This window comes from Microbacterium sp. P03 (assembly GCF_043556235.1).
GTDB lineage: Bacteria > Actinomycetota > Actinomycetes > Actinomycetales > Microbacteriaceae > Microbacterium.
The window spans coordinates 285,982-375,951 of the sequence record NZ_JBIGIM010000003.1 but is presented as its reverse complement, the minus strand read 5'-3'; the positions used below and the strand labels follow the sequence as shown (position 1 = coordinate 375,951).

The following is an 89,970-nucleotide window of genomic DNA, read 5'->3' as shown; positions in this document are numbered from 1 at the left end:
ATGGTGGGGTCGGTGATCGTGATCTCGGGGAAGGTGACCTTGACGGGGTACGCCGCAGCCGACGTCGGGACGGTTGACGAGACACCCACCGATCCTGCCGCCTGCAGAGCAGCCGTCGCATCGGTCCGCGTGACCTGCCAGGCAGCAGGCTCCGTGTCCGTGCTCTTCCACAGCTTCCCTGACAGCGAGGTCGGAGCAGTGCCCTTCACCTCGAACGCGACGTTGTACACCGCGCCCGGCGTGATCGTCAGACCCGGCACCGTGTAGCCCGAACCGATCGCCGTACCACCGCGCATCACGTGCAGGATCACCGTGCCATCAGCGGCCACCCGCACCCGCAGCAGGTACTGATCCGCACCCACCTGCCGGCCGATGAAGCTGATGTACTGAGCGTTCGCGATCTTGTCGACCGAGAACGAAGCCGAGAGCTTCGTGTTCGCACTCGACACCGATCCCAGCGAAGCCTGCTGCCCGGCCGACGTCGTCAGCGTCAGAGAACCTGCGCCGTCAGTCACACCGAACCGCGCAGCAGTACCCGCGATCGTCCACGCACCACCCTGATCCGCCGTGCCCCAACCACTGACAACCGTCCGATCGAACACATCACGAGCCAACACATTCGACACCACCGGCGGCGCGGTCACCGTGACGACGCCCGTCTTGAGACTGGTGGCACCGGAGTTATCGGTGACAGTGAGTGTGACGGTGTAGGTACCGGAAGCAGCGTAGGCGTACGTGGCGGTCGCACCCGTTGCGACACCACCATCACCGAATGCCCACGCGTAGGACGCGATGGTCCCGTCCGCATCTGTGCTCGATGAGCCGTCCACCGCGACACTGAGCGCCGCGACAGAGGAGGTGAACGCTGCCGTCGGAATCTGGTTGACCGCCTGCACGGTCACGTCCCGTGTCACCGTGGCTTGGCCGCCTCGATTGTCAGTGACCGTGAGGGCGACCGTGTAGGTTCCGGACGCCCCGTACGCGTGGCTGATCGCCGGCGTAGAGGCCGTCTCCGTCGTTCCATCACCGAAGGCCCAAGAGTATGAGGCGATCGTCCCGTCAGGGTCGGTGCTCGCCGATGCATCCAGTGCAGCCGTGAGCCCCGACGCAGTGGCGCCTACCGCGGCGACGGGAAGCTGGTTCGGCGCGGTCGGTGTGATGGTGGGGTCGGTGATCGTGATCTCGGGGAAGGTGACCTTGACGGGGTACGCCGCAGCCGACGTCGGGACGGTTGACGAGACACCCACCGATCCTGCCGCCTGCAGAGCAGCCGTCGCATCGGTCCGCGTGACCTGCCAGGCAGCAGGCTCCGTGTCCGTGCTCTTCCACAGCTTCCCTGACAGCGAGGTCGGAGCAGTGCCCTTCACCTCGAACGCGACGTTGTACACCGCGCCCGGCGTGATCGTCAGACCCGGCACCGTGTAGCCCGAACCGATCGCCGTACCACCGCGCATCACGTGCAGGATCACCGTGCCATCAGCGGCCACCCGCACCCGCAGCAGGTACTGATCCGCACCCACCTGCCGGCCGATGAAGCTGATGTACTGAGCGTTCGCGATCTTGTCGACCGAGAACGAAGCCGAGAGCTTCGTGTTCGCACTCGACACCGATCCCAGCGAAGCCTGCTGCCCGGCCGACGTCGTCAGCGTCAGAGAACCTGCGCCGTCAGTCACACCGAACCGCGCAGCAGTACCCGCGATCGTCCACGCACCACCCTGATCCGCCGTGCCCCAACCACTGACAACCGTCCGATCGAACACATCACGAGCCAACACATTCGACACCGACAGATCGACCTGTGACGTCGTCGTTGCGACGCCGCCGCGGTTGTCTGTGACAGTGAGGGTCACTGTATAGATGCCCGGGGCCGAGTAGGCATGGGTTGCCAGCGCGCCGGACGCGGAGGCACCATCACCGAAGTTCCACGCATAGGACGCGATCGTCCCGTCCGCGTCTGCGCTGCCTGCGCCGTTCACGGAAAGCGTCAGATTCGACACCGTCTTCGTGAATGCCGCAGTCGGCAGCACGTTGGGCGCCAATGTCACCGTGACATTCTTCGAGACGGTCGCGACGCCGCCTCGGTCGTCGGTGACGGTCAGCACGACCGTGTATGTTCCGGCCGTCGAGAAGGAGTGCAGTGGCTGCGCGCCGGTGCCATTCGTCCCGTCGCCGAAGTTCCACGCGTAACCGGTGACGGCGCCGTCGGAATCTGTACTACCCGTCGCATCCAGCGCGACGCTCATGTTCGTCACCTGCGACGTGAACGCCGCGGTAGGCAGGACGTTCGCGGGCAGCGTGACGCTCACATCCTTCGAAGAAACGGCGGAGCCTCCGCGATCATCAGTCACCGTGAGGGTCACCGTGTAGGTCCCTGCCGCGGCGTAGGTGTGCTCCGCGGTGGAGCCGGAGCCGGTCGTTCCATCGCCATACGCCCACGAGTACGACGCGATCGCGCCGTCCGCGTCGGAGCTCGTGCGGCCATCGACTGACAGCTTCAACTTGTCGGCGGCGGTCGTGAATGCTGCGGTGGGCGCCGTGTTCGGTGCCAGGACGACGACTTCCTGCGTCAGGCTCGCACTCGCACCGAGCTGGTCGACGGTCTTCAAGGTGACCTCGTACGTTCCTGGCGTCGCGTACGTGTGAGAAGGGGTCGCTCCGGTCGCGCTCGCGCCGTCACCGAAGTTCCAGGTGAACGAGGCGATGGCGCCCTCAGGATCCGTCGACGGCGTGCCGTCGAAGCTCACAGCCAAGTCGTTGACGATGCTGCTGAAGGCCGGCGTGGGCGACTGGTTGACGAATCCCAGGCTTCCCTGCTGGAAGTGAGCGAGCACCTGAGAGGCGCTGAGCGGGGCCGCGTAGACGGCGACCTCGTCGATGCTGCCCTTCCAGTACGTGTCGCCGTCCCAGCCGCTGTCGCCGCCGACACGCCAGTACCCGTTGTAGGCATTCACCGTGGTGTTCGCGTTGGAACCGGCGAGCACTCCGTCGATGTAGAGCTGCATCCCGGAGGACGACATCTGACCGACGACATAGTGCCACTGGTTGTTGTTGTATGCCGTCGGGCTCGTGATGACGACCCTGTTGCCGTTGTAGACGCCGAAGTTCACCTTCCCGTCCGCGGACATGTAGATGTGACGGTCATAGCTCGAGCTCGTGCCCGTACGAGCATTACCGAAGCCGATGAGCTTTCCGCCGGTGGTGGTGTTCGTCTTGAACCACCCCTCGACCGCGAAAGTGGTCGGGTTGGTGTAGGCCTTGTCGCTCGTCACACCGGTTTGGTTCCACGTCGTTCCCGTCTTGGTCGGTGCCAGCGACGCGGCAGTGTTGGTCACTCCGGTGACGGCCCCGGCCGCTCCCTTCGTCACGCTGCCGAAATAAGTGCCGGTCTGTCCATCGAGTCCGGAGTCCGCCGCAGTCGAGCCAGCGCTCTCGCCCAGACGCCAGTAAAGAGTGGGCGCGAGATTGTAGATCGCCTTCCCGTATGCGTCCGCAGGAGCGGAAGGCAGAACGGATGTCCGCCCGGACGAGGTCCAGTGGGCGTCTACCTGCGCGCGGGTCAAGGCGGAGTTGTAGATCGCGACATCTGAGATGGACCCGTTCAGATACGCCGTGCTCGACGGGTTGGGCCAGCTGCCCACGGTGTCGCCCCCCACTCGCCAATACCCGGTGTAGGTCTGCGCGGATGTGGTGTCAGCGCGCGTGCCGACGCGGGTCCCGTCGACGTACATCGTCATTCCGGCTGAACTGAGAGTGCCCACCACGTAGTGCCATTGACCGTTGTTGAATCCTGTTGACGTGCTGATCGTGCGCGCGACGCCGGGGAACACGCCGAACGTGACGCGCCCGGCCCCGTCGATATAGATGTGACGGTCGTAGGTCGTCGAGCTGGTCGAGGTCTTGTTGCCGAAGCCGACGATCTTGCCGCCCGTCGTACTGCTGGTCTTGAACCAGGCCTCGATTGTCAACGTGTCACTGCCGCTCTCGCTGGCAGTGGTGGCGGCAAAGGATGTGGATCCGCCGAGGAACTGCGTCGCCGTGGTCGGAGTTGCGGCGTTCGGGCCCGCGACGCCGCGGGTGGTGTTGTTGACCGCGAGGTTGCTGCTTCCGCTCCAGTCCGTCCCCACCGTCCCACTTGTCTCGCTGAGCGGCCAGTAGTGCACCGCGCCGTCGTCGATGACGTTGAGGCTGTAGTCGGACGCAAGGTTGGTCGACGCAGCGGTGACGGCGGTCCACGAGCCCGTCACCTGGTTGCCCTGCGGATCGATCGCGCGCACGCGGTACTGGTACGCCTGACCGGGTACCGCCGTCTTGTCGACGTAGGTCATGCGCGGCTGGGTCCAGAAGTTCGAGTCGCCGGTGGTCGTGTAGATCGGCGTCGATCCCTTGTCTTGACGCAGCACCTGATACGTGAGCGTCGCGTTGTCGCGATCGGTGTTCGAGGTCCACGAGAGACGCACCTCGCCGGCTCGCAATGACGCCGCCGTGATCGGGAACGCCGTTCCGCTCCGCTCAGGGCCGGACTTGTTCGTGGCGACGCCCTTTTTGGCGAACCGCACGAGGCCCTGCTGACCCTTGTTGTTGACTTTGAGGAACTCACCGCCGTACACGACATAGTCGTCATTGGCTGCGATGTCCCATGTCGCCTGCCCCTTGCCGGTGTAGGTTCCGACCTGCCAGTCGGGGAACCAGTGCAACAGCGTAGGTGCGGGCTGCCCTGCGTAAGACTTGTAGCCGTAGATGTCGGGAGTGAGGACCGCTCCGTGATAGTCCTTCGCCAGCGCCAGCGCGTGGTGGAATGTCCAGCTCGGGCTCGTCTGCGGGAATCCGCCGATGTTGCCGCAATAGTGGTCGTGACTCGACGTGTATACCACGCCAGAGCTCACCGCCACCGAGTAGTTGTCACCGTGGCAATCTTCCATCCAGACGAGCGAGCCGTCGGACCAGTTCGCGCGGAAGGTGCCCTCGAATCCATCTTCCGCCGTTGCACCCGTGTAGGAGTACCCCGTGCCGTATACGCTGTCTCCGTCCGAGGTCAGCGCTGTCATCGCAGCCTTGTTGCCGGCGTCTCGGATGAGCGAATTCACAGCCCACGGAAGCGAGGCGCCCGTGGATGCGTCCAGAGCCGCCATTCCGCGACCAGGGTTGGTCGACCCGTTCACGCTGGTGAACGAGCCGGCCACGACGAGCTTGTTGCCCTCGGGGTTGACCACCATCGAGGTGACGCCGTATCCGCCGTCGATGGAGGCGGTCAGAGGCAGCAGCGCCCCGGTGGAAGCCGTGACGGCCGCGAGGCGGGTGCGCACAGCACCCCCGAGGCTTGTGAAGTTTCCAGCCAGGTAGACGGCATCACCGCTCGTGGCGATGGCCGACACCTGTGCGTTGGAGTACGGCGCCCACGGCAACAGCGCGCCGGTCGCGGCATCGAAGGCCGCTACGCGGGTACGTGCCTGACCGCCGATGGTCGTGAAGCTTCCACCCACGTAGATGCGGGAACCGTCCGGCGAAGCGACGATCGACTTGATGATCGCGTTCGCGCCGGGGTTCCAGGAGGTCATCTCTCCCGTAGTGAGGTTGTACGCCATCAGGTTCGCACGCGGCTGAGTGTCGACGCCCTCAGCCGCGCCGGCCGGGCGAGCCGTGGTGAATTCGCCACCGACAAAGACGGTGTTTCCGACGATCGCCTGTGTCCAGACGACGCCGTCGATCTGAGCGGTGGGGAGCGGGTCGGCCGTGACCGTCTCCTCCACACCCACGGGTGGCGTCGTATCGGCCTGCGCCGCCGGCGCCACGAGGGCTAGCCCGCCAACGGTGACCACGACCGACGTCGCAACAGCGACGACACCGCGCCATAGACGGCGCGCCCCCCGCTCCGAATCGGAACGAACCCCAAATGAACGGTTGAATGTGACAACCACGATTGATCCCCAGTCAGCTCGACCCCTCGAGCACAGTGATACGCATGAATGCGTACGTCTCCCCAGACTCTTCAGATGATAGGGCAGGGATACCTTCGACGCAAACTGAGGGTGCACCTGCGAACGAAAACGGCCCGGTTGCTGCGCCAGAGCGCTGCAACCGGGCCGACGTCATCGTCACATCAGGGGATCGTGGGGTCGATGACGCTGATGTTGTCGAACGTGACCAACACCGGATTGGAAGCGGCCGCTGAGGACGGAAGCCACGTGAAGAGTCCCACCGAACCGGAAGCCTGAAGCGTTGATGCGGCGGCAGCCGCGTCAACGCGCGTGAGCTGCCACGTTGCGGGCTCGGCGTCGCTGGACTTCCAGATCTTCGCCGAGAGGTTGGTAGGAGACGCGCCGGTGACCTCGAAGGACACCGAGTACTTTTCTCCCGCAGCCAATGTCATCCCGGGAACGAGGAAAGATGCCCCGAGCGCCGTGGTGTCGCGCAGCACATAGAGGCGAACTCCGCCACCCGCCTCCGGCCGCGCTCGGAGGATGTACTGGCTGGCGCCGACCTGCCGGCCGACCACCGAGATGTACTGGCCCTCGACGAGTTTGTCCACAGAGAACTGCGCCGTCACGCGGGTGTTCGCGCTGGACACCCCGGCGAGGTTGATGTTCTGAGCCTGGCCGGTCGACACCGAGACAGTACCGACGCCACCTGCGACGGCGAAGCGCGAGGGAGTGCCCACCACGGTCCATGCCCCGCCTTGGTCTGCGGTCCCCCACCCGCCCGCCGCAGTCCTCCCGAATGTGTCGGCGGCAAGAGTGCGTGCGCCGGCCGGCGGGGCGGCGGTGACGGTGACGGCTTGGGTCTTCGCGTTGGTCGCACCCTTGTCGTCCGTCACCGTCAACGTCACGTTGTACGTGCCCGCTGCCGGGAACGTGTACGACGCCGTCGCACCCGTCGCCGTACCACCACCCTGGAACGCCCACGCATACGACGCCACCGAACCATCCGAATCCGTACTCGACGAACCGTCCACCGACACCGTCAAACCCGACGGCGTCGACGTGAACGCCGCCACCGGAGCAGCATTCACCGGCGGGGCGGCGGTGACTCTCTGGGTCGTCGAGGCCGAGCCTCCTCGGTTGTCGGTCACGGTGAGCGTCACGTCGTAGTCACCGGCCGCCGCGTAAGTGTGTGCAGCATTCACTCCGGCGCTCACTGCGCCGTCGCCGTAGGCCCAGGAGTAGTTCGAGATCGTTCCATCAGGGTCGGTGCTCGCAGAGCCGTCCGCTGTCAGCGAGAGGTTGGAAACCGCGGGGGTGAATGCGGCAGTCGGCAGCTGGTTGGCTGCGACCACGACCACCTCTTGCTCGAGCGACGCGCTGGCGCCGAGGTTGTCGGTCGCCGTCAGCGTCACCGCGTAGGTCCCCGCCGTCGCGTAGACGTGCGTCGGCGAGACGCCTGTGCCGGTCTGACCGTCTCCGAACGTCCAGGCGTACGAGGCGACGCTTCCATCACTGTCAGACGTCGTGGATCCGTCGAATGCGACGCTCAGGTCGGTGGCGATCGCAGAGAACGCGACCGTCGGCGCCTGGTTGACGAATCCCGCCGTGCCGAGCTGATAGTGCTCGTCCACCTGGGCTGTCGTCAAGGCCGCCGGGTAGATGGCGACCTCGTCGACGGATCCCCGCCAGTAGGTGTCGCCTTCCCATCCGTTGTCGCCGCCGACTCGCCAGTAGCCGCTGTACGACTGAGCAGACGTGTTCGCGCTCGTCGCTTTGAGTGCGCCGTCGACGTAGAGCTGCATCCCCGCTGACGACAACTGAGCGACGACGTGGTGCCACTTGTTGTCGTTGAATCCGGGATCGGTCTCGACGATCTGTGTCGAGCCGGTCCACACGCCGAACTTCACGCGGCCGTCACCCGACATATAGAGGTGCCGATCGTAATTGTTGCTCGTGCCCGTCTGCGCCTCACCGAAACCTATGATCTTGCCACCGCTGGTCGAGTCGGTCTTGAACCAGGACTCAAGGGCGAATGACGTCGGATTGTTGAAGGCGGCGTTGCTGACGATGCCTGTCTGGTCGCCGTTGTTCGGCCAAAGCGAGACGCCGGACGGCGACGAGCTCACGGCGCCCGCCGTCCCCTTCTGAACATTACCGACGTACATCCCGGTGTTGGAATCCATCCCCGAATCGGCCGCGGTACTACCGGCCGTCTCGTCCAGCCGCCAGAAGAGTGTCGGCGCGAGGTTGTACACCGCTTGTCCGTAAGCGTCCGTGGGGGCGGGGTTGACGGTGGACGTCCGTCCCGAGTTGACCCAGTGCTGGTTGATCTGCGTGCGGGTCAGAACGTCGTCGTAGATTGCGACGTCCGAGATGGCGCCGGCGATGTAATTACTGCTGCCCGCGTTGGGCCATCCACCGATGTTGTCACCACCGATTCGCCAGACGCCGTTGTAATCCTGGCCCGACGTCGTATCGCCTCGATTCGCCACGAGCTTGCCATCGATGTACAGCTTCATTCCATCCGCGCCGAGGGTCGCCGAGACGTAGTGCCACGCTCCGTCGTTGTACCCGGTGGCGGAGGTGATCGCCCGTACGTCGTTCGGGTAGACACCGAAAGTGATCCGCCCGGAGCCGTCCATATAGACGTGACGGTCGTAGCTGCCGGAGTTGCCGGTGGTGGCGTTGCCGAAACCTACGATCTTGCCGCCCGCCGTGCTGGTGGTCTTGACCCACGCCTCGATCGACAGGGTGTTCTTGGCCGGCTCAGCCGTGCTGCTTGCGGCGAACGACGAGTCAGAACCCCCGAACTGCGTCGCCTTACTGGCCGTTGCCTGGTTCTGGCCGGCGACGCCACGTGTGGCGGAGTTCACCACCAGATCGTTGCCGTCGGCCCAATCGATCGCTGAGGTGCCGCTGTTCTCACCCAGCGGCCAGTAGTGCTCGGCTCCGTCATCCAGAACGCCGATGCTGTAACTGGATGCCGGTGTCGATGTCGCGGTCACGCTCGACCATGCGCCCGTGGCCTGGTTGCCGTTCGGGTCGATCGCCCGCACGCGGTACTGGTATGTCTGCCCGGCACTGACGGTCTTGTCCGTGAACTTCAAGGAAGGCATGTTCCAGAAGTTCGAGTCGGCCGTGGTCGTGTAGATCGGCGTCGATCCCTTGTCCTGGCGATACAGCTCGTACGTGAGCGTGGCATTGTCGCGATCTCGATTCGCGCTCCACGAGAGTCGCACCTCACCGGCGCGGATCGACAATCCGTTCACCGGGAAGGCTGCGCCGCTGTCTTGAGGGCCGGATGCGTCGGGAACAGTGGCCTTCTTCGCGAACCGCACCAGACCCTGCTGCGAGACACCGTTGACGGCAAGGAATTCGCCACCGTACGCCACGTAATCGTCTGTCGTGGTGATGTCCCACGTTGCCTGGCTCTTGCCGGTGTAAGTGCCGACCTGCCAGTCCGGGTACCAGTGCAGAAGCGTCCCCGACGGCTGGCCGCCGAAGGAACGGTAGCCCAGCGGGTCGTTGCCGACCACAGCGCCCTTGTAGTCCTTCGCGAAGGCGAGGCTGTGATGGAACGTCCACTTCGGGGACGTCTGCGGGAAGCCGCCGACGTTTCCACAGTAGTGATCGTGTGACGCGGTGTAGACCACTCCTGCGCTGACGGCAACCGAGTAATTGTCGCCGTGACAGTCCTCCATCCAGACCATGGATCCGTCCGACCAGTTGGCGCGGAAGGTGCCCTCGAAGCCGTCCTCGTCCGTACCGTAATAGTCGTAGCCGACGCCGTAGACGCTGTCACCGTCGGACGTGAGCGAGTTGATTGCGGCGTTCTCGCCGCCATTGCGGATCAGGCTGTTGACCAGCCACGTCTCGGACGTTCCGGACACGGCGTTCAGCGCGGCCATGCCTCGCCCGGGATTGGTTGAGCCGTTGGTACTCGTGAACGAGCCGGCGATCACGATCTTGCTGCCGGTGGGGTTCACGACGACGGCCTTGATGCCGTAACCGCCGCTGACTGCCGCAGTGAAGGGCAGTAGGGCACCTGTTGTCGCGTTGACGGCCGCGATTCGCGTGCGCGCACCACCGGCGATGCTGCTGAAGTTGCCGGCGATCCACACCGTGTTGCCGAAGGCGGCGACATCCGTGACCGAGGAGTTGGCCCCGGGGTTCCACGCCAGGAGCGCGCCGGTTGCGGCGTTGAAGGCGGCGATGCGGTTGCGAGGCTGACCGGCAATAGTGGTGAACGAACCGCCGACGTAGATTCGAGAACCGTCGGCGGATGCCACCACGGTCTTGATCGCACCGTTGGCGCCGGGGTTCCACGACGTCATCACGCCTGTGCTGAGGCTGTACGCCATCAGGTTCTGCCGAGGCGACGTGTTCACGCCGGCAGCGGCTCCGGCGGGCCGCGCATTGGTGAACTCGCCGCCGACGTAGACCGTGTTGCCGGCGATCGCCTGCGACCACACCACACCATTGATCTGCGCGGTGGGGAGCGGATCACTGGTGACCGTCTCCGGCAGCCCTGCCGGCGGATTGGTGTCAGCAGTCGCGGGTGCCGCTGCGAACGCGAGACCCCCGGCGACCAAGCCCAGTGCCGCGGTGGATGCGACGAATGCTCTCAGCAGACGCCGACGGAAAGAGACAGCGTCGATGCTGCCGGACGTACGACGTTCCCCAGATACCACAATGACTCCCCAGTCAGCTCGCCCCCGCGAGCACCACGATTTCGCGCACGACGTGCGCCGATCCCCAATAGCTGAACAATACGGGTCGGGTCGGCACCAACCAACCGCGTACAGGAAACTCTCAGGGTTACGGTCTCCCAGAGCCGACGTGCCTCAAACGCGCGTCACGGCACCTGACCCTGGAAGACGATCGCGCTCTTACCGGGGTTGAAGTCGACGATGAAGGTGACGTCACTACGCTGATCTTCCGGGATGCGGAACAGATAGACGCCGGTCGCGGTGCCGCCCGCGTCGAGGCTCCCGCTCACCGGCTGGCCCCCTGGCTGCTGGTAAGTCTCCACCGGCGTCCGTTCTGGGCCGGTGAAAGCGTTCATGACGATCAGATCGAGGTTGAGCGGATCGTCCGTCTGGTTGGTGATCGACACCGTCACGCGCACCGCGGCACCGGCAACCTCTCCCGGTACGACCACCTCGCCCGTGACACTCTCGAAGTTCGTCAATGCGACTTCGATCCCCTCGCTACTGACCGTCTCGGTCGGAGCGACAGGAGCGAGTTCGGGCAGCTGATCGGTCGGCGCGGTAGTGGTTTCAGAGGTCGGGTCGCTCGTCTCGGCCGGCCCGGCACTGCTCGAGGGATCACCGCTCCCGCCAGGGGACGCCGACACCGACGTCGACGTCGGTGTCGAGGCGGACGATGAGGGCCTGGTGCTGACGGCGACAGCGATCACGATGGCGACCACCGCGACGACTGCCACGGCTCCGACGATGATCCACCAGCGCCGGCGCGCCGTGGTCGACGCCCGCTCATCCGATGTCGCCGGCTCGTTCAGCTCGCTCATGATGCCCCCTTGACGCGATACCGCCCCCGGGCTGCGCGCCGAAGTGAGAGCTTATCCCCTCGCACCCGGCTGCGCCCTGTGATTTCGCCGGAAGACGGGAAAGGGCCCGCCGTGGTGCTCGGCTACGATGACAGCGGCAGGTGCGACACGGGGGGTGGGCAATGCATCGATCGTCTACGTCCGAGCGTCATTATCTCGTCGCTCACCCGGGCGCCGAGATGTACGGGTCGGACCGGGTGATGCTCGAAAGCGTGATCGGCATGGTCGAATCCGGCGCTCGGGTGACGGTGGTGCTGCCGCAGAGCGGACCATTGGTCGACGAGCTGCGGCGTGCGGGTGCGGATGTTGAGATCGTCCCCACGCTTGTTCTGCGGAAGAGCCTGCTCAAACCGCGGAATTGGGGCGCGCTCGTCGTCGGAACCGTTCGCGGATTGAGGGCGGCCCACCGCGTGCTCCGCTCGGATCGCCCGGACGCCGTCTATGTCAGCACGGTGACCCTGCCGCTCTGGTCGGTCAGTGCCAAGCTGCACCGCCTCCGATGCCTCGTGCATCTGCACGAGGGGGAACAGGGCGCTTCGCGACTGGTGAAGATGGGGATGTACGCTCCTGTACTTCTCGCCGACATAGTCATCGTCAACAGCGACTTCAGCCGTGGTGTGCTTCGGCAGGCGTTCCGTTCCGTCGCAGATCGAGCTGTTGTCATCTACAACGGAGTGGCGGGGCCCGAGTCGGTCGCACCCGCTCGCACCACCCTCACCGAGAACGTTCGACTCGTCTACGTAGGCCGGCTCTCCCCGCGGAAGGGACCCGACCTGATTGTGGAGGCGCTCGCCGAGCTTCCTGGAGACATTCCTGAAGTGCATCTCGACATCGTCGGAAATGTGTTTCCCGGGTACGAGTGGTTCGACGAACAGCTTCGCGATCGCATCAACGCCCTCGGTCTGAACGAGCGTGTGCGGATGCTCGGCTTCCGACCGGACATCTGGTCGACGGTGGAGGCAGCGGACGCGCTCGTTGTTCCGTCCCGGTTCGACGAGCCGTTCGGGAACACCGCCGTCGAGGGTGTGATCGCTGGGCGAGTCGTCCTGGTGAGTGATACGAGCGGATTGCGCGAAGCCACGGCCGACTGCGACACGGCTCTACGCTTCGTTCCCGACGATGCGTCGGCCATCGCCCGCACGATCCAGGACGCTGTGTCGCGGTGGGCCGAACTCGCCCCTCGCCTCGACAGGAATCGGACGCAAGCCGCTGAACGCTTCTCACCGCGGCGCTACCGCCTCGAGATCGCGTCCCAGATGGCCGCGGTCACGAACTCGAAGTGACCTGAGCCTGCGCGTCGACGTCTCGCATCTCACGAAACCATTTCACCGCCGCGAGCGCGAGGAATGCTGCGCAGGCCACGCCCACGAGACCGTAGACGGCGAGGAAGATCACGGGGAATCCCCACAGGACGAAGACGAGGCAGAGCAGACCGTAATCGGTGGGCAGCAGGACGAGCGAGCGCAGCGCGCTTCCGCCCCCGCGCGAGTGGGTCGATGCGACACCTCGCGCGCCTTTGAGGAGGTCATTCAAGAGCATCCCGAAGAATGTCACCGTCGCGACGACGCTGAAGGCGATGGGTACGAGCAGCCAGCCGGGTTCCAGGTCAGTGAATCGGAAGAGTCCGATCAGTACGGCGAGGTGAAGAGAGGCGATCTTGAAGGCGTCGACGAAATGGTCCAGCCATTCTCCGGAAACGCTCCCGCCGCCGCGAAGACGAGCGAGCTGGCCGTCCGCCGAGTCCCATGCGTAGCCCAGAGCGAGAAGAAGGGCTACGGCGACCCCGAGCAACGGCGTCATCGGAATGGTCGCGATCAACGCGATACCGGCGAAGGTGAAGAGTGCGCTCACGGCCGTGACACCGTTTGGCGTCATGCCCCACACATAGGCGGTTGCGGCCAGGACGCGGCCGATCTTCCGGTTGACGTACACCGAATACGCCGGCGCCCCCCGCGCATGGCCCTTCTGCGCCGCTCCCAGTCGTCGCAGCGCGTCGCCCCAACTCTCAGCCATCAGACCCGCCCATCCCCGAAGCACTCGCGATGTCGCCGAACATCCAGGCGTCCGCCGCGAGGCGTCCGTCCTGAGAAGGCAGCGACGCCAGAATCAGCTCTGACCGATCACCGGCGTCGAGCTGATTGATAATAGCCTGCGCCAGAGCCGAGGCATCGGAGGCCACCGGCACGACCCCGTGCCCGTGATCTGCGAGCCACGGAGCGAGGCCGGTTTCGGTGGTGGTGACAATGGCACAACCCTGCTCGAGGCCCTCGACGATCGGGAGCCCGACCTGCTCGCGCCAGGTTGGTGAAGCCTGCGAGGGAAGCACAAGCACGAGCGACCGCGCGAGGGTCTCCCTGATCACCCCTCGTGGCGGATCCTCGACGAGGTCCACGGAGTCGTGAGCATGCGCGAACCGCCGGGCGTCATCGAGGAGCACTCCCTTTCCCAGAAGCGACAGCGTCGCTTCTGGTCGCGCGCGGAGAACCTCCGGCCATGCGTCGATCAGAAGCGGAAGACCCTTCCGGGCCACGAATGCTCCCAGGAATACGACTCGCAGCGCCCGATCCGTCTCGGGGGGTGCCGATCGCGCGGGCAGGGCCGGGATGAGCGTCTCGCGCACCCCCGGTCTGGGGGGAAGCGCATCGCGGTACACATCACGGGCACCCGGTGTGCCGTAGGCGACAGCATCCGTGCGCTTCCAGACGTAGCTCGCGAGCATCCGCTCGACCGCCCACCGCGCCCGGCGTTTCAGAGACGGGGAAGGCGCAGAGAACGGACTGGCATTGCCGATCACATAGGTCACGATGCGCGGGCGACTTCTGCGGGCGAATCGCACCGCGAAGACCGCGAGCGCCGATGCCGGCAGGCTGGACGCCATCAGGGGCTCATTGATCTCCAGGGCGTCCAAGCGCGCTCGCCGGAGCAGGAGTGCCGCCGCGAGGGGGTTCGCCTGGACGAGCTCGAGCCCGGCTGCGAGCGACTCGTCGAAGTCGTACCGTCGCACCCGGTAGACGATGGCGGCGGGGACGAGCTCGCGCGCCCGCTCCAGGTGCGCGGTGCGGATGGACTCATATAACCGCGCGCGCCGTGAGATAAGTCGCATGAGCGGACCACTTCCCTTCCGGCGCCTGGAGTTCCATCCTGACAGACCGCCGCCGGTAAGCTCGCAACGCATCGATCGGGGGGATCATCGTGGTCGCGAAGGCTGTTCAGCTCGACGTCGGCGTCCCCGCGGAGAGGTCGATCGCGGAGTGGGAGCGTCGCCACGCCCTGGGAGAGGTACCCGGCGTGTGGCCCTACGGGTTGGACGGCCTTCAAGCGTTCGCGCACACCCGGGCCATCGATCTCCCCGCGCCCACGCGCGTGGAGCGGCTCCGATCCCGCGCGGGGCTCGGTCCGCGCGTCGAACGCGGCACCATCGGTATCACGTGGGATGAGAATGCCGCCCTGCGCATGGCGATCGCGAAGCCGCACAACCCCCACTTCAGCGGAGTCATCTGGCTGACGGATGCCGCGGCCCGCGGTCGCGATCTCGGCCGACTCCCCCGGATGCTCGAAAAGTGCCGCGCTCTCTGGGTCTTGAGCGAGGCGCAAGTTCAACCCCTCGGATTGCTCGCCCAGGGGGTTCCGGCCGAATACGTGCGATTCGGTATCGATCATCGGTTTTTCGCGGAGCAGCCCTATCCCGCGCGACCTCGTGTCGTCAGCGTCGGGGGTGATCGTGATCGGGACACCGATACCCTTTTCCGGGCGATGTCTCAGATCCAGCGTCGGCGACCCGATGTGGAGCTCCTCGTCCAGACGACCTCCGAAATCCCGCCGCCCGTGGGCGTTCGGAAAGTGCGTCACATACCGCACCTGGAGCTACGAGATCTGTACGCCTCGGCGAGCGTCGTGGCCATTGCCACACGTCCGAATCTGCATGTGTCCGGCATGACTGTGTCACTGGAATCGATGGCGACCGGGCGTCCGGTCGTGGAGACACGCACACCGGGGATGGACGATTACGTGGCCCACGGCGACACAGGCCTGCTGAGCGAACCCGGTGACCCGGACGCGCTCGCCGCCCATGTCCTCGAGCTCCTCGAGGACCCGGAGCGGGCGAGGGAGATGGGGCGATCCGCCCGCCGCACGGTGGAGACGCGATTCACCTCCGAGCAGATGACGGCAACCATCTACGACATCGTGCAGCGCTTCTCCTGAACACGATCCGTCACCGGGCCGGTCCGGTGACGCCACGGCGGCCGTCCCTGAGCCCTTTATGCAGTGCACGCCACGGTGCGGCGGAGGTCAGAAGCTGCCTCCTCCCCCCCTGGAGGAGGATCCCCCACGAGACGGCGAGCGCCGAGCGGCGCCACCGACGGACGTCGCCCGCGCCGAGGCGCATTCTGGCGAACAACAACCGGTTGCGGATGTTGTAGTAGTAATAGGTCTCGGATTTGGCCCGGCCGGTGGTGTGATCGTCATGCGTGCCGCCTTCATCGTGCACGGCGACCGCGGTCGGCAGGACCGTGACTTGCCCTCCCGCCTCCAGGACCTTACGGGAGAGGTCCACGTCCTCCCAGTAGAGGAAGTACTCGTCGTCGAATCCTCCCACCCGGTTCCAGAGCGAGCTCGACACGGCGAAACAGGCGCCTGAAACCCACATCATGCGAGGGCGCCCGGCATGACGGTCTCGGTGTCGCACGCCCGCCATCGTGCCGTTATCGAGGTACAGATCGGTGCCTTCGGTCCAGAGGGATCCGTCCGGCCGGCGGATCAGTGGAGCGATGAGTGCCAACGGCTCCATCGCGGCAGCGGTCGCCAGCTCCCGCGCGTCGGGTGCGGGAAGGATCGCGTCGGGATTCAGCACGAGCAGCACGGATGCCCCACCCTCCTGGGCGACCGCGGCTCCCTGGTTCACTCCTCCGCCGAACCCGGCATTGTCATCGAGGAGAACGGCCCTCCACCTGAGGCGATCGCAGACCTCCCGCACCCGTTCGCGCTCAGCTGCGCTCGAAAAGCAGTCGACGACGATCACCCGCAGCTCCGGCCACTCTGTTGCGAGCTGCGCGATGTTGGCCTCGACCAGCCCCGCTGAACCGTACGAGACCACGATGAGAGCGACTGTTCTGGAAGATTCCACCGGCGCCTCCTTCCCCCGGGCTCCACCCTAGGCAATCAGCCGCCTCGTCGTTCGATACTCTGGGAGCGCGGCCAAGGGGAGCCGCGGAACCGGAGACGCGATGTCAGAGCGCCGACCACGCGTCATGCAGTCGTTCAAGCCGCCGAGGCCTACGACGAATCCATACATCACGATGCTCGATCGGGCGCTGGCCGCTGAATCCCGCTTCGAGCATCTCAATTTCTCGTGGCGCGAGGCCCTGCTGACCCGAGTGGACGTCCTCCACCTCCATTGGCCGGAAGTCATGCTCGAGGGGAGCACGGCGTGGAAGCGATGGGGCAAACGCGTTCTCATGCGCGTCTTGCTTGCAAAGCATCGCCTGACCGGCGGAGCGATCGTGAGGACTGTCCACAATGTCGAACTGCCCCAGGATGTGGACAGCGCGACGCGGCGGATTCTCGTCGCCATCGAGGAGCGCACCGATCACCGCGTCGTACTGAACGACTCGACACCGACGGCAGACCCCTCGGCGACAACTCTCATCCCACATGGTCACTACCGCGACTGGTTCGCCTCCTACGAGCACGCCGATCGCGTCGCAGGTCAGATCGGTTATTTCGGCCTGATCCGCCGGTACAAAGGTATAGAGACCCTCTTGGCCGTGTACGAACGTGCGCGCGACCAGGACGACACACTCAGCCTGCGGGTCGGCGGACGTCCGAGCAGCCCAGCACTGGCCGATACCGTCTCTGCGGCATCCGCTCGCGTTCCTCGGATCACGGCGACGCTCCGCTTTCTCGAGGACGCGGAACTTGTGGAGATCGCGACGTCATCTCAGCTCGTGGTACTGCCGTATCGATTCATGCACAATTCCGGCGGGGCGCTGGCGTCATTGTCGCTTGACAGACCTGTGCTCCTTCCGCGCAACGATGTGAACGAGGCTCTCGGTGTCGAGATCGGGCCCGGTTGGGTGCATCTGTACGACGGCGAGTTGACCGCCGACAGGCTTCGGACCGCCATGGATGCGACCCGCGATGTGACCGGGTCGCCCGACCTGTCGCGGCGCGAGTGGAGTGCCGTCGGTCAGCGCCATGCCGCGGCGTACCGGAAGGCAGTGCTGCACCGGAAGCACGCGACCAATCGGAACAGCCGTGGCTGAACCCAAGATCGTCGTCGCTGTCCCGACGTTCAAACGCCCGCAAGCACTCGACTCATTGCTCACGGCGCTGCGCGAGCAGACCGCCGGCTTGCCCGCCCGTGTGCTGGTCATCGACAATGATCCGGACGGATCCGCCAGCGAGGTGTGTGCGCGTCACGAGGTCACGTATGTCCGGGAACCATCGGCGGGACTCGCCGCCGTGCGCAATCGCGCGCTGGACGAGAGCCCGGCTGAAGATGCGCTGGCCTTCATCGACGACGACGAACTCCCCGGGGCAGGCTGGTTGCCTACGCTGGTCGAGCGTTGGATGCGCAGCGGGGCGACGGCCGTGTCGGGGCGCGTCGAGTCCAGGTTTCCCGAGGGATTCGACGATCCATGGATCCGTGCCGGCGGGTTCTTCACCAGGATCGCATTCGACGATGGTGCGCATCAGCCATTCGCGCCGACGAACAACCTCCTTCTGGACCTGGCGTTCACGAGGGAACACTCGCTGCGCTTCGACTCCGACTTCGGTATGAGCGGTGGCGAGGACATCCTCTTCACCACACAGATCGTTGCCGCGGGGGGCACGATCGTCTCCTGTCCAGCGGCTCTGGTCTACGACGACGTCGCCGCTGATCGGCTCAACCGCTCCTGGGTTCTGCGCCGCGCCTACCGCGTCGGCATCAGCACTGTCCGGGCCGATCTCGTCGATCGACACGGGCTAGCACGCCGTGCGCGTTGGATCGCTCGGGGTGCAGCGCGCCTCGCCGCCGGATCAGGTCGGTGGCTGTGGGGTTCGCTGTCCCGCTCCGACAAGCATGAGGCGCGCGGCGCTCGTGCCGCAGCACGTGGTGCGGGCATGGTGATGGCGGCGTTCGGAGCGGACTACGCCGAATACGCTCACCGTCGCTGAGCGGCAAGATTCCGCGCGCGAAGAGGCGGCGTCAAGACGTCACATCGGTGTAACACGTATTCGCGCTACACTGATGGTCTGGGAAGCGAGCTGGGGAGTTCGCTACTGATCTCTGGGGGATCAATTCATGACGCTTCGCGTTGGCTATGCCGCTGGTGCTTTCGACCTTTTTCACGTCGGGCACCTCAATATTCTTCGTCACGCCAAAGAGAACTGTGACGTGCTCATCGCGGGAGTGGTGAGCGACGAGATGCTCCGTGAGGTCAAGGGCGTTCAAGCCATGATCCCGACGCATGAACGCGCGGAGATCGTCCGGCACATCTCCTACGTCGACGCGGTGCACATCGAGACTGTGCCCGACAAGATGGACGCCTGGCGAGATGTGCATTTCACGCACTTCTTCAAGGGTGACGACTGGCGCGGCACCGAGAAGGGTCTGCGGCTCGAGCGCGAGTTCGCCGAGGTCGGTGTGGAAGTCGTCTACTTCCCCTACACCGCGCACACGTCGAGCACCCAGCTGCGGACCGCCATCGACATCTTGAGCCGCCCGATCGGCACTGAGCTGCGCGCCTGACTCCAGCGTGCCCTCTGAACGTCCCTACGTCGGCGAGATACCCCCGGTACACGACAGGGCCGACCCCTGATGGAGGTCGGCCCTGTCTGGGTGCCGGAGATCAGTCCGTCAGGAACGTAAGACCGGTGAGTGTCTTCTTGTCCAGAGTCGCCCCGTTTTCCGGTGCGTAGACGCGGGTGCTGATCGTCCCCGCCACGACATCGAACTCGGACAGTCTCACCGGGTTGTTGAAGTTGGAGTGCAACGTCTGAAGAAGGTAGGCGACCTTGTTGCCCTTGGCGGTCGTGACCACCTTCGACGCGACGCTGCCCACGTGGCCGCTCGTCACGACCTTCACGTTTGCGTATGGAGCGACCAGCCGGTCGTACAGATACTGGGGCGAGGCATCGCCGTAGTGCCAGCGCAACAGCGACTGTCCCGCACCATCGATGTCCCCCGCAGAGTTCAGGTACGAGTGGGTCTGGATGATCACGTTGTCACCGCTGTGAGACGTGATCACCTTCTCCGCCCAGTCCACCACTCCGGCCCGCGGCCAGGTTTCGAGGTTCAGCACGAGCCACGTGGCACCCTCCGCAGAGAACACCGAGTAGGTGTTGTCGACCTTGCCGTTCTCGTACGCTCCCGCCACCGCGCCATAATCGGCGGCCTTCCAGAACTGATTGAATGTCGCCGTTGTGCGCAGGTATTCACGCGTCCTCTTCGAGTCGCGAGCACCCCCGCCAGGGCCCGTCGCCATCGCATCGTGGTTACCGATACTCAGCTGGTACGGAATCCCCGCCGCTTCCAGCGGGTCGAGGCCAGCCTCGGCCTTCACGAACTGCTCGTGCGCAGGGGTGTCCCAGTTCACGACGTCGCCCGTGTGGGCGACGAAGCGCAGATCGAGAGCATCCTTCTGCGACACCAACCATTTGGTCCGGTCGAGGAGACGGTTTCCCGACCAATTGAACACCTCCTGCTGCGTATCCGGATACGTGGCCAGGGTGAATCGGCCGTTCCCGTCACCCGGCTTCGGAACGGTGGGCTTCGGCGTCGCTGTCGGCGTAGGCGTGGCGGTCGGCGTCGGCGTCGCAGTGGGCGTCGGCGTCGCTGTCGGCGTGGGCGTCACAGCCGGCGTGGCAGTCGGCGTCGGCGTCACAGGCGGCGCCGCAGCCGCGACAGACGGTGCGTACCAGGAGTACTCCAGGCGGTAGCCGGCCGCCACATCGCTTCGCTCTTCGGTGTCGCCGAACGCCACGGTGTGCAACGCTCCCTTCACCGCTCGGGTCATCTTGAGCGCAGACGTGCAATCTGTCAGGGGTTTCGGCGACACGTAGCCGACCGCTCCACGGCCTTCCCAGCCGGCGGCCAGCACTCCGTCATATTCTGCCTGCCACAGCATCCACGCGTGGTTCTTCGAAGACCCCCGGTAGGCGTCGTACAGCGGTACCAAACCATTGGCGGGCTTGCTCGATGCTGCGAAGGCCTGACCCGTCGCAGCGAACCCCGCCGCCTTGGCCGCGGACTTCTGCTGGGCGGTCGAAGCGAACATGACCACGCCGCGATCGTCCTGCCAGCGCTCCACGGTGATGTCGGTGGCGAAGCAGCCGGTCGTGGCTGCCTGCGCGGAAGCACTCATGACGACCACCGACCCACTGGCCACGAGCGTCGTCGCAAGGAGGGCGGAAAGGTACCCCCGCCTGCGTCGGCTCTTCATTGCTTTGCGGGTCTCTGAACGTATGGTCATGGTCTCCCTCTCGCGGTTGGTAAGCACGCGTCAGGCACGCGTCGGGCGGTTGGTTCACCCGTGAACACGGTGAACGCCGGCCGATTCGGGTGGGCCGATGTTCCCGCAGGCTAAACCCTAGTTGCGGTGTGTTTCGACCTTGTACCCGGTGAGAGCATTCTCACGCATGCAAAGAACGCGCCAATAGAGCCGAAGGTCCCGTGGAGGCGCTTCGTCTCCCGCTCGACGATCGGGGCGGCCGGCCTACAGCTCGCCCGGCGAGATCGCCTGGGTGTCGAGATCCTCGACGAACTCGCGCAGCGGGCTCTTTCGGGCACCGGCGCGCTTGGGCGCGTAGACGACGAGCGCGTGGAACACGAAGCGCACGAAGAAGGCAATGACGAGGGTGATGGCCGCCGCGATCACGCTGGAGAAGTGCCACGAGTGCACCATGAGCGCGACCACGGGGATGCGGACGAGCAACTCGGCATTGTTGAAGGTGAACGACTTCGCGAAACGCGACCAGACGCCGGATGCCGCGCCCTTCATGTCTTGGAACACGAAGCGCTCGATGAGCACGAAGTTGCCGATGATCGTCAGCTCGGAGGCGATGATCATGCCGGCGATGTAGCCCATCCCGAAGTGGGTGAAGAGCCACAGCAGCGCCAGGTTCGCCAGCGCGCCGAGGCCGCCGATGATGGCGAAAAGCGACATCTTGCCGAAGCGCAATGCCGTCAGCTGCGCGATGAAGTTGAGCCCCTCGAGGAAGGACGCCTTCGACTCGCCCGCGTGACGGCCCGCGAACTCGAACGGCACTTCGCGCACGCGCAGCGTCTTGCGGGCGAGCATCTCGAGCAGGATCTTGAAGCCGCGCGGGGCGAGGCCCTCGATGTCGATCGCCCGACGATCCACGAGGAAGAACCCCGTCATCGGGTCGGTGACGTCCTTCAGACGAATGGGGAACATCGACTTCGTCAGCGCGGTCGAGGCCTTCGACACCAGCACTCGGGTGTTGTCGGCCAGGCCCGTGGCCCGTCCGTTCCCGACGTACCGCGACGCGACGACCATGTCCACACCCCCACGGACGTAGTCCGCGTAGAGCGCAGGGATCTCCTCGGGCGGATGCTGCAGGTCGCCGTCCATCACGATGCACACGTCGCTCTGAGCCGCGGTGATGCCTTCGACGACCGCGCCGCCGAGTCCGCCGGCTCCGTGCGTGCGGTGGATCATGCGGACGGGAAGGGACGCGGACTCTGCGACATCTGTGATCGTCTGGGGCGTGGCATCCGTGCTGTCATCGACGAAGATGATCTCGGCCTGGAGGCCGCGCACCGCCTGCGTGACACGACGGACGAGCTCCGCGATGTTGGGAGCTTCGTTGTACGTCGGAACGACGATCGAGAGTTGCATCACAGAAGATGTTCCCACGCGGGAAACCCGGGAATCCAACCGTGGACGGATTCCATAGCGTACCCACAGCCATGTTCACCTGCTGTTCAGGCTCCCACGCCTCACTCAGTCAGGATCTCTTAGCCTTGAACCATGTCTGATTCCACGATCACCCTGTTCGGCGCCGCCTGGTGCAGTGACTGCCGTCGCACCAAGAAGCAGCTCGACGGACTCGGTCTCGACTACGAGTACATCGACCTCGAAGCCGAGCCCGCCGCCGCCGATGTGGCGCGCGAGATCTCGGGTCGCACCCAGATCCCCGTGATCGTCTACCCCGACTCCACCCACCACGTCGAGCCCACCAACGCCGACGTCGAGTCGAAGCTGCGCGAACTCTCGCTCATCTGATCTCGCGATACGCCGGCCTCATGGGCTGGGTCTGGTGAGACTGATGTTGTCGAACGACGTCGTGACCGGCGATGTCGCTCCGCTGGACATGTAGCTCCATACAAGAGGTCGGCCGTTGGTCTGCATCGATGCCGTGGGGTCACTGGCGGTCACCTGCCAACCCGGCTCAGCAGCACCCGCCGGATACAGCTTCGCCGCGAGCTGCGTGGTCCCCGCAACGGTCACAGCGCGGACGACCACGGTGTAGGACGTACCCGGCGCGATCACGACAGCGGAGAGCACCGACGCGAGCGTGGTCTGGGCTCCGCCGGTCCGGCGGACGAGGTCGAGACGTGGCCTACCCGTCGAACCTGCGTAGAGAGTCAGGCGGTAGTCGTCAGCCGTGCTCGTCGCGCGCGGCGAGAATGCCGCGTAGAGCGCGCCCGGCCCGCTGTTCCGGCTCCACGCGACGTCGACGCGGAGTTCGGCGTCGCGAGCGGCGACGGCGTTCAGGGTCGCCTGCGCCGTGGCTCCGGGCGTCGTGAGGACCTGCAGACCCGACCCGGACTGTACGCGGTACATCGACGACGAGCCCGACGCCGTCCACGCACCGCCGGTCTCGGCTGCGCCCCATCCCGCCGAGGTCGTGCGGGTGAACGTGTCCGCCGCGAGCACGGACGGTGGCGGAGGCGGGGGTGCAGCCACGGTCACCGTCGTCGTCGCCACGTGGGTCGCACCATCGTCATCGGTCACGGTGAGGCGGATCGTGTAGGTGCCATCGACGGCATACACATGCGATGCGGTCGTGCCCGCACCCGTCGCGCCATCTCCGAAGTCCCACGCCCAACCGGTGACCGTCCCATCGGCGTCCGTCGAACCCGACCCGCTCACCGACACGGTCCGGTCCACCTGCGAGGTCACCGAGATGACCGCCACCGGCGGCACGTTCGCTGGAGGCGGCGGGGGCGCGGCGACCGTCACGGTCTTTGTCACCACGTGGGTCGCACCGTCGTCATCGGTCGCGGTCAACCGGATCGTGAACGTGCCATCGACGGCATACACATGCGATGCGGTCGTGCCCGCACCCGTTGCGCCGTCTCCGAAGTCCCACGCCCAACCGGTGACCGTCCCGTCGGCGTCCGTCGAACCTGACCCGTTCACCGATACAGTCCGGTCCACTTGCGAGGTCACCGAGATGACCGCCACCGGCGGCACGTTCGGCGGAGGCAGGACGACGCCCCCGATCCGGGTGACGGCGAGGCGATCCACCGCGACGGTCGACGCCGACGCGGCGGCGCCCGAGACGTAGAAACTCAGCCCGACGCCGCCCGAGGCGACCTGTAGCGCCGGAGTCGAGTCCACGACCGTCCTCTGCCAGGCGGTCGGTTCGACCGAACCCGTCCAGACCCTCGCGCGCAGCGTCGTCGGCGATGACCCGACCGCTTCGAATCGCAGCATGACGGACTCGCCCACACTCGGCGTCTGCGTCATCCGGTAGGTGGCCATGACGGTCTCGATCGCGCCGACTTTCCGGTTCAGGGTGAGATCGGGCGCACCCGCCGCGCGGAAGGTGATCGTGGCGCGGTAGTCGCCGCCCGTCGAAGAGCGCATCCACGCGGAGGCATACGTGCCCGAGCCCGTGACCGCAGGCGTGACTGCGAACGACGCGGTGAGATCGGCGTCGCCGGCGACCACGGCGTTCGGAACGACGTTGCGACGGGCGCCGGGCGCGACCGATACCTTTCCCGCGCTCCCGTCCACCGAGAACGACGTGACCGGGGCCGACGCGCCCCAGGACGGTCCGGAGGTCGCGGTCCCCCAACCGGCGCTCGTCAACCGGGTGAAGTCGTCTCGCAGCAACTCGTCGTTCGTCGGCGTGCGTGTCGTCCACGTCGCCGAGGTGATCGAGGTCGTCCCGTCGCGGACGACGGCGCGCCACTCGTAGTCCTTGTCCCGGTCGAGCCCCGCCCACGTTGCGGATGCGACGGAGCCGGATGCCGCGGTGACCGTGGCGATCGGCTGGAACGGCGCCGGCTGCGGTGCCCCGATCGCAAACGGCACGGTGAAGGCCGAGTCCGCATCGGTCTCGAACTGGCCGAGATAAGGGGAGTAGGTCGATGCCGTCAGCGTGCCCGCCGCGGGATCGATTCGGTAAGACCGCAGCCATCCGTTTCCCCCGTTCGCACGGGCTTGATAGTCCGACATGATCTGCTGCACGGGCTTGCCGCACGCGTTGTCGTCGACCCGGCGTGATTCGCCGAGATCGCCGTTGTGCTCGTGTCCGTTCAGAACCAGCCGGATCTGGCAGTGCGTGCGCACGAAGTTCTGCCAGGTCGTCTCGGGCGGGGTTCCCCCCGGGCGCTGGGCGACGGTCCGGCGGGATCCGGACAGATTCACGAAGGCATGCGTGAACATGACCACCTGCCGGTCGGGGTGGGCGGCGAGAACACGGTCGGCCCACGCCAGCACGTCAGCTGACGCCTCCCACTCGAGCCCGAGCACCAGCCAGTCCTGACCGCCCGCCGTGAAGAGGGAGTAGTTGTTCATGTTCTGACGGTCGGCAGCATCCTGGCCGAACTGGTTCTGACCCATGTAACCGCCGTATCGCGCGGAAGATGGCGCCCACGTCGCGTCGGCGTAGCGACTCGGCGGGAACCACGTGTCGTATGCAACGTGCGCACCGGTGGCGTTGTCGAAATCGTGATTTCCGGGCACCACGGCGTTGGGCACGTGATTGTCATCCAGCACCTTGAGGCCGGCAGACGCATAGGGCCAGTGCCCCGCGAACGCCCAGTCGCTCACGAGGTCGCCGAGCTGCACCACGAACTGCGTGTTCATGGCGGCCCGGGTATCGACCACCCACTGGGCCTGCTGCGCGATGATCGGCGCCCGCGCTGCCGACGTGTAGTTCTGGATGTCCGGTAGCGCGACGATCGTGAACGGTTCTGCTGCCGCCGGGCCGGCTACGGTCGCGCCCTTGACCCGGCCCTCGAAGGTCACGGCGAGCGGGTCTCCGTCGGGGTCGCTGACCCGTACACTCAGCCTCGGATCCGCATCCGGTGAGACGGTGCCATCCGCCGGGCTGAGCAACGTCGCAGGATCCGGTGGCGCCGCATTCGCCGGAACGGCGCCGGCCAGCGGCACGATCATGGCAATCGCTGCGGCCGCCGCGACGAGCATCGTTCGACGGCCTCGGCGAGCAGTCATCGTCGACCGACGCATGGCACCTCCCAGTTGGTGCGTTATAGGGCGGAGTATTCCACCGGAACCCCGGCTCGACAAGAGGGGTCGCCGCCGTCGGGCCGGTCGACGGCTCGCGTGCAGCTCTAGGGTGAACGGGTGGAGTCAGAACGAGCACTCGAGCGGATGTCGCGGCCCGAGCTCGTTCACCTCGAGGCGTTGCTCGGACCGGACGCAACGCTGTGTCGTCGCGCCCTGACGGGCGAGACCGGGGTCGCCCTGCCGCCGTTCACGGATCACCATGTGCACCTCCACCTCATCGATGAGCGCGCCCTCGCCACGCACGGGATCGCCGGCGTGGTCGATCTGGGGGGCGATCCCGACTCGCTCGCGCGTCGATCGGCCACGGGCCTCCCGCGCGTCAGCTTTGCCGGCGCCTTCCTCGCGGCGCCGGGTGGCTACCCGGTGGGCCGCTCATGGGCGCCGGCGACGATCACCCGCGAAGTGCGGAGCGCGTCACGAGCTCCTGGCGATCACGCGGGTGCAGCCACGGCGGTCGACGAACAGGCGGAGTGCGGAGCATCCGTCATCAAGGTGGCGCTGAACGCGGACGCCGGGCCGGTCTTCGACGCCGAGGTGCTGGGTGCGATCGTCGCCGCGGCCGCAGCGCGGGGGCTGCCGGTCGTCGCGCACGCGCAGGGTGCGGGCATGGTCGAAGCCTCTCTTGACGCCGGGGTCGCCGCACTCGCGCACACGCCCTTCACGACCGAGCTGCCGGATGCGGTGATCGAGCGCGCAGCCCGCTCGCAGGCGTGGATCTCGACGCTGGCGATCCACCGCGGAAGAGCTCATGATGCGGCCGTGGACAACCTCCGCCGCTTCGCCGCCGCGGGCGGGCGCGTGCTCTACGGCACCGACCTCGGCAACGGCGACCTCCCGGTGGGCGTGAACGCCGATGAGTTGGCCGGCCTCCACTCGGCGGGAGTGCGCGGCGCCGCGCTGGTGGCAGCGCTCACGGACCCCTGGCCGGGGGCGGACCCCGGCGTCGACGCCGGGGCGGTCGGCACGTTCGTCGCGGGCGATCCGCCGTCCGCGGTCGACGACCTCGCGAGGTGGCTGGCCGGGGCGACCGTCGTCACCGCCGAGGAGCTCGTCCACGACGACGGGTGAGGGGCGGGGGCCGGCGGGGCGGGCGACGGGCGAGGCATCCGTCTCCAACTCCGCAATGTCGCACGAAAAACGCAGCGTTCGAAGGCCCGACTGCGAAGTACGCGCGAATCTGGGGAGTTCGGTGCGGAGCAGACCTCAGGCCTCGGCGAAGAAAGCGACTGCGCTCTCGCGGAACACGCGCGAGCCCGGAGTGTTGAAGTGATGCCTTCCGGGGATCTCCTCGAATCGGCCCTTCGGAACAGCGGCGGCCAGCTGACGCGAGGCCTCGAGGATCGCGTCGTCGGCGCCGGTCGCGAACAGCACAGGCTGCTGGGGCGGATGCTGGGGGTCGGGATCGGCATCTCCTATCCGCATGCCCTCGGCGAGCGCGATGATCGCCCGCAGATCGTTGCCGGGCACGCGCTCCGCGAGGGTCACGTAGTTGCGGGTCACCTTGTCTTCCACCGGGATGCCGCGCTCGGCGTAATCCCGCGCCTGGTCGATCTGCAGCCGGGCGAGGGGTCGACCATCGGGGATGCCACCGAGCACCGCCCGCGAGACATGCTCGGGGAAGTCGACGAGGAACTGCCAGCCGACCCGGGCGCCGAGCGAGTAGCCGGCCAGCATCACGTCATCGAGCAGATAGGTGTCCAGCACGATGAGGAGGTTCTCGACCAGAGCCTTCATCGAGTAGGCGACGGCGTCGTGGGGCTTGTCGCTCGCGCCGTGACCCAGCTGGTCGACGCCGACCACACGGAAGCCCGCCCGGAGCAGGTCGCGGACCCAGCCCGTATCCACCCAGTTGTCCCGGCAGCTCGACGCGAAGCCGTGCACGCACAGCACGGTCTCGGCATCGGGGTCCCCCCACGAGTACGTCGCGAGCCGGTGCCCCTCGGGCGACATCACGAACTGCGCGGCGGGCATCTCGGTGCGCACCGAGGGCGTGACATCCATGCGCTCCATTATGGGCGGAGCGCGATCCGATGCCGAGGCACGCTTCCGTCGTCGGGGCCGGGTCAGTCGCCGGGGGGCGGAGTCAGTCCTCGAGGTCACGGCCGATCGCGGGGTGCGGAGTCAGTCGACGCAGCACCGAGTCAGCGACGCAGCACCGGGTCAGCGACGCAGCACCGGGTCAGCGACGCAGCGCCGGGTCAGCGACGCCGCACCGAGTCAGTCGTCGAGATCGCGGTCGAGCTCGTCCTCGGTGAGGCGGTCGCCCGGCTGCGGCGTGCGGAACGCGGGCTTCGTATCGGACTCGTACGGCGCGTCGGTCGACTCGGCATCTTCCGGGTCGACGATCACGTCGGTGTCGTGATCGATGTCACGATCTGCGGCACCCGACGGCGACGGCGATTCGTGAGCGGGCATGAACGGCTCGGCGGAGGACATGCGCGCATTATGCCGCACGAGAGTGAACGCCGAAGGAACCGTCTATGTCAGCGCGACCTCGGCGGCGGTGGCGACCTCGGCGGTCTTCCCCGGCGCCGACTGGAACCCCCAGTAGAGATTCGTGTGCGCGATCACCGCGGGGGCCGGCGGGGCACCCCACTCCGACTTGTCCATGGCCGTGTGCGCGTCGCTGACCAGGACCGTGTCGTAGCCGCGCGCGAACGCGCCGTGGATCGTCGACCTGATGCAGGCGTCGGTCTCGGCGCCCGCCACGACCAGCCGGTCGACGCCCAGGCCGGCGAGCACCTCGTGGAGGTCGGTGCCCTCGAACGAGTCGCCGTGCTTCTTCTGCACACGCGCCTCCCCCTCCGCGGGCACCAGGTCATCGACGAGCTGCCAGACGTCGCTGTCGATCGGCATGCCCTCATCCGAGTGCTGAACCCACACGACGGGGACCGCCTCCGCCCGGGCGCGCTCCACGAGCGCGACGATGCGGTCGATCACCGGCTGCGGCTCCCACGCGGCAGCCATCACGTCCTTCTGCACGTCGACAACCAGCAGGGCCGTTCCGCGTCGATCTTCGAAAGTGGCCATCGGATGCTCCTATCCTGTCGTTGCCCGGAACGGTACTCCGCTCCTCGGACATCGGCGACGGGCATCCGCTCGACGTGGCGAGTCAACCCCCAGGCACTGCGGGCGACCCCGTCCTACGCTGAAGTCATGACCACTCCCTCCGTTCCGAACGTCACCCTGAACAACGGCATCGAGATGCCGCAGCTCGGGTTCGGCGTCTTCCAGATCCCCGACGACGAGACCACCGCCGCCGTCACCACCGCCCTCGAGGCCGGCTACCGCAGCATCGACACGGCCGCGGTCTACCGCAACGAGGCCGGCGTCGGCCAGGCCATCGCCGACTCGGGCCTCGCCCGCGATGAGCTCTTCGTCACCTCCAAGGTGTGGAACTCCGAGCAGGGCTACGACAGCACTCTGCGCGCCTTCGACGAGAGCCTCGGCAAGCTCGGACTCGATCAGCTCGACCTGTACCTGATCCACTGGCCGAGCCCGGCGCGCGACCTCTACGTCGAGACCTGGCGTGCGCTCGAGAAGCTCTACAGCGAAGGCCGCATCCGCTCGATCGGTGTCTCGAACTTCGAGCCCGACCACCTCGACCGCTTGATCGCGGAGAGCTCCGTCGTGCCCGCGGTCAACCAGATCGAGGTGCACCCCGCGCTGCAGAACCGAGCCGCCGTCGCAGCGAACGCGCAGCACGGCATCATCACCGAGGCGTGGAGCCCGCTCGCACAGGGCGGAGTGCTCGGCGAGCAGGCCATCGTCGACATCGCGGAGCGCCACGACAAGACGCCGGCGCAGGTCGTGCTGCGCTGGCACCTGCAGCAGGGCCGCGTCGTCATCCCCAAGTCGGTGACGCCCGCGCGCATCGCCGAGAACCTCGACGTGTTCGACTTCGACCTCACCGCCGACGAGCTCGCCGCCGTCGATGGGCTCGAGAGCGACGGCCGCACCGGCCCCCACCCGGCCGAGTTCAACCGCTGATCGCTCCGCGCGGCCCCGGGTTACCGAACGCGATGACGAAAGAACGAGGGACGGATGCCGCGGCATCCGTCCCTCGTTCTTCGTCAGCACCCTGATGGGGCGCGGTGTGTGGCGCCCGTTGTCCCGAAGTTCTGCAGACAACGACGCGCACCGCGGTCGCGGCCCGGATTCCTGCGACCGACCCCGCAGGGATCGCCCGCTCTGCAGAAGCTGGGGACGCCGAAGCGGCCCGCGCCCGTCGGGCGCGGGCCGGACGCCCTACGGCGTGGGCATCCCGCCGTTGACGTTGAGGGTCTCGCCGGCGATATAGCTGGACTCGGGAGAGGCCAGGAAGACGAAGGCCGGGGCGAGTTCGGCGGGCTGGCCCATGCGACCGAGGGGCGTCTCCTCGCCGAACTCGGCCAGCTTGTCCTTCGGCTGGCCGTCGGAGACCTGGAGCGGCGTCCAGATCGGTCCGGGGGCGACCGCGTTCACTCGGATGCCCTTCGGCGCGAGCTGCTGCGCGAGCGCCTTTGTGAACGTGTTGATCGTCGCCTTCGTGGACGCGTAGTCGACGAGGTTCTCGGACGGCGAGTACGCCTGCACCGACGTCGTGTTGATGATCGTCGAACCCGGCTTCAGGTGGGGCAGCGCGGCCTTCGTGATCCAGAACATCGCGTACACGTTGGTCTTGAACGTGTCGTCGAACTGCTCGTCCGTAAGGGTGGTCAGGTCTTCGTTGAAGATCTGCTTGCCGCCGTTGTTGACGAGGATGTCGATGCTGCCGAGCTCGTCGACGGCCTTGGCGACGAGCGCCTGGCAGTAGTCCTTGTCGCGGAGGTCGCCCGGGAAGGCCACGGCCGTGCGACCGGCTTCCTCGATGAACCCGACGATGCGCTTCGCATCGACCTCTTCCTCGGGGAGGTAGGACAGGACGACGTCTGCTCCTTCGCGCGCGAACGCGATCGCGGTGGCCGCTCCGATGCCCGAGTCGGCGCCCGTGATGAGCGCCTTGCGGCCGCTCAGACGGCCGGTGCCGCGGTAGGTCTCCTCGCCGAGGTCGGCCTTCGGGTCGAGCTTCGCGTCGAGGCCGGGCTCGGGCTGGTCCTGCTTCTCGGGCTCGATGTCGCTGTAGAGCTTGGTCGGGTCGGCGAGCGTGTACTGGTCTTTCGACATAGGGGTCTCCTTCTCGTTTCGGGGAGCGAGGGCCGCGTCGACGCCGGTGGCAGGTCCGGTGCGGCGATCGGCTCGCTCGTGCTCTTCACGCTACGGGCGTGCCCCCTGGAGACGAGGGGGTTGCGCTGGCGCGGGTTGTCTGCGACGCGTGTGCCGCCCGCCGACTGCGAGACCGCTGCGGCGCGCTGCAACCCACGTCGTCCGCCAGGGTCTCGACGCCGGTCGAGGGTCTCGAGCTCCGCAGAGGTTGCGCGCCACCGAGAGCGCGGCACCCGCGATCAGGTCGCGGAGTGGGCCTCGAGGATCGCGCGGATACGCCCGAGACCCGCGGAGAGGCTCGAGCGCAGTCCCTCGGTGATCATGGGCTCGACGAACCGCATCATGCCCGCTGGGGTCGCCTCGATGGTCGCGCGGAGCTCGGTTCGGTCGCCGGCCGCGGTGAGCGCGAAGATCGACGTCGTCTCCAGCGGCCCGTCGGTGCTGGAGACCACCATGCGACGGGGCGGATCGAACGCCGTCACCCGCCAGTCGAAGTCGATGTCCCGGCCGATGACGTGCAGCCGCGAATGGATGGTGCTGCCGACCCGGACGGGCGGCTCGCTCGTGAGCTCCTCCGAGACGACCGTCGTGTCCCACCGCCCGCGGTTGCCCGACTCGGCGATGAACGCGAAGACGTCCTCGATCGGGTGGGCGATCGACACGGACTCGGTGACGGTGATCATGGGACTCCTCGCAGGCGCGGTCACCACAAGCGTCACACAGGATTCGTGCGTGGGCTCGGGTACACGCGCCCATCTCGTCCACACTGGACACATGTCCCACGCGCCGACGACAGCACACGCCCGGAGGGGTCCGCTCGGACCGGTCGCCGCGGAGCGGGTGAGCGCCGGATGCTACGGCTCGCTCGTCGCGGCATCCACCCTCATCGGGCTGGGCGAGGCCGAGATCGGGTGGCTGATCGCCGTCGTCATCCTGACGAATGCGATCTACTACGCCACCCACGTCTTCGCCTACACGGTCGGCGACAGCAGCGGCGACAGCCCGCTGAAGGTCGCCCGCCACCACCTCCGGGTGAGCGCCCCGATGATCTCCGCCACGTTCGGACCGCTGATCGTGGTGCTGCTCCTCCTGCTGATGGGCGTCGGACAGGAGGTCGCGGTGTCGATCGGTGCGGGCGCCGGACTGGCGACGCTCGCCGCCGTCGCGACGACCGGCGCGGTCCTCCGCGGCGCGCGCATGTGGGAGGGCGTCGCCGTGGCCGCGGTCACCGTCGCCCTCGGGACGGCCTTGATCATCTTCAAGTTCGAGCTGCACTGACGGTCCGACGCCTCGCCGGGCAACCCACGACCCGCGGATAGTCTGAAGGGACCAGCATCCCTCGACGTCGGACACCCGTGACCACTCCCGCACCGCCCGCACCGTCGTGGCGCGCCTGGGTGATCTGGGGCGTCGGCGCCGCGGCCTACATCCTCGCGATCACGAATCGCACGTCGCTCGCTGCGGTCGGCGTCGACACCGCCGCCCGATTCGATGCGGATGCCTCGACCCTGTCGATGTTCGCGGTGCTGCAGCTCGGCGTCTACGGGTTCATGCAGATCCCCGTCGGCGTGCTGCTCGACCGCTACGGGGCACGCCCGATCATCACGATCGGCATGGTGCTGATGGCCGCGGGGCAGCTGGTGATGGCGTTCTCGCCGACGGTGGGGATCGCGATCGCGGCCCGCATGCTCATCGGCGCCGGCGACGCAGCGGTCTTCCCGAGCGTCCTGCGCCTGATCGCGACCTGGTTCCCCGCCCAGCGCGCACCGGTGATGGTGCAGCTGACCGGGATCTTCGGACAGTTCGGTCAGATCATCGCGATCATCCCGCTGGCGGCCCTGTTGAAGGCGACGACCTGGTCGATCACCTTCGGCAGCATCGCGGGACTCGGGGTGCTGTTCGCGGTGCTGGTGTTCGCGGTGATCCGCAACCATCCGCCCGACCGCGCCGCCGACGTGTCGGTCAACACCGACACGGGGGCGATCACGGTGGTCACGTCGGCGATCGACAACCGTGTCGGCATCCGCGCGGCGTGGTCGCATCCCGGCACCCGGCTCGCCTTCTGGTCGCACTTCACCACCCCCTTCGCGGGAACGGCGTTCATCATGCTGTGGGGAATCCCGTTCCTCACCGCCGGGGAGGGCCGCACCCGCGCCGAAGCCGCCGGCATCACGACGGTGCTCGTCCTCGCCGGCATCCTGATCGGCCCGTTCATGGGCGCCCTGTCGAGCCGCCTGCCGCACCTGCGATCGCGGGCGCTCGTGCTGCCGACGATCGCCGTGCAGATGGTGGCGTGGCTCGTCGTGATCGTCTGGCCTCAGCCCGCGCCGCTCTGGCTGCTGCTCCTGCTCGTGATCGCCCTGGCGACCGGCGGACCGGCGTCGATGATCGCGTTCGACCATGCCCGCACGCACAACCCCCGTCATCGGCTCAGCACCGCGACGGGAATCACGAACTCCGGCGGCTTCCTGGCCGGCCTGCTCGCGATCTTCCTGATCGGTCTGGCCCTCGACCTCCAGGGCGCGGGCACGCCTGCCACCTTCACGCTCGAGGCATTCCGCCTCGCATTCCTCACCCAGGTGCCGCTCTGGCTCGTGGGTGCGTTCTTCATCGCCTATGAACGCAAGCGCACCCGCATCCACATCGGCCTCGACCAGCCGAAGCGACCACAGCGGGGCTGAGGACGCGGCATCCGCTCCCGTCGCCGACCGGTCGGGACCTAGGCTCCCTGGTCGGGGTCGATCTGCGGTCCGCCGACGACACCGATACCGACCGCTTCATGGTCGGGCTTGGGGTCATCCGGCTTCTTCGCCTTCGGCTCCTCGCCCGGGTCGGCCTCCGTGCTGGGGGCGACCAGGTCGTCGTCGTCGGGCATCCGCTCGTCCTGCTCGCGGCCCTTGTCCTGTGCATCGCTCATGCTGAATCCTCCGTCTGCTCGTCGGTGTCCCCCCAGCGTCGTCCACCATCCGGGGTGCCGCCAAGGGCTTGACCCCCGTGGCGATCCGGCGTACTCGGCGGGGTCGTCACGGGCCGCTCTGCTCCTGGGGAACCTCGATCCGGACGATGCGGTCGTCTCCGGGCCGGGGGTCGGCGCGGCCGTTCGTGTTGTTGGTCAGCACCCAGAGGCCGCCGTCGGGCGAGGCGATCACCGTGCGCAGCCTGCCGAAGTCTCCGGTGAGGTAGTCGGTGTAGGTCGAGGTGTCGGCCACCGGCACCGCCCGCAGACGTTCGCCACGGAGGTTCGCGATGTAGACCGTCTCGTCGACGACCGCGATGCCGCTGGGGCTCGCCTCGCCGGGCGACCACTGCTGAACCGGGTCGGTGAAGCCGTCACGCTGAGCCTTCCCCTCGACCGTCGGCCATCCGTAGTTGGCGCCGGGTTCGATGACGTTGAGCTCGTCCCACGTGTCCTGCCCGAATTCGCTCGCGAACATGGTGCCGTCCGCCGCCCATGCCAGGCCCTGCACGTTGCGGTGGCCGTAGCTGTAGACCGCCGATCCGGGGAACGGATTGTCGGCCGGGATCCCGCCGTCAGGTGTGAGCCGCAGGATCTTGCCGCTCAGCGCGTCCAGATCCTGCGACGACGACCGGTCACCGGCGTCACCCACCCCGGCGTAGAGCATTCCGTCAGGACCGAACGCGAGCCTGCCGCCGTTGTGGAAGCTGGCCTTCGGAAGGCCGTCGATGAGCGTCGCGACCTCGCCCAGCCCGTAGGAGCCGGCGGCGCCGGTGAGATCGATCCGCTGGATGCGGTTGCCGTCCGCGCCGGTCGAATAGGCGTACAACCGATCCTGGTCGTCGACCGCGAGGCCGAGCAGACCGCCCTCGCCGGCCGGCGTCACGCCTCGGACGACGCCCACCTCGCGCGCGCTGCCGGCGGCGTCGAGTTCGAGGATCCGCCCGGTGTCTCGTTCACTGACGAGCGCCGTCTCTCCCACGAACGCGATCGACCAGGGCAGTGCGAGGCCGGTGGTGACGTCGCGCAGGTCCTGCGCAGGAACATCGGATGCTGCGGACGACGTCGCGGGCGAGGCATCCGGCGTCACCCCCGCGGTGGGGGCGCACCCGGCGAGGACCGCGATGACGCCGAGCGCGGACGTGAACGCCACCGGCCCGCGGCGACTCTTCACAGCCGCACCTCCCGGCGCCCGACGGCGGTCAAGAGATCTCCTTCTGCGCTTCGGCCTCGGCGCGCGGAGCGGTCGTCACGCCGGTCTCGTCGGCATCCGGGCCGGCCTCCTCGGCGGGCGCCCCGACGGACGTCACGCCACGGTCTCCGCGGGTCTTGAGCAGGCTCGCGACCGTCGCGACCGCGATCGTCGTCCCGATGAACAGGAGTGAGAACCAGATCGGGATCTCGGGTGCCCACAGCATGGGCTCGCCGCCGTTGATGAACGGGAGCTCGTTGACGTGCATGGCGTGCAGAACGAGCTTGACGCCGATGAAGGCGAGGATGACGGCCAGGCCCTGCGCGAGGTAGACCAGACGCTCCAGCAGTCCGCCGATGAGGAAGTACAGCTGACGAAGACCCATGAGGGCGAAGGCGTTCGCGGTGAACACGATGTACGCCTCGTTGGTGAGGCCGTAGATCGCGGGGATCGAGTCGACCGCGAAGATGAGGTCGATGAAGCCGATCGCGACGATCACGAGGAACATCGGCGTGACGAAGCGCTTACCGCTCTTCTTCACGGTGAGCTTGTCGCCGTTGTACTCGTCGCTCACGGGAAGGTGCCGACGCACGAAGCGCATGAACTTCCCGTCGGCGGGGTTCGAGTCGCCGTGAGCGAATGCCTGGCGGTAGGCCAGGAACAGCAGGAGCGCGCCGAAGATGTAGAACACCCACGAGAAGTTCTCGATCAGCCCGGCGCCGATCGCGATGAACGCGCCACGCAGGATCAGCGCGATCACGATGCCGATCATCAGCACCTTCTGCTGGTAGATCTTCGGAACCGCGAAGCCGGTCATCAGAAGCAGGAACACGAAGAGGTTGTCGATCGACAGCGCCTTCTCCGTCAGGTAGCCGGCGAAGTACTCACCGCCGAAGGTCCACCCCGACACCATGCCGATACCGACGCCGAAGAGCAGCGCCAGACCGATGTAGAAAGCCGACCAGCGGGCGGACTCGCCGACGGTCGGCTCGTGCGGTTTGCGGACGTGGGCGAAGAACTCGTACACGAAGAACAGGATCGTGATGGCGATCGTGATGATCCAGATGAGGGGCGTGACCTGCAACGGAGGCTCCAAGGGTGGCGTGATGAACATCGACGTCAAGGTCTTCTCCATTCCAGCTGTGCTGGAACCGGTGGCCCGGGATGCGATGCATCCGTGATGACGAGCCGGCCGTGCCGGAGTACTCCCCTTGGTGGGTTCCGATCTTATTCATTCGAATGCGTGCAACCTGAGAGATCGCCCCATCGAGTGCGTCCGGCGCCCCGTGGCTCACGAGTCCCCGGGGGTGCATCCGGGGGGCTCGGAGTTGCCGCTGATGACGAAGTCGCCGCAGGTGAGGAAATGCTCCTGGTTCACGCCCAGCGCGTACGACCCGATCACCACGCCGAGAACGACGAAGATGATGAGCCACTTGGTGCGCGGAAGCGTTTTGTCGGCGAAGTCCGGCCACATGATCCGCACCAGCACCCAGAGCGTGAAGGGGATGCCGACCAGCACGGCCAGCAGCGCGGCCAGATCGAGCAGGGCTATTCGCAGGTCGGTCGTGTCGTCGTCGGCGACGAAGTTGAGCAGCAGCCACACCGAGGGCAGGAGCAGCACGAGCGCACGCGCAAGACGCGCGCCCACGGGGCGACGCTCGACCAGCACGTAGACCAGCGCCGCGGTCGACGCCGCCCAGAGCGCCAGGATGTCGTCGAAGAAGATCTCCCCCCACGCTCCGAGCGTGAAGGCCGGCCACCACGCGACCACGACCATGCCGACCATGATCACTCCGATGGGCACCTCGCGGCGTCGGCGCTCGTCATCTGATGTCGCATCTCTGAAGTCGCTCACCCTTGCACGCTAACGGCGCTCGCACGCTCGGCGGTAGCGCGCAGACGAGTCGCCTTCGGCCGAAGCCCCTTTCCCCGGGCGTCCACTAGCGTGGCGAAAGGATGTGTCGTGCGAAGGAGCCCTGTGGCTGATCGAGTGGCGTTCGTGCTCGGCGGCGGCGGCCTGCGCGGCGCCGTGCAGATCGGCATGCTGCGGGCGCTCCTGGAGCGGGGGATCACCCCGGACCTGATCGTCGGGACCTCGATCGGTGCCATCAACGGCGCCATCGTCGCGCAGACACCGACGGTGGACGCTCTGGATGATCTCCTAACGGCCTGGATCTCGCCCGAAGCCGCCTCCGTCTACGGGGATTCGTTCGTCACGCAGTTCTCACGGCTGATCCGCACCCGCACGCACCTGAACTCCCCCGCCCCGCTCCGGCGACTGTTCGAGCAGATCCTCGGCGCCGACACACGGTTCGAGGATCTGGCCGTCCCGCTGCTCGTCGTCGCCGCGAGCATCGAGCAGGCCGCCGAGCGCATCTTCGATTCCGGACTGCTGGTGCCTGCGGTTCTCGCGTCCTCCTCGGTGCCGGGCCTCCTGCCGCCGACCAGGATCGGCGACGAGACGTTCATCGACGGCGGCATCGTCAATTCGATCCCCATCAGCCCGGCTCTCGCGGCAGGTGCGACCGTCGTCTACGTGCTGCAGGTCGGTCGTGTCGAACAACCGCTCGCCCCTCCGCGTACGGCGATCCAGACGGCCCAGGTGGCGTTCGAGGTGGCTCGCCGACATCGGTTCGCCCATGATGTGGCGAGCATTCCCGCCGGTGTGAGCCTGCACGTGCTGCCCAGCGGAGGTGCGCTCGAGGGTGACGCGTCCCTGTTGTCGTACCGCCGCGCCGACACCGTGCGCACCCGCATCGACCTCGCCTACCAGGCATCCGTCGACTATCTCGACGGCCTCTCGCAGACCAGGGACGTTCGCGCATGACCCGTCTGCCTCCGGTGTGGGTGCGGCGCGTGCTCCTGGCTCCGCTGGTCGCCGTCGGCGGACCGCTCCTGATCGGATTCACGCCGCTGATCCTGATCGCCTTCGTCATCATCGCGTCGGCCATCCCGCGTCGATTCCGCTGGCCACGTGCTGTGCTGATGCTTCTCGTCTACGTGCTGTGGGACGCCCTGCTGCTCATCGTCCTGTTCGCGCTGTGGATCGGTTCGGGATTCGGCTGGAAGGTGCGCTCCCCGGCCTTCGTGCGGGCCCACTACGCCGTGGCAGCCTTCGCGCTGCGAGCGCTGTTCTGGGTGAGTCGCGGGGTGCTCAAGGTGCGCATCGCGACGGAGGCCGCCGAGGAGACCGGAGCTGGCACCGCCCCTGCGTCGTTCGAGCGGATGTTCCGGCCGGGGCAGCCGCTGGTCGTGGCGAGCAGACACGCCGGCCCCGGGGATTCGTTCATCCTCATGCACGCGCTGCTGAACCACGTGAAGCGGATGCCGCGGGTGGTGGTGAAGGACACGATGCAGTGGGACCCCGCCATCGACGTCCTCCTGAACCGGCTGCCCACCCGTTTCATCACACCGACCGGCTTCGCCGCCCCGCCCGGCGCGGCCCCCCGGACCGGATCTGCACACCCCGCGACCGAGATGATCTCCGACCTCGCCAAGGGACTCGGGCCGGCCGACGCCTTCGTCATCTTCCCCGAGGGCGGCAACTACACCGAGGCACGCCGCACCAGCCGCATCGACCGGCTGCGTCAGGGCGGCAACGAGCCTCTCGCCGCCCGCGCGGAGGCGCTGCAGCATGTGCTCGCTCCGCAGCCCGGCGGACTTTATGCCGCTCTCGATTCGGCCCCCGATGCGGACGTCGTGTTCATCGCCCATTCCGGGCTCGACGAACTCGCCACGGCCGGCGACCTGTGGCGGGCGCTACCGACCGAGAAGCGGATCGTGCTCCACGCCTGGCGGGTGCCGCGCGCAGAGGTGCCCACCGACCGCGAGGACCAGGTGATCTGGCTGTTCGAATGGTTCGCCCGCATCGACGCCTGGGTGGGGGGGCGTTCCTCGCTACCATGATCTCGTCGTCCCCTCGTCACTTAGGAAGGCCACCCATGCGCGTCACCCCTCGACCGTGGATGGCCTTCGTCATCTGGTTCGGCTATTGCGTCGTCATCGTGACGGTGACACTGCTGAGCGGGATCCCCTTCCCTGAGGTCGGGACGACAGCGGATGCCACGTGGCGGGGCGCCGTCATGGATCTCGCGGTCGCCGCCGCGCTGCTCGTCATCGTCACCTCTCTGCTGGGATGGTGGCGCCCCGCCCTCTTCGAGCAGAAACGGGCGCAGCGCACGTGGCCGGTCTTCGTTCCGATCGTCATGGCGATCGCGGCCGTCCTCAACCTGGCGAACACGGACTGGTCGCAGTTCGACACCTCCTTCCTGCTGTCACTGATCGCCCTCGGTGTGCTGGTCGGATTCAGCGAGGAGATGATGGCCCGAGGCCTGGTGCTCACCTCGCTCCGGTCGCGGCTGAGCGAGGGATGGGTGTGGTTCATCTCGAGCGCCCTGTTCGGGCTCATGCACTTGTCGAACGTGATCCTCGGGGCTCCGGTCTCCGCGTCGGTCCTTCAGGCGGTGCTCGCGTTCGCCTCGGGCACCGCGTTCTACATCCTGCGCCGCGTCACGGGCTCGCTGGTCTGGGCGATGGTGCTCCACGGACTGTGGGACGTCTCGGTCTTCGCCGTGGGCCACGCGCCGATCGGCATCCCGCTCGGAGCCGTTCTCGGACCGGTCGTCGGGGTGCTGGCGCTCGCGACCGTCTTCTGGGTCATCAAGGGCACGGACGAGAAGCCCGCCGTCCGAGTTGCGGCGCGCTGACCGGGCGGAATCAGCCGCGGTCGTGACGCAGTGATCTCCGGGTGCGCGGTGCGTCGACGAAGGTATCGCGTCGAAGAGTGGTCGGCGCGACGGTCGGCACCATCGCCGGCGTCGGTCGGCGGCGTGCCGCGAAGACCAGCAGGAGGAGTCCCCCGCCGAGAAGCGTTGCGGCGACGACCGGAGTGAAGCCCACGTCCACGCCGCTGGCCGCCAGGCTCGGACCCTCGGGCACGATCGCCTCTGGTGCGATCACGACGGGAACCTCGGCGACCACGACCGCCGGCGAGATCACGATGCGGTACGCCACCGTGACGTCGGGCAGGATGCCGTTGCTCACGGTGATCTCGACATCGTAGGTGCCTTCCGCCGTGGGCTGACCGGTGATGGCGCCCGTGGCCGAGTCGAGACCGGTACCGGTCGGCAGCGTTCCCCCGGTCACCGCGTACGTCGGAGTGGGCGTGCCCGAAGCAGTGATCGTGTGCGAGTAGCTCTCGCCGATGCGGCCGGCCGGGGGCGCGCTCGACGTGATCTCAGGACTCGACGTGACCGTGCCGGGCGTCGATTCGCACCCGACCGGGGCGGTGATCGTGTTGGTGTCGAGGGTCACGGCGGCGGTGCGGGCGAGCAGTCGTCCCGTCACGGTCGCGCCGGTCTTGGCGCTGACCGACTCGTTGGCCATCACGGTGCCGACGAACTGCGCGCCGGGGTCGAGCGTGGCGGAACTGCCGACCTGCCAGAAGACGTTGCACGCGCTCGCTCCACCGGTGACAGTGATGATGGCGCTCGAGCCGACGGTCAGGGTGGACGCGGCCTGGAAGACCCAGACCGACTGCGCCGTGCCCTCGAGGGTCAGCGCGCCGGTGACCGACAATTCGCCACCCGAGTACACGCCCGGCGTCAGAGACAGTCCCGTCAGGTCTTCCAGTCCGCTCTGTTGGGGCGTCAGGCTGGCCGCCACCCCGTATGCCGTCGTGAGATCGTTCTGGGCCGTGGCGGCCACCGTGTCCGTGGCGTGAATCACGCCGTTGATGACGCCCGGCGGGAAACCGGTGATCGACGTACCCGGGCTCAAACCGACGTCGCCGTTCAGGACCGACAGTCCGGTGTTCGTCACGGTCGACGCTGCCAGCACCGAGAACGGCGCGGCCGTTCCCAAGTCGATGGGGCCGTCGATGGAGGTGGCCGCGGATGCTGCCGACAGCGGCATCACCGCCAGGGCGAGAGCAGCGGAGGCTGTGGCGAGGGTGACGACGACAGAGCGGACACGTGCGGATTGCTGGACCAAAGTTCGATCCCCTTCATTAGGGAGGAACAAGGATTGCGACCGAGAGTCGACAGCAGCTGCGCCTGTTGCCAGTACTAGCACGCCGCGGGTGACTGCAGTCCGTTCTCTCCGAAGCGTGTACCCAACCGTGACCTACGGGTGGCGGATGAGTCGCGGTACGAGCGCGACCATCATCACCATCGCGACGAGCTCGACGAGTGTCTGGGTCACCACCACCAGGGGAGTGAGGGCGAAGGATGATGCCGGGAGCGCCAGGGCGAGCGGGAGGACGACGAGCGAGTTTCGGGTCACCCCGCTGAAGATCACGGCGCGACGGCCGGGGGCGTCCATTCGGATGGCTCCTCCGACCAGCATGCCGAGCACGGCGGCGATCGGGACGAACACGACGAACAGCGGCACCGCCCGCAGCAGTTCAGGCAGGGAGCCGGCGACGGCCGAGATCTGCGAAGCGATCACGATGGCGAGGGTGACCATCATGAGAGGCACCATGACCGCCGTCGATCCCCGTGCGACGCGGCGCCCGACCTCGGCCCGTTCCGCCAGCACCTGGGTGCCCACGGCGAGGACGAGGGGCACCACGATCAGCAGCAGGAACGCGTCGACAAACGGTCGCGCGTCGAATGCCGCCACGACCTCGCCGCCCGCGATCACCCAGAGGAAGAGCGGGAGCAGCGCCACCTGCACCAGCATCAGCAGGGGCGTCGCCGCCAGGAGCCGGTCGCGGGCGCCGCCGGCCAGCCCCGCGAACACGATGACGTAATCGACGCACGGAGTGAGCAGCACCAGGAGTACACCGACGAGGACGGCCTGATCGTCGGTGACGAAACGGGTGAGAACGAAGACCACGGCGGGGACCAGCACGAAGTTCACGACGATCACCGCGCCGAGGAAGCGACCGTCGCGGAACCCGCGGAGCATCGACGGGAAAGGCACGCCGAGGAACGTCGCGTAGAGGAGGAGGCCCAGGGCGGGGGTGATCGCGAGCTCCAGCGGATGCGCCCATGCGGGTGCGATCAGTCCCAGCCCGGCGCCGGCGGCGATCGCGACCAGATAGAGCGCGATCTGATGGCGCTCGCCCCACTCCACCGCTCTGCCCATGCCATCCAGCATGGGCGCTGCGGGCGCCACCCGCTTCATCTGTCGCGGTCGCCGCGGATCATCGACCTTCGGGCTGACACGACGGGCACCACCAGGTGCGCCGCTGCTCGGGATCGAGGGGCCGCTCCGCGCGCACCCGGATGACCGTGCCGCATCGCAGACACGGCCGACCCGCGCGGCCGACGACCCAGTGCGATGAGCCCTTACCGGATCGGCCGGTCGTCACCTGGTAGAGACCCGGCGTGGTGGCCGACAGGCGCAGCGCCCGCGCAGCCGTGCCGACCAGGGGATCGAGGTCGACCTCGCCGATCGGCCGGAACGGGTGGATGCCGCGTAGGAACGCCACCTCGTTGACCCACAGGTTTCCGAGACCCGCCATGTTCCGCTGATCGAGGAGCGCGGCGACGAGCGGGCGGGTGGGATCCTCTGCCAGCCTGCGCACGGCCTCTTCCGCGTCCCAATCGGATCGGAGCGGATCGGGTCCGAGATGACCGATCACATCGGACTCGCTCGCGGTCGGAACGCGTTCGACGACGGGAAGGTCGATTCCCCACAGAGTGACCCCGCTCGTCAGCTGCAGGCGCACCCGCACGGAGGGCTGAACGGCACGCGGGAGGGCCTTGCCGCGGCCCGTGATGCTCCAGCTGCCCTGCATCCGCAGATGCGTGTGCACCGTGGTGGCGTCGCTCAGCCGCATCAGCAGGTGCTTGCCGTGCGTCGCGTACTCCTCTATCCGCAGCCCGGCCAGTGAAGCGCCCGCGGCATTGCCCGAGCGGAGTTCTCCGGCGACGACGACCGCGCCGTCGGACGCACGGCGCAGCCGCTCCGCGAGGCGATACACACTGTCGCCTTCGGGCATACCGTGATCGTAAGCGTGGCCGCCGACACGGTGGCGCCCGTCTGCGCAGGCCTCAGCCGTGCCGCTCGTAATGGCGCACGCGCTCGTCTCGAGTCAGGAGGAATCGGTCGTCTTCGGGATAGAAGACCGCGGTGTCGACGTCCTCCCCCGCGAACGCCGCAACCGCTTCGAACGATCGCCATCGTGACACCGTGGTGATCTCCGTGGTGCCGTCGCCGACGTCTCGCGTCAGCAGCCAGGCATCGAGATTGCCCGGCGTCCGCCGGTACTGCGCCATCCCGGTGCGCTCGACATACTCCGCGTACACATCTCGATCCCGGGTGCGCACGGTGCCCGACCACATGCGGACCACCTCGTGATGATCATTCATGAACTGCTCCTGTCTGTGAGAGTGAGGCATCCGTCGCCCCCGTCGTCGGCGCTCGATCGAGGGCGATGTCATCGAGCCGCCGCACCGTGCGCAGGGGTGACAGCGCAACCCAGGCGATCGTCGACAAGCAGAGGACGGCGCCGACGAGGATGCCGAGACGGGCGCCCAGGACGTCGCCGACCAGCCCGCCGGCGAGGGCTCCCAGGGGAATGGTGCCGTAGGTCACGCAGCGCATCGTCGCATTGACGCGGCCCAGGAGCTCGTTCGGGGTTCGCAGCTGCCGGATCGTGATCAGCAGGACGCTGGAGAGCGCGGTGCCCATGCCGTTGACCGCCATGAGGACCGAGAGGACCGCGACGCTGGCGGACGCTTCCCACGCAGGATCCACGACGGGGATCAGCAGCAGGGCAGCGCACTCGACCGTCGCGCACATCACCATCACCGCTCCGACCCGCGATGAGAGCCGTGACGCCAGCGAGGCGCCGGCGAGCGCTCCCACCGCTCCGGCGGAGAAGACGATGCCGACCTGAGCGGCAGATAGGCCGAGCTCCCGGACCGCGTAGAGGGTGAGCAGGAGGGTGACCCACTGTGCGAAGGGGTTGTAGATGGCCGAGAAGCCGACGTTCGCCCGGAGGAACGGATCGCGCATGACGTGCCGAGCGCCCGCCCGCAGTTCGGAGAGGAAGTTGCGCCGATCGGCGATCGGCGCGACCTCGCTCGAACGCATCGCGATGAGCGCCACCGCAGACAGCACATAGGTGACGGCGTTGACCGCGAGCGTCGCCGTGACTCCGAAGACCTGCAGCAGCAGCCCGCCGAGTCCGGGACCCCCCACCTCGCCGGCAGCCGCCGTGGCCTGGATCCGCGAGTTCGCGACCCCGAGCCGTTCCCGCGGTACGAGAGCGGGGATCGCTGACTGATGACCGATCTCGTAGACGACGGTGAAGGTGCCCAGCACGATCACCGCCACCAGGAGCATCGGAAATCCCAGCACGCCGGTCGCGGCGGCAACAACGAGTCCGATCGTGAGGATGCCGCGGCTGAGCTCGGAGACGATCAGCATCGTCCGCCGCCGGTGCCGGTCGATCACCACGCCGAGCGGGAGCGAGAGAAGGAGGAACGGGAGCCACTGAGCGGCGCCGAGCACGCCGAGATCTATGGATGAGACATGCAGAACCGAGACGGCGATCAACGGGACGGCGAATTCCCTGATCTGGTCGCCGGTCACCGACGCTCCCTGCGCGAACCAGAACAGCCTGAAGTCGCGACGCCACCCGCGAGGCGGGCTGCTTGTAACGCGTAATCGGTTGTTCATGCATTAGACCTTCGCGCATCTCTAATGCGATAGCAAGTCGTAGACCATTAGACTGATGACATGGATGGCGAGGCGGAGACGGCGGGGAAGGCCGGCCATCGACGCGAGTTCTCCCGGATCGCCGGGCACCGCGCCCTCGACTTCGTCAACACGGTCGAGTGGCGGCTTTCGCCGTCTCGATTCGAGGAGGACCTCAACGAGTACGCCGATGTCCTCCGGTGGTCGACGCAGCTCGATCTGATCGGCGAGCGTGACGCCGACGACCTGCGGCGTGCTGCGGAGGCCTCCGTGGCTCCGTCATCCGGACCCGGTACCGGCGCCGATCCTGGAGCGGAGACGGCCCGTGTGCGACGACTTCGTGAGGCGATCTATCGCGTCCTGTACGCGGCCGCCGACCCGGAGCCGATCATCGCCGAGTACCGGGAGGCGCTCGACCGCGGACGCCTCGAGTGGGTCGGCGGGCGCTGGTCCTGGCAGTTCCCGATCGACCTGGCACTGCCCCGTCGGCGGATCGCGCTGGAGGCGTTCGATCTCCTGTCCCGCGACGATCTCGCGCAGCTCGCGCAGTGTCAGGACGCCGACTGCGGATGGGTGTTCCTCGATACCTCCCCCCGGCACAATCGACGTTGGTGCGTCTCGGCGGACTGCGGGAACCGCAACCGGGTGCGGGAGTTCTACGAGCGGACGAAGTCGACCACCTGAGAACGTGACCCAGGTCCCGCAGACCTGAGCATTCACGGGGCGACCGGACCTTCTCCGTGGAGTTCGCCGGTGTCATACTCATCGCATGCGCAGCCTCCCCGCCGCGGCCGCGCTCGCCGCGGCATCCGTTCTCCTCGTCGCGTGCACGGCCTCCACTCCGCCGCCGACGTCCACGGTGTCGGCGGCCGGTTCCGTCGCCGATGTGCCCGACGACCGCTTCACCCCCGTGATCGGCGAGGTGATAAGCGTTCCCCGGGGCGTTCCCACGACCGACGGTCGCGTGCACATCGCCTACGAGCTTCATCTCCGCAACGTGACGAGTCAGACCGCCACGATCGCCTCGGTCGACGTGCTCGATCAAACCGGATCGTCACTCGAGCGTCTCGATGGGGACGACGTCCTGCCGTGGGTGCATGTCTCCGGTGCCACCGCGGCGACGAGGACCCTCGGGCCCGGCCAGGGGGCGCTGGTGTGGCTCGACGTCGTCGTCGATTCGATGGACGCGCTGCCCACGACGCTCGCACACGTTGTGACGCTCCGGTTCGACCCCGGCGCGCTGCCGATCATTCCGAACGAGATGACCGAGCGTCTGGCGGTGACGACGGTGGATGCCGCGCCGGCGGTCGTCATCGGCCCGCCGCTGGAAGGAGCCGGCTGGTTGAACGGGAACAGCTGCTGCACGGTCACCCCGCACCGGGCGGCCGTCAATCCGATCAACGGATCGCTGCACGCACCGGAGCGGTACGCCATCGACTACGTCAGACTCGATGATGAGGGTTCTTTCCGTGACGGACCGGCGGATGACCTGAGCAGCTATCCGTACTACGGCGCGAGCATCCTCGCCGTCGGGGACGGACCGATCGTGTCGATGCGGTTCGATCTCCCCGAGCAGACGCCCGGCGCGAATCCCTCCGGCCTGACCCTCGACGAGTACGGCGGCAATCACATCGTGCAGGATCTCGGGAACGGCGTGTACGCGTTCTACGCCCACCTGCAGACCGGCAATCCCGTTCAGGTGGAGGTCGGTCAGCAGTTGAAGAAGGGGGAGGAGATCGCCCTGCTCGGCAACACCGGCAACACCGACTCGCCCCACTTGCACTTCCACCTCATGGACTCCCCCAGTCCCCTCGGGTCGAACGGCATCCCCTTCGTGTACGACTCCTTCACCCTGCAGGGATCCATCACCGCCGACGACCTCGATGCCGGCATCGACGAGGGCGGCCCCTTCACCATCGACTCCGGCGACGCGGGATCGGAGACGGACCTGTATCCGATCTGGCTGAGCGTGACAGATTATCCGACGCCGGCGAAGTGATCCCGACCTCCCGTGGATGCCGTCCACCAGACTGAAGGCATGAGCGACGAAACCCGCCGGTGGGTGCTGCACGTCGACATGGACCAGTTCATCGCGGCCGTCGAGGTTCTTCGGCATCCTGAGCTGGCGGGCCTTCCGCTCATCGTCGGCGGGCGAGGGGATCCGACCGAGCGCGCCGTCGTCTCCACGGCGTCCTACGAGGCGAGGAAGTTCGGTGTCGGGTCGGGAATGCCGCTGAGGATCGCCGCGCGCAAGGCGCCGGACGCGGTGATCCTCCCGGTCGATGCCCCGGCGTACACGGCCGTGTCGATTGACGTGATGGAAACCCTGCGCGAGCAGCCCGGAGCTGTCGTGCAGGTACTCGGGTGGGACGAGGCGTTCGTCGGGATCGAGGCATCCGATCCCGAATCGTATGCGGCACATCTTCAGAGCGCGGTGCTCGCACGAACCTCGCTGCACTGCAGCGTGGGCATCGGCGACACCCTGGTGAGGGCGAAAGTGGCGACCGGTTTCGGAAAGCCTCGAGGCTCCTTCCGCCTGACCGCGTCGAACTGGCTCGAGGTGATGGGACCACGCCCGACGATCGAGCTGTGGGGCGTCGGCACCAAGATCTCGCGGCGACTCGAAGGCCTCGGCGTCCGCACCATCGCAGAGTTGGCCGCCGCCGACGACGCGAAGCTCGCGGGGGAGTTCGGCCCGCGAATGGGTCCGTGGTACGCCCAACTGGGGCGTGGCGAGGGCTCGTCGGTCGTCGATGACACTCCCTGGGTGGCCCGCGGACACGCGCACGAGACGACGTTCCCGCGGGACCTGACGACACCGGAGCAGATCGACGACGCGATCCGCGATCTGCTCTCGCAGGTGCTCGCCGATGTGGCCGCCGAGGGGCGACCCGTCGTCGGCCTCGCGCTGAAGGTTCGCTACGCCCCGTTCTCCACCAAGACCTTCACGAAGAAAGTGCCGCCCACGGATGACGGGCGGGAGGTGCTCGCCCACGTGATGGCGCTCGTGGCGAAGATGGAGCCCGACCGGCCCGTCCGCCTCCTCGGTGTGCGCGCCGAGATGGCGATGCCCGACGACGCCCGCGAGGGGCACACGCCGACGCGCGGGGGGTGGTGACGCCGCGCGATCGCCCCGCGCGTGTCGGCGAACCCCATCGTCACGCATGCCTCGGAGCAGGGCACCTCGGCCCGTGCGAGCATGGGGCCGTGAAACCGTACTCAGACTTCGCGCCGCGCCGAACCCGGCAGGTCCTCGCCGATGTGATCGCCCTCGTGCTCATCGCCTGCTGGATCTGGCTGGGGGTCGCGGTTCACGCGCTGATCAGCGACCTGGCGGCGTACGGCGAGCAGATCGAGGACGCCGGGGCGGACTTCCGCCAGAGCATGACCGAGGTGGGCGAGACCCTCGGCGGTGTTCCGCTCATCGGTCAGGGCATCCGGGCGCCGTTCACCGGGGCGAGCGACGCGGGCGGGGTGCTCGAGGCAGCGGGTCGGAGTCAGCAGGAGTTGGTCGACCAGCTGGCGGTCACGCTCGGCGTCGGCATCGCGACCCTGCCCGTCATCATGATCCTCGTGGTCTGGCTGGTGCCGCGACTCCGTTTCGCCGTGCGCGCCGGTCGCGCGCGGTCGATGGTCCGCGCCGGGGTGGGCATCGATCTCCTGGCCCTCCGTGCGCTGACCAACCTGAAGATCTCGACGATCGCCCGGGTCGACCGCGATGCCATGGGCGCCTGGCGTCGGGGCGACGAGGTCGTCATGCGCGCGCTGGCGGCGCAGGAGCTCGAGCGTTCAGGCATCCGTCTGAGTCGGTGAGTCCCGCGCGAACCCTGTCGCGGCGACCGGCGGTTCGTGTCGGCAACGCGCCCGGCGCGCGTCAGTCGGGGACGATCACGACCGTCTCGATGAGATCGCCGCGCAGGGTGAAGCGGAACGGGCTGGTGCCGTTGAACCCCGCACCGGTCACCGTCAGATGCACCAGGTAGGTGTCGGGTCCGTCTTCCGCGATGTCGACGAGCTCGAAATGGGACTGCTTGCCGATGTTGTCGGTGCGATCCCACTCCCGGATGCCGCGGTGGCCCCGCGCCACACGGCCCCAGTCGTCGAGCGACCCGTCTTCCGCGAAGGCCGCGACGAAGGCGTCGGAGTCTCCGGCATTCGTCGCATCGATGAAGGCGGAGATGGGGGCGGGGATGTCGGTCATGCCCCGATCCTTCCGGGTGGGCGCGGCCGCGTCCAGGCTCGGGTCCGCTCAGCGTGCGGGCAACCACCCGTAGTTCAATTCGTAAGTCTTCGCTATCGATAGCAGCCGGTCATCTTCGAAGTGCTTCGCGACGAGCATGACCCCGACGGGTAGGCCCTCGTACTCCGCCGCCGGCATGGAGAGGGCGGGATGCCCTGTCACGTTGTGGATCGGAGTGTTGCCCGTCATCGTCCATCCGCGGCGACCGACTTGTGCGCGAGTGGCGTCCGGGTCGATCTTGTGCGCATAATGCGTCGCTGTCGGCATCGCGACGACGTCGACATCCGCCAGAGCTGCGTCGTAGGCCGCCCGCAGCACCACGGTCGCGTTCCGAGCCTCCCCGTAAACAGCGCCGTCGAAGCGGTCTTTGACGAGTTCACCCGCGGTCACCATCGCCTGATAGGTAATGGGGGCCAAAGCCCCACGCTCCTTGAAGCCGCGCGACATCGCCTGCGCGAACTCGGGGTTGTACGTGCCCGTCCAGTTGTGCGCCTCACCGTTGGACCAGTGGTTGGCCGCAATGCCCTCGATGAGCGCGGCGAACATGACGTCGCCGGCCAGCACCTGCTCGGGAATCGAGATGTCGACAACCTCCGCCCCCAGGTCGGCGAGACGGCCGATGGCTTCGAGGAACGCCGAGACTGTCTCGGCGCGACCCTCGTGTCCGTCGTCCTCGATCTGCAGGGCCTCGGCCACAATGCCGATGCGAACGCCGTCCAGTCGGGTCGGCGCCCCAGCGACTGCCGCTGCGAAGTCGATGACAGGCTGGTCGACCGCCTGACGCGGGTCCGAGGGATCCGGTCCCTCCATGACATCCATCATCAGCGCCATGTCTTGGACGTTCTGGGTCATCGGACCCGCGTGGTCCACCGAACGGTCGAGCGACGCGATGCCGGTGTACGGCACGAGACCGAAGGTCGGCTTCAGGCCCAGGTAACCGCACCACGCGGCCGGCAGCCGCACCGACCCGCCCTGGTCGGTGCCGATGGCGATGTCCACACCGTCATACGACAGGGATGCAGCGGAACCGCCGGACGAGCCGGACGCCGCACGCGTGGGGTCGAACGGATTTCGCACCGGCCCGAACGCGCTCGTTTCGCCGCCGCCGGAAAGCGCCAGGTTCTCGAGGTTGGTCATCGCGACGATCGTCGCGCCCGCGGCGAGGAGGCGCGCGATCACCACAGCGTCTTTCGACGGTGCGTAACCGGAGGGGATCTCGGAGCCCAAGGTCATCGGCACCCCGGCGACGGAGAACAGGTCCTTCACCGCGAGGCGCTTGCCCGCGAGAGGGCCTTGGGCCGCGCCCTTCACATCGACCCAGCGGACTACCGCGTTCAGCGGATCGTCCTCGCGGGTGGCGAGCCGACCGGGTTGCCGCGGTGCGATCGTTTCACCGACGGGTGCGGCGAGGAGCTCGGAATTGGCCCGGAATCGCTCGACGCTCTCGTACACGAACCCGACGAGCTCGTGGAGCTCGTCGATGTCGATCTCCTGGACGGGGAAACCGGCGCGTGCGGCGTAGTCGACGATGTCGTCTCGGGTGACAGGGGCGGTGGATGTCGCTACAGTTGTCATCTTTTCCTCCATAAGGTCATGCGGGTGCGGTTCACAGTGCGGGCCTTACGACGTCGTACACAGGCGGGTCGGCAGGCAACCATCCCCGGGACATCTCCCATGTGCGCGCGTAGGCGATGAGTTCGTGATCGTGGAAGTGCTTGCCGACGATCATGATTCCGAGCGGCATTCCATCCACTTCCGCAGCCGGAATCGACAGAGCCGGGTGACCGGTGGCATTGTGCGTGGCGGTGTCGATCGCCATCGAGAACGAGTGCACCTGGGTGTCGTACATGGATGCCTCGGGGGTGCGGAGCATCGCGGTGGTGGGCGTCGTGGGCATGACGATCGCGTCGACGTGCTGCAGCGCGGCGTCGTACGCGGCCCGCACGGCCGGGATGGCATTCTGCGCCTGGGCGTAGACGGTGCCGTAGTAGCGCTGGCGCAAGAGTTCCCCCAGCGCTGCCGACACCCGGTAGGCGGGCGGCATCTCCGCACCGAAGGCCGCCAGACCCTTACCCACGGCGAGTCTGGTCTCGACCGAGTGCGCACCCGCCCAGTGGTAGCCGTCGCCGAACGACGCGAGGGTCGTCGCTACGGACTCGACCATCGCCCCGAAGATGATGGATCCGCCGACCAGATGCTCCGGGATCGAGATCTCGATCACTGTGGCGCCGAGGTCCTCGAGCCCCGACACGGTGTCGTGGAAGGCGGCGAGCGCGGCCTCACGCTCCGGCGTACCGTCGGAGTAGTCGATCGCCTCCTTGAGAACACCGAAGGTGACACCGTCGAAGCGGGTCGGTGCAGTGGCCCACGCATCGACGAACGGAAGATCAGGCGTGCCGGCGACCTGGCGGGGGTCACCGATCGACCGCCCCGAAACCGCGGACATGGCGAGCGCCAGATCCTCGGTGTTGCGCGTCATCGGTCCGACATGATCGAACGTGAATTCATGGGAAGCGATGCCCTGGTACGGAACGAGGGCATGCGTGGGTTTGAGGCCGAGCACCCCGCACCACGATGCGGGGAGGCGGATGGACCCGCCCTGGTCGGTCCCGAAAGTGATGTCGATGCCGTCATAGAAGAGGGCCGCCCCCGAGCCTCCGGAAGAGCCGCCGGTCGAACGCGCAGGGTCCCACGGATTCTCGACGGCCCCCCACCGGCCCGATTCGCTACCGCCGCCCCACGCCATACCCTCCAGGTTGGTCATCGCGACGATCTGCGCTCCGGCTTCGAGTAGCCGTCGTGTGACCGGGGCATCCTCGCGCGGGACGAAGCCGTCGAAGATTTTATTGGCGGCGCTCAGTGGCACGCCGGCGACACTGATGAGGTCTTTGAGGCCGATCCGCTTGCCAGCCAGCAGATCGCTGGTGACGGCATCCGCGACCGCTTCCACATCGACCCACCGCACGATCGCGTTGAGCGGGTCGGTATCCACCGCAGCCTCAGGGCCGGAGACACGCACGGCGCGGACCGCGTCGAGCGAGGGTTGAAGGGGGGCAGCCACGATGAGAAACTCGTCGACCTGCGCCGCCATCCACTCCGCCAGCCGGGTGATGTCGACTCGCTCGAAATCTCCGAAATCGGTGCCGATACGCTGAGCCGCGGCGCGGAGTTCGTCGTACTCGAATTCGATCATGTTCGTCCGTCCTTCTTTCAGTCTTTGCCGGACCGGAACACCGGCGCGTTCGCGGGAAGCCAGCCATAAGCCTTCTCCCAGGTGCGGGCAAGGGCGATCAGACGGGCATCGTCGAAGAAGCGCCCAACGAACGTCACACCCAACGGGAGGCCCTCCGACTCCGCCCCCGGGAGCGAGAGGGCAGGGTGACCAGTGGCGTTGTGCGCGGGCGTGTCCTGTGTCATCGAAAAGCTCCGACGGTGCATCTCGTAGACGGATGCCTCGGGCTTGAGCCGCATCGCCGGAGTTCGTGTCGTCGCCATCAACACGACGTCCACTTCCTCGAACGCGCGATCGTAAGCGGCTCGCAGGACGGGGATGACGGTCTGGGCGGTCGCGTACACCGTGCCGAAGTATTTCGATCGCAGGTGCTCGCCGAGAACGGCGGCCGTCTTGTAGGCCGCCTGCAGCTCGTCACCGTGCGCGAGCAGGCCCTTGCCTACGGCGCGACGGACGTCCACCGAATGACCGCCACCGCGGTGGTATCCCTCGCCGTTGCCGTGGAGGGTTGCCGCTACGCCTTCCAGCATCGCTCCGAAGAGGATCGAAGCCGCCATGTCATGCTCCGGAATCGAGACCTCGACGACCTCGCCGCCGAGCGCCCGGATCTTCTCGACCGCGTCGGCGAACCCTGCGAGCGCGGCCTCGCGCTCAGGCGTGCCGTCAGATGCGAGTGCCTCGGTCAACAGCCCGAATCTCACGCCTTCGTAGGTGTCCGGGGCATCGGCCCAAGCCTGTACGAAAGGAAGATCGGCGGGCGTCGCAGAATCCTGGCGCACGTCGCTGATGTGCGGACCTGAGATCGCCGCCATTGCGAGCGCCATGTTCTCGGTCGTCCGCGTCATAGGCCCGACATGGTCGAAGGTGAGGTCGTGGGACGCGATCCCCGTGTAGGGGACGAGCGAATGCGTCGGCTTGAGGCCGAGCACTCCGCACCACGACGCCGGCAGGCGGACGGACCCTCCTTGATCTGTACCGAACGTGATGTCGATCCCGTCGTAGAAGAGCGATGCCGCCGATCCGCCGGACGAGCCGGATGTGGACCGAGTGAGGTCGAATGGGTTCAGGGTTGCGCCGTAGATGCCCGACTCGCCTCCGCCCCCGAACGCAACGCCCTCCATGTTCGTCATGGCGACGATGTGCCCTCCAGCACGCAGCACGCGTTCCGTGACCACAGCATCCTCCCGAGGAACGAAGCCCTCCAACAGCAGAGAGGCCGCGCTGATCGGGATGCCGGCCACGGCAATCAGGTCCTTCATGCCGATCTTCTTGCCGGCGAGCAGATCGCTCTGGACTTCGCTCGCGACGGCGACCACGTCGACCCAGCGGACGATCGCATTCAGCGGGTCCTCCGCGTGAGCCGGCGTGGCTCCCGAAACGCGGACCGCGGGCACAGCTGAGGGCGCGGGGACGAGGGCGCGGCTCACCTCGAGGAATTCATCGATGGTGGAGGCCATCCACTCTGCGAGCTGTACGACGTCGTCGCGCTCGTAGTCGTGGATGTGGGTGCCGACGCGATGCGCAGAGTTCTGCAGGTCATCGAAGTCGAACTGGATCATGGTGTCTTCTCTCTCGATATGGTCAGGACCCTGAGCGGGAGCTCCCTATCAATTGGTAGCACCGAATGCAGTTCACTGGGTGTCTGGCCCGTTGCTCTCGTATTAGGGGCATGTAACCGAGCACACGCCTTGCGCGCATGATTTTGCCTCGCAAATACCTGATCAAAAGTAAAAACATCGCTCACAGGCCTCGTTTCGTGTTTGTAAAGTCTTCCAATTCGTTTGCATACGACCCCTGTGTGTGCCCCAATCTGGACCTACCAATTTGCTCCACAGACCCAATGGCGGCTGCACCCGGCGGACGCCACCCATTCCCGCACCAGGAGGATCCACAATGAGAACTTCTTCGGCAACATCACGGCGGCGCGTCGCCCTCGCCTCCCTCACCGTGCTCTCGATCGCCGCGGCGACTGGATGTGCGGCCACCCGCGAGGCCACTCCGGCGGCGCTCTCGTCCGCGGGCGCTGCTCGGACATCCTGCGACGAGAGCGGCAATTCGCAGGGCATCACCGCGACCACGATCAAGCTCGGATCCTTCACGCCGCTGACCGGTCCGGTCGCGGACCCAGGTACCAGCGGCCTCGCGGGCCTCCAGTACGCCATCGACGAAGCGAACGCGGCAGGTGGCATCGACGGCCATCAGGTCGAGCTCGTCGTCGAGGACGATCAGTACGACGCATCCGTCGCGTTGCAGGCGGCACGACGACTCAATGAGAGCGACGAGGTGTTCGCTTTCGCCGGCGGCATCGGCACGCCGAACTTCGTGGGCGTCCTGCCCTATATCAAGGAGAACGCGATCCCTGCGGTCGGTCCGTATGCACCCTCCAACCAGGTCGGCGTGATGGAGAACCCCGACGTCTTCATGATCTGGCCCAACTTCATCGACGAGTTCGACGTCGCCGTGTCGTGGATGATGGAGAACGAGCCGGTTGAGTCGATTTCGCTCGTCCAGCAGGTCGGCGACGTGGGTGACGACGCTCTCGCGGGTATCGAGAAAGCGCTCGACGGCACTGGCGTCGACCTGACCACGATTCAGACCGTCGAGCCCACCACCACCGACTTCTCCGCCATCGCTCAGGCGCTCCGCAATGCGGACACCGAGATGGTCATGTTCATCGCCGGACCCGTCGTCGTAGGCCAGGTCATCCAGGCAATGGCCCAGATCGGCTACACGCCGCGTCTTCTCGGACAATCAGACATGACGGACGAGTCCTGGCTGAGCGAGTTCGGCGGCATCGGCGAGGGCATGATCGTCGCGACCAAGGTCGCTCCGTTCGGATCGGAAGACCCGCTCGTTCAGCAGTTCGTGGATGAGTGGACCGCCTCCGAGGGCTCGGCTCCCAGTATGTGGAATGCCGCAGGCTACACACAGGGCCTCGTGACCCTCGAGGCGCTCCGCACCGCTCCCGCCTTGACGCGCGACTGCTTCGAGTACGCGCTTGAGACGATGTCGGGCTTCGAGACCGGGCTCATCCCGCCAGTCTCGTTCTCGTTCGATTCGCGTCAGGGTACGAACGCGGTGGGCGTGGCGAAGATCGAGGACAGCAAGGTCGTTCAGGTCGCCCCGTTCCAGCTCGTTTCAGGCGAGTGACCTGAGCTACCAGGAGAAAGTCGGCGATCGTGAATCTCAACGGCCTCACCCAGATCATCGCGAGCGCCATCGCGACGGGTGCGCTCTACGCATTGCTGTTGTTCGGCATCCTGATCGTGTATCGGGTCAGCAAAGCTGTCAACTTCGCACACGGCGCGCTCGGAATGATCGCTGCGCTGATGACCTACACCCTTGCGGGTGAATCCGGGCTGCCGGTGTGGCTCGCGATCGCCGCCGGACTCGTCGTTGCAGCTTTCATCTCCTTCGCGACGGATCGGTTCATCCTCGAGCCGATCAGTCGCAAGGCAGGACGAGAAGGTCTCGACCTGGTTGTGACGCTCGGCATACTGCTCTTCCTCACCGCGGGGGCGGAGGCGCTCTTCGGAACCTCGACGAAGTCCTTCCTCCCCCTTGGCACGGATGTGCCGGTGGTGATCGGCGACCTGTACCTGAACATGAACCAGATCGTCGTCACTGTCGGGGTCCTGCTGCTCTTGGCCGGCTTCGCCTGGTTCCTCAACAAGACGCCGTCCGGCCTCGCGATGCGCGCCGTCGCCTCCGACCACTCGCTGGCTTCCAGCGTGGGGCTGAACGTCAGCACCGTGCGCGCTCTGACGTGGGGCTTTGCAGGTCTCACGGCCGGAATCGTCGGCATCGTCGTGGCCAGCCGGCTCTCGCTCGACGCCTACTACATGACGCCATTTCTGATCAAGGCGGTCATCGCCGGCATCATCGGAGGACTCGACCGCTTCGTCGCTCCGCTACTGGTCTGCTTCGCCCTCGCAATCTTCGAGGGGTGCGCGGCCTTCTTCCTCGGCACGAACTTCGCCGTTCCGGCGGTGTTCGTGCTCGTCATCCTGCTCCTGGCAATCCTGCCGAAGCGGTTCCTTTCCGAGAGAGGCGTGGTACGCGCATGACCGCTACGACACTCGAGACGTCGAACCCGACGCCTGCACGCGACAGCTGGGTGCTGCCCTTCACCGAACGCGCCAAGACCCTCGTCCGCCGCTCGCAGTTCGTCTCGCGTCGGCAGACCCTGATCGTCTCAATCGTCACCGGCGGTGTACTGCTGGCCGGGCCTTTCGTCCTCAACAACTATTGGCTCTATCAGGCCTCGATCCTCATCGCGTACTCGATTGCCGTGATGGGCGCTCGGGTGCTGTTCGGCATGGCAGGAATCCTCTCGCTCGCGCAGGCGACATTCGTCGGCATCGGCGCTTACACCGCAGCGATCGCGGCGAGCGTGTACCAGCTGATCGGCATCTACGAGCTTCTGCTCGTCATCGCTGTGTCGATGCTCGCGGCGCTGATCGTCGGCATCCCCGCTCTCAGGGTAAGCGGTCTGCGTCTCGCCCTGCTGACACTGGCGGTCGGCGAACTCTTTCAATGGCTGCTCGTCCAGGGCCGTTCGATCACCGGAGGCGCCCAGGGAATTCCAGTCGCCTCGTTCTATATTCCCGGGGTCGATACCACCGACCCGGTGTTCCTGTACGGCATGTGCGCGGTCTTCGCCGTGGTCGCCACCGCCACGCTCGGACATCTGCCTTTCACTCAGCTCGGACGCAATATGGCGGCGGTCCGCGAATCGCTTTTCGCGGCGCGAAGCGTCGGTGTTGCGGTCAACCAGACGAAGCTGATCGCGTTCGTGATCGCCGGGCTCTGCGCCGGCATCTCTGGATTTCTGGTGGCTCACACCTCGCAATCCGTAACACCGACGAACTACGACATGTTCTCGTCGGTCTACATCCTCATCGGGGTGATCCTCGGCGGAACGAGCTCGACCTATGGAGCGTGGCTGGGTGCGGCATACGTGTCGATCGTTCCGCCGATCTTCGCCGCGATGAACGCCGACCGTGTGTATGTCCTCCTTTCCGGCGCCCTGCTCGTCGCCCTGATCTACGTACTGCCCGGCGGACTCGTGCAGCTCGGGCACCTGACGCGAAGGTGGGTGACGGCCGCTCGCGGGCGCGGGCGCAGAGAGACCGTCGCTGTAGCGGCGGCCACTCCGAGCGGAGTAGACCGATGAGCGCGGTCATGGAGGTTACGTCGCTCGGTATGCGCTTCGGCGGTCTCGTTGCACTCCATGACGTGTCTGTCACGCTCGAGGGCCAGCAGGTCATCGGGCTGATCGGACCCAACGGGGCGGGGAAGAGCACACTGCTGAACGCCCTCTCGGGGTTCGGCACCCCTACGGAAGGCTTCGTGCGTCTGGACGGCGAGGAGACGACGAAGTTCACGCCACAGCAGTACGCAAAAGCCGGGCTCGTTCGCAGTTTTCAGACGGCTCAGCTGCTCGAAGACGAAACGGTCGTGAGCAACCTGCTGCTGGGCCGCCAGCGCTTCACGAAGGCCGGGCCGCTCCGGCAGATGTTCGGGTGGCCGACCCACGCGAGAGCGGAGCGGGCTTGGCTCGACCAGGCGTACGCCACGCTCGATCTGCTGGATCTCCTCGAATTCGCCGAGGCCAAGGCATCGTCGCTCTCTTCGGCGACGCGGCGCCTGGTCGAGATCGGTCGCGTACTGATGGCCGAGCCGCGAATCGTCTTCCTCGACGAGCCGGCGGCAGGGCTGGATGCATCGAGCCGCGAGCAACTCGCCGAGGTACTCCGCAGCCTGCCCGAACGAGCCGGGTGCTTGATCGTGCTCGTCGAACACGATGTGAACATCGTACGAAAGGCCTGCGGTCGCTGCATCGCCTTGTCAGCCGGTCACATCCTCGCCGACGGGCCCACCGAGGAGGTCCTTGATCGTCACGACGTACGCGTCGCCTACTTTGGAGAGTCGAATGCTGTCGCTTGAGCATGTTCAGGCCTGGTACGGCCGCACCCAGGCACTGTTCGACGTGTCACTCGAGGTGGTTCCCGGCGAAGTGCTCGCGCTCGTCGGCACAAACGGTGCCGGCAAATCGAGTACGATCCGTGCGACTCTGGGCTTGATCCACTCCAAGGGTACGGTGACGATGTACGGCACCGACGTAACGGCCTGGTCGACGCATCGACGGGTGCGCGAATTCAGCATCGGCGTTGTGCCCGAATCCAAGAGCCTCTTCCCTGCCATGACCGTGCGCGAGAACATGCTTGTTGGTCAGACGCGCACGAACGCGCGCAACCTCGACAGAGCGATCGGAGTCTTTCCGATGTTGGAATCGCGGCTGTCGACAGATGTCGGCGCTCTCTCCGGGGGACAACGGCAGATGGTCGCCCTAGCGCGAACTCTCATGCGTACGCCGCGGATCCTGCTGCTGGATGAGCCGGGGCTGGGACTCGCGCCGGTGATCGTCGACGACATATACGCGCGGATCCGACAGCTGCTGAACCCGGACCTGGCCGTCGTGCTCGTCGAACAGAGTGCTGCGCGGGTTGCGAGTCTGGCCGACCAGGTGCGCCTGATCTCCATCGGCCGCAGCGGTGATCAGGTGGCCGCCTCGGACGCAGAAGGACTCCGGCGCCTGGAAGCGATCGCGTTCGGCGGGTGATCACCTATTGCCCGGATCTGCGGTGAATGGTGTTACCATTTTGCCACTCCACCTGACTGCAAGGACCACGTGATCGAAGAGGATGCGTCTATGGCTCCCACCACCGTCGACTCCGCAATCACTGGCAGTGCCGACGCTTCGCTTCCAGAATTAGACAAGCCCGCGGCGTCGACGTCTCGTCCAGACGATGAAGGTGCCAACCCCGGCCGCTTCGACGATGAGATCTCGTCGGCACTGCGGGAGTTGGTCAACGCGCTGGAGCCTGGCGCGCGTCTGCCGAACGAGCGCGAACTCGCCGAAGATCTCGGCGTGAGCCGCAACGCCCTCCGCGATCGCGTGCGCCTTCTGGAGGCGGTCGGCGTGCTATCGCGACGACAGGGCTCGGGGACGTATGTCGAGAAATCGTTCAATCCTGATGGGCTCGTCTTCGCGATGGATCTTCTGGTCACGACGGGGCAGCTGAAGCACGCCGACCTGCAGTCCGTGCGTGTCGCACTCGAGCGTCAGGCGGCAGTGCAGGCCGCGAGCGGCGCGGCGGCACCCGAACTGATCGCCGAGATGCGCTCGGCTATCGCGGCACTCTCTGACAAGTACGACACGCCTGAGATGGTGCCGGACGACGTACGCTTCCACCGCGCGCTCGTCCGCTCGGCGAACAACCCGGCGCTCTCCTTTTTCGCGGATGCCCTACGCGGCGTGCTGGTGCGCGCCACAGAACAGGGCTCGATCAATTGGCGCGAGCAGCGGATCGGCAGGCGACTGCTCGTCGCTGTGCACGAAGACATCATTGACGCGATCGAGGAACGCGATCCCGTCGCAGCATCCAATGCCGTCGACGAGCATTTCGCACTGCACGAGCGCGTCGTCGGTCGAGCGGGCTTCGGCACCTAGTCAGCGCCCACAGCTGCAGCCTTGCGATCAGGCGGGATGAGGGGGCGCGCTCGTTCGATGCACGCGGCGATGACTCGTGACCAAGGATGCCGCCAGCATGAGTGCCATCTCGCAGAGGAGGCTTCCGAGGGCAGGCACAACCGCCAGAGGGCCAGCAACCTGCAGAGCCGTGGATGCCGCCAGCGCGTCATTCTTATAGCCCGCGGCCAGCGCCGCCGCGGGCCGCAGCGAACGCGCACGCCCGACGAACAGCACCCCCAGCCCGACACTCAAAGGTACCCGCGACGCGCCGGCCAGTAGGGCCAACAGGATCACGCCCGCTGACACGACCCCACCCGTCAGCGCGGCGTTGATCGCGCTGCCGAAGACGTACGTGGTGATGGTCATGCTCACCGCGACGATCGCCGTACGAACGTGCGCGGGTACGCGCCGGATGAGGCGTCCGAATACTATTCCCAGCGTGCCAGGAATGATGAGTCCCACGAGCATCGCGACGATCAGGCGCCCGATGTCGGTCGCTCCGCCGAAAATCACCACAGCGAGCACAGGGGTGATGATGAGACCGCACAGGTAAGCCAGAAGAGCGAAAGCCGTGATGGTCGACGGAGCCGTGCGGGCCGCCGTCGCATAGGCGGGCAGCCCCGCAGCGGTTGGCACGATGGCGAGCCAGATGAGCCCGATCGCCAGCGGGGTGGACTTCACTGAGTCGGGAAGGAAGATCCACGCTGCCAGGTAAGGAACCGTCGCTGCCGCGTGATGAACCACCAGCAGCCTCACGGCATCGGAGCGCTTCTTCGTATCAGTGAGCCAATCCGGGCTGAGGCCGCCGACAGCGGCCAGCGTCTGCGCGAATATGGCCGGCCAGAGGATCAGATTCGTGTCGAATCCGGCGGGGATGACGAGTCCGGAGCCGAGCCCGATCACCATTGCTGCAAGCAAGATGAACGTCGCCATGAGGCTTTTCACCAAAGACATGCGACCCCCGAGTGGTAGTACCAATCACTCTAGAGCCTCGGTAGCGAGAATGCTATTCGGCGATCAGCTCGACGGACACGTCCCACAGCCGAGCCGCGGCGACGGGGTCGAGAGCGTGCGGCACGACCCCGTGCAGGCCATCGACGATCTGCGTGACGATCGCGGCGGGGTGGCAGTCCTCGAAGTAGACCGGAGCGCCCGGGGTCAGCGGTGCCCGGGTGGCGACGTACACCGACGTCGCAGCCCCCTGCGCCGCCGATTTCGTCGGATAGCGTCGCTTCATGTCGGCGAGCACGGCCGGATCCCAGTGCCGCTGGAGGTTCGTCCAGATTCCGCCGGGCATGACGGCAGCCGCCGTGATGCCGTGAAGCGCCCACCGCTTCGTCACCTCGAGTGCGAAGAGGACGTTGGCCGTCTTCGACTGCCCGTAGGCGAGTCCGGCGTCATAAGGATCTCTGTCGAAGAACATGTCGTCGAAACGGATGCCGCTGGAGGCGTGACCGCTCGAGCTGACGGAGACGATCCGGGCGTCTCCGGCCTCGATCAGAGCCGGGAGCAGAGCCGTCGCGAGCGCGAAGTGACCCAGGTGGTTGACCGCCATGTGCATCTCCCAACCCCTCCCGGTCCGGAGTTCGGGGACGTGCATGATTCCGGCGTTGTTCACCAGCAGACCCAGCGGCCCCGACCATCCCGCGGCGAAGTCGCGCACGGAGACGAGATCTGCCAGGTCGAGTTTCGCGACGCGCACATCGCGGTTGCCGGTCGACGCGCGGATGGACTTCGCGGTGCGCTCTCCTGCCGAGATGTCCCTCACCGCAAGGGTGACGGTCGCGCCTGCGGAGGCCAGCGCGCGTGCGGTCTCGACGCCGATTCCTGAACTGGCACCGGTGACGATGGCAGTCCTGTCGCGCAGATCGAGCCCGTCGACCACTTCCATCGCCGTGGAGTCAGCCCCGTATGCAGCGGACATCAGCCGACTCGCGTGCTGGCGATCCCGCCATCGACGTCGAGGACCGTGCCGTGCACGAACGCCGCCTCGTCCGATACGAGGTAGCGGACGCCGAAGGCGATGTCCACCGGTCGGACGGGCTGTCCCGCGACCGTGACGGCGGTCATCGCGGCCAGTACGTCTGCACTTCCGGCGTTCCCCGGCGTGCTCGTCACGCCGGGCGCCACCGTGTTCACACGCACCCCGCTGGGCCCGAACTCCGCCGCCCAGGTGCGGGTCATCTGCTCGATCGCGGCCTTCGACCCGGTGTACATGGCTCCGAACGGAACGCCGACCCGCGACATCCACGAGCCGATGTTGACGATCCACCCGGCTCCCCGGCCGGCCATCGCGGGCGCCAGTTCCCCGACGAGCACGTGGGGCGCGCGCACATTGATCGCCAGCACGGCGTCGAGGTCGGCATCGGCCAGTTCCGGGGTCGGTGTCGCGGGGTAGATGCCGGCGTTGTTGACGAGGATGTCGACGCGGCCACCGAGCAGTCGCGTCGCTGTGGCAGCGAACTCGCGCACTTCCTCGTAGCTGCCGCCGAGATCGACGGTCACGGCGTGAGCGACGCCACCCGAAGCGGTGATCCGGTCCGCCACGGCCCGGGAGCGAACCGCATCGCGGCCGCTGATGATCACGGCGGCGCCCGACGCCGCCAGCACCCTGGCGATCGCCTCGCCGATCCCGCTGCTCGAACCGGTGACGATCGCCGTTCGCCCGGACAGGCGATGGTCGGTGGGGAGGGACGCGAGGACTTCTTCGTTGGACTGCATGGTCCATTCCTATCACACGCTGGACCGAACGGTCCATTCGTCTAGAGTGGGGTGATGGACGGGACGAAGATCACCGAGCGGGGCCGCCTGACCCGCCAGCGGATCATCGAGGCCACAGGCGAACAGATCCTCGCTTCGGGAATCGGTGGCACCACGTTGGACACGGTGCGGGCTGCGACGCTGACCAGCAAGAGCCAGCTGTTCCATTACTTCCCCCACGGCAAAGCCGAACTGGTGCGCGAGGTCGCCGAATGGGAAGGGCGGCAGCTCTGGGAAGCCCAGGAACCCGAGATCGACGATCTCGGCTCATGGGCGTCGTGGGAGCGATGGCGCAGCAGGCTCGTGGACTACTACATCGGCCGCGGCCGCTGGGCGTGCCCCATCGGATCACTCGCGACCCAGGCCGCCTTGACCGACCCCGACCTGGAGCGCGCGATCGCCGCAAGCATGCAGGCCTGGCGCGAGGCGCTGGCCGCCGGGGTGCGCCGCATGCAGGAGGCCGGAACAGTCGACAAGACCGCCGATCCCGACCGGATCGCGACGGTCATCCTCGCGGCGATCCAAGGCGGGCTCATCCTGAGTCAGCCCGAGCGGTCGGCCTGGCCTCTGGAGGCGGCTCTCGACAGCGCCCTCGCGCCGCTCCACATGGCGATCAACCACGAAGATCGGTGAACCGCCGCTGACCCGACGACCTCACTCGCGATGGAAGCGGCGATCGTCGTTCGCGTAGGCGTAGTAGAGGCCGATCAGGAGCCCTCCGCCGACGTAGTTGCCGAGCAGGACGATGCCGAGGTTGCCGAGGGCGGGTCCGATGTCGATACCCTCCTGCAGCCCCACGATCGAGAACAGGACGGTGTTGGCCACCGAGTGCTCGAAGCCCACGAACGCGAAGACGAAGACGCTGGCGATCATCACGAGCATCTTGCCGACATCGCTTTTGATCAGCCCGTTGTAGACGAGCAGCATCGCGAGGTTGATCATGAAGTTGCAGAAGATCGCGCGCACGAACAGGTCGCCCCATCCCGCGACGCCTTCGGCGAGATACGACAGCTTGTGGTCGACGGCTTGCATCATCTCGACGCCGACCTCGCCGTCGCCCAGCGTCGAGAACCTGACAAGGACCGCGACGAACAGACCGCCGACGATGTTGCCGGCGTAGCAGAGCACCAGGATGCGCATGAGGCGCCACCACGCCGCACTCCGGTAGTACGCACCCACCGTGACGATCATCATGTTCGACGTCAGCAGTTCGGATTTGCTGTAGTAGATGAACACCAGCGCGAACCCGAACACCACCGCGCCGACCATGTGACCGATGCCGTCGAGCTCCCCTCGCGCAATGTCATCGAAGGCCGCGAGGACCGCGTAGTAGGTCAGGTACATCACGCCGATGATCGCGCCCGCCATGGCCGCACGCATCAGGTAGATCCGGATCAGGGCACCACTCATGACCGTCTTGGTGTCGAGCGCGGTCAGCACGGTCGAAATGAACTGCTTGCCGGGGAACAGCTGACTCTGGTCGGTCATGCGGCTAGGTTGTCACGGATCCGGAGCCGCCTGCGGGTGTTCCTGAATCGCGAGAAGACGGGATCGTCGTTCGGAGGGCGGTCGAGGCGGCATCGGCGGGTCAGGTCACGCCGTGGCGTGCGCGGGCCGATAACGCAGGGCGATCGCACCCGACCGGAACTCCCGTCGATCGACCAGCTCGAGCTGGACACGTTCCTGCAGACCGGCGAGCAGAGTCGGCCCGTGTCCAGCGAGGACCGGCTGCACGACGAACTCGTACTCGTCGATGAGGCCCCGCTCCGCCAGCGCGAGGGGAAGTGTCACTCCCCCTACCCACAGACCCGCGCCGGGCTCCTGCTTGAGCTGCCTCACGGCTTCACCCACATCGCCTCGGAGCAGGTCGGCGTTCCAATCCGGTGCCTCCAAGGTGCTCGACACGACGTACTTCTTCGCCCGGTCGATGGCCTCGGCGAACGGGACCTCCGACTCCTTCATCCAGTCGGGCCACACGCCCGTCGGCGGCTTCCGCCACGCCGACTCCATCATCCCGTAGGTCACACGGCCGAAGAGAAGAGCATCCGCCCGTTCCATCTCCGTCGTCCAGTGGCGCATCGACTCCGCGTCCGGGGAAAGACCCGCCTCGTGGTGGACGCAGCCGTCGAGAGTCACGTTGATCGAGTATCGAAGCGGTCTCATCCCGTTACCCCGTTCCACGGACGGTCGCGTGCCATGGCGAAAGATTATCCCCGCAACGGAGCGTTCGAGCCGCCAGATGAATAGGTACGCCTGCGGGCTGAGCACGGAACCGCCGAGTGGCAAGCGGGCCTGTCAGCAATCAGGTCACCGTTTGGACGGGTCGGTCGCCGAGCGGCGCGGCTTCTTCGCCGCGCGGTGCCGAGCGGAGCGCCCTGCTCTCGTGAGCCACAGCTGCAGCAGTTCATCGTCGTCGATGTCGGATGGCGCCAGCGTGACGTAGGTCTTGCTGGGCGGGTCGGTGGGGGTGTGCCGCATGGGTTGAGCGCCGGGCCGAGCGAGGAGTTCATCTCTTTCTGCACCCTCGACCTTTATCCCGAACCCGCCCGGCGACAGGGAGACGAAGGGCAGTTCGTCGGCGTACCCGATGAAACTGCCCATCATCGCCCGCGTTCGTACGGGGAACGGCAGAGTGTCGCTGATCTCGATGAGACGCCTGCGGAGCGCGTCTACGGAAGGGTCGGTCACCGGCCCGGGCCGTCATCCGCGTCGAGCGGCGCAGACACGTGTTCGTATGTGGGGTTCTCGATCACGCCGAAGATGGAACCCCCGACTTCGGTCACCGTCGCGACCCGGATACCTCCTCCGACATCGGTTGCCCCCTCGCGCACCTTCGCTCCCTGCTCGAGCAATTGCCGCAGTGCGATGTCGACGTTCGCGACGCCCCAGTATGTGATCGGGCCATCCTCAGCCGATGCTGCCGGACGGAGGGCGAGTTCGTATCCCTGAACGAGGAAGCCGACATAAAAGGACTTGTCGAAGTACGGGTCGTAGCCCAGCACCGCCGACCACCACTTCTTCGACTCAGCCAAGTCTGGCGCAGGGTAGATGACCGTTCGAAGGCCGAGAAGCTTCATGACAGCCCTTCCTCTTGCAATGACATGATCAGCGAGGCGAGGTCAGTCGAACTGTAACGCCGCGGACCGACATCGGCCGCGCCTCCGAATACTCATCTCAGTGATCCGGCTACCGCGGCAACCAGAGGTCGTGCGCGAACATCGCTGCGAAAACGGCCTGCGACGCCGGCTCACACGTGTGTCAGGCCCCGGCCGCCATGTCCGTGAAGCGCGAGAAGTGGCCCTGGAAGGCGACCGTGATCGTGTCGGTCGGCCCGTTGCGGTGCTTCGCGACGATCAGGTCGGCCTCGCCGGCGCGCGGGCTGTCCTTCTCATACGCCGACTCGCGGTGCAGCAGCACGACCATGTCGGCATCCTGCTCGATGGAGCCCGACTCGCGCAGGTCTGACAGCGCGGGCTTCTTGTCGGCACGCTGCTCGGCACCGCGGTTCAGCTGAGAGAGCGCGACGACGGGCACTCCGAGCTCCTTCGCGAGCAGCTTGAGGGCACGCGAGAACTCCGAGACCTCCTGCTGGCGCGACTCGACGCGCTTGCCCGAGGTCATGAGCTGCAGGTAGTCGATGACCACCATCTTCAGACCGACGCGCTGCTTGAGGCGCCGGCACTTCGCACGGATCTCGACGAGGGTCATGTTGGGACTGTCGTCGATGTACAGCGGTGCGTCATTGATGCGCCCGCGGACGGACGCGATCGTCGTCCAGTCGCGGGAATCGAGCGTCCCCTTGCGCATGTTCTGCAGGGGCACCGATCCTTCGGCGCTCATCAGGCGCATCGCGATCTCGCTGCGCCCCATCTCGAGCGAGAAGAAGATCGTGGGCATGTCGTGCTTGATGGCAGCGGTGCGTGCGAAGTCCAGCGCGAGGGTGGACTTACCCATGGCGGGGCGGGCCGCGATGATGATCATCTGGCCGGGGTGCAACCCGTTGGTGAGCTGGTCGAGACCCGAGAAGCCGGTCGGAATGCCGGTCATCTGGCCGTCTCGCCCGCGGGCGGCCTCGATCTCCTCGACGGCGGCATCGACGGCGGTGAACAGCGGCACGTAGTCCTCCGCGGCATCCGCCCCCGTCACACCGTAGATCTCGGCCTGTGCGTTGTTGACGAGGTCGAGCGCTTCGCCCTCGCCGGCGTAGCCCATCTGGACGATGCGGGTACCCGCCTCGACGAGACGACGAAGCAGCGCGCGCTCCTGCACGATCGTCGCGTAGTAGCCGGCGTTCGCGGCCGTCGGCACGATCGAGGTGAGCGTGTGCAGGTAGTCGGCCCCGCCCGCGCGTTGCAGTTCGCCGCTCTTGATCAGCTCGTCGGTCACGGCGACGACGTCGGTCGGCTCGCCGTGGGAGTAGAGCGTCATGATCGCGTCGAAGATCAGCTCGTGCTTCGGGACGTAGAAGTCCGCCCCGCGCAGCGTTTCGATGACGTCCGCGACCGCGTCCTTCGACAGCAGCATGCCGCCCAGCGCGCTCTGCTCCGCCAGCAGGTCATGAGGGGGGGTGCGCTCAGGGCGCCGGGGTCCACCCAGGCGCTCCTCAGAGATGTCGGCGATCGACATGCACTTCCCTCCTCGACCCATCGTGATCGGGACGCGCGCGTGGGCGCGCAGATGACTGCGGTGAACGGGATGCCGGGCATCCGTTCTGCGTACTCTCAGCAGAGCACGTCCCTCCGACATCGTCTGCGACGACAATTCGGCACTGTCCCCGATGGGCCGAGCACCACGCTAGGCACGGGGTCGTGCCGGCGCAAATCACCCTGTGGATAACACTGTGGACAATCTGCGCGAAACGCCGTGCAGCTTGTGCATAACGTCTGTGGATAACTCCCCGACACGGCTCGGAGTCAACTTTTATTCCGCCTCCGACCAGCCCTTTTCATGGACACCGTGTGTGGATTCTCGTGTGGTTGAAGTGCTTCTTGAGAGTTGCGGCGCGTGCCGAGTTGTGCACAGGCCGTCCGTCCGCGGAACGACGGGACGGCGTCCCCCAGACGGGGGACAAGCCCTGGAGCGGGACGGCGGCGGTCCCGCCGAAGTTCGAAACAGGTGCTGGACACCGTGGCCGCAGAGGAGTAACTTCGTGGCTCCAGGCACCCGCGAAGTCGTATTCCACTCGGAATGCGCGATTAATCGTCGTGGAGGTGAACGTGGAAACCGCAGAATCGCATGGCCGTCACCGGCTCGTGCTGATCGCACTCAGTGCCGTCGGCGTCGCGTTCGCCTGGCTGGTCATCTCCCTCTTCGGCGGCATCGGCGCGTCCGACGCCCGCGCCGATGACTCCGATCCCTCCGGCCTCCTCGGCGGCGTCACGTCGCTCGTGGACGAGGTGGCGAGCGGCGCCACCGCCACCACCACCCAGGCCGTCACCCAGGCCGTCACCGCCGTGGTGGAGCCCGCCGCGGCCACCGTGACGACCACGGTGGCGCCGGTCGCCGCTCCGGTCGTCCAGGTCGTTCAGCCCACCGTCGAGCCCGTCGTGGCTCCCGTGGCACAGGTCGTCGCCCCCGTCACCCAGGTCGTCGCCCCCGTCACCGAGGCCGTGGCCCCGGTCGTCACAGCGGTCGAGACCGTCGTCGCCGACGTATCGGTCGGCGCCGTCGCTGCGCCCGTCGTCGATGCGGTCGCATCGGTTCCCGTGGTCGGCGGCGTGATCTCCACGCTGGGTGTGGACACGGCGGTCACCTCGACCGCGTCGACCATCGACCGGATCGTGGACACACTCACCGGGTTCGTGCCGGACGCCGGACCGGTGCTCTCCGCACCGCCCGTCATCGGTTCGCCCGTCCTAGGAACGTCACCGCTCGCGGGACTGGCCGCCACCGGCCAGCCGATGTCGTCGATGCTCCGCGGCCTCGCCGACCCCGCCGCGGTCGCGCACACAACGGCCACTCGTCAGGCTCTCACGTCGACCGCATCGACGGCGCCGCTCGCCTCAGACGCGTCGGCGTCGGCATCCGCATCTGTCACGCCCGGCGGCGGCTCCGAGCCGGCCGCTCCCACCCTCTTCCCCGGCCCCTGCGGCGTCGGGGGCATGTCCTCCGCGGGATCCGGCTCGTCCGGTTCCGGCGGCGCAGCCCTGCTCGCCTTCGGTCCGCTCCTCGTACACCGTGCCTGGGTACGTCGACGCGCACCACGGGATGATCAGGTGCCGCCCGCGCCCGCGGCATCCACTGACGTCTCTCCTGACTGACTGACGCCCGGCCGTCCTCGACGGCACGCGTCAACGCGCATTCGCGCATCCATTTCAGTCATCTCAAGGAGAAACATCATCATGAACATCCAGCTCAAGCGAGCCCTGTGGGGCACGCTCATCGCCGGGGGCATCACGCTCCTGGGCGCGTCGGTCGCCAACGCGGCCGAGACCACCGGAGAAGACGGCCTGCTGTCCGGCACCCAAGCGGTGCTCAACGTCGCCGTGCCGGTCACGATCACCGACAGCGCGATCTCGATCGTCGGCGACTCATCGACCTCGTCGGCTCCCGCCCCCGCAGCACCTTCGGCGCCCGCGCCGTCGGTGGAGACGAGCGGCGCCGACGGTGTCGCCTCGGGTAGCCAGGCCGTCATCGACGTGCAGGTGCCGGTGACGGTCAGCGGAGTCGCCGTCTCGGTGCTCGGCGACTCGTCGAGCACCCAGACCGCGCCGGCGCCCACAGCGCCGGCGCCCGCGGCTCCTGCTGTTCCGGCGGCTCCCGCTCCGCAGCAGGCTCCGGAGGCCACCACCTCGGGCGCCGACGGGATCGGCTCGGGAACTCAGGTGATCGCGCCGGTTCAGGTGCCGATCACGGTGGAGAACACCGCGGTCTCGGTCATCGGCGACAGCACGACGACGGATGCCGCATCCCCGGCACCTGCCGCCGCGCCGATCTCTACGGCCCCCGTCACGAACGGAGCCACGACGGACGGCTCCGACGGCATCCTCAGCGGCACCCAGGTGATCGCACCCATCACGGCACCCCTCACCGTCGCCGGAGACGCCATCTCCGTCATCGGGGACGCCACCAGCACGGGCGGAAACGCACCCGCGGGCCCGACCGGCACCACCGGTCGCACCGCCACGACGGACGGCTCCGACGGCATCCTCAGCGGCACCCAGGTGATCGCACCCATCACGGCACCCCTCACCGTCGCCGGAGACGCCGTCTCCGTCATCGGGGACGCCACCAGCACCGGCGGCGCCGGTGTGCCGTCGACCACCGGGGTTGCCACGCCCACGGCCACCACGAGCGGGGCGGGCGGCATCCTCGGCGGCACGCAGTTGGTGATCCCCGTCACGGCGCCGATCACCGTCACGGGAACGGCCGTCTCGGTCATCGGTGACAGCACGACCGAGACCGGTACGACCCCGGTCACGCCGACGACACCCACCACGCCCACCACGCCGGTCACCCCGGTTACGCCGGTCACCCCGACGACGCCGGTCACCCCGACGAACCCGGTCACGCCGACGAACCCGGTCACCCCGGGCACGACGACCACGCCGGCCGCCACGACCGCTTCTGCGGTGGTGCGTGCGGCAGCCGCCCAGGGTGGCGCACGCACCGCCTTGGCGGCCACGGGCGGCTCGGACGGCTGGTTGCTCGGCCTGCTGGGCATCGGCCTGACGCTGGCCGGAGCGGGGGCGTTCGCCGCCCGCCGGCGCACCGCGTGAGACACGTCGGGGACTGCGGCGCCTGGCCGCAGTCCCCGACGAATCACCGTGGAAACAGCGGATGCCGCGGACCCTGGTGGGTCCGCGGCATCCGCGGTTCATCAAGGCTGCGCAGAACGCAGCTCGGCGGAACTACTTCGCAGCGACCACCGAGAGGGTGATCACGGCGGTCAGATCGTCGCGCAGACGGATCGTGGCCTCGTGCTCGCCCACCGACTTGATCGGCGACGTGATGTGGATCTTGCGCTTGTCGAGGTCACCCAGACCGGCGGCCTTGACCGCGTCGGCCACGTCACCGGTCTTGACGGAACCGAACAGACGCCCTTCGGCACCCGCCTTGACCGACAGCTTGACCTTGTTGGACTCGAGCGAGTCCTTCAGCGCCACAGCCTCTTCGTGGTCGTGGATCGCGCGGGAGTCGCGGGCGGCGCGGATCGACGCCACCTGCTTCTCGCCACCGCGGCTCCAGGCCACGGCGAAGCCCTGGGGGATGAGGTAGTTGCGGGCGTACCCGTTCTTGACCTCGATGACGTCACCGGCGCTTCCGAGCCCGGCGACCTCGTTCGTGAGAATCAGTTTTGCCATGTCGGTGCTCCTCAGCGGCCAGCGCCGGCGTACGGCAGGAGGGCCATCTCGCGAGCGTTCTTGATCGCCTTCGCGATCAGACGCTGCTCCTGCACCGACACTCCGGTGATACGACGGGCGCGGATCTTCCCACGCTCCGAGATGAACTTGCGAAGCGTGGCGACATCTTTGTAATCGATGAGTCCGACGCGGATCGCCTTCGCGGGGGCGGCGTTCTTGCCACCCTTGAGGCGGGGCTTGCGGCGGTCGCCGCTCGACTTTCCAGCCATTGTCTTCCTTCAGTGAGTTTGTCGGATGCTGCGCTCAGCGCGTGACGCGGGAACGCGGCATCCGGAATCTGTAATCAGAACGGGGTGTCGTCGCCGTAAGAGCCCGGAGCGCTCCAGGCGTCGGCGCCGCTGTTGGCGTTACCGCCGGTGGAGGACCCGGGGGTCGACCACGGCTCGTCGGCGACCTGCTGGGGGCGGGACTGTTGTCCGCCTCCACCGCCGCCACCGCTCGCGGCACGCGTGATCTGCGCGGTCGCGTATCGCAGCGACGGGCCGATCTCGTCGACCTCGAGCTCGATGGAAGTGCGCTTCTCGCCTTCCTTCGTCTCGTAGGACCGCTGCTTCAGGCGACCGGTCGCGACGACGCGGGAGCCCTTCGTCAGCGAGCCGGCGACGTGCTCGGCGAACTCGCGCCACACCGACGCGCGGAGGAACAGCGCTTCGCCGTCCTTCCACTCGTTGCTGGCACGGTCGAAGTTGCGCGGCGTCGACGCGATCGTGAAGTTCGCGACGGGGAGTCCGCCCTGCGTGTAGCGCAGTTCGGGATCAGCCGTGAGGTTGCCCACGACGGTGATGATCGTCTCGCCGGCCAACGGGCTACGCGTCCTGCTTGACGGGCTTGACGGGACGAGCGGCCTTGCGGGCCGCCTTCTCGTCGGCGCGCTGCTTCTCGGACGCGATCATCGCGATCGCCTCTTCGGCGCGGAGCACCTTGGTGCGCATGATGGTCTCGTTCAGCTTCAGCTGACGGTCGAGCTCCTGCGTGGCTGCGCTGGTCGCCGTGAAGTTGACGACGGCATAGATGCCCTCGGTCTTCTTGTCGATCTCGTAGGCGAAGCGTCGCTTGCCCCACACGTCGACCTTCTCGATCGTGCCGCCATCGTTGGTGATGACCTTCAAGAACTTGTCGAGGCTCGGGGCGACGGTGCGCTCATCGATCTCGGGGCTCAGAATGACCATGAGTTCGTACTGGTGCGTCACTAACCCACCTCCTTCGGACTAGAACGGCTGTCGGGCATTTCCCGGCAGCAGGAGGGTGTGTGCACGTGTCACGGGCTTCTGCGGACTGGGCCGCCGCCGGACAACCTTCACATCGTACCGGATGTCGGGCATCCGCGCGATTCCGGCCGATTCGACCGTGTCAGGAGTCTTCGCCGGGCGTCGGGGCGGAGGGCTATCGGCCGGGCCCGCCGAGGCGGTAGAAGAGGAACGGGATCGCCGAGATCACGCAGCTCACCGCGGGCACCAGGGTGATCGCGATGAACACCGTGTTCTGCATCGAAGGCGTGATCTCGACGCCGGCCTCGTACCCGGCGAGCACGATGAAGACGCCGAAGACGAGAACGGCGAGCGCGCTCATGACCTTCGACACGAACGTCAGCGTCGAGAACGAGATGCCGTCGTTGCGCACACCCGTGCGCTGCTCGATGTCGTCGACGGCATCGGCGATCATCGTCGTCTGCACGACCACGAAGACGCCGAGCGTGAGTCCGGTCAGGAAGATGAAGACCATCATCCAGATGATGTCGTCGAAGCCGACGACATACATCAGCACGTAGAAGAGCGCCCCGGCGGCGGAGCTCCAGAGGATGAGCGACCGCCCGCTCATCCGACGGAGCATCAGCGGTGTCAGGAACGACGAGAGCACCATGCCCACGATGATGGCTGCGCCGATCAGCGTGAAGTACCCCTCGTCGCCGTACGCGATGACGACGAACACCGCGCCACCGGCCTGCACGATGTAGCGCCCGAAGCCGAGCACCGAACCCAGCAGCACCATCAGCAGCGGGGTGTTCTGGAACAGCGTCGAGAACAGCTCGCGGAACGTCAGGCGCCCCCGATCGCCGAGCGCCTTCTCACGGGTGTTGACGAAGGCCAGCAGGTACATCCCCATCCCCAGGACGGATGCCGCGGCCACCGCCAGGGTCCATCCGGTCGCCGTCGTCTCGGGCGAGAAGCTCAGAGCCAGCGCGAGCCACGGCATGCCCAGGGTTGCGAGCCCCAAGGCGATCGCTCCGAAGGCGCGCACGTGGGAGATGACCCGGACGCGTTCGGACGAATCGGGGAACGCCGACCCGATGAGTCCCCAGAAGGGCACGTCGCACACCGTGTAGGCGAAGCCCCAGACGAAGTAGCAGATGCCGAAGAACAGCAGCTTGCCCGCCTCGGAGACGTCGGGAATCGCGAACAGCAGCGTCGAGAGCACGGCCACCGGGACCGCCGAGAAGAGCACATACGGGCGCATCTTGCCCCACCGACTGCGGGTCATGTCGACGATGCTGCCCATGACCGGGTCGCTGATCGCGTCGGCGAGCTTGGCGATCGTGATGATCGCGGTGACCACGACCATGCCCTCGACGCTGATGCGCGCGTACTGCAGCAGGTACACCAGCAGGAAGGTCGTCACCGTGGTCAGGACGATGTTCTGGCCGAAGCCGGCGACGACGATCGAGATGCGCTGGGTGCGCGGTCTCAGCACCCGCGCACCGCTCGGCGCGCGCACACCGGTCTCGGTCATCTCACGCCTCCAACCGGATCGTCTTGATCTCGAACGGGCCGAACGTCACGTGCGCCAGGTCGATGACCTCGTCGCCGTCGACCGGTGCTTCGAGAAGGTCCGTCTCGGTCACGCGCCGGTGGGGAAGCGTCGTGCGCAGGGACGTCGTCGCACCCGTGCCGAGGCTCTCGTACAGTCGCAGGATCACGCCGCGTCCATCCTCGGCCGGCTTGATGGTCTCGACCAGAACCGCGCCCCCCTCGACCTCGACGGCGCTCGGGAAGGCGGGGGTGTCGCCGACCAGCAGCGGGTTGTTCAGCCGATATCCCTCGGCGATGACGGTCGCGAGGTCGCCTGGTTCGAAGGGCGTGAACGCGTATGTGAAGCGATGGCTGCCACGGTCGGCGGTCTTGTCGGGGAAGGTCGGCGAGCGCAGCAGGTTCAGACTCACCAGGCCGTTCTTCGCGCGGTGCCCGTACTTGCCGTCGTTCAGCAGGGCGAACCCGCCGCGGTCGTCCTGCACGGCCAGCCACTTGTGCGCGCACACCTCGAACTGCGCCCTCTCGACGGAGTCGCGCTCGGTGGTCGGGCGTGCGATGTGACCGAACTGGATCTCGCACAGCGCCTCGTCGCCGTAGCGCGCGGGGAAGAACTCCGCGCGCAGCATCCGGTGCTTCTCGTGCCAGTCGACGACCGTCTCGAACCGCGCCACCGCGCTTTCGGCTTCGAGCACGATGCGCTGATGAATCGTGACCTTGGGCTCGCGATACACCTGATAGCGGACGACCCGGGGGCCCTCGAGGGCCGTGCGCACCTCGGCGGCGGCAAGGGTGACCGACGGCAGATCGCGGTAGCCCTGATCGATGTCCCAGGCGTCGAACGGGAACTGGAACGGATCACGGAACACGATCAGCCGGTTCAGTCCCGCGCCGGCGTGCTCGGCGCCCGCCGCATCCACGCACGATGCGATCTCGCCGGTCGCATCGAAGCGCAGGGTCAGCAGCCCGTTCGTCATCGTGTCCGTCGTGAATCCGAGCTGCGGGGCGGGCGGAGCAGGCAGGAGAGCGGATGCCGCGTACGGCCCGACCTCGGCGAGCAGCCATTCTCCGCCGACGGCCACGTACTCGCGCCGGGCGATCCCCGTGAGGTTCACCGCGGTGGGCGCAGGCGGGGCATCCGTCGCCGACCCCTCACCGAGCCGCGCGACCAGCCCGGCGGTGTGGGCGTCGAGCTCCGCGTCCACCGCGCGGTAAGCCTCGAGCGCCTCCGCATTGACCCGGGCGATGGAGGAGCCCGGGATGATGTCGTGGAACTGGTTGAGGAGCACCGTCTTCCAATGCGCGTCGAGGGCGCGGGCCGGAAGGGTGTGCGCCACCTCCGATGCCGCGTCGGCGAGCACGGTGAGCGCCTCGGCGTCGTGCAGCTTGCGCTCGAGCACGCGGTTGTACTTCTTGATGGCGGCCTGCGTCGTGTACGTGCCCTGATGGGTCTCGAGGTAGAGCTCGCCGACGTGGGTATGGGTGATCTCGCGCTGCTCGAGCGCCCGGAAGAAGCTGTCCGCGGTCGCGTACTTCACTTTCGGCAGTCCGTGCAGATCGCGCTCGCGCCGCGTGACCTCGAGGTGCACCTCGCCGGGTCCGCCACCGCCGTCGCCCGCACCGTAGACCAGGAGGGCCGTGTCGAGCTCGCGCTCCGGATACCGGCGCACACCCGCGAGCAGTCCGTCCGCGGCTCCGCGGCTGTTGTAATCGCCCTCGGGCGGCATGTGCACGAGCACGGTGGACCCGTCGATGCCCTGCCACCGGAAGGTGCGGTGCGGGAAGACGTTCACCTTGTTCCACGTGAGCTTGATCGTCTGGAACCAGTCCATGCCGCTCTTACGGAGGATCTGCGGCAGGTTGCCGTTGTAACCGAACGTGTCGGGCAGCCAGCAGAGGCGCATGTCCTCGCGGGAGATGCCGAACTCCTCCTCGAGGAACCGCCGGCCGTGCAGGGCCTGTCGCACGAGCGACTCACCGCTCGGCAGGTTCGTGTCGGGCTCGATCCAGAACGCACCCTGGAGTTCCATGCGACCGGAGGCCACGGCATCCTTCATGCGGTCGAACAGCGCAGGATGCTCGAGCTTCATCCACTGCATCTGCTGCGGCTGACTCGTACCGTAGATGTAGTCGTCGGAGCCGTCGATGTTGCCCAGCGCACGCGTGTAGGTGCGGGCCGCCTTGCGACGCGTCTCGCGCAGCGGCCACAGCCACGCCATGTCGAGGTGGCCGTGCCCGATCGCGCTGTACAGGAAGGACTCCTCGCTCGGCGACGAGAGAGCGGGAGCGAGGGTCGCGCGAGCCGCGCGGGGGTCACCGCGGCGGAACTGCGCATATGCCGCGTGCAGCGTGCGGGTCAGCCGCGCCGCGAGGACGGTGTCTTCGGTCGCGTCGGCGAGCACGGCGAGCGTGAGGTAGTCGTAGTAGAGGTCGAACACGACGTCATCGCGGCGGGCCAGGCGCGCGCCGTGGAACACCGGCCGGCCGACGTCGTACAGCAGCCATCCGTTGTAGGTGACGTCGGCGTAGAAGTCGACGCGCCCGTCCTCGGCGGGAACACGCACCTCACGGTACTGTCCGCCGGCGTGCGGGAGATCGCCCTGGATCCACACGGTGCTCACGGAGTCGAGCACGTCGCCCCCGACGGAGTGGACGAGGCCCTCGCCGCGGATGCCGAGCATGACGACCGGGGGCGCGGCGTCAGCGTCGGGCACGGCGGGCACGGCGCCGGTCACGTGAAGCCACGCGCAGTCGAACGTGGCGCCCCAGGCCGTTCCGGGCGTGATCGGCCGGAAAGCCGTGTGGTCGATGTCGGCGAACGCCACCGGCTCGTCGGAGGTCAGGATCTGGGCGCGCAGCGGCGCGATCGTCGTGTAGATGCCGTCGCGGATCCGCAGGATGCGCCGGTACTCGGCCGGCTGCCGGCCGGCATAGCCGAGAAGTTCCGCCACCAGACCGGGCATGCCCCATCCCTTCGACCCCGCACCGCCGTGGTGCGGGATCGAGGCTACACGGATGCCGATCCGACGGCCGGTGGGGGGTCCTCGAACGCGCACGGGTAGCGTGGCTGACATGGAGTGGACCTCGGATGTCGCGGCCGGAACCTGGATCCGCGAGAGTCTCGACCCGGGCCTGGGGACATCCATGCACGGAGTGGTCCCGAGGGGCTTCGCCGCCTACGCCCGCATCTTCCACCGTGCGCACGCCGGCCGGCTCCCCGGCCGGGCGATGCCGACGCCGGACGAATGGGTGCAGATGCGCGACGGCGAGCGCGAACGGCTCTCCGCGCTGATCCGGTACGAGCCCACGACGTGGGCCGAGACCGCGGCCGCGTTCGGCACGCGCATGCACCCCGAGGCGCAGTGGAACCGGCTCGTCCGCAGCCGCGACGATTGGCGGCGTGTCCGCGCACCCGACGGCCGCGAGTTCGACGCCCCACGGGAGGGCCACCTCGACCCCGACCTCCTCGCGACCATCGCCGGGCACCTCGCCGGGCACACGGGCACACCCGGCGACGGGTACTTCGGGGTCTGGAACGGGTGGGGCGGTTTGCTGGGGTTCTACGGCGAGACTCCTTCGCGCACGTTCCTCCAGGTGACCCGCGACGACACGTCCGATGCCCAGGGCGGGGAAGCGGATGCTGCGTCCGACGACGCCCTGCGACGCGCCGCCGAGTCGGCGCTGCTCAGTCAGCACAACGCGATGCTGGGGCGCAGCATCCACGATTCGTTCAACACGGTGCTGGGTCGTCCGTCCTGGCAGCCGGGCATCCTGCCCGACGCGGTCTCGTCGGGCGCTCAGCTCGACCTGCCCGGCCGCGCGCACATCCTGTTCCGCGGCGGAATATCCGAGCTGGCTCGACCGGATTGGCCGTCGCACGTGCCGTGGCGCGATGTGGAGGCCGAGGCCCGCGGATTCGCGCCCGACCCGGAGTCGCCGAGTCTGATCTGGCCGGCCGACCGCGCGTGGGTGGTCGTGACCGAGGTCGACTTCGACTCGACCATCGTGGGGGGCAGCGCCGAGGTGATCGCCGAACTGTGCGGTGACCCTGCCCTGGAGGCCCTGCCCCTCCGCGCGGGCGCCGACCTCACTTGGGACGGCGACGAGGTGAACCGATGAGCGCCTTCGACCCGCGACCGTTGACCGAGCCGATCGATCGCGCCGCCGTGCGTGAGTTCGTGCGCGCCGGACGGGCAGAGGGACGCCTGCCGGGTGCCTGGAGCTCGGCCACCGGCATCCTCGCGCTCGTCTTCTTCGGCGTGGTCGTCCTCGTCGTCGGAAGCTTCTTCCTCACCATCGTCGGCAGCGTGATGAGCTCGATGGCCTCCTCGGGCGGTGCGGGCTTCTCCCTCCTGTTCCTCATCCCGGTCCTCGCGGTCGGCGCGATCGCCGCGCTGATCGTCGTCTTCGCCGTGCGCGGTTCCCTCGGCGCGGGCGGGCGCTGGTACCGGATGTCGCGCTTCGCTCAGGCCAACGGCATGACCTACCTCCCCGCCGTCACGGCGCCCGGTCTGCCGGGGATGATCTTCTCCCTCGGCAGCTCCCGCGCGTCATCCGACGTCGTGCGCGGCGACCGCCCGCGCTTCGCCGAGTTCGCCAACTACCGGTACACGACCGGCTCGGGCAAGAACCGCACCACGCACAAGTGGGGGTACGTGGCCATCAAGCTCGACGTGCCGCTGCCGCACATCGTGCTCGACGCCCTCGGCAACAACGGACTCTTCGGCTCCAACCTCCCCGCGGCCTTCGATCGCGACCAGCGTCTGGGCCTCGAAGGCGACTTCGACAAGCACTTCGCGCTGTACTGCCCGGAGGGCTACGAACGCGACGCCCTCTACCTCTTCACGCCCGACATCATGGCGCGGTTCATCGACAACGCTGCCGCACTCGACGTCGAGATCATCGACGACTGGCTGTTCCTCTACGCCAAGCGGGATTTCTCCACGCTCGACCCCGCCACCTGGGCATGGCTCTTCTCCGTCGTGGGGGCGTTGTTGGACAAGCTGGCGCAGTGGGCGCGCTGGCGCGACGAGCGACTGACGACGGATGCCTCGACCGCGGCGATCTCTGCGCCCGAGGTCGCCTCGGTGTCGGACGGCACCCCGGGCGCGGCATCCGCTCTGCCGTTCGCCCCACCCCCGCAGGTGCTGCGCCCGCCGCCGGGCGTCGCGATGCCGGGGCGCCGCCTGAAGCGACGGTTCCCCGTCGCCGCGATCGTCATCTTCGCGCTGTTCGGCATCTTCTGGTTCGCGATCCAGTCGGGTGTGCTGGCGGCCGTCTTCTCGCGCTGATTCCGCGCGGGGGCCTGCTCAGCGGTCCCGGGTGCGGCGGGACGTGAGGCGCTGGATCGGGGACGTCAGGAGCAGCAGGAACATGGCGTAGTAGCTCACCGCGGGCACCGCCACCGCCACGATCAGGGCGACGGCGAACAGCGCCACGAGGATCAGGTCGACGCGCAGTCCCACGCGCAGCCGGTCGTCGGGGATGCGATGTACCTGCGGATGCCGCGTCAGGTAGAGCTGGATGAACAGCATCAGCAGGCTGGTGATGAGCATCGAGCCGATGTACAGGACCTTCTGGAGGGTGTCGGTCTCGAGCTGGCCGACCACCGCCGTCGCGATCGGGAGCCACACGATCGTGAGCATCCAGGCCATCGTCAGCCAGATGAGCCCGTTCGTCACGGCCGTCACCCCGGCGAACTGGCGGTGGTGACTGACCCAGAAGTTCCCGATCACCGCGAAGCTGAGCACGAACGCGAACAGCGCCCCCGTGTTCTCGTTCCACCACTCCACGGTGCTCTGATCACTGGACGCCGCCTCGCCGACGCTCTCCATGAGCGGAAGGATCAGCAGCGTCATGGCGATGGCCACCACCGCGTCGATGAACGCCTTGGCCCGCTCGGCGCTGTAGAGCTGGCCGGCCTCCGTGTCCGCCTCATCCTTCGCCGTCATGGCTCAGATCCTCGCACACGGCGTACGCGGCTCACCTGCCCCGCCGGCCCCGATCCTCAGAGCCCGCGCGTCGCCTGCCACTCCCGGCGGCGCACAGCCTGCTCGATCGGGTCGGGCACGGGCAGTGAGGTGAGCAGACGCTTGGTGTAGTCGTCCCTCGGGTCGGTCAGCACCTGCACCGTCGTGCCCTGCTCGCGGATCGTGCCCTGTCGCAGCACCACGATGCGGTCGGCGACCTGGTCGATGACGGCCAGGTCGTGACTGATGAACAGGCACGCGAAGCCGAACTCCGCCTGCAACGAGGCGAAGAGCTCGAGCACCCGCGCCTGCACGGACACGTCGAGCGCGCTGGTGGGCTCGTCGGCGATCAGCAGCTTGGGGTCGAGCGCAAGTGCCCGGGCGAGGGACGCGCGCTGGCGCTGGCCGCCCGACAGCTCGTGCGGATAGCGGTCGCCGAAGGTGACGGGCAGACGGACGGCGTCCAGCAGCTCGTCGACCTTGCGGCGGGCGGTGCGCGGATTGCCCGCCCGACCGTGGACGATCAGCGGCTCGGCGACGCACTCGGCGATCGTCAGGAGCGGGTTGAAGCTCGTGGCGGGGTCCTGGAAGACGAACCCGACATCGGGTCGCAGCTTCTTGAGGTGCCTCGGCTTGGCGCCCCGCATCTCCACACCGAGCACCTTGAGCGATCCATCGAGCACGTCGGTGAGGCCGACCATCGCCCGGCCGATCGTGGTCTTCCCCGACCCGGACTCGCCGACCAGGCCGAGCACCTCGCCCGGTCCGATCCAGAAGTCCACGCCCTTCACGGCCACGACGCCGGGTGATCCCAGTCGCCCCGGGTAGCCGATCTGCACGGCGGATGCCACGACCAGGCTGCCCTCGGGCGGCGATGTGGGCGCAGCATCCGTCAACGACTGCGTGGCGCTCTTGCCGCGGCCGACATGGGGCACCGCGGCCAGCAGCTCGCGCGTGTAGGCCTGTGCGGGATGCGCGAACAGCTCGCGCACGGGCGCCTGCTCGACGATGTCGCCCTGGTACATCACGACCACGCGATCGGCGAGGTCGGCCACCACCCCCATGTTGTGGGTGATCAGCACGATCGTCGCCCCGAACTCGTCGCGGCATGCGCGCAGCAGCTCGAGGATCTCAGCCTGCACGGTGACGTCGAGCGCCGTCGTCGGCTCGTCGGCGATGATGAGACGCGCGTCGAGCACGAGCGCCATCGCGATCACGACGCGCTGCTTCTGCCCGCCCGAGAACTGGTGCGGGTAGTCATCGACGCGCTTCTCGGGATCGGGGATGCCGACCCGGCGGAGCACGTCGACCGCCCTCGTCTTCGCCTCGGCGGCCGAGAGCTTCTCGTGTGCGCGCAGCCCCTCGGCGATCTGCCATCCGACGGTGTAGACGGGGTTCAGCGCCGTCGACGGCTCCTGGAACACCATCGCCGCGTCGCGACCGCGCATCTCGCGCAGCTGCGCCGGCGTGGCGTGCACGATGTCGGTGTCGCCTTCGCGGCCGGTGATGATCACCGCGCCCGACAGGGTCGCCGTTTCGGGCAGCAGCCCCAGGAGCGTGTTCGCCGTCACGGTCTTGCCCGAGCCCGACTCTCCGACGATCGCCAGGACCTCGCCGGGGCGCGCCTCGAGCGAGATGCGCGAGACCGCGACCACCGGGTCGCCGTCGGTCGCGAACGTGACGGTGAGGTCGTCGACACGCGCGACGGGAGCCCCCGCCGATGGGGGGACGGATGCCGAGACAGCGGCGGCGCTCATGACACACCCTTCGCCCGGCGGCGTGTCCGCAGCCGGGGGTCGCTCAGGTCGTTGATGCTCTCGCCCATGAGGGTGATCCCGAGCACCACCAGGACGATCGCGATACCGGGCGGGATCGCGGTCCACCAGATGCCACTGGTGACGTCGGCGACGGCTCGGTTGAGGTCGTAACCCCACTCGGCCGCCACGGTCGCCTCGATGCCGAACCCGAGGAAGCCGAGCCCCGCCAGCGTCAGCAGCGCCTCGGAGGCGTTCAGTGTGATCACGACGGGCAGCGAGCGCGTGGAGTTGCGCAGCACGTGACGGATGAGGATGCGGCCGGTCGGCACGCCGATGACCCGCGCCGACTCCACGAACGGCTCGGCCCTGACCCGGACGACCTCGGCGCGGATGACGCGGAAGTACTGCGGGACGAAGACGACCGTGATCGAGAGGGCAGTGGCGAGGATGCCGCCCCACAGGGTGGACTGCCCGCGGCTGATCACGATCGACATGACGATCGCCAGGAGCAGCGAGGGCAGCGCGTAGATCGCGTCGCATACGACGACGAGCACTCGATCGAGCCACCCGCCGAAGTAGCCGCTCACGAGTCCCAGGAAGATGCCGAGGAAGATGGAGAAGGCGATCGCGCAGATGATGACCAGCAGCGCGGTCTGCGCTCCCCAGATCACGCGCGAGAACACGTCGAACCCGCTCACGGTCGTGCCGAGCAGGTTGACGGAGTTCGGCGGCTGCTGGGTTCCGAACTTCACGCCGTCGACCGCCTGCTGGGCGAAGCTGTAGGGCGCGATCCACGGCGCGAAGATCGCGGTGAGCAGGAACACCACCATGATCACGAGCCCGATGACGAGCATCGTGCGCTGCAGGCCGACGCTGCGCCGCAGGTGCGACACGATCGGCAGCCGGTCGCGGAGCGGGATCCTCCGGGAGGTGAGGACGGCGCCGGGGGTCGCGGCCGGGGTCGCGGCATCCTGCGCCTGCGGTCCTGTGGGCGTCTGCTCGGACATGTCAGTACCTCACTCGCGGGTCGATGACCGCCGCGATCACGTCGACGATGAAGTTGGTGAGGGCCACGACGACGGCGATCACGACCACGATGCCCTGCACGGCGACGAAGTCCCGGGCCTTGAGGTACTGCGACAGCATGAACCCGATGCCCTTCCACTCGAACACCGTCTCCGTCAGCACGGCGCCGGAGAGCAGCAGTGCGATCTGCAGGCCGATGACCGTGATGATCGGGATGAGCGCGGGCCGGTAGGCATGCTTGGTGACCAGGCGGTATTCCCCGACGCCGCGCGAGCGTGCCGAGGTCACGTACTGGGCGCCGAGGGTGCCGATGACGTTCGTGCGAACGAGTCGCAGGAAGATGCCGGCGGTGAGGATGCCGAGCGCGAGGCCAGGAAGGATCGCATGCGTGAGGACGTCGCCGATCGCGTTGCCGTCGCCGAGCCGGATCGCGTCGATCAGGTAGATGCCGGTGGGGGCATCCAGTCCCTGCAGCTTCAATTCGGTGCGCGTGGAGGCACGGCCGGCGACCGGGAGCACGCTCAGCCAGATGGCGAACACGAGCTTGAGCAGCAGGCCGACGAAGAAGATGGGTGTCGCGTAGCCGAGGATGGCGGCGATGCGCAGGACGGCATCCTGCCAGCGGTCGCGGCGGTAGGCGGCGATCAGGCCGAACGGGATGCCGATCAGGAACGCGACGATGAGGGCGTAGAAAGCGAGTTCGAGGGTCGCGGCACCGTATTGGAGGATGACGTGCGTGACCGCTTGGTTGTCGGTCAGGGTCGTCCCGAAGTCTCCGCGCAGGACCGCGCCGAGGTAGTCGAGGTACTGCACGATCAACGGGCGGTCGTAGCCGGCGGCGGCGACGCGCTCGGCCAGCTGATCGGGAGGAAGACGGCCGCCGAGCGCCGCCGTGATCGGATCCCCGGTGATGCGCATCAGGAAGAACACGACCGTCACGAGGATGAAGACCGTCGGGATGACGAGGAGAAGGCGGATGAGGATGTAGCGCCAGAGCCCGCCCGAGCGGGCTTTCACCGGCTGAGCGACGATATTGGCCGCATCGACGGCAGTGACCATGCGTGAACCTTACTGAGAGAACGATCCGGTACCGGACGCAACACGGGCCGGGGGGATCCCCCCGGCCCGTGTCGGTGCGCTACTTGTGCAGCGGTGCGTATCGGAACTTGAACGAGCCGTCGAGGGTCGCGCCCTCGACGTCGGCGCCCACGACCGCGACCTGCTTGCCCTGGAGCAGCGGCAGCGTCGAGAGGTCGGCGGCCACCAGATCCTGGATCTTGCCGATGTCGGCGGCGCGCGTGTCGGCGTCGGTCTCGGTCGCCTGGGTCGAGATGAGCTCCTGCACCTCGGCGTTGTCGTAGTGGTTCACGAGGAAGTTGTCCTTCGTGAAGAACGGCGACAGGTAGTTGTCGGCGTCGGAGTAGTCCGGGAACCAGCCGAGCTGGTACGCGGGGTACACGTCCGCGGTGCGGTCCTTGGAGTACTGCACCCATTCGGTCTGCGCGAGGTTGACGGTGAACAGGCCGCCCTCCTCGAGCTGCGACTTGATCGCCGCGTACTCGTCACCCGACGACGGCCCGTAGTGGTCGCCGTTGTACTGCAGGTTGAGCACGACCGGGGTCGTGACGCCTGCGGCCTCGAGCGTCGCCTTCGCCTTGTCGGCATCCGGAGCGCCCGCGCCGTCGCCGTACAGGCCCTTGAGCGCTTCGTTCGCGCCCGTCAGGCCCTGCGGCACGTACGAGTACAGCGGGGAGTACGTGTCCTTGTACACGTCGGTCGCCAGCGCCTCGCGGTCGACGAGGTCGGCAGCGGCCTGACGGACGGCGAGCGCCTTGGCGGCGTCGGCGTCGGCCGTGGTCGCGCCGTACGGCATCGTGTCGAAGTTGAACGTAATGTAGCGGATCTCCCCGCCGGGACCATCGACGACCTTGACGGCGTCATCCGTGGCCAAGTCGGCGATGTCGGTCGCACTCAGGCTGCGGAATGCGGCGTCGATCGCCCCGCTCTGGATGTCGAGCTTGAGGTTGGACGCATCGGCGTAGTACTTCGCCGTGACCCCCGCGTTCTCGGCGGCGCCGAGCTCGCCCTGGTAGCCGTCGAACGGCACGTAGGAGATGAGCTCGTTGACCTTGTACGAGTCGATCTTGTACTGGCCCGCGAATGCCTCGCCGGCGACGATGTCGTCGTCGGACGTGACGGCGTCGGCCGAGAAGACCTCCTCGTCGACGATCGGGGCGGCGGGGCTGGACAGAATCTGGGGCCAGATCTGGTCGTCGCCGTTCTTCAGCGTGAAGACGACCGTCGTGTCGTCGGGCGCCTCGACCGAGTCGAGGTTCGACAGCAGCGACGACGGGCCGTTCTCGTCGGCGATCGCGACCTGGCGGTCGAACGAGAACTTCACGTCGGACGACGTGAGGTCGTGCCCGTTGGCGAACGTGAGTCCCGGCTTGAGCGTGACCGTGTATTCGGTCGGCGACGTGAACTCGGCCGTCTCGGCGATGTCGGGCGTGACATCCGCGGTGCCGTACTTGCTGTTGAGCAGGAACGGGTACACCTGGTTCATCACGGCGAACGAGCCGTTGTCGTACGAGCCCGCGGGGTCGATCGACGTGATCTTGTCGGTCGTGCCGACGATCAGTGGCTCGTCCGAGGATGCGCCGCCGCTGGCGTCGCCCCCACCGCCGCCGGAGCATCCGGCGAGAAGAAGGGCGGTGGCGCCGAAGGCGCCGATGGCGAGACCGAGACGGCCGCGCCCACTGTGGTGCAGTGACATAGTTCTACCTCTGCTGTGAAGGAAAGGGACCGCGACGGAGAGGCGCGGCCCTTGGGCTATCTTCAAGGTCGCGACCGTTCCCACCAAACACCCGGGCAATTCGTAACGAGACCGAAACCCGCGGACGATGACACCGGATGCCGCGACCGGCGTCCCTCCCAGGTGTCGCGACGCCTGCGCGCCTAGGGTGAGGACATGACGCCCGTGCATGCTTCCGACCTTTCGACGACGGAGGATGCCACGCCCCCTCCGATCCGCCTGCTGGTGGCCGACGGGCGGCCGTCGGCGCTCAGCGAGCTGTCGGCCCTCCTCGAGCAGGAGTCCGATATGGCCGTCGTTGCGGAAGTCGGACGCGGCGACGAGATCGTCGAAGCAGCCCTTCAAGCGCGCCCCGACGTCGCCGTCATCGCGATCGAGATGCCCGGAATGGACGGCATCACGGCGTCGGGGCAGCTGCGCTACGAGCTGCCCGACTGCCACGTCATCATCGTCACCGCGCTCGGCCGGATCGATGAGCTCGAGAGGGCGATGGATGCCGGGGCCACCGGTTTCCTCGTCGCGGACGCGAGCTCGGCCGAGCTGGCCGCTGTCGTGCGCGACGTGCGGGATGGGCTGCGTGTCATCGACCCGCGGCTGACGGCGGAATCACGGGCGCAGGACGGCAGTCCGCTCACCGACCGCGAGACCGACGTGCTCTCCGTGGCGCGGGCGGGCGGATCGATCGCCGACCTGGCGCGTGTCATGCACCTGTCGGAGAGCCTGGTGCGCAACCACCTGTCGAACGCGATCGCCAAGACCGGCGGCCGCAACCGCGCCGATGCGATCCGCATCGCGCAGGAGGGCGGCTGGTTCTAGCAGCCGCTGCGGTCTGCTCCGACGGCGTCCGGCCGGGCGCTCACGCCGGCGCGGTCGGTCCCAACCCGAAATAGTCGAGTTCTGCGTCGTTGAGCATGCGCGAGCGGATGATGAACCGGAAGCCGGTCGGCCCCTCGACCGAGAATCCGGCGCCCCGGCCGGGGACGGCGTCGATCGTGATGTGCGTGTATTTCCAGTACTCGAATTGCGCCTCCGAGATGAACACCTCGATCGGGTCGAGGTCGCGCACCTCCAGGGTGCCGAGGTGGACGTCGCTCGGACCGGTGATGAACATCCCGATCGGGTAGCACATCGGCGCGCTGCCGTCGCAGCAGCCGCCGGACTGGTGGAACATGAGCGGGCCGTGCGTCACCGTGAGCTCACGGAGGAGGTCGGATGCAGCATCCGTCACCGCCACCCGCTGATACGTGCCGATGCTGACCATGTTCTCTCCTCCGTGCAGGCTGGGCGTTTCGTCTCGCTGCGCCCGCTCGACGACCGTCGGGGGGCGGCCGTCGAGCGAGAGCGCAGTGACGAGACGAAACCTCTCGTCGGTTTAGAAGAAGCCCATCGGGCCCTCGGCGTACGAGACCAGCAGGTTCTTCGTCTGCTGGTAGTGATCCAGCATCTTGAGGTGGTTCTCGCGGCCGATGCCGGACTGCTTGTATCCGCCGAACGCGGCGTGCGCGGGGTACTGGTGGTAGGTGTTCGTCCAGACACGACCGGCCTGGATGGCCCGCCCGGCGCGATAGGCCGTGTTCATGTCGCGGCTCCACACACCGGCGCCGAGGCCGTACAGCGTGTCGTTGGCGATCGAGATCGCGTCGTCGAAGTCGGTGAAGGAGGTGACCGAGAGCACCGGCCCGAAGATCTCCTCCTGGAAGATCCGCATGTCGTTCGTGCCCTCGAAGATCGTCGGCTGCACGTAGTAGCCCTCCGACAGATCGCCGCCCAGATCAGCGCGTTCGCCGCCGATGAGGACCTTGGCGCCGCCCTGCTTGCCGATGTCCATGTAGCTCATGATCTTCTCGAGCTGATCGTTCGAGGCCTGCGCGCCGATCATGGTCTCGGGGTCGAGCGGGTTGCCCTGCTTGATCGCCTTGACGCGCTCGATGCCGTCGCCGAGCAGCTGGTCGTAGATCGAGCGCTGGATGAGCGCACGAGAGGGGCAGGTGCAGACTTCGCCGTTGTTCAGGGCGAAGAATGAGAAGCCCTCGAGCGCCTTGTCGTAGAACGAGTCGTTCGCACGGGCGACGTCCTCGAAGAACACGTTCGGGCTCTTGCCGCCGAGCTCGAGGGTGACCGGGATGAGATTCTGCGACGCGTACTGCATGATCAGGCGTCCGGTGGTCGTCTCCCCCGTGAAGGCGATCTTGCGGATCTTCTTGTGCGAAGCCAGCGGCGCGCCCGCCTCGATGCCGAAGCCGTTCACGATGTTGAGCACTCCTGGCGGGATCAGGTCGCCGATGAGGTCGATCAGGAACAGGATCGACGCCGGCGTCTGCTCCGCCGGCTTCAGCACGATGCAGTTGCCCGCGGCGAGCGCCGGCGCGAGCTTCCACACGGCCATCAGAATGGGGAAGTTCCACGGGATGATCTGGCCGACCACTCCGAGCGGCTCCTGGAAGTGGTACGCGACGGTGTCCTCGTCGAGCTGTGAGATCCCGCCCTCCTGGGCACGCAGCACGCCGGCGAAGTAGCGGAAGTGGTCGATGGCGAGCGGGATGTCGGCGGCCAGCGTCTCGCGGACGGGCTTGCCGTTCTCCCACGTCTCGGCGACGGCGATCTTCTCGAGGTTCTGCTCGATGCGGTCGGCGATCTTGAGCAGCATGTTGCTGCGCTCGGTGGGGCTGGTCTTGCCCCACGTGGCGAAGGCCTTCCACGCGGCATCCACGGCCCGATCGATGTCCTCGACGGTGCCCCGCCCGACCTCGCAGAACGGCTTGCCGTTGACGGGGCTGATGTTCTCGAAGTACTGGCCCTTCACCGGTTCGACGAACTCGCCGCCGATGTAGTGGCCGTAGCGGGATTTGTATTCGGCCAGCGAGCCGCGCTGGCCGGGCTGGGCGTAGGCGCTCGACACGCCCTCCTCGACGATGGTCATGTTCTGTCTCCTTCGACGGTCATGAGTCCGCGGCCATCCATTGCCGCGGTCGGATGCCTCACCCTAGGACGCGCAACGTTGCATTCCGTTGCGCCCGGTCCATCGACGAGCCCGCGCGTGCGGGTACCGCCCGGCGCGCTACGGGTGTCCGCGGCGCACGGCCGCGTCGACGGCCCCCGTCAGGGATTCGAAGCGGGCGCTGAACGGCAGATCCTCGATCAGCACTGCGGTGCCCTGGGAGTCCGCGAGCGGCACCTGCCAATTCGGGTACTCCGTCGAAGTGCCGGGCTGGTTCTGCACGCGGCGCTCGCCGACGGCGTCGACCAGGGCGACTCCGAGCAGCTCGGACGGAGCGGCCACCAGATAGAGGTGCAGCGCTTCGACGATCTGCTCCTCCGTCGCATCGGCGCCCAGCAGACCGCGGTCGCGCAGGGCACCCAGCATCGCCGTGCGCTCGGCGTCCGCCTCGGCGCGAGCCTCTGCCACGGGTTGCGTGAGAAGGCCGAGCCGCGCGCGCAGGTCGACGTGCTCGTCGGCGAGATACCCCGCCGTGGGAGGCAGATCATGGGTGTTGACGGTGGCCAGCAGCGACCGGCGGTAGTGCTCCGGCGGTGTCGGGGCGCCGTCCTCCTGCTCGAACCAGAGCACGGAAGTGCCCAGGATGCCCCGCGCGGACAGGTACTCGCGCACCCAGGGTTCGACGTTCCCGAGGTCTTCGCCGATCAGCACGGCACCGGCGCGTTGCGCCTCGAGCGCGAGCACGCCGATCATCGCCTCGTGGTCGTAGCGCACGTAGGTGCCGGCCGCGGGGCCCAGCCCGGTCGGGATCCACCACAGGCGGAAGAAGCCGATGACATGGTCGATGCGCAGCGCGCCCGCGTGCCGGAGCAGCGTCCGGATCATGTCCCGCAGAGGCGCGTACGCGTGGGCGGCGAGCGCCTGCGGCAGCCACGGGGGCTGGTTCCAGTCCTGCCCCTGCTGGTTGTACATGTCGGGCGGCGCGCCCACCGTGATGCCGGAGGCGTACATGTCGCGCAGAGACCAGGCATCCGATCCGCGCGTGTGGACGCCGACCGCGAGGTCGTGCATGACCCCGATACGCATGCCCGACGCGAGCGCTTCGGCCTGCGCGGCCGCGACCTGTTCGTCGGCGATCCACTGCATCCACGTGTGGAAGGCGACGCGATCGGCGAGACGCGTGCGGAGGTCCGCGACGAGCGGAGAAGCGATGTCCCAGGCGTCTGCGGGACGTTCCTCGCCCGCCGCGAGGGTGTCGGCGAAGTGCTCCTCGAGCGCGCACCAGAGCGCGAAGTCGGCGAGCGGCCGACCCTCGCGTGCGGTGTACGCGTCCAGCAGAGCCTGACGGCCGGCCGACCGCGGGGCGGCGAAGACGCGCTCGAGCGCGGCACGCTTCGCCGCCCAGGATGCGTCGCGGTCGATGCGGGCGGCATCCGTGTTCTGCTTCGACACCGACGCGCGCGCCTGCTCGACGAAGGCGCGGTCGGCCGGCGGGAGGTAAGCCGCCTCGCGGATGTCCTCGGGACGCAGGTAGAGCGGCGCGAGGAATCGGCGCGTGGCGGGGAGGTACGGCGAGGGCTCGATCGGCGACGTGACCTCCGCCGCGTGGATCGGGTTGACGAGCAGGAAG

Annotated in this window: 78 protein-coding genes (1 of these 78 only partly in view); 29 read left to right on the top strand and 49 right to left on the bottom strand. The window is 67.4% G+C overall.

The annotated features are described in order from the left end of the window. From ACFXOO_RS11315 to ACFXOO_RS11305, 3 genes are all read right to left on the bottom strand, one after another. The coding region (locus ACFXOO_RS11315; RefSeq protein WP_394563588.1) for a PKD domain-containing protein at positions 1-5,816 on the bottom strand (5,816 nt) is incomplete at its 3' end. Between the two features lie 281 nt (positions 5,817-6,097). Further along, entirely contained in the window at positions 6,098-10,609 is a 4,512-nt protein-coding gene (locus ACFXOO_RS11310; protein WP_394563587.1) for a PKD domain-containing protein, read from the bottom strand. Between the two features lie 164 nt (positions 10,610-10,773). Next, the gene (locus ACFXOO_RS11305) at positions 10,774-11,448 is read right to left on the bottom strand and encodes a hypothetical protein (protein WP_394563585.1); all 675 of its coding nucleotides are present in this window, start codon (positions 11,446-11,448) and stop codon (positions 10,774-10,776) included. 161 nt (positions 11,449-11,609) lie between these two features. Here ACFXOO_RS11305 and ACFXOO_RS11300 point away from each other — a divergent pair, with 161 nt between their 5' ends. Beyond that, the gene (locus ACFXOO_RS11300; RefSeq protein WP_394563583.1) at positions 11,610-12,770 is read left to right on the top strand and encodes a glycosyltransferase; all 1,161 of its coding nucleotides are present in this window, start codon (positions 11,610-11,612) and stop codon (positions 12,768-12,770) included. Here the strand turns inward: ACFXOO_RS11300 and ACFXOO_RS11295 are convergent. Next, positions 12,754-13,500, bottom strand: coding sequence for a CDP-alcohol phosphatidyltransferase family protein (locus tag ACFXOO_RS11295; RefSeq protein WP_378842007.1), 747 nt, complete (start codon positions 13,498-13,500; stop codon positions 12,754-12,756). The two genes, ACFXOO_RS11300 and ACFXOO_RS11295, sit on opposite strands and share 17 nt — an antisense overlap. Next, positions 13,493-14,590: a glycosyltransferase family 4 protein gene (locus ACFXOO_RS11290; protein ID WP_394563581.1), complete on the bottom strand. Its 1,098-nt coding sequence runs from the start codon at positions 14,588-14,590 to the stop codon at positions 13,493-13,495. Before ACFXOO_RS11290 ends, ACFXOO_RS11295 begins: the two co-directional genes overlap by 8 nt. A gap of 89 nt (positions 14,591-14,679) precedes the next feature. Between ACFXOO_RS11290 and ACFXOO_RS11285 the strand changes: the two genes are divergently transcribed. Next, positions 14,680-15,690, top strand: a complete 1,011-nt coding sequence (locus tag ACFXOO_RS11285; protein ID WP_394563578.1) for a glycosyltransferase family 4 protein — start codon at positions 14,680-14,682, stop codon at positions 15,688-15,690. A 10-nt stretch (positions 15,691-15,700) separates the two neighbouring features. Here the strand turns inward: ACFXOO_RS11285 and ACFXOO_RS11280 are convergent, their stop codons facing one another. Next, entirely contained in the window at positions 15,701-16,612 is a 912-nt protein-coding gene (locus ACFXOO_RS11280; protein ID WP_394563576.1) for a glycosyltransferase family 2 protein, read from the bottom strand. Between the two features lie 100 nt (positions 16,613-16,712). Here ACFXOO_RS11280 and ACFXOO_RS11275 point away from each other — a divergent pair, with 100 nt between their 5' ends. From ACFXOO_RS11275 to ACFXOO_RS11265, 3 genes are all read left to right on the top strand, one after another. After that, a complete protein-coding gene (locus tag ACFXOO_RS11275) occupies positions 16,713-17,750 on the top strand; it encodes a glycosyl transferase (RefSeq protein WP_394563575.1) in 1,038 nt (345 codons plus the stop codon). Beyond that, a complete protein-coding gene (locus ACFXOO_RS11270) occupies positions 17,743-18,645 on the top strand; it encodes a glycosyltransferase family 2 protein (protein WP_394563573.1) in 903 nt (300 codons plus the stop codon). The genes ACFXOO_RS11275 and ACFXOO_RS11270 overlap by 8 nt, the downstream gene beginning before the upstream one ends. A gap of 127 nt (positions 18,646-18,772) precedes the next feature. Further along, complete coding sequence (locus ACFXOO_RS11265; RefSeq protein ID WP_378842019.1) at positions 18,773-19,219, top strand: adenylyltransferase/cytidyltransferase family protein; 447 nt, start codon at positions 18,773-18,775, stop codon at positions 19,217-19,219. 100 nt (positions 19,220-19,319) lie between these two features. On the opposite strand, the gene ACFXOO_RS11260 is transcribed toward ACFXOO_RS11265, so the two are convergent. Then, positions 19,320-20,942: a metallophosphoesterase gene (locus tag ACFXOO_RS11260; RefSeq protein ID WP_378842021.1), complete on the bottom strand. Its 1,623-nt coding sequence runs from the start codon at positions 20,940-20,942 to the stop codon at positions 19,320-19,322. 243 nt (positions 20,943-21,185) lie between these two features. Next, entirely contained in the window at positions 21,186-22,331 is a 1,146-nt protein-coding gene (locus tag ACFXOO_RS11255; protein WP_394563572.1) for a glycosyltransferase, read from the bottom strand. A gap of 132 nt (positions 22,332-22,463) precedes the next feature. Between ACFXOO_RS11255 and ACFXOO_RS11250 the strand changes: the two genes are divergently transcribed. Further along, positions 22,464-22,718, top strand: a complete 255-nt coding sequence (locus tag ACFXOO_RS11250; protein WP_378842025.1) for a glutaredoxin family protein — start codon at positions 22,464-22,466, stop codon at positions 22,716-22,718. 18 nt (positions 22,719-22,736) lie between these two features. On the opposite strand, the gene ACFXOO_RS11245 is transcribed toward ACFXOO_RS11250, so the two are convergent. Next, a complete protein-coding gene (locus ACFXOO_RS11245; RefSeq protein ID WP_394563571.1) occupies positions 22,737-25,904 on the bottom strand; it encodes a PKD domain-containing protein in 3,168 nt (1,055 codons plus the stop codon). Positions 25,905-26,036: 132 nt separating this feature from the next. Here ACFXOO_RS11245 and ACFXOO_RS11240 point away from each other — a divergent pair, with 132 nt between their 5' ends. Then, a complete protein-coding gene (locus ACFXOO_RS11240; protein ID WP_394563570.1) occupies positions 26,037-27,047 on the top strand; it encodes a hypothetical protein in 1,011 nt (336 codons plus the stop codon). Between the two features lie 135 nt (positions 27,048-27,182). Here the strand turns inward: ACFXOO_RS11240 and ACFXOO_RS11235 are convergent, their stop codons facing one another. From ACFXOO_RS11235 to ACFXOO_RS11225, 3 genes are all read right to left on the bottom strand, one after another. Next, positions 27,183-27,980, bottom strand: coding sequence for an alpha/beta fold hydrolase (locus ACFXOO_RS11235; RefSeq protein WP_378852445.1), 798 nt, complete (start codon positions 27,978-27,980; stop codon positions 27,183-27,185). Positions 27,981-28,196: 216 nt separating this feature from the next. Continuing rightward, entirely contained in the window at positions 28,197-28,415 is a 219-nt protein-coding gene (locus tag ACFXOO_RS11230) for a hypothetical protein (RefSeq protein ID WP_378852447.1), read from the bottom strand. Between the two features lie 42 nt (positions 28,416-28,457). After that, positions 28,458-29,009 (bottom strand): isochorismatase family protein, encoded by a 552-nt coding sequence (locus ACFXOO_RS11225; RefSeq protein WP_378852449.1) that lies wholly within the window; start codon positions 29,007-29,009, stop codon positions 28,458-28,460. 126 nt (positions 29,010-29,135) lie between these two features. Here ACFXOO_RS11225 and ACFXOO_RS11220 point away from each other — a divergent pair, with 126 nt between their 5' ends. Continuing rightward, positions 29,136-29,969 carry an aldo/keto reductase gene (locus ACFXOO_RS11220; protein WP_378842037.1) on the top strand — a complete coding sequence of 278 codons (834 nt, stop codon included), beginning with the start codon at positions 29,136-29,138 and terminating at the stop codon, positions 29,967-29,969. A 258-nt stretch (positions 29,970-30,227) separates the two neighbouring features. Here ACFXOO_RS11220 and ACFXOO_RS11215 read toward each other — a convergent pair whose 3' ends face one another. After that, on the bottom strand, positions 30,228-31,124 hold the full coding sequence (locus ACFXOO_RS11215) for a glucose 1-dehydrogenase (RefSeq protein ID WP_378842039.1): 897 nt from the start codon (positions 31,122-31,124) through the stop codon (positions 30,228-30,230). A 278-nt stretch (positions 31,125-31,402) separates the two neighbouring features. After that, positions 31,403-31,846, bottom strand: coding sequence for an SRPBCC family protein (locus ACFXOO_RS11210; RefSeq protein WP_378852451.1), 444 nt, complete (start codon positions 31,844-31,846; stop codon positions 31,403-31,405). Positions 31,847-31,937: 91 nt separating this feature from the next. Between ACFXOO_RS11210 and ACFXOO_RS11205 the strand changes: the two genes are divergently transcribed. Then, positions 31,938-32,441: a hypothetical protein gene (locus tag ACFXOO_RS11205; RefSeq protein WP_378842043.1), complete on the top strand. Its 504-nt coding sequence runs from the start codon at positions 31,938-31,940 to the stop codon at positions 32,439-32,441. A gap of 77 nt (positions 32,442-32,518) precedes the next feature. After that, on the top strand, positions 32,519-33,844 hold the full coding sequence (locus ACFXOO_RS11200) for a nitrate/nitrite transporter (RefSeq protein ID WP_394563568.1): 1,326 nt from the start codon (positions 32,519-32,521) through the stop codon (positions 33,842-33,844). A 38-nt stretch (positions 33,845-33,882) separates the two neighbouring features. On the opposite strand, the gene ACFXOO_RS11195 is transcribed toward ACFXOO_RS11200, so the two are convergent. The 4 genes from ACFXOO_RS11195 to ACFXOO_RS11180 all read right to left on the bottom strand — a co-directional run bounded on the left by ACFXOO_RS11195 (position 33,883) and on the right by ACFXOO_RS11180 (position 37,166). Continuing rightward, complete coding sequence (locus ACFXOO_RS11195; protein ID WP_378842047.1) at positions 33,883-34,080, bottom strand: hypothetical protein; 198 nt, start codon at positions 34,078-34,080, stop codon at positions 33,883-33,885. A gap of 106 nt (positions 34,081-34,186) precedes the next feature. Then, positions 34,187-35,293, bottom strand: a complete 1,107-nt coding sequence (locus ACFXOO_RS11190; protein ID WP_378842049.1) for a PQQ-dependent sugar dehydrogenase — start codon at positions 35,291-35,293, stop codon at positions 34,187-34,189. Positions 35,294-35,321: 28 nt separating this feature from the next. Beyond that, entirely contained in the window at positions 35,322-36,395 is a 1,074-nt protein-coding gene (locus tag ACFXOO_RS11185) for a TerC family protein (RefSeq protein WP_378843006.1), read from the bottom strand. A 207-nt stretch (positions 36,396-36,602) separates the two neighbouring features. Continuing rightward, a complete protein-coding gene (locus tag ACFXOO_RS11180) occupies positions 36,603-37,166 on the bottom strand; it encodes a hypothetical protein (RefSeq protein ID WP_378842051.1) in 564 nt (187 codons plus the stop codon). A gap of 123 nt (positions 37,167-37,289) precedes the next feature. Between ACFXOO_RS11180 and ACFXOO_RS11175 the strand changes: the two genes are divergently transcribed. From ACFXOO_RS11175 to ACFXOO_RS11165, 3 genes are read left to right on the top strand one after another with little or no spacing between them, the layout of a single operon-like run. Beyond that, the gene (locus ACFXOO_RS11175) at positions 37,290-38,138 is read left to right on the top strand and encodes a patatin-like phospholipase family protein (protein ID WP_378842053.1); all 849 of its coding nucleotides are present in this window, start codon (positions 37,290-37,292) and stop codon (positions 38,136-38,138) included. After that, positions 38,135-39,217 carry a 1-acyl-sn-glycerol-3-phosphate acyltransferase gene (locus ACFXOO_RS11170; RefSeq protein WP_378842055.1) on the top strand — a complete coding sequence of 361 codons (1,083 nt, stop codon included), beginning with the start codon at positions 38,135-38,137 and terminating at the stop codon, positions 39,215-39,217. Before ACFXOO_RS11175 ends, ACFXOO_RS11170 begins: the two co-directional genes overlap by 4 nt. Positions 39,218-39,252: 35 nt before the next feature. Continuing rightward, the gene (locus tag ACFXOO_RS11165; RefSeq protein ID WP_378842057.1) at positions 39,253-40,017 is read left to right on the top strand and encodes a CPBP family intramembrane glutamic endopeptidase; all 765 of its coding nucleotides are present in this window, start codon (positions 39,253-39,255) and stop codon (positions 40,015-40,017) included. Positions 40,018-40,027: 10 nt separating this feature from the next. Here ACFXOO_RS11165 and ACFXOO_RS11160 read toward each other — a convergent pair whose 3' ends face one another. From ACFXOO_RS11160 to ACFXOO_RS11140, 5 genes are all read right to left on the bottom strand, one after another. Then, positions 40,028-41,302, bottom strand: coding sequence for an ice-binding family protein (locus tag ACFXOO_RS11160; protein WP_394563564.1), 1,275 nt, complete (start codon positions 41,300-41,302; stop codon positions 40,028-40,030). Positions 41,303-41,434: 132 nt separating this feature from the next. After that, positions 41,435-42,400, bottom strand: coding sequence for an arsenic resistance protein (locus tag ACFXOO_RS11155; RefSeq protein WP_394563562.1), 966 nt, complete (start codon positions 42,398-42,400; stop codon positions 41,435-41,437). Between the two features lie 58 nt (positions 42,401-42,458). Further along, a complete protein-coding gene (locus ACFXOO_RS11150; RefSeq protein ID WP_394563561.1) occupies positions 42,459-43,259 on the bottom strand; it encodes a DNA-formamidopyrimidine glycosylase family protein in 801 nt (266 codons plus the stop codon). A 52-nt stretch (positions 43,260-43,311) separates the two neighbouring features. Further along, entirely contained in the window at positions 43,312-43,629 is a 318-nt protein-coding gene (locus ACFXOO_RS11145; protein WP_394563559.1) for a hypothetical protein, read from the bottom strand. Next, positions 43,622-44,944, bottom strand: coding sequence for an MFS transporter (locus tag ACFXOO_RS11140; RefSeq protein ID WP_394563557.1), 1,323 nt, complete (start codon positions 44,942-44,944; stop codon positions 43,622-43,624). Before ACFXOO_RS11140 ends, ACFXOO_RS11145 begins: the two co-directional genes overlap by 8 nt. 60 nt (positions 44,945-45,004) lie before the next feature. On the opposite strand from ACFXOO_RS11140, the gene ACFXOO_RS11135 reads away from it, so the two are divergent. From ACFXOO_RS11135 to ACFXOO_RS11120, 4 genes are all read left to right on the top strand, one after another. Further along, the gene (locus ACFXOO_RS11135; protein ID WP_378842069.1) at positions 45,005-45,646 is read left to right on the top strand and encodes a CGNR zinc finger domain-containing protein; all 642 of its coding nucleotides are present in this window, start codon (positions 45,005-45,007) and stop codon (positions 45,644-45,646) included. A gap of 85 nt (positions 45,647-45,731) precedes the next feature. Further along, complete coding sequence (locus ACFXOO_RS11130; RefSeq protein ID WP_394563555.1) at positions 45,732-46,961, top strand: M23 family metallopeptidase; 1,230 nt, start codon at positions 45,732-45,734, stop codon at positions 46,959-46,961. A gap of 39 nt (positions 46,962-47,000) precedes the next feature. Continuing rightward, on the top strand, positions 47,001-48,080 hold the full coding sequence (locus tag ACFXOO_RS11125; RefSeq protein ID WP_378852461.1) for a DNA polymerase IV: 1,080 nt from the start codon (positions 47,001-47,003) through the stop codon (positions 48,078-48,080). 89 nt (positions 48,081-48,169) lie between these two features. Then, a complete protein-coding gene (locus ACFXOO_RS11120) occupies positions 48,170-48,775 on the top strand; it encodes a hypothetical protein (protein ID WP_394563551.1) in 606 nt (201 codons plus the stop codon). A 61-nt stretch (positions 48,776-48,836) separates the two neighbouring features. On the opposite strand, the gene ACFXOO_RS11115 is transcribed toward ACFXOO_RS11120, so the two are convergent. From ACFXOO_RS11115 to ACFXOO_RS11100, 4 genes are read right to left on the bottom strand one after another with little or no spacing between them, the layout of a single operon-like run. Continuing rightward, positions 48,837-49,163: a nuclear transport factor 2 family protein gene (locus tag ACFXOO_RS11115; RefSeq protein ID WP_378842077.1), complete on the bottom strand. Its 327-nt coding sequence runs from the start codon at positions 49,161-49,163 to the stop codon at positions 48,837-48,839. Positions 49,164-49,211: 48 nt separating this feature from the next. Then, complete coding sequence (locus tag ACFXOO_RS11110; protein WP_378842079.1) at positions 49,212-50,777, bottom strand: amidase family protein; 1,566 nt, start codon at positions 50,775-50,777, stop codon at positions 49,212-49,214. Positions 50,778-50,808: 31 nt separating this feature from the next. Then, positions 50,809-52,395 carry an amidase family protein gene (locus tag ACFXOO_RS11105; RefSeq protein WP_394563548.1) on the bottom strand — a complete coding sequence of 529 codons (1,587 nt, stop codon included), beginning with the start codon at positions 52,393-52,395 and terminating at the stop codon, positions 50,809-50,811. Between the two features lie 17 nt (positions 52,396-52,412). Then, positions 52,413-53,993 (bottom strand): amidase family protein, encoded by a 1,581-nt coding sequence (locus ACFXOO_RS11100; protein ID WP_394563546.1) that lies wholly within the window; start codon positions 53,991-53,993, stop codon positions 52,413-52,415. A 334-nt stretch (positions 53,994-54,327) separates the two neighbouring features. Here ACFXOO_RS11100 and ACFXOO_RS11095 point away from each other — a divergent pair, with 334 nt between their 5' ends. The 6 genes from ACFXOO_RS11095 to ACFXOO_RS11070 all read left to right on the top strand — a co-directional run bounded on the left by ACFXOO_RS11095 (position 54,328) and on the right by ACFXOO_RS11070 (position 59,950). Continuing rightward, positions 54,328-55,584, top strand: coding sequence for an ABC transporter substrate-binding protein (locus ACFXOO_RS11095; protein ID WP_394563544.1), 1,257 nt, complete (start codon positions 54,328-54,330; stop codon positions 55,582-55,584). Positions 55,585-55,613: 29 nt separating this feature from the next. Further along, entirely contained in the window at positions 55,614-56,501 is an 888-nt protein-coding gene (locus ACFXOO_RS11090) for a branched-chain amino acid ABC transporter permease (protein WP_378842087.1), read from the top strand. After that, the gene (locus ACFXOO_RS11085) at positions 56,498-57,610 is read left to right on the top strand and encodes a branched-chain amino acid ABC transporter permease (protein ID WP_394563542.1); all 1,113 of its coding nucleotides are present in this window, start codon (positions 56,498-56,500) and stop codon (positions 57,608-57,610) included. The genes ACFXOO_RS11090 and ACFXOO_RS11085 overlap by 4 nt, the downstream gene beginning before the upstream one ends. A gap of 8 nt (positions 57,611-57,618) precedes the next feature. Continuing rightward, the gene (locus tag ACFXOO_RS11080; protein WP_394563540.1) at positions 57,619-58,383 is read left to right on the top strand and encodes an ABC transporter ATP-binding protein; all 765 of its coding nucleotides are present in this window, start codon (positions 57,619-57,621) and stop codon (positions 58,381-58,383) included. After that, a complete protein-coding gene (locus tag ACFXOO_RS11075; protein ID WP_394563538.1) occupies positions 58,370-59,059 on the top strand; it encodes an ABC transporter ATP-binding protein in 690 nt (229 codons plus the stop codon). Before ACFXOO_RS11080 ends, ACFXOO_RS11075 begins: the two co-directional genes overlap by 14 nt. 90 nt (positions 59,060-59,149) lie before the next feature. Then, positions 59,150-59,950, top strand: a complete 801-nt coding sequence (locus ACFXOO_RS11070; protein WP_394563537.1) for a FadR/GntR family transcriptional regulator — start codon at positions 59,150-59,152, stop codon at positions 59,948-59,950. A 27-nt stretch (positions 59,951-59,977) separates the two neighbouring features. On the opposite strand, the gene ACFXOO_RS11065 is transcribed toward ACFXOO_RS11070, so the two are convergent. The 3 genes from ACFXOO_RS11065 to ACFXOO_RS11055 all read right to left on the bottom strand — a co-directional run bounded on the left by ACFXOO_RS11065 (position 59,978) and on the right by ACFXOO_RS11055 (position 62,692). Next, positions 59,978-60,904, bottom strand: a complete 927-nt coding sequence (locus tag ACFXOO_RS11065; RefSeq protein ID WP_394563536.1) for a hypothetical protein — start codon at positions 60,902-60,904, stop codon at positions 59,978-59,980. A 73-nt stretch (positions 60,905-60,977) separates the two neighbouring features. Next, complete coding sequence (locus ACFXOO_RS11060; protein WP_394563534.1) at positions 60,978-61,895, bottom strand: SDR family NAD(P)-dependent oxidoreductase; 918 nt, start codon at positions 61,893-61,895, stop codon at positions 60,978-60,980. Beyond that, positions 61,895-62,692, bottom strand: coding sequence for an SDR family NAD(P)-dependent oxidoreductase (locus ACFXOO_RS11055; RefSeq protein ID WP_378852465.1), 798 nt, complete (start codon positions 62,690-62,692; stop codon positions 61,895-61,897). The genes ACFXOO_RS11060 and ACFXOO_RS11055 overlap by 1 nt, the downstream gene beginning before the upstream one ends. 54 nt (positions 62,693-62,746) lie before the next feature. Here ACFXOO_RS11055 and ACFXOO_RS11050 point away from each other — a divergent pair, with 54 nt between their 5' ends. Then, positions 62,747-63,364 (top strand): TetR/AcrR family transcriptional regulator, encoded by a 618-nt coding sequence (locus ACFXOO_RS11050; protein ID WP_394563532.1) that lies wholly within the window; start codon positions 62,747-62,749, stop codon positions 63,362-63,364. 21 nt (positions 63,365-63,385) lie between these two features. On the opposite strand, the gene ACFXOO_RS11045 is transcribed toward ACFXOO_RS11050, so the two are convergent. The 5 genes from ACFXOO_RS11045 to dnaB all read right to left on the bottom strand — a co-directional run bounded on the left by ACFXOO_RS11045 (position 63,386) and on the right by dnaB (position 67,357). After that, positions 63,386-64,219 (bottom strand): formate/nitrite transporter family protein, encoded by an 834-nt coding sequence (locus ACFXOO_RS11045; RefSeq protein WP_378852469.1) that lies wholly within the window; start codon positions 64,217-64,219, stop codon positions 63,386-63,388. 105 nt (positions 64,220-64,324) lie between these two features. Then, the gene (locus ACFXOO_RS11040; RefSeq protein WP_378842108.1) at positions 64,325-64,894 is read right to left on the bottom strand and encodes a dihydrofolate reductase family protein; all 570 of its coding nucleotides are present in this window, start codon (positions 64,892-64,894) and stop codon (positions 64,325-64,327) included. A gap of 144 nt (positions 64,895-65,038) precedes the next feature. After that, complete coding sequence (locus ACFXOO_RS11035) at positions 65,039-65,419, bottom strand: TfoX/Sxy family protein (protein WP_394563531.1); 381 nt, start codon at positions 65,417-65,419, stop codon at positions 65,039-65,041. Further along, a complete protein-coding gene (locus ACFXOO_RS11030) occupies positions 65,416-65,808 on the bottom strand; it encodes a VOC family protein (protein ID WP_378852471.1) in 393 nt (130 codons plus the stop codon). Before ACFXOO_RS11030 ends, ACFXOO_RS11035 begins: the two co-directional genes overlap by 4 nt. A gap of 181 nt (positions 65,809-65,989) precedes the next feature. Beyond that, complete coding sequence (gene dnaB / locus ACFXOO_RS11025; protein ID WP_378842166.1) at positions 65,990-67,357, bottom strand: replicative DNA helicase; 1,368 nt, start codon at positions 67,355-67,357, stop codon at positions 65,990-65,992. A gap of 590 nt (positions 67,358-67,947) precedes the next feature. Between dnaB and ACFXOO_RS11020 the strand changes: the two genes are divergently transcribed. Both ACFXOO_RS11020 and ACFXOO_RS11015 read left to right on the top strand, forming a co-directional pair. After that, positions 67,948-68,991 carry a hypothetical protein gene (locus ACFXOO_RS11020; protein ID WP_394563530.1) on the top strand — a complete coding sequence of 348 codons (1,044 nt, stop codon included), beginning with the start codon at positions 67,948-67,950 and terminating at the stop codon, positions 68,989-68,991. 81 nt (positions 68,992-69,072) lie between these two features. Then, positions 69,073-70,449, top strand: a complete 1,377-nt coding sequence (locus ACFXOO_RS11015; protein ID WP_394563529.1) for a chaplin family protein — start codon at positions 69,073-69,075, stop codon at positions 70,447-70,449. Positions 70,450-70,581: 132 nt separating this feature from the next. Here the strand turns inward: ACFXOO_RS11015 and rplI are convergent, their stop codons facing one another. From rplI to ACFXOO_RS10985, 6 genes are all read right to left on the bottom strand, one after another. Continuing rightward, positions 70,582-71,034, bottom strand: coding sequence for a 50S ribosomal protein L9 (gene rplI, locus ACFXOO_RS11010; RefSeq protein WP_378842172.1), 453 nt, complete (start codon positions 71,032-71,034; stop codon positions 70,582-70,584). A gap of 11 nt (positions 71,035-71,045) precedes the next feature. Then, a complete protein-coding gene (gene rpsR / locus ACFXOO_RS11005) occupies positions 71,046-71,303 on the bottom strand; it encodes a 30S ribosomal protein S18 (RefSeq protein ID WP_378852477.1) in 258 nt (85 codons plus the stop codon). A gap of 74 nt (positions 71,304-71,377) precedes the next feature. Then, on the bottom strand, positions 71,378-71,896 hold the full coding sequence (locus ACFXOO_RS11000) for a single-stranded DNA-binding protein (RefSeq protein ID WP_378842176.1): 519 nt from the start codon (positions 71,894-71,896) through the stop codon (positions 71,378-71,380). Between the two features lie 4 nt (positions 71,897-71,900). Next, entirely contained in the window at positions 71,901-72,284 is a 384-nt protein-coding gene (gene rpsF, locus ACFXOO_RS10995; RefSeq protein ID WP_378842178.1) for a 30S ribosomal protein S6, read from the bottom strand. A 193-nt stretch (positions 72,285-72,477) separates the two neighbouring features. Beyond that, positions 72,478-73,821: an MFS transporter gene (locus tag ACFXOO_RS10990; protein ID WP_378852484.1), complete on the bottom strand. Its 1,344-nt coding sequence runs from the start codon at positions 73,819-73,821 to the stop codon at positions 72,478-72,480. A 1-nt stretch (position 73,822) separates the two neighbouring features. Continuing rightward, complete coding sequence (locus tag ACFXOO_RS10985) at positions 73,823-76,801, bottom strand: alpha-mannosidase (RefSeq protein ID WP_394563528.1); 2,979 nt, start codon at positions 76,799-76,801, stop codon at positions 73,823-73,825. Positions 76,802-76,910: 109 nt separating this feature from the next. Between ACFXOO_RS10985 and ACFXOO_RS10980 the strand changes: the two genes are divergently transcribed. Both ACFXOO_RS10980 and ACFXOO_RS10975 read left to right on the top strand, forming a co-directional pair. Beyond that, the gene (locus tag ACFXOO_RS10980) at positions 76,911-77,957 is read left to right on the top strand and encodes a hypothetical protein (RefSeq protein WP_394563527.1); all 1,047 of its coding nucleotides are present in this window, start codon (positions 76,911-76,913) and stop codon (positions 77,955-77,957) included. After that, positions 77,954-79,129, top strand: a complete 1,176-nt coding sequence (locus ACFXOO_RS10975; protein ID WP_394563525.1) for a hypothetical protein — start codon at positions 77,954-77,956, stop codon at positions 79,127-79,129. Before ACFXOO_RS10980 ends, ACFXOO_RS10975 begins: the two co-directional genes overlap by 4 nt. Before the next feature lie 18 nt (positions 79,130-79,147). Here ACFXOO_RS10975 and ACFXOO_RS10970 read toward each other — a convergent pair whose 3' ends face one another. The 5 genes from ACFXOO_RS10970 to ACFXOO_RS10950 all read right to left on the bottom strand — a co-directional run bounded on the left by ACFXOO_RS10970 (position 79,148) and on the right by ACFXOO_RS10950 (position 85,363). After that, positions 79,148-79,789 carry a TMEM175 family protein gene (locus tag ACFXOO_RS10970; protein ID WP_394563524.1) on the bottom strand — a complete coding sequence of 214 codons (642 nt, stop codon included), beginning with the start codon at positions 79,787-79,789 and terminating at the stop codon, positions 79,148-79,150. Between the two features lie 56 nt (positions 79,790-79,845). Beyond that, positions 79,846-81,564: a dipeptide ABC transporter ATP-binding protein gene (locus ACFXOO_RS10965; protein WP_394563523.1), complete on the bottom strand. Its 1,719-nt coding sequence runs from the start codon at positions 81,562-81,564 to the stop codon at positions 79,846-79,848. Beyond that, positions 81,561-82,571 carry an ABC transporter permease gene (locus tag ACFXOO_RS10960; RefSeq protein WP_394563522.1) on the bottom strand — a complete coding sequence of 337 codons (1,011 nt, stop codon included), beginning with the start codon at positions 82,569-82,571 and terminating at the stop codon, positions 81,561-81,563. The genes ACFXOO_RS10965 and ACFXOO_RS10960 overlap by 4 nt, the downstream gene beginning before the upstream one ends. A gap of 1 nt (position 82,572) precedes the next feature. Then, positions 82,573-83,649: an ABC transporter permease gene (locus tag ACFXOO_RS10955; protein ID WP_378842193.1), complete on the bottom strand. Its 1,077-nt coding sequence runs from the start codon at positions 83,647-83,649 to the stop codon at positions 82,573-82,575. A gap of 79 nt (positions 83,650-83,728) precedes the next feature. Continuing rightward, on the bottom strand, positions 83,729-85,363 hold the full coding sequence (locus ACFXOO_RS10950; RefSeq protein WP_378852498.1) for an ABC transporter substrate-binding protein: 1,635 nt from the start codon (positions 85,361-85,363) through the stop codon (positions 83,729-83,731). Positions 85,364-85,558: 195 nt separating this feature from the next. Between ACFXOO_RS10950 and ACFXOO_RS10945 the strand changes: the two genes are divergently transcribed. Further along, a complete protein-coding gene (locus tag ACFXOO_RS10945; protein WP_378852500.1) occupies positions 85,559-86,218 on the top strand; it encodes a DNA-binding response regulator in 660 nt (219 codons plus the stop codon). A 40-nt stretch (positions 86,219-86,258) separates the two neighbouring features. Here the strand turns inward: ACFXOO_RS10945 and ACFXOO_RS10940 are convergent, their stop codons facing one another. The 3 genes from ACFXOO_RS10940 to malQ all read right to left on the bottom strand — a co-directional run. Beyond that, positions 86,259-86,663 (bottom strand): DUF779 domain-containing protein, encoded by a 405-nt coding sequence (locus tag ACFXOO_RS10940; RefSeq protein ID WP_378852502.1) that lies wholly within the window; start codon positions 86,661-86,663, stop codon positions 86,259-86,261. A 111-nt stretch (positions 86,664-86,774) separates the two neighbouring features. Next, on the bottom strand, positions 86,775-88,322 hold the full coding sequence (locus ACFXOO_RS10935) for an aldehyde dehydrogenase family protein (protein WP_378842200.1): 1,548 nt from the start codon (positions 88,320-88,322) through the stop codon (positions 86,775-86,777). Between the two features lie 138 nt (positions 88,323-88,460). After that, positions 88,461-89,970: the 3' portion of a 4-alpha-glucanotransferase gene (gene malQ / locus ACFXOO_RS10930; protein WP_394563521.1), read on the bottom strand. Its footprint extends 755 nt past the window's final position; only the last 1,510 of its 2,265 coding nucleotides appear in the window; the start codon falls outside the window, past its right edge; its stop codon occupies positions 88,461-88,463.

Coding starts and splice junctions, on each gene's coding strand:
- ACFXOO_RS11305 (WP_394563585.1), bottom strand. CDS start 11,448: ATGAGCGAGCTGAACGAGCCGGCGACATCGGATGAGCGGGCGTCGACC.
- ACFXOO_RS11300 (WP_394563583.1), top strand. CDS start 11,610: ATGCATCGATCGTCTACGTCCGAGCGTCATTATCTCGTCGCTCACCCG.
- ACFXOO_RS11295 (WP_378842007.1), bottom strand. CDS start 13,500: ATGGCTGAGAGTTGGGGCGACGCGCTGCGACGACTGGGAGCGGCGCAG.
- ACFXOO_RS11290 (WP_394563581.1), bottom strand. CDS start 14,590: ATGCGACTTATCTCACGGCGCGCGCGGTTATATGAGTCCATCCGCACC.
- ACFXOO_RS11275 (WP_394563575.1), top strand. CDS start 16,713: ATGTCAGAGCGCCGACCACGCGTCATGCAGTCGTTCAAGCCGCCGAGG.
- ACFXOO_RS11265 (WP_378842019.1), top strand. CDS start 18,773: ATGACGCTTCGCGTTGGCTATGCCGCTGGTGCTTTCGACCTTTTTCAC.
- ACFXOO_RS11260 (WP_378842021.1), bottom strand. CDS start 20,942: ATGACCATACGTTCAGAGACCCGCAAAGCAATGAAGAGCCGACGCAGG.
- ACFXOO_RS11255 (WP_394563572.1), bottom strand. CDS start 22,331: ATGCAACTCTCGATCGTCGTTCCGACGTACAACGAAGCTCCCAACATC.
- ACFXOO_RS11250 (WP_378842025.1), top strand. CDS start 22,464: ATGTCTGATTCCACGATCACCCTGTTCGGCGCCGCCTGGTGCAGTGAC.
- ACFXOO_RS11245 (WP_394563571.1), bottom strand. CDS start 25,904: ATGACTGCTCGCCGAGGCCGTCGAACGATGCTCGTCGCGGCGGCCGCA.
- ACFXOO_RS11235 (WP_378852445.1), bottom strand. CDS start 27,980: ATGGATGTCACGCCCTCGGTGCGCACCGAGATGCCCGCCGCGCAGTTC.
- ACFXOO_RS11230 (WP_378852447.1), bottom strand. CDS start 28,415: ATGTCCTCCGCCGAGCCGTTCATGCCCGCTCACGAATCGCCGTCGCCG.
- ACFXOO_RS11225 (WP_378852449.1), bottom strand. CDS start 29,009: ATGGCCACTTTCGAAGATCGACGCGGAACGGCCCTGCTGGTTGTCGAC.
- ACFXOO_RS11220 (WP_378842037.1), top strand. CDS start 29,136: ATGACCACTCCCTCCGTTCCGAACGTCACCCTGAACAACGGCATCGAG.
- ACFXOO_RS11215 (WP_378842039.1), bottom strand. CDS start 31,124: ATGTCGAAAGACCAGTACACGCTCGCCGACCCGACCAAGCTCTACAGC.
- ACFXOO_RS11210 (WP_378852451.1), bottom strand. CDS start 31,846: ATGATCACCGTCACCGAGTCCGTGTCGATCGCCCACCCGATCGAGGAC.
- ACFXOO_RS11205 (WP_378842043.1), top strand. CDS start 31,938: ATGTCCCACGCGCCGACGACAGCACACGCCCGGAGGGGTCCGCTCGGA.
- ACFXOO_RS11195 (WP_378842047.1), bottom strand. CDS start 34,080: ATGAGCGATGCACAGGACAAGGGCCGCGAGCAGGACGAGCGGATGCCC.
- ACFXOO_RS11170 (WP_378842055.1), top strand. CDS start 38,135: ATGACCCGTCTGCCTCCGGTGTGGGTGCGGCGCGTGCTCCTGGCTCCG.
- ACFXOO_RS11165 (WP_378842057.1), top strand. CDS start 39,253: ATGCGCGTCACCCCTCGACCGTGGATGGCCTTCGTCATCTGGTTCGGC.
- ACFXOO_RS11155 (WP_394563562.1), bottom strand. CDS start 42,400: ATGGGCAGAGCGGTGGAGTGGGGCGAGCGCCATCAGATCGCGCTCTAT.
- ACFXOO_RS11150 (WP_394563561.1), bottom strand. CDS start 43,259: ATGCCCGAAGGCGACAGTGTGTATCGCCTCGCGGAGCGGCTGCGCCGT.
- ACFXOO_RS11145 (WP_394563559.1), bottom strand. CDS start 43,629: ATGAATGATCATCACGAGGTGGTCCGCATGTGGTCGGGCACCGTGCGC.
- ACFXOO_RS11140 (WP_394563557.1), bottom strand. CDS start 44,944: ATGAACAACCGATTACGCGTTACAAGCAGCCCGCCTCGCGGGTGGCGT.
- ACFXOO_RS11135 (WP_378842069.1), top strand. CDS start 45,005: ATGGATGGCGAGGCGGAGACGGCGGGGAAGGCCGGCCATCGACGCGAG.
- ACFXOO_RS11130 (WP_394563555.1), top strand. CDS start 45,732: ATGCGCAGCCTCCCCGCCGCGGCCGCGCTCGCCGCGGCATCCGTTCTC.
- ACFXOO_RS11125 (WP_378852461.1), top strand. CDS start 47,001: ATGAGCGACGAAACCCGCCGGTGGGTGCTGCACGTCGACATGGACCAG.
- ACFXOO_RS11115 (WP_378842077.1), bottom strand. CDS start 49,163: ATGACCGACATCCCCGCCCCCATCTCCGCCTTCATCGATGCGACGAAT.
- ACFXOO_RS11110 (WP_378842079.1), bottom strand. CDS start 50,777: ATGACAACTGTAGCGACATCCACCGCCCCTGTCACCCGAGACGACATC.
- ACFXOO_RS11105 (WP_394563548.1), bottom strand. CDS start 52,395: ATGATCGAATTCGAGTACGACGAACTCCGCGCCGCGGCTCAGCGTATC.
- ACFXOO_RS11100 (WP_394563546.1), bottom strand. CDS start 53,993: ATGATCCAGTTCGACTTCGATGACCTGCAGAACTCTGCGCATCGCGTC.
- ACFXOO_RS11095 (WP_394563544.1), top strand. CDS start 54,328: ATGAGAACTTCTTCGGCAACATCACGGCGGCGCGTCGCCCTCGCCTCC.
- ACFXOO_RS11085 (WP_394563542.1), top strand. CDS start 56,498: ATGACCGCTACGACACTCGAGACGTCGAACCCGACGCCTGCACGCGAC.
- ACFXOO_RS11080 (WP_394563540.1), top strand. CDS start 57,619: ATGGAGGTTACGTCGCTCGGTATGCGCTTCGGCGGTCTCGTTGCACTC.
- ACFXOO_RS11075 (WP_394563538.1), top strand. CDS start 58,370: ATGCTGTCGCTTGAGCATGTTCAGGCCTGGTACGGCCGCACCCAGGCA.
- ACFXOO_RS11070 (WP_394563537.1), top strand. CDS start 59,150: ATGGCTCCCACCACCGTCGACTCCGCAATCACTGGCAGTGCCGACGCT.
- ACFXOO_RS11065 (WP_394563536.1), bottom strand. CDS start 60,904: ATGGCGACGTTCATCTTGCTTGCAGCAATGGTGATCGGGCTCGGCTCC.
- ACFXOO_RS11060 (WP_394563534.1), bottom strand. CDS start 61,895: ATGTCCGCTGCATACGGGGCTGACTCCACGGCGATGGAAGTGGTCGAC.
- ACFXOO_RS11055 (WP_378852465.1), bottom strand. CDS start 62,692: ATGCAGTCCAACGAAGAAGTCCTCGCGTCCCTCCCCACCGACCATCGC.
- ACFXOO_RS11050 (WP_394563532.1), top strand. CDS start 62,747: ATGGACGGGACGAAGATCACCGAGCGGGGCCGCCTGACCCGCCAGCGG.
- ACFXOO_RS11045 (WP_378852469.1), bottom strand. CDS start 64,219: ATGACCGACCAGAGTCAGCTGTTCCCCGGCAAGCAGTTCATTTCGACC.
- ACFXOO_RS11040 (WP_378842108.1), bottom strand. CDS start 64,894: ATGAGACCGCTTCGATACTCGATCAACGTGACTCTCGACGGCTGCGTC.
- ACFXOO_RS11030 (WP_378852471.1), bottom strand. CDS start 65,808: ATGAAGCTTCTCGGCCTTCGAACGGTCATCTACCCTGCGCCAGACTTG.
- dnaB (WP_378842166.1), bottom strand. CDS start 67,357: ATGTCGATCGCCGACATCTCTGAGGAGCGCCTGGGTGGACCCCGGCGC.
- ACFXOO_RS11015 (WP_394563529.1), top strand. CDS start 69,073: ATGAACATCCAGCTCAAGCGAGCCCTGTGGGGCACGCTCATCGCCGGG.
- rplI (WP_378842172.1), bottom strand. CDS start 71,034: ATGGCAAAACTGATTCTCACGAACGAGGTCGCCGGGCTCGGAAGCGCC.
- rpsR (WP_378852477.1), bottom strand. CDS start 71,303: ATGGCTGGAAAGTCGAGCGGCGACCGCCGCAAGCCCCGCCTCAAGGGT.
- ACFXOO_RS10990 (WP_378852484.1), bottom strand. CDS start 73,821: ATGACCGAGACCGGTGTGCGCGCGCCGAGCGGTGCGCGGGTGCTGAGA.
- ACFXOO_RS10985 (WP_394563528.1), bottom strand. CDS start 76,801: ATGCCCGGTCTGGTGGCGGAACTTCTCGGCTATGCCGGCCGGCAGCCG.
- ACFXOO_RS10980 (WP_394563527.1), top strand. CDS start 76,911: ATGGAGTGGACCTCGGATGTCGCGGCCGGAACCTGGATCCGCGAGAGT.
- ACFXOO_RS10975 (WP_394563525.1), top strand. CDS start 77,954: ATGAGCGCCTTCGACCCGCGACCGTTGACCGAGCCGATCGATCGCGCC.
- ACFXOO_RS10970 (WP_394563524.1), bottom strand. CDS start 79,789: ATGACGGCGAAGGATGAGGCGGACACGGAGGCCGGCCAGCTCTACAGC.
- ACFXOO_RS10965 (WP_394563523.1), bottom strand. CDS start 81,564: ATGAGCGCCGCCGCTGTCTCGGCATCCGTCCCCCCATCGGCGGGGGCT.
- ACFXOO_RS10960 (WP_394563522.1), bottom strand. CDS start 82,571: ATGTCCGAGCAGACGCCCACAGGACCGCAGGCGCAGGATGCCGCGACC.
- ACFXOO_RS10955 (WP_378842193.1), bottom strand. CDS start 83,649: ATGGTCACTGCCGTCGATGCGGCCAATATCGTCGCTCAGCCGGTGAAA.
- ACFXOO_RS10950 (WP_378852498.1), bottom strand. CDS start 85,363: ATGTCACTGCACCACAGTGGGCGCGGCCGTCTCGGTCTCGCCATCGGC.
- ACFXOO_RS10945 (WP_378852500.1), top strand. CDS start 85,559: ATGACGCCCGTGCATGCTTCCGACCTTTCGACGACGGAGGATGCCACG.
- ACFXOO_RS10940 (WP_378852502.1), bottom strand. CDS start 86,663: ATGGTCAGCATCGGCACGTATCAGCGGGTGGCGGTGACGGATGCTGCA.
- ACFXOO_RS10935 (WP_378842200.1), bottom strand. CDS start 88,322: ATGACCATCGTCGAGGAGGGCGTGTCGAGCGCCTACGCCCAGCCCGGC.